Source organism: Agromyces sp. NPDC058136, assembly GCF_042884375.1.
GTDB lineage: Bacteria > Actinomycetota > Actinomycetes > Actinomycetales > Microbacteriaceae > Agromyces.
Map to the genome: position 1 here is coordinate 676,620 of NZ_JBHVUA010000001.1, position 111,488 is coordinate 788,107.

Sequence of the window (111,488 nt, forward strand, 5' to 3'; positions counted from 1 at the left end):
CGCTCACCTGGCTGTTCATGATCCGGCCGACGAACATGTACTACGCCGACGGCGACGACGGGCTCGTCTCCTCGATCATCGGGATCGGCAATCCGCTGATCTGGTGGGCCGGCGCCGTGGCATCCCTGTATCTCGTGTACCGCCTGGCGCGCTACCGCGAGTGGCAGGCGGGGCTCATCCTCGTGGGGCTCGCGGCGGGCTACCTGCCGTGGCTCGGGTACCTCGACCGCACGGTGTTCCAGTTCTACTCGATCGCGTTCGAGCCGTACCTGCTGCTCGCGCTCGTCTTCGTGCTCGGCCTCATCGCCGGCCGACCGGGCGACGAACGGTGGAAGCGCACCCGCGGGCTCGCGGTCGTCGCGGTGTTCCTCGGCATGGTGCTGCTCGTCTCCGTGTTCTTCCTCCCCATCTGGACGGGCATGCCGATCGCGCCGACGCTCAGGCAGCTGCACTTCTGGCTGCCGAGCTGGGGCTGAGCCCGGCTCAGCCGCGCTGCGCGGCGCGGCGCACTTCGAGCTGGTCGAGCACGAGGTCGAGCCCGTAGCCGAACTCGTCGCCGAAGTCGTAGTCGTGCCCGAGGACCATCTGCTCGAGCATCTCGGCGAGGTGGGGGTAGTCGTCTGCGGGCAGTTCGAGCCCTTCGGCGAAGGCCTCGGGGCCGGTGTCGGGGGTGAACGGCAGGCTGAGCTCGGTGAGCACGAATCCGTAGATGTAGGCGTCGAGCGCCGAGTAGGCGTGGGCGGCGAGCGCGAGGTCGAAGCCGTCGTTCCGCAGTACGCCGAGCACGCGGTCGTGGTGCCGCATGACGGCCTGCCCGGGGTTCGAGCGCGACTCGAGCAGGCCGAGGGCCCAGGAATGCGCCTTGAGCACGGCGCGCATGGCGTCGGCGCGCGAGGTCATGGCGGTGCGCCACGGCGTGCCGGTCTCGAGCAGGGGGATCTCGTCGAACGCCGCGTCGGCGAGGAGATCGAGCAGTTCCTCTTTGCCGGAGACGTGGTGGTAGAGCGACATCGCCTCGGCGCCGAGCGCCTTGGCGACGCTCCGCATGCTGACGGCCGCGAGGCCGCCGTCGTCGGCGACCTGCATCGCAGCGGCGATGATGCGCTCGCGGCTGAGCGGAGTTCGCTTCGCCATCCGGGCTCCGTTCTCGAACGATGCTTGCGTCCTTACGACTGTAAGGCTATCGTGTGCAGCACAGAGACTTACAGGTGTAAGGGAGCAGCATGCGTGCAGGAGTGGTCGACCGATACGGGCCGCCGTCGATCGTGCGGATCGAAACGGTCCCCGACCCCGTCGCCGGTCGCGGCGAGGCACTCGTCCGCGTCATGGCGACGACCGTCAACTCGGGCGACGCACGCATCCGCGGAGCCCGGTTCCCGCGCGGGTTCGCCCTGCCGGGCAAGCTCGCCCTCGGCATGAAGGGCCCCCGCGCCCGGGTGCTCGGCGTGGTCTTCGCGGGCGTCGTCGAGGCCCTCGGTGCGGATGCCACGGGCGGCGTGCCGCACGCGGGCGGCACCGGCGACGCGGCATCCGCCCTCGCCGTCGGCGACCGCGTCTGCGGCATGACCGGCGGGCGCATGGGGGCGCACGCCGAACTCGTCGCCATGGCGACCTCGCGGCTCGCGCGCATCCCCGACGGGGTGTCGTTCGACGACGCGGCCGGGGTGATCTTCGGCGGCACGACCGCGCTGTTCTTCCTGCGCGACAAGGCCGCGGTGAAGCCCGGCGAGCACGTGCTCGTCGTCGGCGCATCGGGTGCCGTCGGCACGAGCGCCGTCCAGCTCGCGAAGCACCTCGGCGCCCGGGTGACCGCCGTCACGAGCGCGCGCAACGCCGAGCTCGTCACCGCGCTCGGGGCCGACGCGGTCGTCGACTACCGGGCGATCCCGCTCGAGTCGCTCGCGTCACGCGGCGAGCGCTTCGACGTCGTGTTCGACACGGTCGGCGCGCTGAACCCGGCGACCGGGCGACCGCTCCTCGCCGAGGGCGGCCGGCTGCTGCTGGCCGTCGCGAGCCTCGGTGAGATCATCACCGCCCGCGGCCCCGTGAAGACGGGCACGGCGACCGAGCGAGCCGACGATGTCGCGACGCTGCTCGGCCTCGTCGCCTCGGGCACCCTCCGCGTCGTCATCGACGAGACGCTGCCGCTCGACCGCCTCGCCGAGGCGCACGCCCGCGTCGACTCGGGCCGCAAGGTCGGCAACCTCGTGCTGCACCCGCAGGCCGCCGCGATGGGCGACGCCGGCTCCGCCGAGCGGGCGGCCTGACCGTGGAGGCGACCAGGGTGATCCTCGCCGGCGGGTGGGTCTCGCTCATGCTCGTCTACCTGCTCGGCGATGTGCTGCGCATCTTCTCGGGCGATGCCGAGCCGGGCAGGATTGGCGACAAGGCGGCCGCGAGCTGGATGTGGGTGCTCGCCGCGCTCGTCATGCTCGTGCCGATCGTCATGATCACCGTCTCGCTCATGGTTCCCGCGACGCCGCTCAAGTGGATCACGGTGATCGTCTCGGCCGCACTCGTGGTGTTCAACCTCTCGGGCCTGCCCTACAAGGGCCTCTACGACAACATGCTCATCATCGTGAGCTTCGGCTTCAACGCGCTCGTCACCTGGGTGGCGCTCGCCTGGCACCCGGCCGCGGAGTAGGGAGCACCCCGGTGGTTGAGGAGCGCCGGCGCGCAGCGACGACGCGTCTCGAAACCACACCACGCACCCGGGTTTCGAGACGCGTCCGACTCCGTCGGGCGCTCCTCAACCAGCGGAAGTCGTCCGACTCCGCCTGGGGCTCCTCAACCAGCGGGCGGGCCGACTAGTGGCCGGCGCCGCCGTCGACGAACTTCAGGCCGACGACGCAGCCGACGAGGCCCATGAGCAGGGCGATCTTCACCCACGAGACATCCGAATCACCGGTGATCATCGACCAGATGACCGTGAGCGCAGCACCGATGCCGACCCAGACCGCGTATGCGGTGCCGATCGAGATGTCACGCATCGCCCAGGCGAGCCCGCCCATCGAGAACACGATCGCGACGCCGAAGACGACCGACGGCCAGAGTTTCGTGAAGCCCTCGGACTTGCCGAGTGCGGTCGCCCAGACGGCTTCGAGCACACCGGACGCGATGAGGATGACCCACGCCATGACTGTTCACTCCTTGAGCCAGTCGTCATGTCCGGGTACTGGGTGCCCTCGTCCGGTGGCCGCATCTCGCGACCTGTGGACAGGTTAGCAAGCGGGCCTGATCAAGCCCTGTGCAGCGCGCCGAGCGCATGTTCGAGGATCATCGGCCGACCCCAGCGCCCACGGCGGCGCGCGGCGGGGCGAAGTCGAGCCGCGCCCGCACGGCGGCCTGGATCGCGGGCAGCGCCTGCACGATGCGCGCCTCGACGTCGCCGCGCACCTCGATCCACGGCACGTCCGTCGTGGCGAGCACCTCGCGGAACCGCTCGTGCAGCTCGCGGCGGAGCGGCTCGTCGTCGCACGCCCCGTCGTGCCCGAACGGGATCTCGTCGCCCGTGAGCACGTAGAGCACGGGCCGGTGCGCCGCCGCCCGCGCCTCGAGGCGCGCGGCCGCGTGCCCGAGGTCGCGCTCGTGCCGGACGGTCGTCGCGAGCACGTCGGTGTCGCACACGAGCACCGGCACCGGCACCCGCCGCAGCGCCGCATGTTCGAGGGCGAGCTGGCGGTCGACGACGAGGTCGCACTCCTCGCTGCGCCAGGGCGCGTTCGGCCCGCCCTCGCGGACCGTGGTGTACTCGCGCCCGTACTCGGGTACCCAGAGCGTGCCGAGGGCCTCGGCGAGCGCGGCCGCGAGCGTCGTCGTGCCGCTCGCCCCGGCGCCGAGCACCACGACGCGCGCCGCGAGGTGCGCCCGGGCCGCCGGGGCGAGCTCGTGCCAGTGGCCCCACGGGTCGGCGCGTACCGCGGTGGTCGACACCGGGTTCAGCTCGCGCATCGGGTCGATCTGCACCCACTCGGCGCCGAGGCGGCCGGCGAGTTCGGCGCCGTACGGGTCGCTGGTGAAGACGGCGTCGACGGGGCCCGCCGCGAGCGAGGAGATGAGTGCGGTGTGCGCCTCCCACGAGGCATCCGACTCGAAATCGACCGGGGTGTCGTCGATGGCGGCGACGACGCGCGCGGTGGGGTGCTCCTCGCGAACCCACGCGGCCCGCGCGGCGAGCGGGATCGTCTCGACGCTCGACCCGAGTACCTCGACCGTGACACGGTCGCAGGCGCGCAGCGCGCTCGTGATGAGGTGCGAGTGGCCGGCGTGCAACGGGGAGAACTTGCCGACGACGAGCCCGTGGGCGAAGCGGGAGGGGTCGAGGGTCACCAGAAGAGCCTAGATGCGTTGCCGTTCATTACGGAGCCGGCCCATCGCCGTGCCGCGCCAGCGTACCGTTGCCCGCATGGCAGACCGCGAATACGGCTTCAAGACCCGCGCCATCCACGCGGGCAACATCCCCGACCAGGTGACGGGCGCCCGCGCGCTGCCGATCTACCAGACGAGCGCGTTCGTCTTCGACGACACCGCCGACGCCGCTGCGCGCTTCGCGCTGCAGAAGTACGGCAACATCTACTCGCGTCTCGCGAACCCGACGGTCGCGAGCTTCGAGGAGCGCGTCGCGAGCCTCGAGGGCGGCCTCGGCGCCGTCGCGACGGCCTCGGGCCTGTCGGCGCAGTACATCACCTTCGCCTCGCTCGCGGGCTCTGGCGACCACATCGTCGCCAGCGCGAACCTCTACGGCGGTTCGATCACCCAGCTGGATGTCACGCTCCGCCGTTTCGGCGTCGAGACGACGTTCGTGGCGAGCAGCGAGGCATCCGACTACGCCGCCGCCATCCAGCCGAACACGAAGGCCCTCTTCGTCGAGACCATCGCGAACCCCTCGGGCGAGATCGCCGACCTCGAGGCGCTCGCCGACGTCGCGCACGCGCACGGCCTCCCCTTCATCGTCGACTCGACGCTCGCGACGCCGTACCTCAACCGGCCGATCGAGTGGGGTGCCGACCTCGTCACGCACTCGGCGACGAAGTTCCTCGGCGGGCACGGCACGACCCTCGGCGGCGTCGTCGTCGAGTCGGGGCGCTTCCACTGGCACTCCGAGAAGTTCCCGCTCTTCGGACAGCCGGTGCCGAGCTACGGCGGACTCGAGTGGTCGGGCAACTTCGGCGAGTACGCGTTCCTCACGCGGCTGCGTGCCGAGCAGCTGCGCGACATCGGGCCGTCGCTCGCGCCGCACTCCGCGTTCCTGCTCGCGCAGGGCGTCGAGACGCTGCCGTACCGCATCCAGGCGCACGTCGACAACGCCCGCGCCGTCGCGAACTGGCTCGCCGAAGACCCGCGCATCGAGCGGGTGCTGTGGGCGGGCCTGCCCGACCACCCCCACTTCGAGCGGGCGCAGAAGTACCTGCCGAAGGGCCCGGGTTCGGTGTTCAGCTTCGAGGTCAAGGGCGGCCGCGCCGTCGGCCAGGCGCTCATCGAGAACGTGAACCTCGCCTCGCACCTCGCGAACATCGGCGACGCGAAGACCCTCATCATCCACCCCGCCTCGACGACGCACGCGCAGCTCACCGAGCAGCAGCTCGTCGACGCGGGCGTCGCGCCCGGCGTGGTGCGGCTCTCGGTCGGCATCGAGGACGCCGACGACATCATCTACGATCTCGACCAGGCGCTCACCGCCGCGACCGGAGGCACGCGATGACCGACACCATCACCACGGATGCCGCCGCGGAGGCCGCGACCGACTCGCTCGAGACGGTCCGCTTCGCGAACGGGCTCTCCTGCGAGCTGCCCGCCTCCTCACCCCTCGCGAAGCTGCTGCACTCGCAGCGCACCTGGGTGGGGCCCGACGCGAAGGCGCGCCTGCGCATCCTCAACGCGGCGAAGTCGGTCGCGATCGTCGGCGCCTCGCCGAAGCCGCAGCGCTCGAGCTTCTTCGTCGGCACGTACCTCCAGCAGTCGAGCGACTACCGGCTCTACTTCGTGAACCCGATGGAGACCGAGATCCTCGGGCAGCCGGCGTACGCCAGCCTGAAGGACCTGCCCCAGGTTCCCGACATCGTCGTGGTGTTCCGCCGCGGCAGCGACATCCCGAGCGTCATCGACGATGTGCTCGCCGTCGGCGCGAAGACGGTGTGGGTGCAGCTCGGCATCTGGAACCAGGAGGCGGCCTACTACGGCGAGGAGCAGGGGCTCACCGTCGTCATGGATCGCTGCATCAAGGTCGAGCATGCCCGCTTCCACGGGGGCCTGCACCTGCTCGGCTTCGACACCGGCCAGATCACGGCGCGCAAGACCCTGCGCTGAGCGCGCGCGGGGCCGCGTCGATACGCTGAGCGCGTGCCCCGCGACCTCGACTTCTCGACCGACCCCGCCCGGCTCGACCGTGCGCTCGTGCACCGCTGGCTCTCCGAGCACGCGTACTGGGCGCTCGACCGCCCCCGCGAGACGCAGGAGCGGGCGATCGACGCCTCGCTGAACTTCGGCGTGTACGACCGTGCGACGGGTGCGCAGCTCGCGTACGCCCGGGTCGTCACCGACGGCATCACTTTCGGTTGGCTGTGCGACGTCATCGTCGACCCCGAACTGCGCGGCGAGGGGCTCGGGGTCTCGCTCGTCGAGTTCGTGCTCGCCACGCTCGACCCGATGCGCTTGAAGCGGGTGCTGCTCATCACGGGCGACGCGCACGGGCTCTACGAGCGCTTCGGCTTCGCTCCGGTCGACCGCGCCGACGACTGGCTCAGCCGGGTCGGGCCGAATCCCGTGGTCTGATCGCAGGTACTTGCCCGCGAGCTGCGTGAAACCGCCCGGCGACGCAGGAATCTGCGATCGCCTGCGGCATCCGTGCGCGTGATGCGGCGTACCCTTGGGGTGTGACAGCGTTCGTCTCTGCCCTCGATCTGTTCTCGATCGGGATCGGCCCCTCGAGTTCGCACACCGTCGGCCCCATGCGGGCGGCCCGGATGTTCGTCGAGGCCCTCGACGCCGCGGGCACCCTCGACGGGGTGACCCGCGTCTCCTGCTCGCTCTACGGCTCGCTCGGCGCGACCGGCCTCGGCCACGGCACCCCCGACGCGGTCGTCGCGGGCCTCGCGGGCTTCGAGCCGCACGACTGCGACCCCGACGCCGTGCGCAACGCATGGGGGCGACTCGGCGATGCCGGCCCCGACGGCGCTGAGATCGCACTCTTCGGCCGGCATCCCATCCGGCTCAAGCAGAGCGACATCTCGCTCGAGCCGCGCACCCGCCTGCCCGGCCACCCCAACGCGATGACCCTGCAGGCCTTCGGCGACGGCCCGCTGCCGATCGCCGAAGAGACGTACTACTCGGTGGGCGGCGGTTTCATCCGCCGCGACGGCGACGCCCCGAGCGAGGCCGAGGCGCTGCGCCACCCGCTCCCCTACTCGAACGCCGCCGAACTCCTCGCCCTCTGCGAGGAGCACGGCGTCTCGCTCTGCGACGTCGCCCGCCACAACGAGGTCGCCGTCCACGGCGAGGAGGGCATCGACGAGGGCCTCGACGCGATCTGGGCGGCGATGGCCGAGTGCGTCGAGCACGGCCTCGAGACCGAGGGCACCCTGCCCGGCGGTCTCAAGGTCAAGCGCCGCGCCCCCGAGGTGCGCCGTCGTCTCGAGGCGTACGACCACGACGAGATCGAGGCCGTGCACCACCGCGACACCTCGACCGAGTGGCTGCACGCCTTCGCCCTCGCCGTCAACGAAGAGAACGCCTCGGGCGGCCGCGTCGTCACCGCGCCGACGAACGGCGCAGCGGGCATCATCCCCGCCGTCGGTCACTACTACCTTCGCTTCGTCCCCGGTGCGGATGCGTCGGGGATCCGCCGATTCCTGCTCACCGCCTCGGCGATCGCGAGCCTCGTGAAGAAGAACGCCTCGATCTCGGGGGCCGAGGGCGGCTGCCAGGCCGAGGTCGGCTCGGCGTGCGCGATGGCCGCGGGCGCACTGTGCGCGGTGCTCGGCGGCACGCCGGGGCAGATCGAGAACGCCGCGGAGATCGCGATGGAGCACCACCTCGGGCTCACCTGCGACCCCGTCGCGGGCCTCGTGCAGGTGCCCTGCATCGAACGCAATGCGATCGCCGCGTCGACGGCGGTGTCGGCGGCGCGCCTCGCGCTGCACGGCGACGGCACCCACCTCGTCTCGCTCGACACCGTGATCGAGACGATGCGCCAGACCGGCATCGACATGATGACGAAGTACAAGGAGACGAGCGAGGGCGGCCTCGCGGTGAACGTCATCGAGTGCTGACGGGGCCGGTGTCCCCCAGACGGGGACTCTCCCGGCACGGCGCCGCATCTGCCATCGTTTCCCCATGGAAAGCGACCCGACGCTCGACCCGTCCTTCTTCTACGGCGCCGGCCTCATCGGCCTCGTCATCGGTCTGGTGATCTACCTCGCCGTCCTCGCGCTCATGCTGTGGATCGGCTACGTGATCATCAAGGCGGCCGTGCGCAACGGCCTGCGCGAGCACACGATGTGGCTCGAGAGCCGGCGCGGCCCGCTGCGCTGAGATGACGTGGTGCGGCGCCCCGTGACGGCAGGTGTCGCCCATCGTCGATCCGACCGTGCGCCGCGGCTACCGTGTCGGCATGACCGAGCCCGTCTCCCAGCCCGTCCCCGATCTCGTCAGCGCCGTCTGGCTCGCCGAGCACCTGCACGATGACGGTCTCGTCGCCGTCGACGCGACCGTGCTCGGCATCGACACCGAGCGCGGGTTCCGCTGGGTGAGCGGACTCGACGACCACCTCATCGAGGGGCACGTGCCCGGTGCGGTGTTCGCCGACCTCCTCGACGAGTTCTCGGAGCCCGGCCCGTACACCTTCACGCGGCCCGGCCTCGAACGCCTCGCCCGCGCGGCCCGAGCGATCGGCATCGACGACGACTCGAGCGTCGTCGTCTACGACACCTCGATCGGGCACTGGGCGGCCCGCCTGTGGTGGCTGCTCCGATCAGCCGGATTCACAAACGTCGCCGTGCTCGACGGCGGGTTCACCGCGTGGCGCGCAGCGGGCGGCCCCGTCGAGACCGGGTTCCGCGAGCCGCGCGCGGCGGGCGCGCTCACCCTCGCCGCGCAGCCGGGGTACTGGGCCGATCGCGACGAGGTGCGGGCTGTCACGACGGGCGAGGCCGACGGAGTGCTCGTCTGCGCGCTGCCGCCCGCCGACTTCCGCGGCGAAAGCACACGGCGCACCCGTCCCGGGCACATCCCGGGCAGTGTCAACGTGCCCGTCGGCTCGCTCGTCGACCACGAGACGCGCCTGGCGCACGACGGCGAGACCCTCGCCGCGCGCGTCGCGCCCGTGACGAGCACCGCCGGCACCAGCGGCACCGGCGGCACCGGCGGCACCGGCGGCACCGCCCCGATCATCGTCTACTGCGGCGCCGGCATCGCCGCCGCAGGCACCGCGTTCGCGCTGCGTCGCGCAGGCCACCCGGCTGCCGTGTACGACGGCTCGCTCGAAGAGTGGGCCGCCGACCCCGAGGCGCCGCTCGTCACCCACGCCTGACCGCGAAGTCCCGGTCGGGCCGGGCGTGGGTGACGAGCGCGCCGGTCGGTGCGGACCGCCTCAGCAGGCGCAGCTGATCCCCGAGCCCGCCGCACGCGCGACCGCACGCCCGTCGAGCCCGACGGCGCCGACGTTCGTGAGCGCGTCGGCGTCGCGCTGCGCGAGCCCTTCGTCGGTCTCGTAGGCGAAGCCCTCGCGCACCCAGTACTCGAAGCCGCCGATCATCTCCTTCACCGGGTGCCCGAGCCGCGCGAACTCGAGCGCCGCGCGGGTGGCCCCGTTGCATCCGGGGCCCCAGCAGTAGACGACCACCGCGGTACCCGGCCCGACGAGCGCGGTGCCCTCCTCGGCGATCCGTCGGCGCGGCAGGTGCACGGCGCCGGGCACGCGCCCCTGCGCCCACGCCTCGTCGCTGCGAGTGTCGATGAGCACGAAGCCCGTGCCGCCCGCGTCGAGCGCGGCGGCGACGTCCGAGACGTCCGCCTCGACCGCGAGGCGACCCGCGAAGTGGGCGATCGCCTGCTCGGGCGTCGCGACGGTGTCGAAGAGGGCGGCGGTTGCGAAGGCGGTGTCGGTCATGCCTTCAGCCTGTCAGGGCGCACGCTCGGGCACCGGCGGAAATCGCGACATTCCTGCGCGACATCCGGCCAGCGTCGCGCGATGCCGCACGCGGCATCCGACAGGCGGTGGATGCCCCGGGCTGCCGCCGCTCAGTCGTTCGCGAAGAACGCCGCGACCGCCGCACCGAGCGCCGCGAGGTCGGCGACGTGCGCGAGCTCGCGCGCCGAGTGCATCGACAGCAGCGGCACGCCGACGTCGACCGTGCGGATGCCGAGACGGGTCGCCGCGAGCGGCCCGATCGTCGAACCGCACGGGATCGCGTTGTTCGACACGAAAGGCTGCGTCGGCACGCCCGCTCGTGCGCAGACGCCCGCCCACATGGCCGAGCCGATGGCGTCGCTCGCATAGCGCTGGTTCGCGTTGAGCTTCAGCAGCGGGCCGCCGCCGAGCACGGGGCGGTTCGCGGGGTCGTGACGCTCGGGGTAGTTGGGGTGCACGGCGTGGCCGGCGTCGGAGGAGAGGATCCACGACGCGGCGAACGCGCGGCGGCGCTCGTCGTCGCCCGCACCGAGCCCGGCGGCGATGCGCACGAGCACGTCTTCGAGGAAAGGACCGCTCGCACCCGAACGCGACTCGGAGCCGAGCTCCTCGTGGTCGAAGGCGGCGAGCACGCTGATGTGGGCGGACTCCGAGGGCGCCGCGAGCAGCGCGGTGAGGCCCGCGTACACCGAGCTCAGGTTGTCCATGCGGCCCGAGGCGAAGAGTTCGCCGTCGCGGCCGAAGCGGGCGGGCGTCTGCGTGTCGGCGACGAGCACGTCGTGGCCGACGATCGTCGCCCCCGGCAGACCGGCGAAGCGGGCGAGCTCGGCGAGCAGGTCGTCGGGCTCCTCGCCCGCGACGCCCCAGATCGGCTGCGTGTGCCGCTGCTTGTCGAGCGTGAGCCCCTTCGAGTTCACCTCGCGGTCGAGGTGGACCGCAAGCTGCGGGATGCGCAGCATCGGGCCGGTGCGCACGAGGTGCACGGCGCCGTCGTCGGTGACGATGCGGCCGGCGAGCTCGAGCTCGCGGTCGAGCCAGGAGTTCAGCAGCGGCCCGCCGTACACCTCGACGCCGGCCTGCAGCACGCCGTCGCCTCCGGTGGTGGGGTTCGGCTTCAGCTTGAAGGAGGGCGAGTCGGTGTGCGCGCCGAGGATGTGGAACGGCGTCGTCGCCGACGCACCCTCGGGCTGCGCCCACGCGATCACGGCGCCGTCGCGCACGATCACCCGGCGCCCGGGCGTCGACGGCCACGCCTCGGTCTCGTCGAGGCGGTCGAAACCGGCGGCCTCGAGGCGACGGGCGACCTCTTCGGCCGCGTGGTACGACGAGGGCGAGGCCTGCACGAAGCTCGCGAAGTCGGCGATGTAGGCGTCGAGGTCGTTCACGGGCAGCGTCGCGGGCGTGGCATCAGACATGCCTCCATCCAACACCGCCGACCCCCGCAACGACGAACCGGCCCGGCCTCGGGCGCGCTCAGGCGAAGCGCACCGTGGCCTGCAGGCGCGAGCGCACCTCCATGACCTCGGTGCCGCCGAGGTGCGCCGAGCCCGGCAGGCCCTCGCGCACGGCGCTCGCGAGCCGCGAGGCGCGCACGAGGGCGACGATCGCCCCGCGGTTGGTGCCGCCGAACTCGATGGGATCCGCCGCGTACTGGTCGGGCACGACGACGAGGAGCGCGGTCGGCTTCACCTTCGCAGCTCTGCCGATCGCCTTCGCCCGCGCCGCGAGCGCCTTGATCGGCCGTTCGCCGTCGAGCGCCTCGCCGACGAGTTCGCCGCGCTTCATCGCGACCGGGCCGCCCCAGTCCTCCGACTGGATCGCGAACAGCCCGGTGGGGCCGAGCACGAGGTGGTCGAGCTTCGGCGGCAGGTCGCGCCCCGCGGCATCCGTCGCGAGGTCGTGCCAGATCGTGTACGCGATGCCGAGGGTCGACAGCGAGCGCGCGGTCGCCTCTTCGGCGAGCGCGTCGGCGAGCACATGGCGGATGCCACGAGGCGCGCCGCGCACGAGCGCCGGGTCGTACGGGTCGGCGATCGGCTCGCCGAGCCCGACCCATTCGCGGATGAGCCCGAGGTACCGCTCGCGGGAGAGCCCGCCCGGGTGACCGTGCGATCGGGCGAGCGGGCGCGAGTCGCGGCGGGGCCGGGGCGCCGCGGGCGCCCAGGTCGCCCGGGTCGGCTCGCTCGCGCCGCCGTTGCCGCGGTCGAACGCCGCCCGCGCGGCCGGCGTGCCGACCCGCGCCCACGCGCGCTGCACGGCGTCGAAGCGTTCGGTCGTGCCACCCGTATCGGGGTGGGCGGCGCGCAACGCGCGACGATAGGCAGCACGCAGCGCCGAGGCATCCGCGTCGGAGGCGACGCCGAGCACCTCGTACGGTGAGTCGGCGAGCGGTGAATCGGGCATGGGCTCGCTTTCGATCTGCGACCACGAGAATACCGCGCTGATCTGCACCGCGGGTCTAGACTGCGGAGCAATCCGGCCCGCGGGCCGCGGAAGCCCCGGGAGGCCGAGATGCTCGTCGACGTCAACTACTGGGCCGTCATCATCGCCACGCTCTCGACGATGGTCGTCGGCTCGATCTGGTACACCCCCAAGGTCTTCGGCAACTACTGGATGCGCGTCGCGAAGGTCACGCCGCCCGAGGGCGGTGCCGCAAGCGCCGTCGGGCCGATCCTCACGACTCTCATCGTCAGCTTCATCACCGCATGGGTGTTCGCCATCGCCGTGCAGATCGCGTGGACCGCGCTCGGCGGCAGCTACCTGTGGCTCACGATCATGGTCGGCCTCATGCTCTGGGCCGGATTCACCGCCGCCCGCTTCATCACCCACGACGCCTTCGAGGGCCGGCCCGCCGGGCTCACCATCCTGAACATCGCGCACGAACTCGTGACCGTGATCGTCATGGCGATCATCATCGGGGTGTGGCCGCCCGCCGGGACGGTGTGAACGGGCCGTTCGTCACGGACGCCAAGCACTCAGCCCGACGTCGCCTCACCCACGCGGACAGATGAGAGGCCACGTCAATTCTCGACAGGATCCGAGCGATGAGTGTCCTCACTCAATACCGAGGAGCGTGATTCGATGCTCGGTGGTCTTCATCTCGGCGAGCGGAACCCAAGCCAAAGCAGCCTCTTGCGTGAGCGGGCGAACGACGACACGCTGAAGCAGGACGTACAGGTTCAGGTCGAACCAGCCGATGCAGGCCCCGAGTGACGCAGTCGTGATGGGACCGAGCGCGACCCACGACACCGCCGCAAGAGGAATCACGACCCAGAGCAGCAGTCCCCTGACGAGGAGCATCACCAACTGACCGAGCTCTTTCACAGCGTCACTCCGCCCCTGACCATCCTTCGGCAGCGACGACGATCGAGACGAGCGGCGACGCCTGGGGCCATGCTGCCACAGAGGTCTCACGAGGGCAGCACACTCCGTTCGAGCCTGTGCCTCGAAGTTCAGCCCGCCCTCATGCTTGCGATGACCGCAAGCCTGCGCGCGCGCTCATCGTCCTCCAGCAACGGCTCGCCGGCGAGCCGGATGACTCTGCCCGACCGCGGGTCGACCTCCGCAACCTCCACGAATCCACGGCGGCTCGTCGTGTACCCGTTCGCGCGTTCCGCGATCGATGCTCGAGTCTGGGCAGGGCCGACCGCGAGCGCGACGAGCAAGGCACTCCCGCCGAGAGACAGCAGAACGAGCCCTGGCCAGAGCACTGGAACGCCCAGCAGAAACCAGAAGACCGCGGCGCCGGCGCAGGCGACGACGCAGGCCAGGAGCACGTGAGTCAGGCGGAGGTGTCGCGCGAGCGACCATCCGTCGATCGTGTGCACTCGGCTGTAGAGCGTTTGCATCAGCCCGCGAACACGCCCGGCCCGAGCAGCACAGCGAACACGAGGAGAACCACGCCGGCCACCGAGAACATCACGGCACGGAGCACCAAGATCGTGGAGGCTACATGGGCCGGAATCACGCCTCCTGAGGGGGCGACCCGTTCTACGAGTCGCCGACGCTGAACGAGCACGAACATCGCGACGGCGAGCGCGAAGGCAGCAAGCACGAACAACAGCACGAGTTTCTCGGCAGTCGGCTGCCACAGCGTTCCCGTCACGATCACCTTTCGCTTACAACGCTCAAGCGGCTCACCCCTCGGGCAGCAGCAGCATCCCGTCGTCGATGAGTTCACGCACCGCGGGCAGCAGCTCTGCGGCGAGCGCAACCTCGTCGACCTCGAGCAGCTGCGCGAGGGCGCCGATGATCGCGCCGACCGAGAGCTCCCCGTCGCAGGCACCGACGAGGGCCGCGAGGCCGGTGCCGGGTGAGACGGTGCGGCCGAAGCCGCCGCCCTGGCGCAGCAGCATCGCGGTCGGGTCGTCGTCGCCTGGCCAGTAGTGGCGCTCTTCAGTGACGTCGCCCGCGACCCGCAGGCGGAGGGCGGCGAGCGCGGCGTCGTCGAGCCGCACCTGCAGGTCGTGCGCGGCGAGCACGGCGGCGAGGTGCCCGCTGATGCCGGCGCCCTCGGTGCCGAGCGGCCCGTGCCGGCGTTCGACCCGCGCGAGCGGCGCGACGCCTCCGAGCGGCACCGTGCCCGTGGCATCCGAGTGTTCGAGAGCGAGCGGGCGCCGCAGCAGCACGTACCCGAAGCCGACGTGGTCGACGCCGCGCGCCGCGAAGTCGTCGAGCCAGGCGTCGTAGAGGCGGTCGAACTCGGGGGTGCCCGAACGGGTGCCGCCGTCGCGGATCCAGGTCGCCGCGTATTCGGCGACCGCCTGCACCTCGCGTTCGACGATCCAGTGCTCGAGCCCCGCCTCAGCGGCCCACGAAGCCGCCCGGTCGAGGCCGTCGCCACCGCCGTCGCCGCGGTACTCCCAGTTCGCGAGCAGCTGCGCGATGCCCCCGGGTTCGAGGTGCGACGCCGCACCGCGCACGACCGCCTCGACGAGCGCGTCGCCGACCATGCCGCCGTCGCGGTAGTCGTACTCGGGCACCCCCTCGGTGCGCGGCGTGATCACGAACGGCGGGTTCGACACGATCCGGTCGAAGCGCTCCCCCGCGACCGGGTCGAACAGGCTGCCGAGGCGCAGCTCGACGCCCTCGATGCCGTTGAGCAGCAGGTTCATGCGGGCGAGCACGAGCGCCCGCTCGGAGATGTCGGTCGCGACGACCTCGTCGGCGAAGCGCGAGGCGTGCATCGCCTGGATGCCGCAGCCCGTGCCGAGATCGAGCACCCGGCGGGCGGGCGTCGGCAGCATGAGCCCCGACAACGTCATGGATGCCCCGCCGACGCCGAGCACGTGCTGCTCGCCGAGCGCGTGGCCGAGGGCGAGCTCGCCGAGGTCGGAGATGATCCACCAGTGCACCGCGCCGTGCTCGTCGGCGAAGGCGTAGGGGCGCAGGTCGAGCGCGGCGAGCACCTCGCGCGCGCCGGCACCGGCCTCGCGCGCGTCGCCGGCTTCGCGCAGCAGCCCGAGTTCGACGGCGCCTGAGACGCCGAGCGTCGGCAGCGCCTCGGCCGCGTCGGCGGCGGGCACCGGCAGGCCGAGCACGAACAGTTCGGCGAGCGCCGCGAGCGGTGCGGATGCCCCGTGCTCGCCCCGTCGCGCATCGAGCACGCGCCGCGCGGGCACCCGCTCACCGCGATGCAGGGCGGCCGACGCGTCATCGCCCCACAGCGCGTCGAGCGCCTCGACGGTGTAGTCGGCGCCGCGCAGGTCGTCGGCGAGGCGGGCGAGCAGTTCGGGGTTCGGTGCGGGTTCCACCCGACCATTCAAGCGCAGAGCTCGAGGATGAGCGGGAACGGCCCGAAGCCGTCCTCGATCGTGAGATGCCCGCCGCCGTCGACGACGATGCGTTCGAGCCCGAGCCGGGCGGCGAGGCCCTCCGCCTCGACGGGCGAGTACGGGTCGTGGTCGCCCGCCACGACGACGGGCGGTTCCACGCTCGCGGCGGCGAGCGCAGCGGTGACCACCGCGACGGCATCGATATGGGTGGATGCCTCGTGGCCGGCGTCGACCGCCGCGAACTCGGTGAGCTCGGCGATCGACGCGACGACCGCATCCGACGGCGGGCCGACGAGGAGCACCCGCCGCGCGACCGGGCCCGTGAGCCCCGCGGCGGCGCGAGCCCGTGCGTGCGCGACCCACAGCATGCAGCCGAGGCTGTGCGCGACGACGGTGAGCTCGGCGGGGTCGGTGCCCTCGAGTTCGGTCTCGAGCGCCGCGAGCCACTCGGCGCGCGCGGGTGCATCGGGTTCGGGCAGTTGCGGGTAGCGCACCGCGCGACCGCCTGCGCCGAGCTCGCCGGCGAGCCAGCGCTGCCAGTGCCCCTCGGGCCGGTGGTTCTGCCAGCCGTGCAGGATGAGGACCTCGGCCATGCTCGTCCTTCGCGTTCGCCACGGGCGGCGCTCGCCCGCGGCTCCATTCAACCCGGCAGGCGCCGCCCTCGCACGACGCACGTCACGTACGCGTCATCTGCGCGACATCTCCGATTGCGCCGTGTAACCGCAGCGTCACACGGTGGGCGTAGCGTGGACGTACGATCAGTGCAGCGAGGGGAGGTCGCACGATGACAGCGTCACCGGCAGAGACACCGGCGCTCGAACGCCTGCGCCAAGACGCACGCGACGAACTCGCCGCGCTCATCGAACTGCGCTGCCGACTCGGCGAAGATCCGTGGGAGTTCCTGCCCGAGCTCCCCTCGGTCGACGAGCAGGTCGTCGCGACCCTCCGCGAAGACCGCCTCCGCTCGGCCGAATGGGCGCCGGCGCGCTCGCGCGCCTACCACCCCGCCGCCCGGCAGGGTGATGCGGCACGGTTCGAGTTCGACCTCCTCCGCGGCATCGCGCTGGAGCATCCCGAACTGAGCACCGCCGTGTGGACGGTGCTCGACCGCGTGCCCGCCGCCTGGTGACCCGCGGCCGGCCGCTCAGGCCGAGCCGGCGAGCTCCTCGGCCCTACGCCGCTGCACGCGCATCCAGGTGAAGAAGCCGAGCAGCGTGAACGCGCCGTAGAACAGGTACATGAGCGCCGAGGCGTAGTACCCCGCCGAGACGAGCAGCGGCACGCCGACGATGTCGACGGCGACCCAGATGAGCCAGAACTCCGTCCAGCCCTTCGCCATGCCCCAGGTCGCGAGGAGCGACCCCATGAAGATCCACGCGTCGGCCCAGACCGGCTCGAACGAGCCGAGCGCCCGGAAGATCGGGGTGAGCACGAGCGTGCCGCCGACGAGGAGCACGACGAGCAGCACCCGCTCGCGCCCGCTCGCCCAGCGCGGATCGACCGCCGAGGCGCCGACCGCCGCGTTGCGGTGCCTGGACCACTGCACCCAGCCGTAGATCGAGACGCAGATGAACATCAGCTGCCGCCCCGCCTGCCCGAGCAGGTTCACCGGGTTCGGGGTGTCGAAGACGGCACCCATGAAGACCGTGAAGAGCAGCGCGTTGCCGACGATGCCGACCGGCCACGCCCACACCTTGCGCCGCAGCCCGCCGAGCGCGCTCGCGAGCCCGAAGAGGTTGCCGACGATCTCGCGCCAGAGGATCACCTGGTCGCCGATGACCAGTTGCGCGTCGAACAGCCACTCGATGGGGTTCACCGCGACGCCGACGGCCCGTTCGCCTCGGCTTCGGCGGCGGCCTCGCGCGCGGCCCTTCGGCGAACTCGGAAGCCCTCGATCGCACGCCAGCCGAGGAGGAAGAGCGCGAGCGTCAGCGTTGCGACGATGACGAAGGCGAGTGCTGCGCTCTCACCGGTCAGCACGCGCAGCCCCAGGCCGCCCGCGACGGTCACCGCCCAGACGACGACCCCCGTCGGCCAGATCGCGAGCGGACGACGCCACGCGAGCGAGACGAGCCACCCGACGACGAGCGCCACGAGGAACGGCCAGCCCGTGTGCACGACGCCCGCGAGGTCGACGCCCTCGCCGTGGCTGCGACGGCCGATCATCACGAAGAGCACGACGAGCACGGCGTCGACGAAGAAGGCGCCCACGGCGCCGGCGGCCTGGGACGGGGTGTTCTGGCGGTTCACCCCTCAATCGTAGAGCCCGCCGAACGCGAGAGCCCGGCCGAACGCAAGATCCCGGCCGAACGCGAGAGCCCGGTGGGGCGGGCACGAATGCCTGCTCCACCGGGCTCACCGGATCGCGCTGCGGGTCAGAGCACCTTCGAGAGGAAGGCGCGGGTGCGCTGGTGCTGCGGGTTCGAGAGCACCTCGCGCGGATCGCCCTGCTCGACGACGACGCCGCCGTCCATGAAGACGAGCGTGTCGGCGACCTCGCGGGCGAAGCCCATCTCGTGCGTGACGACGATCATCGTCATGCCGCTCTTCGCCAGTTCCTTCATGACCTCGAGCACCTCGCCGACGAGCTCGGGGTCGAGCGCCGACGTCGGCTCGTCGAAGAGCATGAGCTTCGGCTCCATCGCGAGCGCCCGCGCGATCGCGACGCGCTGCTGCTGGCCGCCCGAGAGCTGCGACGGGTAGTAGTCGCTGCGCTCGGCGAGCCCCACGCGGGCGAGCAGCTCGAGCGCACGCGCCTTCGCCTGCGCCTTCGGGAGCTTCTTCTTCAGCAGCGTCGGCGCGAGCATCACGTTCTCGACGGCCGTCATGTGCGGGAACAGGTTGAAGCGCTGGAACACCATGCCGATGTCACGGCGCTGCTTCGCGGCATCCTTCGGGTGCAGCTCGTAGATCTTGTCGCCATGCTGCCGGTACCCGACGAGCTCGCCGTCGACCGACAGGCGACCGGCGCTCACCGTCTCGAGGTGGTTGATGCACCGGAGGAAGGTCGACTTGCCCGAGCCCGAGGGCCCGACGAGGCAGAGCACCTCGCCGCGCTTGACCTCGAGCGAGATCGAGCGCAGAACGGTGTTCGAGCCGTACGCCTTCGAGACGGCCTCGGCCTTCACCATGGGGGTGTCCGCGGCGTTCATGCGTCTCCTCCGGGTCGGTTCGAGGGCGAGGTCGCGCCCGGTTCGGCGTCGAGGTCGACCGCGGAGACCGCGCTCGTCTCGACCGTCGGCTTCTGCGGCAGCGGGCGCTGGTCGACGCCCTTCGCGAAGTGCCGCTCGAGGTAGTACTGGCCGACCATGAGGATCGAGGTGATCGCGAGGTACCAGATCGAGGCGACGATGAGCATCGGCACCGGCTGATACGTCTTCGCCGCGATGTCGGTCGTGCGGGTGAAGAGCTCGAGCGTGAACGGCACCGCCGTGACGAGCGAGGTCGTCTTCAGCATCGAGATGACCTCGTTGCCCGTCGGCGGGATGATCACGCGCATCGCCTGCGGCAGGATGACGCGGCTCATCGTGTGCCACCAGCCGAGGCCGAGGGCGGTGGCCGCCTCGTCCTGGCCCTTGTCGACGGCGAGGAGGCCGGCGCGCACGATCTCGGCCATGTACGCGGCCTCGTTGAGCGCGAGGCCGATGATCGCGAGGAAGAAGTAGCTGAACAGCTCGCTCGTGTCGAACGAGACCCACGGGTCGGTGAACGGGATGCCGATGTCGATCGTCTTGTAGATGACGCCGATGAGGCCCCAGAACACGAGCTGCACGTACACCGGGGTGCCGCGGAACAGCCAGAGGTACGCCCACGCCACCGACTTCACGACGGGGTTCGGCGAGAGGCGCATGATCGCGAGCGCGACGCCCAGCAGGATCGCGATGACCATCGAGTAGATCGTCAGCTGCAGGGTGTAGCCGGCGGCCTCGACGACGCGGGTGTCGAAGAGGTACTTGCCGACCTCGGGCCAGTTGTAGACCGGACGGTTGATCGCGGCGTCGACGATGAAGAGCACGGCGAGGGCCGCGAGCACGACGGCGAGCACGGTGCGCCACGGGTGGCGCAGCTTGATCGCCTTGATGGCCTCGGGCGGGGTCTCCGCTCCGGGGCCGGCCGGCGGAGTCGTGGACTCCGCCGGCCGGGACTGCATGTCGGACATGACTGCGGTGCCCTACCCGATCAGTTGGTGGCGCCGTTGATGACGGCCTCGTCGACCGCACCCGACTCGATGCCGGCCGCGGTGAGGATCTCGAGGTAGGTGCCGTCGTCGATGAGCGACTGGAGGGCGGCCTGCACGGCCTTCGTCATCTCGCTGCCCTTCTGGGTGGCGAAGCCGTACGGGGCGGCGTCGAACATCTCGCCGACGGTCTCGAGCTGGCCCTCGAGCTTCGAGACGGCGTCGCCGGTCACGGGCAGGTCGGCGGAGAAGGCGTCGGCCTTGCCGTTGACGACCGCGGTCGTCACCTCGGGCTGACCCTCGAAGGGCAGGATCTCGATGGCGGGCTTGCCCTCGTCGAGGCACTTCTGGTTGCGGGCGGGCAGCTCGTCGGTGTGCTGGATCGTGCCGGACTGCACGGCGACGGTCTTGCCGCACGCGTTGTCGGGGGTGATGTCGCTGCCGACGGGAGCGGCCCACAGGCTGCCCGCGTTCAGGAAGTCGACGAAGTCGACCGACTCCTGGCGCTCGACGGTGTCGGTGAACGACGACGAGCCCATGTCGAGCGCGTTCTCCTGGATGCGGGGGATGATGCTGTCGAAGCTCAGGATCTCCCACTCGGGCTCGAGGCCGAGCTTGGCGGAGACGGCCTCGGCGAGCGTGACGCCCCAGCCGGTCGGGTTGCCGGCGTCGTCCTTGAACTCGTTGGGCGGGTACTCGGCGTCGGTGCCGATGCGCAGCACGCCCGAGTCCTTGACCTCGGCGGGCAGCAGCGCGACCGCGGCGTCGTCGGCCGTGATCGAGGTCGTGGGGGCGTTGCTCTCGGCGGAGCCGCCCTCGCTGGCCGAGTTGTTCACGCAACCCGTGAAGAGCAGTGCCGCAGCGGAAGCCACGGCGGCCGGCAGGAGAAGTCGGCGGATGTTCATGTTTGGTACCTCTGTCGTCACGCGATCAATGGGGACAAGACGGCCGAGCGTATCGCAAGGCTCCGTCGCCGTACCGGTCGAGCCTAAACCACGGTTCCCCGCACGCGTGCATATCGCCGTATCACGATTCGGTCGCGATTGGTTTCGTTCGTTTCGAACAGAACTGACGCAAGATTCCGTACTTTTTGGCACCCGATGCCGCGCGAGCTGCGTTCGGCGCGGCGCACTCGGAGGATGCGCAGCCCGTGGCATCCCGCTCGATAGGCTGGGCCCACCGTGGGAAGCTACTCAGAACTGCTCAAGACCCAGGGCGTCGCACGCATCATCGCCGCCCAGCTGACGGCGCGCTTCCCGTTCGGAATGCTCTCGCTCGCGTTCCTCCTCCACGTCGAGCAGCAGACCGGCTCGTACGGCGCCGCCGGCCTCGTGCTCGCGGCCACCTCGATCGGCCAGGCCATCGCCGGGCCCTTCACGAGCCGGCTCATGGGCCGCTTCGGCATGCGCCCGGTGCTCATCATCACGCTCGTCGTGTGCGTCACCGGCGTCGTGGCGATCGGCGTGCTGCCGCTCACCATTCCCCTCTATATGGCGGTCGGGTTCGTCGCGGGGCTCGCGACCCCGCCCGTGCAGCCCGCCGTGCGCACCATCTACCCCAAGATGGTGAACTCGCGACAGCTCACCCCCCTGTTCTCGCTCGACGCCTCGGCGCAGGAGATCATCTGGGTCGTCGGCCCGGTCGTCACGACCTTCGTCTCGACGCAGATCGGCACCGTCTGGGGCATCCTGCTCGCGGCGCTGATGATGGTCGTCGGCGGCGCCTGGTTCATCGCCTCCCCCGAGCTCGGGCGCGTCCGCATCCCCCGCTCGAAGCGCAGGCTCGGCGTCGTGCTCACCCGGCCGCCCGTGCTCCTCGCGACCGTCGTCGGGTTCCTCCTCATCGGCGCGTGCGCCGCGATCGAGGCCGGCGTCGTCGCCGTGTTCGGGCACGACGGCGCCGAGGCGGGCATCGTGCTCGCGATCTTCTCGATCGGTTCGCTCGCCGGCGGCCTCTTCCTCGGGCACGTGCCGATCGGCCCCTGGTCGACCGCGCGCCGCATGTTCATCGTGTTCGCGGGCACCGCGCTCGCGGCCTTCGTCATGGACTTCTGGTGGCTCTCGATCACCCTCTTCATCGCCGGCATCGGCATCGCCCCGGCCCTCGCGGTGCTCTTCGCGATCGTCTCGTCGAGCGTGAAGTTCTCCGACACCGCCGAGGCGTACGGCTGGGTCGGCACGGGCCAGCTCATCGGCGCCGCGCTCGGTTCGGCGCTGGCCGGGTTCCTCATCGACGGCTACGGCGCGCAGGGCGCGTTCTGGGCGGCGACCGGGCTCGCCTTCTTCGGCTTCCTGGTGCCCGCGCTCGCGCGCAAGTGGCATCCCGATCTCCGGGGCCGCGACGCGTCCCCGATCCCCGACACCGCACCGGTGCCGATGCAACCGAGTTAGAGAACGTTCGGATGTCACGCAATCTCGATCCAGCACCGCTCGTGCCGCTCGCCGACGGCACAGCCGTCCCGCAGCTCGGCTACGGCCTCTACAAGGTGCCGCCCGCCGATGCGATGCGGCTCAGCCTCGAGGCGATCGACGCCGGCTACCGCCACCTCGACACGGCCGCGTTCTACGGCAACGAGCGCGAGGTCGGTGAGGCGGTGCGCGCCGCACCCGTTCCGCGCGACGAGCTCTTCGTCACGAGCAAGGTCTGGAAGGACGACAACGGCTACGACGAGACCCTCCGCGCCTTCGACGCCTCGATGGGGCGGCTCGGGCTCGAGCGGCTCGACCTCTTCCTCATCCACTGGCCGGTGCCCTCGACCGACCGCTACGTCGACACCTGGCGGGCGCTCGTGCGGCTGCGCGAGGAGGGCCGGGTGCGCTCGATCGGCGTCGCGAACTTCCACGCGCACCACCTCGAGCGCATCATCGGCGAGACCGGCGTCGCGCCCGTCGTGAACCAGGTCGAGCTGCACCCATGGCTCCCGCAGCGCGAGCTGCGCGCGTTCGACCTGGCCCACGGCATCCTCACCGAGGCCTGGTCGCCCCTCGCCCGCGGGCGGGTGCTCGACGACCCGGTGCTCGCCGCCATCGCAGCACGTCACGATCGCACCCCCGCGCAGATCGTGCTGCGCTGGCATGTGCAGCTCGGCAATATCGTGATTCCGAAGGCGTCGTCGCCCGAGCGGATCCGCGAGAACCTCGACGTCTTCGACTTCGAGCTCCGCCTCGGCGACCTGGCCGAGATCGCGGCGCTCGAGAGCGGCGAACGCACGGGGCGCGACCCCGATCTCGACTGAGCGCCGCACTCGATCGCGCCCGCAGGCACCCCGAGCGCGGGACCCGGCTCAACCCCTGATCACGGCCCGATCACGACTCGATCACGGCCTGGTCACAGCGCAATCCGATCGTGACCCGACTCCCAGCGGGCGCCCAGACATCGGCTCCCGGCACGGCCCTAGCCTGACCGCATGAGACGACTCGTACCCGCGGCCGCAGCCGCCGCACTCACCGCCCTGCTCCTCGCCGGATGCTCCATGGGTTCGGGCGTCGAGAGCAGCAGCCACGAACCCCCGATGCCCGCCGACGGCGGCACCGCCGAGGAGTTCGACCAGTCCGGGGCGACGGGCGACGGCGCCCAGTCCGGCGCCGACGACGCCGCGACCCAGAGCGTCATCACGACCGGTCGCATGTCCATCACCGTCGACGATCCGATCGCCACGGCCGAGGACGCCGCCGACCTGGCCCGCGACGCAGGCGGCCGCATCGAGAGCCGCACCGAGCAGCCGGGCACCGACGCCTCCGCGCCGAGCGCGCAGCTGGTGCTGCGGGTGCCGGCCGACGAGCTCGACGGCGTCGTCGACGGGCTGCGCGAGCTCGGCGAGGTCAACGGCATCGCGATGGAGGAACAGGATGTCACCGCGCAGCGCAAGGACCTCGACGCGCGCATCGAAGCGCTCTCGGCCTCGGTCGACCGCCTCGAGCAGCTGCTCGCCCAGGCCACGACGATCACCGACCTCATCGCGATCGAATCCGAGCTGACCACGCGGCAGGCCGAGTTCGACAGCCTGACCCAGCAACGCGACTGGCTCGTCGACCAGGTCGACTACTCGACCCTCTCCGTCGAGCTCATCACCGTCGAGACCGCGCCCGAGACCGCGCCTGACGACTTCTGGAGCGGCCTCGCCGCTGGCTGGGCTGCACTCACCGTCTTCGCCTCGGCGCTCGCGGTGGCCCTCGGCGTGCTGCTGCCGTGGATCGCGGTGCTGCTCGTCATCGCGGCGATCATCGTGCTCGTCGTCGTGCTCGCCACGCGCGGGCGGCGACGTGCGGTGCAGGCGCAGCCCACGGAGGCGAAGCCCGCTGAGCCGCAGCCGACGCCGACGGAGTCGCGGCCGATGCCCCCGATGCCCCCGGCGCCCTCCTCCGACGAGGAGCCGCGGGCGTAGTCTGGCGTCGTGAGCGCGACCACCGAGAACCCGACGCCAGAGACCCTGCTCGACGACGAACTGCTCGAACGGTTCCGCGCACGGGCGGGCGAGTACGACCGCGACAACGCCTTCTTCGACGACGACCTCGCCGAGCTGCAGTCGATCGGGTACCCGACGGCGCTCGTGCCTCGCGAGTTCGGCGGCCTCGGCTGGTCGACGCTCGACGTCGTGCAGGCCCAGCAACGCCTCGCGGGCGCCGCCCCCGCGACGGCGCTCGCGATCAACATGCACCTTGTGTGGACGGGCGTCGCGAAGGTGCTCCGCGACCGCGGCGACGACTCGCTCGAGTTCGTGCTCCGCGAGGCGGGCACGGGCGAGCTGTTCGGCTTCGGCATCAGCGAGGCCGGCAACGACCTCATGCTGTTCGGTTCGCGCTCGGTCGCCGACCCGCAGCCCGACGGCGGGTACCGCTTCACCGGCCGCAAGATCTTCACCTCGCTCTCGCCCGCGTGGACGCGGCTCGGCACGATGGGCCTCGACACCGTCTCGCCCGACGCGCCGAAGCTCGTGTACGGCTTCATCGACCGCGAGGACCCCGACGTCAAGGTCCTCGACGACTGGGACACGATGGGCATGCGGGCGAGCCAGAGCCGCACGACCGTGCTCGACGGCGCCTACGCCCCCGCCGACCGCATCGTGCGCCGTCTCGACCCGGGCCCCAACGCCGATCCGCTGATCTTCGGCATCTTCGCGAACTTCGAGCTGCTGCTCGCCTCGGTGTACACGGGCATCGGCGCCCGCGCCCTCGATCTCGCGGTGGCCGCCGCGCACCGTCGCACCTCGATGAAGTCCGACGGCCGGCCGCTCGCGCACGACCCCGATATCCGCTGGCGCGTCGCGGACGCCGCGCTCGCGTACGACGCGATCCCGCCGCAGCTCGAGGCCGTCGCGCGCGACCTCGACGGGCTCGTCGACCACGGCGCAGCCTGGTTCCCGAAGCTCGTCGGCGTGAAGGTGCGCGCCACCGAGACCGCGAAGCACGTCGTCGACCAGGCGGTCCGAGTGGCTGGCGGCTCGAGCTACTTCGCAGGATCCGAGCTCGGCCGGCTCTACCGCGACGTGCTCGCTGGCATCTTCCACCCCTCCGATGACGAGTCGGCCCACGCGACGGTCGCGAACGCCTGGCTCGGCCCCGTCCCCGACTGAGGTCGCCGCGTTGGCTAGACTTGCGAGGGCGGCGAACGTCGCCAACGCACTTTGGAGGTCGTTGTGAACGTCGTCGCCACCGTCATCGCCATGGCACTTTTCGTCTTCGGCATGTGGGTCATGAGCATCGCGCCCGAGGTGGCCGGCTTCCAGGCCGCGACCTTCTTCAGCGGCATCATCGCGGTCTCGCTCGCCCTCGCCATCCCGTTCCACGTGCTCGGCCGCGCCGACGACTGAGCCCGCCCCGATGACCCTCCCCGCCCGGAGCACCCGCGTCACGTACCCGAGCGGCTCGCTGCGCGAGCAGGCTCGGGTGCTGCACGTCGAGCCCGCCGCCGACGGCCTCCTCGCCGTCGTCACCGACACGACCCCGTTCCACCCGGTCGACGCCGCCTGGCCCGACCAGCCGGCCGACACGGGCGAGCTCGTCGTGGGCGGCATCACCCTGCCGATCCGCGACGCGGTCGTCGCCGCGAGCGACGGCACGGCACTGCACCTCGGCGCCGACATCCCGGTGCGCAAGGGCACCGAGGGCTGGGTGTTCGTCGTCGCGCACCTCGTCGACGCCGGTTCGGCCGTCGCCGAGGGCGACGAGGTCGAGATCAGTGCGGATGCCACGGCGCGCCGCGCCCTCTCCGCCGGGCACACGGCCTGCCACGCGGCATCCCTCGCCCTGAACCTCGCCCTCGAAGGCCGCTGGTCGAAGAGCGCCCGCACCGACGCGCTCGGCCGCCCCGACTTCGACGGCATCGCGATCGCGTCGAGCCTCATCGAGCCGAACGGCTCGCTCGACCGCTACCGCCTCAACAAGTCGCTGCGCCGCGCCGGGTTCGACGTCGCGGGCCTCGCCGACGAGCTCGACGCGCTCGGCGGCGCCGTCACCGCGACGATCGCCGAGTGGGTCGCCGCGGGTTCGCCCGTGCGCATCGACCGCGAGGGCGACGGGCTCACCGATCGACGCAGCTGGGTCGCCGAACTCCCGGCCGGCACCGCGGCGATCGCCTGCGGCGGCACGCACGTCGACTCGCTCGCCGAACTCGGTGCCGTGGCGGTCTCGTTCGAGCTCGTCGACGACGCCGGCACCCCCGTGCTCGAGATGCGCACGCGCACGGACGCCTGAGCGGCCGCGGCACCGCCGAACAGGGTTACGATACCGACGTGGGTATTCGCATCGAGAAGGTCGATCTGCCCGGGATCGGCGTACGTCACGACCTCGTGACCGAAGCCGGGCGCCGCATCAGCGTGGTCTCGCATCGTGACGGCGAGCGTGATCTCGGGGTCTTCGACATCGACGACCCCGACGCGTGCCGCGACTCCGTCGCGCTCAACGACGACGAGGCCGCAGCCCTCGCCGACGTGCTCGGCGCCTCCGTCATGCTGAGCCGGCTCACGAGCCTCTCCGACGAGACCGCCGGCCTCTACACCGAGCAGATCACCCTGCCCACCGACTCCCCATACCTCAACGCGACCCTCGGCGACACGAAGGCCCGCACCCGCACGCACGCCTCGATCGTGGCGATCGTGCGCGACGGCCAGGTGATCCCCTCGCCGACGCCCGCCGAGTCGCTGCGTGCGGGCGACGTGATCGTCGCCGTCGGCACCCGCGAGGGGCTCGACGGCGTCTCCCGGCTGCTCGCCAACGGACCCGACTGACGCCGGGCCCCGCATGCATGAGACCACGCTCCTCCTCATCGAAGTCGGCGCGCTCCTTCTCTGCATGAGCCTGCTGGGGCGACTCGCCCTCCGCATCGGGCTGTCACCGATCCCGTTCTACCTCCTGCTCGGCCTCGCCTTCGGCGAGGGCGGCATCATCCCGTTCGACGCGAGCATCGAGTTCCTCCAGACCGGCTCCGAGATCGGCGTCATCCTGCTGCTCGCGCTCCTCGGACTCGAGTACACCGCGAGCGAGCTCTTCGACAGCCTGAAGTCGGCGCGCAAGCCCGGCATCGTCGACGGCCTGCTCAACGCCCTGCCGGGTGCGGCCCTCGCGCTCATCCTCGGCTGGGGGCCGGTCGCCGCGGTCGCACTCGCCGGGGTGACGTGGGTGTCGTCGTCGGGCGTGATCGCGAAGCTCCTGCGCGACCTCGGCCGTCTCTCCAACCGCGAGACCCCGGCCATCCTCGGCGTGCTCGTCATCGAGGACCTCGCGATGGCGTTCTACCTGCCGGTGCTCTCGGCGATCGTGATCGGCGTGAGCCTCTGGCAGGGCGCCATCGCCGTCGCGGTCGCGGTCGCCGTCGTCGCGATCATCCTCTACATCGCGCTCCGCCACGGACACCTCGTGTCGAGGCTCTTCCCCGCCGATCATTCCGAACCGCTGCTGCTCGGGGTGCTCGGCCTCACGATGCTCGTCGCCGGGCTCGCCCAGGAGGTGTCGGTCTCGGCCGCGGTCGGCGCGTTCCTCGTCGGCATCGCCCTCTCGGGGCGGGTGGCGGCGAACGCGAGCCAGGTGCTCACGCCGCTCCGCGACCTGTTCGCGGCCACGTTCTTCGTGTTCTTCGGCCTCACGACCGATTCGTCCAAGCTGTTCTCGATGCTGCTGCCCGCGCTCCTGCTCGCCGTGATCACGATCGTGACGAAGCTCATCACCGGCGCCTACGCCGCCCGCAGGGCGGGCGTCGGCACGCTCGGCCAGTGGCGTGCGGGCTTCTCGCTGGCGCCGCGCGGCGAGTTCTCGATCGTCATCGCCGGCCTCGCGGTGGGCGCGGGCGTCGAGCCCGCGATCGCCCCGCTCGCGACCGCGTACGTGCTCATCACGATCATCGCCGGCACGTTCCTTGCGCGGTTGCCGGATGCGACGTGGTTCCGCGCGGCGGTGCGGGCCCGCCAGCAGGCTCGGGCGTAGGCGCCCCGCGCCCCTACCGGCCCGGCTCGGCGTTCGCCGCCGCGTCGGCCCGGTCGGCCGCGGCGAGCGCCGCCGCGGCGTCGAGCCCGGCGTCGGCCGCGTCGGCCTCGGCGAGCAGTTCGCGCACGCGAGGCACGACCTCGCTGCCGTAGCGTTCGATGCTGCCCATCATCGCCGCGTGCGGCAGGGTGCCGTTCGAGTACTTGAGGTCGAAGCGCACTGCGCCGATGGTGCGCATCGCGGCGGCGATCTTGCGTGCGACGGTCTCGGGCGATCCCGCGTAGAGCGCACCGTGCTCGGAGGCATCGGCCTCGAACTGCTCGCGCGTCGCCGGGCCCCAGCCGCGCTCGCGCCCGATGCGGTCGCGCATGGCCTTGAAGTGCGGCCAGAGCGTGTCGAGCGCCTCCTGGTCGGTGTCGGCGACGAAGCCCGGCGAGTGGATCGCGACGGGCTGCTCGGGCTTGCCGAACTGACCGAGCGCCTTGCGGTAGAGCTCGGCGAGCGGGGCGAAGCGGGCGGGGCTGCCGCCGATGATCGCGAGCACGAGCGGAAGCCCGTAGTGCGCGGCGCGCACGACCGATTCGGGGCTGCCGCCCACACCGATCCACGTCTTCAGGTGGCCGTGTTCGACGGGCGGGTACACGCGCTGGTTCTCGAGCGGGGGCCGCAGTTCGCCGCTCCAGGTGACGGGCTCCTGCTCGAGGAGCGCGGCGAAGAGTTCGAGCTTCTCCTCGAAGAGCTCCTGGTACTGGGCGAGGTCGTACCCGAAGAGGGGGAAGGACTCGATGAACGAGCCGCGGCCGAGGATGACCTCGGCGCGCCCGCCCGAGAGCCCGTCGAGGGTCGCGAAGCGCTGGAACACGCGGACGGGGTCGTCGGAGCTCAGCACGGTGACGGCGGAGCCGAGGTGGATGCGTTCGGTGCGGCCGGCGATGGCGCCGAGCACGACCTCGGGTGCGGAGACGGCGAACTCGTGGCGGTGGTGCTCGCCGATGCCGAAGAAGTCGAGACCGAGACGGTCGGCGAGCACGGCTTCATCGACGACGTTCCGCAGCACCTGCGCGTGCGACAGCTTCGAGCCGTCGGCGGCGTTCGTGACATCCCCGAAGGTGTCGAGTCCGAATTCGTAGCGCTCGGTCATGCCGGCCCTTCTCTCCACGTCTGCATGCGTACGCATACTCCTGGCGAAACCCGTGACGTCACGAGACTATTCCCGGCGACCACCGAAGGCCAGCGCTCCCGGGGCGACCAGCCCCCGGGAATGCCGGGCGGCGGCGCCCGGTTGAAATCCATGTCGACGCATCCACCTCGTGGCATCGCGTCGGGAATGGGAGCATGGAGCAGTGACGGAACGTCAGGTGATCGGCATCTACGGCGCGGGAAAAGTGGGCACCGCCCTCGCCCGCCTGCTCGTGGACGCCGGGTACCGCGTGCTGCTCTCGGGTTCGCCTCGCCAGACCGCGCTCGAACTCCTCGTCGGCGTCGTCGCGCCCGGCGCCGAGGTGGTCTCCCCCGAGGCGCTCGCCGCCGAAGCTCGCATCATCATCGTCGCCGTGCCGTTCGGCAAGGCGGGCACCGTGCCGTGGACCGCGTTCGACGGCCGCATCGTCGTCGACGCCATGAACTACTGGCCGCCCGTCGACGGCAACATCGCCGAGGTCGACGCCGACCCGCGCACGACGAGCGAGCAGAACGCCGAGCGCAACCCTCGCGCCCGGGTCGTGAAGTCGCTCAACCACCTCGGGTACCACGAGATGGAGGACGACAGCCTCCCCGCCGGCGACCCGCTGCGACGCGCGCTCGCCGTCGTCGGCGATGACGCCGACGCCCGCGCCGAGGTCGCCGCCCTCATCGACGCCATCGGTTTCGACCCCGTCGACGGCGGCGCGCTCGCGCACGGCCTCGCACTCGAACCCGGCCACCCCGCGTTCGGCCGCGAACTCTCGGCCGCCGAACTCGCCGCCCTCCTCACCCCCGTCGCCCACCTCGCCGCCTGAGCGTCGTACGCTGATCCCACGCAGGCAGCGAGGGGACGCGAATGGCCGAGGCCGCCGAACTCATCGAACAGCTCGGCGCGCTCGCGAGCGAGGCCGAGCGGGTGAAGTACCGCCGCTACTTCCCCGACGACCCGTCCGCACCGTTCATCGGCGTGCGCATGGGGGCCGTGTTCGAACTCGCGAAGCAGCACCTCGAACTCCCCGCGGGCGACATCGAACGACTGCTCGAGGAGCCCACGCACGAGGTGCGCGCCCTCGCGTGCAGCATCATGGGCAAGTCCGCCGCGCACCGCGCGAGCACCGAAGCCCGCCGCACCGAGCTGTACGAGCTCTACCTCGCCCGCCACGACCGGATCGACCAGTGGGACCTCGTCGACCTGGCTGCGCGCGACGTCATCGGCGCGCACCTCCTCACCCGTGATCGCAGCCCGCTCGACCGGCTCGCGGCATCCGACTTCTGGCCCGAACGCCGCACCGCGCTCGTCGCGACGTTCGCCTTCCTCAAGCGCGGGCAGGTCGACGACGCCTTCGATCTCGCCGAGCGCCTCGCGCTCGACGAGGCGCCGTTCGTGCAGAAGGCGGTGGGGTGGGTGCTCCGCGCGGCCGGCGACCTCGACGAGGCGCGGCTCGTCGCGCTCGTCGAGCGGCACGCAGCACGAATGCCGAGGGTCGCGCTGCGCGCTGCGATCGAGCACCTCCCGAAGGAGGAGCGGACGCGCATCCTCGCGATCCGCTGACCGCTGCGGCCCGCCGATCGATCAGGCGGGCTCGGATGCCTCGGCGTCCCCGCCGAGCGGTCGGCGCTCGCGTCGACGCCAACCGAGATCGGCGACGCCGATCGCGAAGGCGATCGCGACGAACACCGCGACCGCGAGCATCCCGACGCCGTAGGCGTCGTGGTAGACCTCGAGGTCGGGCTCGCCCTGCGACTCGCGGAAGATCGTCGAGTAGAACAGCGACAGCGTCACCGCCGTGCCGATCGCCGTGCCGATGCGCTGCCCCAGCTGGCCCACCGAACCCGCGAGACCGCCCTGCTTGACCGGGATGTCCATGAGCGTCAGCGTCTGGTTCGGCGAGACGACGAGCCCGCCGCCCGCACCGCCGATGATCATCGCTCCCGCCATCGCCCACGGGGTCACCTCGGGCGGCGTCACGATCGCGAGGAACACGAGCAGTCCGATGCCGACGAGCAGCAGCACGAGGCCCCACACGACGAGCGGACGCCCGATGCGGTTCACGAGGTTGCCGCCCACCCACGAGCCGATCGCGCTCATCAGCGCGAAGCCGATGCCGACCATGCCCGCGTAGACCGCCTCGAGGCCGAGCCCGTGCTGCAGATACAGGGTCGTCAGCAGGAACATCGACGGCATCGCCGCGAAGTACACGCTCGCGAGGGCCGTGCCGTTGCGGAACGACGGCACGGAGAACAGGGTCAACGGCACGAGCGGGTGCCGGCCCGTGGCCGCATAGTGGCGCTCCCACGCGATGAACGCGGTCACGGCGAGCACGAAGACGACGAGCACCCACCAGCGCGCCGGGTCGTCGTCGGGCGAACCAGTCGTGAAGAGGAACGGCCACATCAACGAGATCACGGTGATCGCGAACAGCAGGATGCCGACCGGATCGAGCGAGAGCGGCTTGTCGCTCGGCTTACGGGTCTCGGGGAGGAGCCAGATCGCGAGCGCGATCGCCGCGAGGGCGAGCGGCACGTTCATCCAGAAGATGCCGCGCCAGCCGTCTTCGGGGCCGCCGATCGCGATCATGAGCCCGCCGAGCGTCGGGCCGAACGCCGTCGCGAGCCCGATCGTCGCACCGAAGAGGCCGAACGCCTTGCCGCGCTCCTTGCCGTGGAAGAGCTCCTGGATGATGCCGAGCACCTGCGGCATCTGGATGCCGGCCGCGACGCCCTGGAGGAGCCGCGCGACGAGCAGCACCGCCGCGTTCGGCGCGAGCGCCGCCGCGAGGCTCGTGATGGTGAAGAGGCTGAGGCCCACGACGAAGAGCGTCTTGCGCGAGCGCTGGTCGCCGATGCGACCCGCAGGCACGAGCGTGAGGCCGAACGTCAGCACGTAGCCCGCGACGATGAGCTGCAGCTCGGTCGAGCCGGCGTCGAAGGCGTCCTCGATGGCGGGGAGGCCGACGTTCACCTTCGAGAGGTCGAGGATCGTGAGGGCCGCGACTGCGACGCACACCCAGTACGCACGCCAGCGGTGCTGCTCGGAGAGCGGAATGGACCGGGTGACGGGAGGCACTGACATCCCGTCAAGCCTATGCCCGGGTGACGACGCGAACGTGCGGCAGGCCGCCGGGGGAAGCACGAAGGGCTCCCGCGATGCGGGAGCCCTTCGACTCGGTGGACCCAGGGGGATTCGAACCCCCGACCTTCTCATTGCGAACGAGACGCGCTACCAACTGCGCCATGGGCCCGAGCGAGAAAAAGCCTATCACCACTCGAGGGGTGGTTCTGACCACTCGGCCGCGCGGCTCACCCCGCCGCGCGACGACGGCGGAGCACCGCGTCGAGGTCGTCGATGCCGAGGCGCGTCTCGTCGATGATGCCCATGCGCGCATACGGGTTCGCGGTCTCGGGTGCGCGCCCAGCGGTCTCGCGCCGGCTGCGCTCGGGGGCGGATGCCGCGGGGCTGATCTTCGGCACCTCGGGCGCGAGCCGCTCGGCTCGACGCGCGATCTCGGCCTCGGACTCGATGCGCTTGAGTTCGGCGGCCGCCTCGATCGACGCCATCGCGGTCGCGGCGATCGTTCCGCGCGACAGGTGCAGGGGGCGCGGCAGCGGCCGCGGCGTCCATCCGGCGGCTTCCGTCTCGGGGTCGGCGAATTCGATCGGCTCGAACTCGGCGGACTCTCGGATCATCGGTGCGACGATCGCGGTCGGCGATGCCGCCGGACGCACCCGCGCGAGCGCGACGAGCCCGCCGAACGCCGCGACGAACACGAGCCCGGCGACCCCAGCGATGACGAGAGAAGCGCCGAACAGCGCGGCGATGAGCCCGCCGACGGCGGTGACGAGCGCTGCGAGGGCGATGAGCGAGCATGCGGCACGCTTGCGGCGCAGCGCGAGCCGTGCGGCGCGAGCCGCCGATTCGGGGGCGACCGGCAGCGTGATGGGCTCGGTCACGGTGGCGTGCGCGGCGCGGGCCGCCTCAGCGCGTGCGCGCGCGGCATCCGCCGCTTCTTCGGCCTCGTGGCGCTCAGCGATCGCGATCTGCTCGGCCGCTTCGGCGGCGAGCCTCGCCGTCGCCTCGTGCTCGTGCAGGATGCGCTGCTGCGCGGCGACCTCTCGGGCTGTCGCCTCGACGACGACCGCCTCGGGGGTCTCGGCCGTCTCGGCGAGGATGCGGAGCGTCTGCTGCAGGCGCACGGCGTTTCGCTCGGTCGCGAGGTACTGCCTGCGGCGCAGCCAGTTCGGCAGCAGGTACGCGATCCACAGGGCGGCGGCCACCGCCACCAGGACTCCCCCGCCGATCACATCCATGGCGACAACATTAAGTCACCCGGGGCCGCTCCCGACGGACAGACCCGGGCGTGTTCAGCGATCTCTCAGGGGAAGCGGCTGTTTGCTCGCGGCCAGGTCGACCGCGGTGACCCGGGCGGCGTCGGCGGGGGCACGCCCGTCGCGCCAGCGGCGGAGGACGCCGTGAGGCACCTCCTCGGCGACGAGGGCGAACGAGAAGTGGTCGCGCCAGGCACCGTCGATGTGGATGAAACGGCGCCGGAGCCCCTCGTAACGGAAGCCGAGCTTCTCGACGACGCGCAGCGACGGGCCGTTCTCGGGGCGGATGCAGATCTCCATGCGGTGCAGGCGCAGCACGCTGAAGCAGTAGTCGGTCGCGAGCGCGACCGCCGTCGGCGTGATGCCACGACCCGCGACCTCTTCGGAGACCCAGTACCCGATCGACGCCGAGGAGAGCGAGCCGTAGCTGATCGAGGAGACGTTGAGCTGCCCGACGAGCTGCCCGTCGACCTCGACGACGAAGGGCAGCCCGTGGCCGCCCCGTGCGTGCGCGAGGAGGTTGCGGATCGAAGCCCGCGCGTCGATGAACGAGCCGCCGCCCGGATACGTCGCCTCCCACTGCCGCAGCCATCCGCGGTTCGCGAGCAGCACGCGCTCGAGCGTCTTCGCGTCGCGGACGCGGATCGGGCGGAGCGTGACCTCACCGTCGCGGAGTGTCGGAAGTGGGACTGCGGCCACGTCAGTCGGCTTCGAAGGTGCTCGTGTACTCGGCGAGCCAGGTCTTGAGGTCGGTGCCGAGGTCGTCGCGGTCGGCAGCGAGCTGGATCACGGCCTTGATGTAATCGAGCTTGTCACCCGTGTCATACCTGCGGCCACGGAACACGACCCCGTACACGCCACCCGTGCCCTCGACATCCTCGGCCATCGTCATCAACGCATCCGTCAACTGGATCTCACCACCCTTGCCCGGCGCCGTCCGCGCGAGCACCCCGAACACCTCGGGCTTCAACACATACCGGCCGATCACCGCATAGTTCGACGGCGCGTCCTCCTTCGCCGGCTTCTCCACCAACCCCGTCACCCGCACCACATCCGGATCACCCGTCGCCTCGACCGCCGCCGCACCGTACAGATGGATCGAGTCCGGATCGACCTCCAACAACGCCACGATCGACGCGTCCCGCTCGACCTGCTCAGCCAGCATCTTCGTCAACAACTCATCACGCGCATCGATCAGGTCATCACCCAGCAGCACCGCGAACGGCTCATCACCCACATGCATCCGCGCCCGCGACACCGCATGCCCGAGCCCCAACGGGTCGCCCTGCCGCACATAATGCATGTCCGCCAACCCGGTCGACTCGTTCACCTTCTCGAGCTTGACCGTGTCACCCTTACGCGCCAGAGTCGCCTCCAACTCCGCGACCCGATCGAAATGATTCTCCAACGCGTTCTTGTTCCGACCCGTGACCACCAGCACATCCGTCAACCCCGCAGCCACCGCCTCCTCGACCACGTACTGGATCGCCGGCTTGTCGACCACCGGAAGCATCTCCTTCGGCATCGCCTTCGTCGCCGGAAGGAACCGCGTCCCCAACCCAGCCGCAGGAATGACCGCCTTCGTGATCCGTTGAGTCATGGGCACCAGCGTAGCCGGAAGCCCCAGGCCTAGGATGTGTGGCATGCCCGAGGATCCGGACGTCCAGAAGCGCATCCTTCGCGCCGAGCTGCGTGAACGACGCCGCAACATGACGGCGCACGAACGCACGCTCGCGACCGAGGGCTTCACCGCCCGGCTCGAGGAGCTCATCGGCTCGACCGGGGCCGAGACCGTCTCGTGCTACCTCTCGATGCCGTCAGAGCCCGACACGAGGCCCTTCGTGAACTGGGCGGAGGCACGTGGCATCCGCGTGCTCTTCCCGATCACCCGCGAGGACGGCCTGCTCGACTGGACCGTCGGGGAGGAGGCGAGCGAGACGGTCGGCCTCCACGGCACGCCCGAGGCCGTCGGCGAACTGCTCGGACCGATGGCGATCAACGACGTCGACCTCATCCTGATCCCGGCCGCCGCGATCGACGAGACGGGCATGCGACTCGGCTGGGGTCGGGGCTATTTCGACAAGACCCTCGGATCGATGGGAAAATGTCCTCCGGTGTACGCAGTGGTCTACGACAGCGAGTTCGTCGAGCACGTGCCGCGCGAGGTGCACGATCAACCGGTGAACGGCGTCGTGACCCCCACCCGCATCATCGCCTTCTGACCGGATCGGCCGGTCTCCCAGACCGGAGAATCCCATGCCCACCTACTCCTACCGCTGCACCGAGTGCGACAACGCCTTCGACATCCACCAGGCGTTCACCGACGACACGCTGACGGTGTGCGAGGTCTGCGGCGGCAAGCTCCGCAAGCTCTTCAACACGATCGGCGTGACGTTCAACGGCTCGGGTTTCTACCGCACCGACTCGCGGGCGGGCGGCGGTTCGTCGTCGACCGCGGCGAAGCCCGCTTCGTCCTCAGGCAGCGGAAGCGCCGGGTCGAGCTCCCCCGCATCCAGCTGACCGTCAGCTAGCGTGGTGCCCGTCCTATCAGACACCGGGAGGGGAAAGCCGTGATCAAGGGCTTCAAAGAATTCATCATGCGCGGCAACGTCATCGACCTCGCCGTCGCAGTCGTCATCGGTGCGGCGTTCACCGCGGTGGTCACCTCGATCGTCGAGAACCTCATCAACCCGCTCCTCGGGTTCCTGTTCAAGGCGGACAGCCTCGACAACGCGCTGGTCTGGACGGTGGGCGAGGCCCAGTTCAAGTTCGGCGCGATCATCGGCGCGATCATCTCGTTCCTCGCGGTCGCCGCCGTCGTGTACTTCGTGTTCGTCATGCCGATGAACCACTTCAAGGAGCGCGCCGAGGCGAAGCGCAAGGCCGGTCAGCCCGACCCCGAAGAGCCCGAGACCGAGCTCACGGTGCTCGCGCAGATCCGCGACCTCCTCGCCGAGCAGGGCCCGGTCGCCGGCGGCCCGGGTGCCGGACGGCACGCGGGCGACTAGACCCCGAGCGCTTCGGGCGCTCCGACAGGACGAGCCGTCCGGCGGCCGCGCACGCGGCGGCGCCGGGCGGCTCGTTCCGTGAGAGCGCGCGGCGTGCGTCAGTCGCGGCGCCAGTGCGGCGGACGGTCGCGCGTCAGGCGCTCGTCATCGGCCGAAGGGCGGGGGCGTCCGCCTCGCTCGGTCGAGTCGCGGTCGGCAGGGGGCGTCCCGCGCGGGGCCGGGGCCTCGGGCGAGGGGTCGGTGCCGGGCGCCGGGGTGAGCCGGGCACGGCGCGCCTTCCCGGCTGCGCGCTCGACCCGTTGGCGCCCCGCAGCTCCGTCGCCCGCGCCCGCGCCCGCGCCCGCGGCGATCGCGTCGTCGTCCGTGGCGTCGCTCCCGCCCGTTCCCCCGCCGTCGTTCACAGCGAGATCGGCGCGGTCTGCGTGTCCTCGTCCGCCGGTGCGGCGTCGGGCTTGCCGAGCAGCGACGCGACGCGCGCCGCGACCGCGTCGGGGTTGCCGAAGAGTTCGAAGCTGTGCACGCGCAGGTAGTGCCAGCCGAGGCGGCGCAGCACGTCGGGGCGCAGGCGCAGCGATTCGCGCAGGCTCTGCCCGGCGAAGGCGTCGTCGGTCTCGACGACCACGGCTTTTCCGGCGTGGGCGGCGGCGAGCTGGAGCCGGCCGCGGTACCCGACGCTGACACGGATCCCGCGGCGCTCGAGTCGGGCGCCCAGGTCGCGCAGCATCGGCCCGGGCGGGTTCGCGGTGCCGTCGGCGGCGACGCGCTCCTCGGTCTGCGTGAGCACGTTCGCGAGGGCGAGGACGCCGTGGCTCTGCCGCGACTCGTCGATGTCGTCGGGGCGGAACGCCGAGACGAGATCCATCGAACGACGGGCGCGGGTCATGCCGACGGCGAGCAGCCGGTCGCCGCCCGGTTCGCCGAGCGAACCGAAGTTCGAGAGCAGGCGCCCGTGCGGGGTGCGGCCGTAGCCGATCGAGAAGATCACCCGGTCGCGGCTCTGCGCGACGGCCTGCTCGAGGGTGAGCACGGTGAACGGCTCGGCGCGGTCCTTCAGGATGAAGGACGACAGGTCGGTGCGCTTGGCGAACGCGGCGAGCACCGCCTGGTGCACCCTGGCTGCGTGGCGGGCGCTCGCGGTGATCACCATGAGCGATTCGCGCGGGCGCTTGACGGCGTGCTCCATGACGAGCTCGACGACCTTCGCGACCTCGGAGTCGATCGACTCGACGGTGCCGGTGACGGCGTCGGGCAGCCCGTTGCCGGCGACGTAGTGGAGGCCGAGGCTGCCGTGGCCGAGGAAGCTGCCCGCCCACGGCATCGAGACGATGCGACCCGCGTAGAAACGCCGGTTGACGAGTTCGGCGAGGTCTTCGCCGCCGGCCCGGTAGCTTCTGGTGAGGGTGAGGGTCGGCAGCAGCTCGCCGAGTCGGGCGAGCGCCGAGTCGGCGTGCAGTGCGTCGACGCCGTGCTCGACGGGCGCGGGCTCGCCGCGGTCGGGGTCGTCGATGCCGGTCTCGAAGAGGGTCGGCGTCTGGGTGACGGGGTCGCCGAAGGCGACGACCTGCTTGGCACGGCGGATCGCTCCGAGGTTCTCGGCGATGGTCGTGGCTCCGGCGTCGACGAGGACGACCGCGTCGAACGGGATGCGATCGTCGATCGCGGCGACCTCGTACGGCGAGGCGAGCCACACGGGCGCGAGGACCCGGAAGAGGTTCGGCACCTCGGACTGCAGCGCGCTCACGCGCACGCGGTCGCCCCGCAGCATCCGCTTGAGGACCCCGGCCTCGTCGGGGTGGTCGACGAGCGCGACCTTCCAGTTCTCGGCGAGCCGCCAGGCCAGCAGGTGCCCGGCCGCGGAGGCGTGCGCTTCGTCGACGAGCCGGAAGTCGCCCTCGAGTCGGTCGAGCACGTTCGTGTTCGCTCCGAGCAGCGCCTTCTCGCTCGACAGCACCTGCTCGAGCACCGACTGCCACCAGGCGAGCTCGAGCTCGCCGGCGACGGCGGGTTCGGGCACGTGCCGGCGGGCGAGGTCGACGAGCAGCGGATCGAGGCCGAGGTCGCGGAGACGCCCGAGGATGGCGGTGCGCTCCTGCAGGTTCGCGAGCACCTCGGAGTCGGCGGCGAGCCCGGCGAGGGTCGCGACGAGTTCGCGGATCGGTCGCGCGGCGAGCTGCCGTGCGGTGCCGACGAGATCGAGCGGCGCGTCGAGGGTGCCGAGATCGGTCGCGACGTGCTGGAACGCCACGTGGACGTCGTCGAGCCCGACGGGGACGCCGGGGATCGCCCCCGCGTCGGAGTAGCGCTGCCACAGGGTCCGCTGCTGCTGGATGCCGCGGAGCGCCGCGTTGAGGTCGGTGATGTGCACCCCGGGGCGGACGTACTCGAGGGCGTGCCTGCGGAGGCGTCGACGGTTGGCGCCCGACATGCCGGGCGACTCGCGACGCGGGGCGGTGGCGGTGATGAGCTCGCCGAGCGGCCGGTCATACACGGAGGGCTGGAATCGGTCGAGTGTCTCGCGGACGTCGAGGAGGAGCCGGAGGAACACGCCGAGCTCGGCGACCGACTCGAAGTCGCGGAGGCGGGTCTGGGCGATGAGCGCGCGACCTCGTTCGAGGAGCCGCGGCACCTCGACGGAGCTCAGTCGCTTGGCCAGCTCGTGGGCGTTCGTCGCCTCGGCCGAGCTCGCGAACGACGCGCCGTACCAGGGCGAGTCGCCCGGCCCGTAGCGGAACTCGCCGAGCTCGGCTGCACGCGCGAGCTCGCGAGCCACCTCGTCGCGGCCGCTCGCGATCGCGACGAGCGTGCGGTGGTCGAGCCTGGCCGTCGTCGACGGCGGCGTGGGCAGGAGCGCGAGCTGCGCGAGCCGGCCGAGCGCGTCGAGCACGGTGACCTCGAGCTCGGGGTCGCGCCGGGTGAGCGCCGTGCGGTAGTCGAGCAGCACCTTGCGGAGGCGGACGAGGGCGTCGTCGACGTCGGCGACGCGCGGGCGTTCGGCCTTCTCGTTGCGGGAGATCGACTGGATGAGCTCGCGTCGGAGGCCCGCGGTGGTGACGGCGGCACCGCCGAGCCCGACCTGGCCGAGACGGTGCGCGATGCCGTCGAGGCTCGCGCGCCGTGAGCCGACGACCAGCACCCGCTTGTCCTTCGCGACGAGCGCTCCGATCGCGTTCACGATCGTCTGGGTGCCGCCGGTGCCCGGCAGCGTCTTCACGACGACGGATGCCCCGGACTCGATCTCGGCGACGACCTGTTCCTGTTCGGGGTCGGCGTCGAGGAGCAGGGTGTCGGTCGAGGGCGGCCGCTCGTCCTGCGAGACGGGCCGCACTGGCTCCTCGCGGGCGGCGGTGACCGCGGCCTTCGCGGCGGGGTTGCCGGCGAGGGCGTCGATGACGGGGTGCTCGAGCAGCGAGGCGTCCGCGGCCATCTCGGGCCCGACCTCGGCGAAGGAGGACACGACGAGTCGCGGCGCGACCTGGAACCACGGGAGGTGGCTCGTGAGCCCGCGCAGCCGGTCGATGACGGGCTGCGGCTTGAACGCGCCGTTCGTGATCGCGAGGGCGACGAACGCCTCGGCGTCGAGCGTGATCTGGAACTGCTCGCGCAGCTCGCGCGCGAGCGCGGGGTTCAGGAACGGCTGGCCCTTGAGCTTCAGCTCGAAGTCGCGCCCGTAGCGGCGGATCGCGAGGGGCCGCAGCAGCACGGGGGCGAGGAACTCCTCGCCGTCGTTGCGCCACGAGGCGAGGCCGATCGCGAGGTGCACCGATTCGACGCCGCGGACGCTGCGGAGCTCGATGCCCTTCTGGGTGATCTCGGCGGCGGCGAGTCGCGCGTTGCGGAGCGCGAGCTCATCGCGGATGAGGCTCGAGAGCAGCGTCGACTTGCCGGTGATGAACTGCGGCAGCCCGCCGGGATGGGTCGTCGAGAGCTCGATGCGGGTGCGCGGCGTGTCGACGAAGCGCACGAGCGGCGAGCGACCGCCGACCGCGGCGAGCTCGGCGCTCCATCGGCGCCAGCTGGGCTCGGCGACGTTGCCGGCGATGAGTTCGGGGTCGCCGAGGCTGACGCCGTCGGGGCTCGTGTTGTCGCGTTGCATGGTGTCCGGGGTGAGGTCGTCGGCTGCGGCATCGGTCTCCGCACCGAGGAGCTCGTCCTCGGCGTCGTCGTCGCGATCGAGCCGGTGCACACCGACACCCTAAGCCGAATCACGCGAAATCCTCGGAGCATCGCCGCCACACCGACGCATTCGATACCCCCAGGGTATCGTGCTACGGTCGTCGGATGCTTCCGGTCACCCCCGCCCCCAGCTCGTCCGACTCCGACCCGGCGCCCGAATCTCGAGTCACCGTCGTCGTCGGCGGCGTGGCCGGCGGCATGTCGGCCGCGACCCGTCTCCGGCGCCTCGACGAGGCGCGCGAGATCATCGTCCTCGAGCGCAGCTCCGCCGTCTCCTTCGCGAACTGCGGCCTGCCGTACCACGTCTCGGGCGTCATCGCCGAGCGCGACGCCCTCTCGCTGCAGACCCCCGAGCGGCTCGCCGAGCGCTTCCGCCTCGACGTGCGGGTACGGCACGAGGCGATCTCGATCGATCGCGCGGCGAAGACCGTGGCGGTGCGCGACCTCTCGCACGGCACCGTCGAGACCCTGCACTACGACGAACTCGTGCTCGCGCCAGGCGCGGCGCCCAGGCTGCCCGACGACGTCGCCCCCGGCGCGCCGCTGCACGTGCTGCGCACGCTCGACGATCTCGACCGCATCATGGATCGTCTCGACGAGGCCCCCGCGGCCGGGCGCGCCGTGGTCATCGGCGGCGGCTACATCGGCCTCGAGATGGCCGACAACCTCGCCCGCCGCGGGCTCGGCACGTCCCTCGTGCAGCGCGGCGGGCAGCTGCTCGCCGCCCTCGACGAGGAGATGGCGGCGCCCGTCGCCGATCACCTGACGAACCACGGCGTGACGCTGCGACTCGGCCGCACGGTGCAGCACGTGGCATCCGACCATGTGCTGCTCGACGACGGCACGCGACTGGCGGCCGACCTCGTGATCGCGGCGATGGGCGTCGTGCCCGAGACCCGACTCGCGGTCGAGGCCGGCCTCGCGATCGGCCCGAGCGGCGGCATCGCCGTCGACGCGGCGCACCGCACGAGCGACCCTGCGATCTTCGCCGTGGGCGACGCCGTCGAGCAGCGCGACGCGGTCGACGGCGGCGGCCGCCTCGTGCCGCTCGCCGGGCTCGCGAACCGCCACGGGCGCGCCGCCGCCGATGCGATCGTCGGCCGCGCCGCCCCGACCCGCCCAGTGCTCGGCACCGCGATCATCGATGTCGCCGGGCTCGCGGTCGCGAGCGTCGGCTGGACGGAGCGCACCGCCCGCGGACGCGGGCGTGCCGTGCGCGTCGTCCACTCCCACCCGCTCTCGCACGCCGGCTACTACCCGGGCGCGTCGCCCATGTCGCTGAAGCTCGTGATCGACGCGGCGAGCGACCTGATCCTCGGCGCGCAGGCCGTCGGCACCGAGGGCGTCGACAAGCGCATCGACGTGCTCGCCACCGCGATGGGCGCCGGGCTCACGGCCTCCTCGCTCGCGGAGCTCGAACTCGCCTACGCCCCGCAGTTCGGGCAGGCGAAGGACCCGGTGAACCAGCTCGGGTACATCGCCGAGAACCTCGCCGCGGGCCTCGACCACGTCATCCAGTGGCACGAGCTCGACGGCGCCCTCGCGGGCGGCGCCGTGCTGCTCGACGTGCGCGGCGAGGCGCAGCTCGCCGAAGGGCTCATCCCCGGGGCGCGGTGGACGCCCGTCGAGCGGCTGCGCGAGGTGCAGCACGAGTTCACCGGGCGACGCGTGATCGTGCACTGCCGCGTCGGCCAGGGCGCCCACACCGCCGCACGCCTCCTCGCCTCCCTCGGCCACGACGTCGTCAACCTCGACGGCGGGTACCTGACCTGGCGCGACGGCATGCGCGCCCGCGACCTCGCCGGGGGCACGGCGTCCGACCGCGACGACGCCGCCGCCTGACCTGCTCCCCTCAGCCGACCGAACGACACCGAACGACTCACCGAACCACTCACCCAGGAAACGAGCAGCCATGCAGTCCCTCTCCCCCACCGAAGTCCACGCCATCACCGACGCGTACGTCATCGACGTGCGCGAACCCGAGGAGCTCGCCCAGGCCCGCGTCGACGGCGCCCACCACATCCCGCTCGGCGAGCTCATCGCCCGCCTCGACGAGGTGCCGCGCGACCGCACCGTCTACGTCATGTGCCACGTCGGCGGGCGCAGCGCCCAGGCCGTCGTGTACCTCGAGCAGCAGGGCGTCGACGCGGTGAACATCGACGGCGGCATCCTGCAGTGGTACCGCGCCGGGCTGCCCGTCGAGACGGGCGCCGAATGAGCACCGCAGCCGCGGATGCGGCCACCGCGGGCGCCGACGACGACCGCCTCGCGGAGCAGCGCCGCATCGCGAACCGACTGAAGCGGGCGCGCGGGCAGCTCGGCGCGGTCATCGACGCCGTCGAGTCGGGCGCCGACTGCCGCACCGTCGTCACGCGGCTGGCGGCCGTGTCGAGTGCGCTCGACCGCGCCGGGTTCGCGATCATCTCCGCCGCGATGCGCGAGTGCCTCGCCGACGACGAGACGCAGGCGGGCGCGGCGGGCGACGCATCGAAGCCCGACGTCGAGGAGCTCGAGCGGCTCTTCCTCAGCCTCGCCTGAGCGAGCGAGCGAGCAGGCAGGCGGGCGAGCGGTCGCGAGAGCGCGCACGCGCGCCCGTGGGCGCTTCGCCCGAGAATGACGGATGCCCCGCCCACGAGTCGTGGGCGGGGCATCCGGTCGTTCAGGGCAGCGGGAGCACGCCCTGCGCGACGTTTCCGCACCCCCCGCGACCGCCTGTGCAGTGGCGGTCGATCGGCTGCGAGGGGCGACGATCGGTGCGGGGCGCCGCAGCGCCCCGCAGGCTCAGCGAGCCGTGTACTCGAGACCGTGCGCGAGGGCGACGGGCTCGTACGTGAGCTTCCCGGCCGTGGCGTTGAGGCCCTTCGCGAGCGCCGGGTCGGCGTCGAGGGCGGCCTCCCAGCCGAGGTCGGCGATCTTCAGCGCGTACGGCAGGGTCGCGTTGATGAGCGCGGGCGCCGAGGTGGCGGGCACCGCACCGGGCATGTTCGCGACGCAGTAGAAGATCGCGTCGTGCACCTTGAAGGTGGGGTCGGCGTGCGTCGTCGGGTGCGAGCCCTCGAAGCAGCCGCCCTGGTCGATCGCGATGTCGACGAGCACGGCGCCCGGCTTCATCGAGGCGACCATCTCGTCGGTGACGACCTTGGGCGCCGCGGCGCCGGGGATGAGGACGGCGCCGACGACGAGGTCGGCCGTCTTCAGGGAGCGGGCGATCTCGTACGACGAGGAGGCCATGGTCTTGATGCGGCCGTGGTAGCGGCCGTCGATCTCGCGGAGCTTCGGCAGCGAGATGTCGAAGACGGTGACGTCGGCGCCGAGGCCGAGCGCAGTCGCGGCGGCCTGCTCGCCGGCGACGCCGCCGCCGATGACGACGACGTTGGCGGGGGCGGTGCCGGGCACGCCCGCGAGGAGCACGCCGCGGCCGCCCTTCGAGGCGTGGAGCGAGGCTGCGCCGACCTGGGGTGCGAGTCGACCGGCGACCTCGCTCATGGGGGTGAGGAGGGGCAGCGAGCGGTCGGCGAGCTGCACGGTCTCGTAGGCGATCGCGGTGACGCCCGAGTCGATGATGGCCTGCGTGAGCGGCAGGTCGGCCGCGAGGTGCAGGTAGGTGAAGAGGGTGAGGTCGTCGCGCAGGTAGCCGTACTCGCTCGCGATGGGCTCCTTGACCTTCAGCACGAGCTCGGCCGACCACGCTTCGGCGGCGGTGGCGACGATGCCCGCGCCCGCATCGACGTACTCGGCGTCGGTGTAGCCCGCGCCGAGACCGGCGCCGGCCTCGATGACGACCGAGTGGCCGCGCTGGGTGAGCGCGTGCACGCCCGCGGGGTTCATCGCGACGCGGAATTCGTTGTTCTTGATCTCAGCGGGAACGCCGATGCGCATGTGTTGCTCCGTTGCTGTTGACCGAGCGCGTCGGTCGAATGAATGGTGGGCGGATGCGAACATCATCACCGCTTGTTCGTCGATCTCCAAGAACCCCCGTGGATAATTCTGTAGAATCGAAATCAAGAGTTCATTCATTCGATTCGCGAGGTTCTCATGGCGGACGCACCGCAGATCAGCGCTCCGGGCGTCGAGCCCGCTCCGGTGGTGCTCGACGCGATCGACCGCCAGATCATCGCCCTCCTGCACGAGAACGCGCGCGTCCCGAACGTCGATCTCGCCCGCGCGGTCGGCGTCTCGCCGTCGACCTGCCTCGCCCGAGTCCGCTCGCTCCGCGAGCGCGGCGTCATCGTGCGCTACACCGCCGAGATCTCCCCCGCCGCCCTCGGCTACCACCTGCAGGCGCTCGTGAGCGTGCGCATCCGGCCCGGTGCCCGCCACCTCATGGAGCAGATCTCCGACGAGCTGCGCACCCAGCCCGAGGTCGCCCAGCTCTTCTTCCTCGGCGGCTCGGAGGACTTCCTGATCCACGTGCGCGTGCGCGACAGCGACCACGTACGCCAGTTCGTGCTGAAGAACCTCTCGGCGAACCCCGCCGTGGCCCTCACCGAGACGAATCTCGTGTTCGAACACCACACCGCGATGCCCGCGGGCCTCCGCGCGGTGCTCTGAGCGTTCTCAGCGCGGTGCTCTGAGGTTTCGAGGCGTCGCTGCGCTCCTCCTCAACCGGCGGAGGGGCCGAGCGGCAGGATCTCGGCGAGGTCGAGCCCGTCGGGGCTCTCGAGCTGCGCGTAGGTGCAGCTCTCGGGCGTGCGGTCGGGCCGCCAACGCCGGAACTGCGCCGTGTGCCGGAACCGCTCGCCCTCCATGTGGTCGTAGGCGACCTCGACGACGAGCTCGGGCCGCAGCGGCACGAATGAGAGGTTCTTGCCCGCGTTCCACCGGCTCACCGCCCCGGGCATGCGCGTGCCCTGCTGCGCGGCCTCGCCGGCCCAGTCGCCCCACGGGTGCGCATCGCCCTCCCCCGCGACGAGCGGCGCGAGCTCCTCGACGAGGCTCGCCCGCCGAGCCATCGAGAACGACGCCGCGACGCCCACGTGGTGCAGGCGCCCGTCGTCGCCGTAGAGCCCGAGCAGCAGCGAGCCGACGATCGGCCCCGACTTGTGCCACCGGTACCCGGCGACGACGCAGTCGGCCGTGCGTTCGTGCTTGATCTTGAACATCGCCCGCTTCTCGGGCAGGTACGCGCCGTCGAGCGGCTTCGCGACGACCCCGTCGAGCCCGGCCCCCTCGAAACGGGTGAACCAGTCGCGGGCGAGGTCGAGGTCGCCCGTCGCGGGGGTCGCGAAGATCGGGTCGGATGCCTCGGCGAGCGCGTCGACGAGCCTGGCGCGCCGTTCGGAGAACGGGCGGGGCATGAGGTCGTCGGAGCCCGCCGCGAGCAGGTCGAACCCGACGAACGACGCGGGCGTCTCGGCCGCGAGCAGCCGCACCCGGCTCTCGGCGGGGTGGATCCGCTGCTGCAGCGCCTCGAAGTCGAGCCGGCCGCCCCGGGCGATGATGATCTCGCCGTCGACGACGCAGCGCTCGGGCAGGTTCGCGCGGAGCGCCTCGATCAGTTCGGGGAAGTACCGGGTCATCGGCTTCTCGTTGCGGCTGCCGAGCTCGATCTCGTCGCCGTCCTTGAAGACGATCGTGCGGAACCCGTCCCATTTGGGTTCGACGTGGCCGGTGTCGGGGATCTCCTTCACCGACTTGGCGAGCATGGGTGAGACGGGCGGCATCACCGGGAGGTCCATCCGACCATCCTGCACCCGCGACCGCCGCGGGCGGTAGCACCCGCCTTCCGGGCGGTCAATCCCTCGCGGCGCGGCTTGGGCGCGCGTAGCGTCGGCATCGTCGACCACATCGACGACCGCGACGACGCGGCCCGGCACGAGGAGCACCCCATGAGCTCGATCATCGACCACCCGGCATCCGAGCGCCGGAGCGTGCTGCCGCCGATCGGCGTCTGGTGGCCGATGCTCGAGGCCCCGCTGCGGCGCGAGATCCTCGAGAACCTCTCGGCACCGCTGCGGTCGGTCGTGGTGCGCCGCATCCTCGACCTGTGCGAGATCGAGAGCGCTCCGCCCCGGCGCGCGGTGCGGCTCGACGAGAACGAGCGGGCCTACGTCGCAGGCTGGGCGCACACCGTCGACTGGAACTGAGGTGCGCAGGGCCCCTCCTCCGGATGCGACGATAGAGGGATGCCCTCCGACTCCTTCCCGCCCGTCGAGGAACTCGCGATCGCCCGTCTCGTCGGCCCGCTGAGCCTCAGTCGCGGGCGCACGATCGAGCGGGCCGGCGGCGTCGAGGAGCTCGTCTGGGAGGCGTCGGGGTTCCGCCTGGGCGCGGTGGTGCGCGGCACGAGCGCCGAGTCGTACCGGGTCAACGTGCGACTCGATCTCGGGATCCCCGGCCGCACGACGATCCTGTCGGGCACGTGCAGCTGCCCGGTGGGCCGCAACTGCAAGCACGTCGCGGCGGTGCTCCTGGCCTCTGCCGAGCGGCACAAGCAGGAGCTCGCGGCCCCCGCCGAGGAGCTCCCGGGCGAGGGCGGTCACGGCTGGCGGGCCGAGCTCGGCGCCCTGACGGCGAACGGCGACCACTCGACGGCGGAGGCTGCGCTGCGCCAGCCGCTCGCCCTGCAGTTCGAACTCCGCGAACGCGTCGAACGCCGCGGCAGCCGACAGGCGGCGCGCGACGAGGCGGCGACGAGCGAGGCCTCGGTCGATCGGCTCGCGGTGCGCCCCGTGACCCGCGGCGCGCGCGGCGGGTGGATCAAGGCGAACCTGACCTGGCAGAACGTCGGGTTCCAGGGGCGGGCGGGCGGCTTCGATCCCCGGCAGGCGCGCTGGTTCGGCGAGTTCTCGATGTTGAAGGGCGCCCGGCACTCGGGCTTCGCCGAGGTCGGCACGGGGTGGATCCCGCTCGACTCGTACGAGAGCGCGACGCTCTGGTCGCTGCTCGCGCAGGCCCCGTCGCTCGGCATCGCGCTCGTCGGCACGAGCGCGAACGTCGAGATCACGGTGGCGGATGCCGCGGAGATCAGCCTCGACGTGCGCCTCGCCGAGCCGGCGGACGACGACACGGCCGTGACCCCCGACGACGATACCGACACCGACATCACACCCGACGAGACCGACGCGCCCGCAGGGCTCGAGCTCGTCCCGACCGTCACGCTCGACGGCGAACGCCACCCGAGCCGCCGCGCCCGCCTCATCGCCGACCACGGCGCCTACGTCTTCGACTTCGCCGCCGGCCGGATCGCACTCGCCCCGCTCGCGGTGCCGCTCACGCCCGCCGCGCGGCAGGCGGTGCGCCGCACCGAGCCGATCGTCGTGCCGGCCGACGAGGTCGACGACTTCGCCCGTGAGGCCTACCCGCGGCTCGCGCGCGCCGTCCGGGTCACGAGCGCCGATCCCGCCGTCGAGCTCCCCGCGCTGCCGCCCGCGACCCTCGTCGCGACCGTCGTGCACGAACCCGGTCACCTGCTGCGCCTCTCGTGGGAGTGGCAGACCGACGGCGGCGCACGCCTCCCCTTCGATGCACCCGACGCCGAGTTCCACGACCCGGCGAACGAACGCCGCCCCGCCGAGCTCGCCGCGGCCGTCGCCGCCGAGGAGCCCGCGGGCGCGCCCCTCCTCCGCCCCGTCGGCCCCCGTGGCTCCCGTCGCGAGGCCGGCGCCGTGGCATCCGCGCAGCTCAGATCGACCGTCGTGCTGCGCGGTGTCGAGGCCGCCGAGTTCTCGACCCGCGTGCTCCCGCGCCTCGAGGAGATCGCGCAGCTGCGCGTCGAGGTCGTCGGCGAGGCACCCGAGTACCGCGAGCTCACCGAGGCGCCGAAGCTCACCGTCACGACCGTCGAGAGCGAGCGCACCGACTGGTTCGACCTCGGCGTCATCGTGACCGTCGAGGGCAAGAAGGTGCCGTTCGGTCCGCTGTTCAGCGCGCTGTCGCACGGACGCAAGAAGCTCCTCCTCGTCGACGGCAGCTACCTCTCACTGCTGCACCCCGTGTTCGCGCCGCTCCGCGAGCTCCTCGAGGAGGCCGGCTCGCTCGACGAGTGGGACGCCGGCGAGCTCCCCATCCACCGCACGCAGACGAGCCTGTGGGCGGAGTTCGAGGACCTCGCCGACGAGTCGGCCGCGGCGGTGTCGTGGCGCGAGACGGTCAAGGGGCTGAACGCCCCCGAGGGCATCGAACCGATCCCGCAGCCCGAGGGCTTCGCGATCGAGCTGCGCCCCTACCAGCTCGAGGGCTTCCGCTGGCTCGCGTTCCTCCATCGGCACGGGCTCGGCGGCATCCTCGCCGACGACATGGGACTCGGCAAGACGGCGCAGACCCTCGCGCTCATCACGCATGCGAAGGCGCAGTCGGATGCCGCTGCCCCGCCGTTCCTCGTCGTGGCGCCCACCTCCGTGGTGTCGAACTGGGCGCGCGAGGCCGAACGCTTCGCCCCCGGCCTGCGCGTCGCGACCGTCACGGCGACGCAGGCGGCGAGCCGCCGCCCGCTCGCGCAACTCGTCGAGGGCGCCGACCTCGTGGTCACGAGCTACGCCATCCTGCGACTCGACGCCGACGCATTCGCCGAACTCGACTGGTCGGGGCTCGTGCTCGACGAAGCCCAGTTCGTGAAGAACGGCAACTCGAAGGCGAACCAGGCGGCCCGTGACATCCGGGCGCCGTTCAGGCTCGCCGTGACCGGCACGCCCGTCGAGAACAACCTGATGGAACTGTGGGCGCTGCTGCGCATCGTCGCCCCCGGGCTCTTCCCGTCGGGGCGCGCCTTCGCCGAACGCTACCGCCGCCCCATCGAGATCGACCACAACGCCGAACGCCTCGCGACCCTGCGCCGCCGCATCCGCCCGCTCGTGCTGCGCCGCACGAAGGAACTCGTCGCCCCCGAGCTGCCCGAGAAGCAGGAGCAGGTGCTGCAGGTCGCGCTCGACCCGGCGCACCGCCGCATCTACGACACGTTCCTGCAGCGCGAACGGCAGAAGCTGCTCGGCCTCATCGACGACCTCGACCGCAACCGCTTCACCGTGTTCCGCTCACTGACCCTGCTGCGGATGCTGAGCCTGCACGCCGCCCTCATCGACTCCGAGCAGTACGCCGACGTGCCCTCGGCGAAGCTCGACGCCCTCTTCGACCAGCTCGACGAGGTCATCGCCGAGGGGCACCGGGCGCTCGTGTTCAGCCAGTTCACCTCGTTCCTCGAGCTCGCGGCCGCGCGCCTCGAGGCGGCCGGCGTGCCCTACGCGTACCTCGACGGCTCGACCCGTCGGCGCAGCGAGGTCATCGATCGGTTCCGCACGGGCGACGCCCCCGTGTTCCTCATCAGTCTCAAGGCCGGCGGGTTCGGCCTCAACCTCACCGAGGCCGACTACGTGTTCCTCCTCGACCCGTGGTGGAACCCCGCGAGCGAGGCGCAGGCCGTCGACCGCGCCCACCGCATCGGCCAGTCGAAGACCGTCATGGTCTACCGCATGGTCGCCGAGGGAACGATCGAGGAGAAGGTCATGGCGCTCAAGGCGAAGAAGGCCGCGCTCGTCTCCTCGCTCATGGACGACGACGAGCTCTTCAGCGAGTCGCTCACCGCCGACGACCTGCGCGGGCTCATCGGCGGCTGAGCGGGGCCGCACCACGGCGGGCGCCCGAGCAGGGAGAGGGCCGCCGGGCCGGCGAGGGGGAATCGCCGACCCGGCCATCACCGGACCACGCGGGTAGGTCGCGAACCCGGCGATGGCGTACGCCCGATGGCACACGCGTCGCAAGGCGAGGAAGAGAGTGTTGCCCCCCGGCTCCCTTCCCCGTCGCACTCGGTGGCGACGGTACCGAGGAGGCGATGTACCCGAAACATCGTCGCCGCCGTCGCTGCTGAGTCCTTCGACCGTAGCATCGCAGACCCCCCGTTCGGGGGTGGACACGCGCCGAACATTCGGGATTTGGATTCACCAGGCCGTCGACACCCGGGCCAGCACCCATCGGTGCCCCTGGAGGGACTCGAACCCCCAACCTGCTCCTTAGGACGGAGTTGCTCTTCCATTGAGCTACAGAGGCCGGTCGTACGAGTCTATGGCACTCCGGTAGCGTGATCGGCGGCGCGCGGCGTGCGCGCAGAGGTGCGGCGCTGCCGCGAGAACGGAGACGGCAGTGGTCGAGGCGGGCACGACGAGGTTCTGGGTTGGCGCATCGACGGTCGGGGCATTGGGTTCGGCGGCGCGCGGCATCCGCTCGCTCGACCTCGACGCCCGAGGACGCGCGACGCTCGGCGAGCCGATCGACGTCGGGCCGAACCCCATGTTCCTCGCCGTCTCGGGCGCCGCGGGCGTGCTCGGCATCGTGCACGAGCTCGCCGACGGCCGTATCTCGAGCTGGACCTTCGAAGGCGACGGCCTCGCCCCCTTCGGCCGGGTGGGCGTGACGGGCGGCGACCCCTGCCACCTGGCGTTCACGGAGTCGGGCGAGCTCGCGTTCGCGGCGAACTACTCGGGCGCGGAGGTCACCGTGCACCCGCTCGCCCCAGACGCCCCAGCCGACACCGTGCTCCGCACGTCGTTCTCGGGCTCGGGTCCCGACGCAGATCGGCAGTCGGCCCCGCACCCGCACCAGGCGGTGCTCGACCACGACCGGGACCGGCTGCTCGTCCCCGACCTCGGCGCCGACCGCATCCGCGTCGTCGGCCTCGGCCGACTCCCCGAGGCGCTCTCGCACGACGAGGGCGCCGACATCGCGATCCACGCCGGGGCCGGCCCCCGGCACCTCGTCGTCGCGGGCGACCTCGCCGTCACCGCGAACGAACTCGACCGCACCGCGAGCGTCATCGACCTCGTCGAGGGTCGCGAGCTCGCCTGGTTCCCGATCGGCCCCGACACCGAGCCGCGCGGGCTCGGCTGCTCGGCGATCAAGCTCACCCGCGGCGACCTCGTCCTCATCGGCGACCGCGACGCCGACGCCCTCCGCGGCCTCCGCCTCGACCGCGACGCGCGCACCCTCGAACTCGTCGCGACCGTCGCGACCGGCGGGCGGCACCCCCGGGACCTCGAACTCAGCCACGACGAGCGATTCGCGCTCGTCGCCGATCAGGGCTCCGACTCCATCGCGATCATCGCGCTCGACGACGCGGGCGCGCCCGTCGAACTCGTCGACACGATCGCGACGCCGTCGCCGGCGTGCCTCGCCCGCGTGCCCTGAGCGCGCGCGTCCTGAGCGCGCGGGTCGACCGAGTCGACGCGCGCTGCGCGGGGCGACCGCCGACTCAGACGGGCGGGTAGAGGTACAACGCCCCGCTCGCGGGGATCGTGCGCCGATGGTACGAGTGGTCGGAGTTCTGGTTGTACTCCTCGATGTTCACCGAACCGTCGGCATTGATCGACTGCACGTACGCGACGTGGTTGTACGGGAACCAGGCCACCGCGCCGACGACGGGCGTCGACGAAGTCGGCCAGCCCTTGTTCGCCCAGGCGTCGGCCCACGCGTACGCGCTGCCCGAGGCGAGGTTCGACCAGTCCCACTTCCACGGGGCGCTGGTGGCGCCGGCGTCGCGGTTGAGTCGCCAGGCGACGAAGTCGACGCACTCGCGGTAGTAGTAGCGCAGCGGTGAGAGCCCGCCGCCGTAGTCATCTGGCAGCTGGTCCCACCAGGGGTAGTCGTCGCCCTCGGCGCGCACCGTGTACAGGGCGTAGGCGCCGTTGCCGCGCGAGGCGAGGTTCGAGGCCCACTGCGAGCGTTCGGCCTGCTCGGCGGCGAGCCGCGCCTCCTCGAGCGAGGCCTTCGTCGTGACGGCGTAGCCGTCGGAGACGATCGAGGCGCCGTTCGCGAGCGCGCCGACCGAGACGTCCTGCGCCTGAGCGCGGCTCAGGCTGAAATCGCCGGATGCCCCGAACTCGGTGCCGCTCGGCATCATCGCGTAGGCCGGGAGGGCGACGGTGCCGACGATCGCCGGCACGACGAGCACGGTGGCCATGACCCGCATCGGGCCGTTGCGACGTGCTGCGCGAGGGGTCGGAACAGTGGCTTCGGGGCGTCGACGACGACCATGCTCGGGATCTCGGGGGGCGGTCCGCACCCGACCTACCCTAGGGCACCGCGGCGGATCTTGTCACGATGACGCGCTTCGGCTCAGGCGGCCATGGCGAGGTACTCGCTCCACTGCGGCATCGGCCGCTCGACCCCGCGCACGGCCCAGCTCCGGCCGTTCGGCATCTTCGGCGTGAAGCGCAGCTCCCAACCCATCTCGGCGGGCGTGCGGTCGCTCTTCGTGTTGTTGCAGCGCAGGCAGCAGGCGACGAGGTTCTCCCAGGTGTCGCGGCCCCCGCGGGAGCGCGGCAGCACGTGGTCGATCGTCGCGGCCGCCCGGCCGCAGTAGGCGCATCGGTGTTCGTCGCGCCGCAGCACGCCGCGTCGGCTCACCGGCACGTGGTGCGCGCGCGGCGCCCGGACGTAGCGGGTGAGGATGATGACGCTCGGCCGGTCCCAGTTGCCGCTCGCGGCGCAGACCGGATTGCCCTCCTCGCGGAGGATGACCGTCGCTTTCTGGTTCATCACGAGCAGGAGCGCCCGCTTGAAGGAGACGACCGCGAGGGGTTCATATCCGGCGTTGAGCACGAGGGTGCGCATGGGAGGCCTTCCGATCGGTGCTGGATGGCTTCCAGCCGCGTGCAGGATGCGACGACCGGAACGAGCCCCCGATGGGCTGATGAACGCGGACGGAGGCGCAGCCGGTACCGCCCGGAGAACGAAAAACGGGCACCGTCATGAAGACAGTGCCCGTCGGCGCGTTCGCGCGGATGGAACTCGGCTGACTGCTGCGCCGTTGGTCGAATTGCGCGCGCGCACCCGTGGAATGGATGCTGTGCGCCTTCACCATCGGCTTCACCTGCCCGGTTCTCGGATCGTCAGGGTTTCAGGGTAGAGCACGAACGGCGCCCCGGGAACTCCCGGCGCGCCGTTCGTCGCGTGGAGGACACGCGCTGTTCACGTTCAGATGCCGATGCGAACGATCCGGTAGGAGCTCGTCCAGATCGGCTGCACGCGCACCGCGGCGCCCTCGTACGGCGCGTGCAGGATCATGCCGTTGCCGGCGTAGAAGCCGTCGTGGCCGTCCATGATGACGAGGTCGCCGGGCTGCGCGTCGGCCTCGGAGATCGTGGTGCCCATGGCGCCCTGACCAGCCGAGGAGTGCGGCATGCTGACGCCGAACTGCGCGTACACGTACATCACGAAGCCCGAGCAGTCGAAGCCGGCGGGCGTGGCGCCGCCGTAGACGTACGGCACGCCGATGTACTGCGTGGCGACGCTGTACACGCTCGCGAGGTCGAAGCTCGGGTACGGCGGATTGGCGAGGAAGTCGCCGACGGATGGGCCGCTGTAGCCCGCGGCGTACGAGGTCATCGCCGTCTCGGCGGCGACGCGCGCCTGCTCGGCGGCCGCGGCCGCCTCGGCTGCGGCGCGGATGTCCTCGCCGGAGACGGCGGCGTACCCGTCGGTCGCGACCGGGGCCGCGATGACGTCGTCGGTCACCTCGACGCTCTGCGCCTGCGCCTTCGACAGGCGGGTCGCGTCGGTCTCGCCGAACTGCGGGCCGACGCTGCCGGGGGCGATCGCGTAGGCCGGGATCGCCAGCGTGCCGACGATGCCGGCTGCCGCGGTCATCACGAGGATGTTCGCGAGGCCGCCGCGGCGCAGACGCCGGGTCGAGGGCAACGGCGCCGCCGAGACCGCCTTCGCGAGGTCGTTCGTCTGGGGGGTGGTGGGGGAAATCGGGGCCTTCGCGGCGATGATCGCCTTCGTAGCGGCTCCGCGAGCGCGGGTCCTTCGGGGACGGCGCGGGGTGAAACGAGCCAAAATGTACCTCCGTCGCCCCACGACACCGGGTGCCGTCTCACCTGATGCGCGCGGGGGCGCTTCACGGGTACCGGGTCGAGCGGTGAGTCGCTGGGAGCGTCTCGACCCTGGCCCTCCGGCTGGCTTCGTGCCGGCGGACTCGTACGAGGGTACGCGAGGAGTGCCCGAATGTCACATTTCGATCACGGCGCGGCCGAGATCGGATGCCTCGGGCGAGTGCACGAGGACCGTCGCAGTGCGCTCAGATGCTGATGAAGAGGTGGCTTGCGACGTCGCTCGGCAGTTCGATGCCGCCGTCGGCGCCGTCGACCTCGACGAGCACGTAGCCGCCCGCACGGCTGAAGCTCGCGGGCGCACCGGGCATGACGCCGGCCTGCTTGAGCTGCCCCAGCAGTTCGGGGTCGAACTGCACGGGCTCGCCGAGCCGGCGAACGGTGCCGCGGACGGGCTCGTCGCGGTCGGCGACCGCGTCGATCACGTTGACGACGCCCGACATGAACGGATCGGCCGGCGGCAGCCCGAGCTCTTCGAGGCCGGGGATCGGGTTGCCGTACGGCGACTCCTTCGGTCCGCCGAGGATCTCGATGAGGCGGCGCTCGACCTGCTCGCTCATGACGTGCTCCCAGCGGCAGGCCTCGTCGTGGACGTACTCCCACTCGAGCCCGATGACGTCGGCGAGCAGTCGCTCTGCGAGCCGGTGCTTGCGCATGACGTGCACGGCCTTCGAACGCCCCTCGGCGGTCAGCTCGAGGTGGCGGTCGCCCGAGACGACGACGAGCCCGTCGCGCTCCATGCGCGCGACCGTCTGGGAGACCGTCGGGCCAGAGTGACCGAGCCGCTCCGAGATGCGCGCACGCAGCGGCACGATGTTCTCCTCTTCGAGGTCGAGAATCGTGCGCAGGTACATCTCGGTCGTATCGATCAGATCGGTCACGCGGTGTCCTCCCGTATTGCGTCGCAGCCCGTCATCAAGCCTACCGGGCACCACCCTCTCGGTAGACTCGACGCCATGCCGAGCATCGTGATTCCCGCTGACCTGCTGCCCGCCGACGGACGTTTCGGTTGCGGGCCGTCCAAGGTCCGCCCCGAACAGCTCGCGCACCTCGCCGAGTTCGGCCCGGCGATCCTCGGCACCTCGCACCGCCAGGCCCCCGTGAAGAACCTCGTCGGCCGCGTGCGTTCGGGCCTCGCCGAGCTCTTCTCGCTGCCCGAGGGCTACGAGGTCGTGCTCGGCAACGGCGGCTCGACCGCCTTCTGGGACTCGGCGGCCGTGTCGCTCGTCGAGCGCCGCGCGCAGCTCGCCTCCTTCGGCGAGTTCGGCGCCAAGTTCGCGAAGGCCGCCGGCGCGCCGTGGCTCGAGGCCCCCGAGGTCCGCACCGCCGCCCCCGGCACGAGCGCCCGCGTCGAGGCCGCACCCGGCTTCGACGTGTACGCCTGGCCGCAGAACGAGACCTCCACCGGCGTGCAGGCGCCCGTCACCCGCGTCTCGGGCGACGAGGGCGCGCTCACCGTCATCGACGCGACGAGCGCGGCGGGCGGCGCCGCCGTCGACGCCCGCGAGTTCGACGTCTACTACTTCGCCCCGCAGAAGAACTTCGCCGCCGACGGCGGCCTGTGGTTCGCGCTGATGTCGCCCGCCGCGATCGAGCGGATCGAGCGCGTCGCCGCCTCGGGCCGGTACATCCCCGAGTTCCTCTCGCTGAAGAACGCGGTCGACAACTCGCGCCTCGAGCAGACCCTCAACACCCCGGCGCTCTCGACCCTCCTGCTGATGGAGAACCAGATCGACTGGATCAACGCCTCGGGCGGTCTCGCCTGGGCCGACGCACGCACCCGCGAGTCGTCGGGGCTCCTCTACGACTGGGCCGAGGCCTCGAGCGTCGCGACCCCCTTCGTCGTCGACCCCGCCGATCGCTCGCAGGTCGTCGTGACCATCGATTTCGACGACTCGGTCGACGCCGCTGCGGTCTCGAAGGTGCTGCGCGAGAACGGTGTCGTCGACACCGAGCCGTACCGCAAGCTCGGCCGCAACCAGCTGCGGATCGCCACCTTCACGGCGATCGAGCCCGACGACGTCCGCAAGCTCATCTCCTCGATCGACCACGTCCTCGAACGGATCTGAGCGGGTGCGCCTCTGGCTCGGCGAGGACGAGCGTCGGCCCGACCCGGCGCCGGCCAGAGCCGACGCGCGCAAGGCGGTCGTCGCGGGCACGGTCGGATGGCTCGTGGTGCTCGCCGGATGTCTGGTGTTCCGCGATCGGTTGGAGGACGCGGGCCTCGCGTGGCTCACGACCGCCGCGATCGTCGGCGTCGCGCTCGGGCTCGCCGGGCTCGTCGTCGTGCAGCTGACCCGGAGGCGGGCGCGCCGAGCGCCCGACGAAGGGCGCTCGGGCCCCGCCTGACCGGCTATGCGGTCGGGGTCACCGCGTCGTCGTCGTCCGGCTCATCGTCGGTGACGTCGTCCGACTCGTCGTCGTCCGACTCATCATCGGCGACGTCGTCCGACTCGTCGTCGTCGAAGGCGTCGATGTCGACCCCGTCGACGTCGTCGTCGTGCGAGAGGTGCTCGTCGTCGTGCGCGTCGTCATCGTCGTCGTCGTGCGAGTCGTCGTCGAGGTCGTCCTCGTCGTCGGACAGTTCGTCGTCGTCGAGCTCGTCGCCCTCGAACGCCTCGTCGCCCTCGGCCTCGGCACCTTCGGCCGCGGCGAGCTCGGCCGCCGCCTGCTGCGCGGCCCGGTACTCGGCGAGCCGCTCGGACCACGGCACCCACTCGGGTGCGAGCAGCGCCTGCTCGCCCGGCATGAGCTCGGTCTCGAGCACGGTCGGCTCGTCGTCGTCGATGCGGGTGATCGTCACGCTCCACCGCCAGCCGGGGTACCCGGCGAGGTCGGAGGCGAAGAGCAGGCTCAGCACGTGCTCGCCGTCGACGACGTGGCCGACGACCGACCCGACCGTCTCGGGAGCGGTCACCTCGAGCAGCACCCGACGTGCGAGGTCGACCGAGGCGAGCAGCACCTCGTCGGCCACGAGCGGAGCGGGCTCGGGCTCGGGCTCGGCGTCCGCCGTGGCATCCGCGGGCGCGGCGAGCTCGTCGACGACCACCGCGGTCTCGACGGTCTCGGCCGGGGCGGCCTCGGGCTGGGGCTCGGGGGTCTCAGGCATCCAGGTCGTCAGCCACCTTGCGCAGCACCGCGGCCACGGTGCGCGCCTTGGACTTCTCGGGGTAGCGGCCGCGTCGGAGGTCGGCGCCGATGCCGTCGAGCACCTTCACGACGTCTTCGACGATGATCGCCATGTCGTCGGCGGGCTTGCGGTTGATCTTGGTGAGGCTCACCGGCGTGTCGAGCACCCGGACCGAGAGGGCCTGCGCGCCGCGCTTGCCCTCGGCGACGCCGAACTCGAGGCGGCTGCCCGCACGCACGGTCGCGCCGGCGGGCAGGGCGGATGCATGGAGGAAGACCTCCTGGCCGTCATCGCCGCTGATGAAGCCGAAACCCTTGTCCTCGTCGTAGAACTTGACCTTGCCGGTGGGCATCGTGAAAACCTCGCTTATACGTCGCACGGCGCGCCGAAAGCAACGCGCCGTTCTCCACCAGTCTAGAGTCCCGCGCCCCCGTACGGGGCCCGGCTGCCCTAGTCTGGAGAGGTGAGCGATTCCGGCCCCATCTCCGAGCATCGCGCGGAGCGCATCCTCGCGGTCATGTTCGCGGCGATCGTCGGGCTGTCGATCGTCTGCTTCTTCGCCGTCATGATCGGCACCGTCTCCGGCGTGAGCCGCCAGGAGATGGGCGAGGGCATCTGGCCGGTCGTGACGATCCTGCCGTTGTTCGCCCTCCCGATCGCGTTCCTGCTCCTGATCGTGCTGCTCATCATGAGCAGCGTGCGGCGCTCGCGCGAAGCACGGTCCGGAACGAGCTGAACGGGGACGATGCTCGAACTCGCCGCACGACTCCGCGAGCTGACGCGAGAAGATCTCGCCGCAGCACTGCGGACGCGCGAGTTCGAGACCACCGGCATCCACGATCTCTTCGATCTGGCTGAGGCCCTCCTCTCCCCCGACTCGCTCGATCAGGCGCTCGGTCGCCTCGACCGCCCCAGGCTCGCAGTGCTCGCCGTCGCCGCGACGCTCGCCGACGGCGCGGGCGACAGCACGGTCGAGCAGGTGCGCACCGAGATCGCGAGGCTCGGCGCGGTGCCCGCCAGGGCGGATGCCACGGGCGAACTCCTCGATCGGCTGTCCGAGTCCCTCCTCGTGGTGCGACGAGACGAGCGGGTGCACGTGCCCGCTGCGGTCGGCGCACGGCTCGTGCCGCGCCTCGGCGTCGACCTGCCGACCGCCGGCGAGCTGGCGTCGCCTGCGCCCCCGGTGCTCGTCACCGGGGACGGCGTCGACCGCAGTCTGCTCGAGCGCCGCTCCTCCGAGGCGGCGTACGCGACCGTGACGGCGACCGCCGAGCTCCTCGCCGCCCTCGGGGTGCAGCCCGCGCGCGAACTCGCGAAGGGCGGGATCGCGCTGCCCGACTCGAAGCGACTCGCCGAGGCGAGCGGCACCGAGCTCGACGCGCTGCCGCAGCTCTTCCGCCGCGCCGACGAAGCCGGGCTCGTCGCACGCGACGGCGCCTACTGGCTCGAGTCCGACCGCGGCGCGGAGTGGTCCCTCGGGTCGGCGCGCGACCGCTGGCAGCGGCTCGCCGAGTGCTGGCGCGATCGGATCCCCGAGGCGCTGCGCCGTCTCGTCGCCCGTCGCAGCGACCCGCTCACCGCGGCCGCGCTGCGCGACGACGTGCGCTGGCTCTACCCCGCTGCCGGCCAGTGGCTCGACGACGGCCTCGAACGCCTGTTCGGCGAGGCCGAGGCCCTCGGACTCGCCGTGTCCGGAGAACCGGTCGAGGCGGGTCGCCTCGTGCTCGGCGGCGAGCTCGACGGTGCCGCCGCGCTCGTCGCGGCGCACTTCCCGGCGCAGGTCGATCGCGTCTACCTGCAGCACGATCTCTCGATCGTCGCGCCCGGTCCGCTCGAGCCCGCACTCGACGGCCGGCTTCGGGGGGTCGCCGACATCGAGGCCCGCGACCTCGCCTCCACGTATCGCGTGAGCGCGGCATCCGTGAATCGCGGTCTCGCCGCGGGCGAGACGGCCGACTCGATCCTCGAGTTCCTGGGCGCGCTGTCGCTCACCGGCATCCCGCAGCCGCTCGCCTATCTCGTCGCCGAGGCCGCCGAGCGGTTCGGCTCGGTGCGCGTTTCGGCGGCGCCCGAGGCCGACGCTCCGGCGCGCGCCTCGATCCGCTCCGACGACGAGCAGCTCATCCGCACGCTCGCCGTCGACCAGTCGATCTCCTCGCTCGCGCTGCGCCAGACGGGCGCGCACCGTCTGCTCTCCCGGTTCACCCCCGACGTCGTGTTCTGGGCGCTCTCCGACGCGAAGTACCCGGTCGCCGCCGAGGACGCCGACGGCGAGATCATCCGGCTGCAGCGTCACCGGCTCGCACCCGCACCGGTCGCGGCGCCCGCGGGCGACCCGATCGCGACCCTCCTCGACCGCATGGCGGAGGAGCAGCCGGGCGACGGCGACGCCGAGCGGGCGTGGCTCTCCCGACAGCTCGAGGCCGCCGCCCGCTCGAAGGAGACGCTGACCGTCACCGTGCGGATGCCGGGCGGCGACACCGCCGACTACCTGCTCGCACCGGCGAGCGTCGCGAACGGCCGGCTCCGGGCGCGCGATCGCAAGGCCGACATCGAGCGCACGCTGCCGCTCTCGGCGATCGCCTCGGTCGGGCCGGCGCCCGCCGAGTTCTGACGCCCTCCCACGAAGCGGGCGTAGACTCGGCGGTTATGTCAGACGGCCCCCTCATCGTGCAGAGCGACCGAACCGTGCTGCTCGAAGTCGCGCATCCCCTCGCCGAGGACGCCCGGCACGACCTCGCGGTCTTCGCGGAGCTCGAGCGCGCACCAGAGCACGTGCACACGTACCGCATCACCCGACTCGGGCTGTGGAACGCGCGCGCCGCCGGCCACGACGCCGACGACATGCTCGGCACGCTCGAACGGTACGCGAAGTTCCCGGTGCCGCAGACCGTCTCGGTCGACATGCGCGAGACCGTGGGGCGCTACGGTCGCCTCGTGATCGACCGCACCGACGACGGCGCGCTGCGGCTCCGCAGCGACGACGTCGCCGTGTTCACCGAGGTCGCCCACGCGAAGCGCATCGCGCCGCTGCTCACCGACCGACTCGACGAGCGCAGCTTCCTCGTCGAGCCCTGGGCTCGCGGGCAGCTCAAGCAGGAGCTCGTGAAGCTCGGCTGGCCCGCCGAGGACCTCGCGGGCTACACGCCCGGCACCCCGCACGAGATCTCGCTCGACGAGCAGGGCTGGCAGCTGCGCGACTACCAGCAGCACGCCGTCGACAACTTCTTCGAGGGCGGCTCGGGCGTCGTCGTGCTGCCGTGCGGTGCGGGCAAGACCCTCGTCGGCGCGGGTGCGATGGCGACCGCGAAGACGACCACCCTCATCCTCGTCACGAACACCGTGAGCGCCCGCCAGTGGCGCGACGAGCTGCTCAAGCGCACGAGCCTCACCCCCGAGGAGATCGGCGAGTACTCGGGGCAGGTGAAGGAGGTCAAGCCGGTCACGATCGCGACCTACCAGATCCTCACCGCCAAGCGGAAGGGCGAGTACGCCCACCTCGCGCTCCTCGACGCGCTCGACTGGGGCCTCGTCGTCTACGACGAGGTGCACCTGCTGCCGGCCCCGGTGTTCAAGCTCACGGCCGAGCTGCAGGCGCGCCGCCGGCTCGGTCTCACCGCGACGCTCGTGCGGGAGGACGGCCGCGAGGGCGACGTGTTCTCGCTCATCGGCCCGAAGCGGTTCGACGCCCCGTGGAAGGAGATCGAGGCACAGGGCTTCATCTCCCCTGCGGCGTGCTTCGAGGTGCGCATCGACCTGCCCCAGTCCGAGCGGCTCGCGTACGCGGCATCCGCCGATGACGAGCGCTACCGCCTCGCCGCGACCGCGCCCGCGAAGCTCGGCGTCGTGAAGGAGCTCGTCGCCCGGCACGCGGGCGAGCGCATCCTCGTGATCGGGCAGTACCTCGACCAGATCGACGAGCTCGCCGAGGCGCTCGGCGCCCCCCAGCTCACCGGTTCGACGCCGGTCGACGAACGCGAGCGGCTCTTCCAGGAGTTCCGCGACGGCACGACCCAGGTGCTCGTCGTGTCGAAGGTGGCGAACTTCTCGGTCGACCTGCCCGAGGCGACGGTCGCGATCCAGGTCTCGGGCTCGTTCGGCTCGCGCCAGGAGGAGGCGCAACGCCTCGGCCGGTTGCTCCGCCCGAAGGAGTCGGGGCTCAGCGCGAACTTCTACACCCTCGTCTCGCGCGACACCGTCGACCAGGACTTCGCGCAGAACCGGCAGCGGTTCCTCGCCGAGCAGGGGTACTCGTACACGATCCTCGACGCGCACACCCTCGACCCCGCCGCCTGAGCCGTCGCCTCGAGCGCGTCGCCTCAGCCGCGCAGTCGCGCGTAGCGGAGGAGCAGCAGGTCGCCCGCGGGCAGGGCGTGGACGAGCCGCATGCGACGCGCGTGCTCGTGCCCGCCCGCGGTGATGCGCCCGGCGTCGCCCGAGACGAGCAGCGGGCTGAGGCTGAGGCACAGCTCGTCGACGGCGTCGACCTCGATGAGCGAGGCGAACAGGTGCGGGCCGCCCTCGCAGAGGACCTGCGGCAGCCCGGCAGCGGCGAGCGCGTCGCGCATCGCGGTCGGGTCGACGCCGGTCTCGCCGCAGACGAGCACGTCGGCGACGGCGGCGAGGGCGGTGCGACGCCCGGGGTCGGATGCCTCGCCGGTGACGACGATCGGCCGCCGCGTCGCCTCGGCGAACACGGGGAGCCCCGGTTCGAGGTCGAGCGAGGCGGAGACGATCGCGAGCCGGGGCTCGTCGGCGAGTCCGTGCGCGCGACGCCATGCGACGCCCTCGGGCGAGACGCCGAGCCCGCCGTAGCCCTCGGCCCGCACCGTGCCCGCGCCGACGAGCACGACGTCGGCGAGGCTCCGCAGCACGTCCATCGCGAGCCGGTCGGCGTCGTCGCCGAGCCCGCCCGAGCGACCGTCGAGGGTCACGGCGCCGTCGAGGCTCATGACGAAGTTCATGCGGACGGACGGGGAGTTCCGCTCGGGCAGCGCGTACGCGTCGACGAGCTGGGCCCGGTCGACGCGCGCGCCGCCGCCCGCCCCGCTCATGGTTCCTCGTTCGGGCCGTCGACGACGTTGTGCTTGAGGTAGGCGGGCTCGCGCCATCCCATGATCGCCTCGATCATGCGTGCCGCGTCGACCGACTCGGGGATGTTGTGCATGCGCAGGATGCGCGCCCCCTGCGCGGCGCAGAACACGGCGGCCGCGAGCGAGCCGGCGAGGCGTTCGCCGCGATCGCGGTCGAGGCTCTCGCCGATGAAGTCCTTGTTCGAGACCGCGGCGACGAGCGGGAACCCGAGGCGCGTGAACTCGCCGAAGCGACGGGTGAGTTCGAGGGTCTGCAGGGTGTTCTTGTTGAGGTCGTGCCCGGGGTCGAGCACGATCCGGTGCTCGGGCACGCCGCGCGAGACGGCGAGGGCGGTGCGCTCCTCGAGGAACGCCGAGATCTCGCCGACGACGTCGTCATACTGCGGCTTCGGGAACCACTGGCGCGGCTCGGCCCGACTGTGGGTGATGACGAGCGTGGCGTCGGAGTCGGCGACGACCTCGGCGAGCGCGGGGTCGTGCACCCCCGTCGTGTCGTTGATGACGTGCGCCCCCGCGGCGATGGCCGCTGCGGCGACCTCGGCGTGGAAGGTGTCGACCGAGAGCGCGGCACCCGCATCGGCGAGTGCGGCGACGACGGGCACGACGCGGTCGATCTCCTCGGCCACGGGGATCGCGGGGCCGGGGCCGAACTTCGCGCCGCCGATGTCGATCCACGCGGCCCCAGCGTCGATCGCCCGGTGCGCGGCCGCGACGGCGGCGTCGAGCCCGAAGGTCGCGCCGCGGTCGTAGAACGAGTCGGGGGTGCGGTTCACGACGGCCATGATCGCGATCGATCGTGCGAAGTCGACCTCCCGCCCGGCGATCAGGCGAACCGGGTCCGTGAGGTTCGGGTCGGCCCAGCCGAGGGGCACTGCAGCGGTCACGCGGATGCCTCGGCGACGAGCTGCTCGAGCGGCACGGCGGGGTCGGCGAGGCGGGCCCGGTCGAGAGGCGCCCCCGAACGGATGAGTTGCTGCACCTGTTCGTTGACGTCCCACACGTTGACGTTCATGCCGGCGACGACACGGCCGTCGCGCTGCCAGAACGCGATGAACTCGCGCGCCTCCCGGTCGCCGCGGAACACGGGGTCGATGCCGGCGGCGAGCGTGCCGTAGCCCGAGTACTCCATGCCGAGATCGTACTGGTCGGTGTAGAAGTACGGGATGTCGGCGAACCGGACGTGCTCGCCGGCGAGCGCGCGGCCCGCGGCGAGGCCCGCGTGCTCGGCGTTGGCCCAGTGCTCGACGCGCTGATGCGCCTGCAGCACCGGGTGGTACACGTTCGCGACGTCGCCGGCGGCGAAGACGTCGTCGGCACTCGTCCGGAACGAGGCATCCGCGACGATGCCGTTCTGCACCTCGAGCCCGGCCGCCTCGGCGAGGCCGGTCTCGGGCACCGCGCCGATGCCGACGAGCACGAGCTCGGCGGGCACGACCTCGCCGGTGTCGATCTCGACGCCGGTGACCCGGCCGCCCTCGCCGCGGATGGCCGCGACCCCCGTCGACATGCGGAGGTCGACGCCGTGGGCCCGGTGCAGTTCGCCGAACACCTCGCCGACCGCGTCGCCGACGGCGGCGGCGAGCGGCACCCGCTCGGGCGCGATGACGGTGACCTCGTCGCCGTAGCCGCGCGCGGCGGCCGTCGCCTCGAGGCCGATCCAGCCGGCGCCGATCGCCACGATGCGCCGTCCGCCGCCCGCGTCGCCGCCGTCGGCGCCCGCGCCGGTGCCGGCGCTCGTGAACCCGTCGCGCAGCGCGAGCGAGTCGCCGATCGTGCGCAGCACGTGCACGCCCGTGAGCTCGCCCCCGGGTGCCCGCCAGCGCCGCGCGCTCGCACCGGTCGCGATGAGGAGCCGCCCGTAGTCGAGCGTGCGGCCGTCGGCGAGGCCCAGTCGGTGCGCATCCGTGTCGAGGGCGGTCGCGCGGATGCCGCGCAGCACTTCGACGCGCTCGTCGGCGTACCACTCGGGCGGGTGCACGTCGACGGCGTCGCGCCCCTCGGCGCCGGTGAGGAACCCCTTCGACAGCGGCGGCCGAATGTAGGGCATCGCGTCCTCGCCCGCGACGATGGCGATGGGACCGGTGTGCCCCGCCTGCCGCGCACCCTCGGCGGCCCGCGCCCCCGTGAGACCGCCGCCGACGATCACGATCGCGTCGTCGCTCATCTCAGTGCTCCGTCCTGGTGATGCCGCAGCGCTCGAGGAACTCGCGGCGGACGCGGTCGTCGTCGCGCACGACGCCCGCGAGGGAACTCGTGATCGTGCGCGTGCCCGGCACCTGCACGCCGCGCAGCGACATGCAGAGGTGCTCGGCCTCGAGCACCACGCCGACGCCCGCGGGGTCGAGCACCTCGACGAGCCGGTCGGCGATCTGCTTCGTCAGGCGCTCCTGCACCTGCAGGTCGCGGGCGAACTGCAGCACGACCCGCGCGAGCTTCGAGAGCCCGATGATCCGGTCGCCGGGCACGTAGCCGAGGTGCGCGACGCCGCGGAACGGCAGCAGGTGGTGCTCGCAGAGCGAGTCGAACGGGATGTCACGGACGACAACGAGCTCGCCGAAGCCCTCGCTCGGGAAGGTCGTCGGGGTGAACGACTGCGGCGTCAGCAGCTCGATGTAGGCGTCGGCGACCCGTCGAGGGGTGTCGGCGAGGTGCTCGCTCTCGACGTCGCGGCCGAGGGCTGCGAGCAGGGACCGCACCGCATCGGCGGCGGCAGCGCGATCGATCACGTGCTCGGCCGCCCCCACCTCGTCGTCGGTGACGGCGTGGAGCCTCGGCACCTCGTCCGCTGCGGCGAACTCGATCGACGTCATGTTCCCTCCGATCCCCGTGCTGCGAGGCTAGGCCCGCGAAATTCTTTTGTCAATGATTACTGCATTTAGAGATATGATCCGAGCATGGGCAGCGCTGCGACGAACGAGCCCGACGCGATCCGCGCCGTCGGCGCCCTCGCCGACCCCGCGCGGCGACGCGTCTACCGCCTCGTGGCACGCAGCAGCGAGGCCGTCGGGCGCGACCACGTCGCCGAGGCCCTCGCCCTGCCCCGCAGCACCGCCGCCTTCCACCTCGACCGACTCGTCGACGCGGGGCTCCTCACCACCGAGTCGCGTCGGCTCACCGGCCGCACGGGCCCGGGCGCCGGGCGGCCCGCGAAGCTCTACCGCCGCGCCGACGACGAGGTGTCGCTGCACCTGCCCACGCGGCTCTACGAACTCGGCGGCCGGGTCATGGCCGAGGCGATCGGCCGCGCGGTCGGCGACGAGGTGCCCGTGCGCGAAGCGCTCCACGACGCCGCCGAGCGGGCCGGGAGGCGGCTCGCCGAGGCATCCGACGATCTCACCGGCGCGCTCGACGCCGCCGGGTTCGAACCGCGCGACGACGAGACCGACGTCGTCCTCGGCACCTGCCCGTTCCACCGGCTCGCGCTCGAGCACCCCGCCGTGGTCTGCGATCTGAACCACGCGCTCGTCTGCGGCATGGCCCGCGAGACCGGCGCCGACGCCGGCCGCGTCCACCTCGATCCCGGCGCGGGCGGATGCTGCATCCGCATCGTCGCAGAGCCTCGCTGAGCCGCCGCCCACACGACTCACAGCCAAGTTTCAGCGAACGTCAAGAGAATCGAGTCATGAGCGACGGACCTCGCATTCTCATCGTCGATGACGAGCCCAACATCCGCGACCTCCTCACCACCAGCCTGCGGTTCGCGGGCTTCGCGGTGCGCGCCGTCGGCAACGGCGCGCAGACCATCTCGGCCGTGCTCGAGGAGGAGCCCGACCTCATCATCCTCGACGTGATGCTGCCCGACATGAACGGCTTCGGCGTCACCAAGCGCCTGCGCTCGGCGGGCTACACGGCGCCGATCCTCTTCCTGACGGCGAAGGACGACACGGAGGACAAGATCACCGGCCTCACCGTCGGCGGCGACGACTACGTCACCAAGCCCTTCTCGCTCGACGAGATCGTGGCCCGCATCAAGGCGATCCTCCGCCGCACCATGCACGCCGAAGAAGACGCGGTCATCCGCACCGGCGAGCTCACGATGGACCAAGACACCCACGAGGTGCTCGTCGGCGACGTGCCCGTCGAGCTCTCCCCCACCGAGTTCAAGCTGCTGCGCTACCTCATGCTGAACCCGAACCGCGTGCTCTCGAAGGCGCAGATCCTCGACCACGTCTGGGAGTACGACTTCAACGGCGACGCGGGCATCGTCGAGAGCTACATCTCGTACCTGCGTCGCAAGCTCGACCAGCACTCCGCCGAGCCCCTCATCCAGACCAAGCGGGGGTTCGGGTACATGCTCAAGTCCTCCTCCAAGCCCTGACTCAGGTTCCGCCGCCTAGACTCGGCCCGCCATGAATCAGACGTTGTTCGAGCGGTGGAACCGCATCTCGCTCCGCACCAAGATCACCGGAGTGACGGTGCTCATGCTGACGGTCGGGCTGCTCGTCTCGGGCATCGGCACGGCGGCGATGCTGCGCTCCTACGTCGAGGACCAGATGGGCTCGAAGCTCGAGGCCATCGCCTCGGGCGACATGTCGCGGTACTTCGAGATCGACACCGACAAGCCGCGCGCGCAGACGAACCTCAACCAGCTCGACTTCTCCTCCAAAGACGACGTCTTCGTCGCCATCTACACGGCGAGCGGCGAGTACAAGCGCAACAACTGGGAGAACCACCCAGAGGAGACGTGGCCCGACTTCCCCGAGACGATGACCCAGGCCGAGGTCACCGCACGCAATCGGGGCGGGTACTCCACCTTCCCGCTGGACGACGCCGACGGCGAACCCACCTTCCGCGCGGTCACCGGCCTCATGACGGCCGACTCGCACGGCACCCTCGTCCCGATCGTGATCGCGGTCTCCACGAAGGACACCGAGCGGCTCCTCGCCGTCTACCTCACGATCTTCTTCGGCTTCGGCCTCGGCGTGGTGCTCGTCGGCGCCCTCCTCACCCGCATGCTCGTGACGAACACCTTCGGCCCGCTCCGCGAGGTCGAACGCACGGCCGCCGCCATCGCCGACGGCGATTTCAGCCAGCGGCTCGGCGGCGCGACCCCGAACACCGAGGTCGGGCGGCTCAACCGCTCGCTCAACACCATGCTCAACCGCATCGATCGCGCGTTCCGCGACCGTGCACGCACGATCGACCAGATGCGGCGCTTCGTCGGCGACGCCTCCCACGAACTGCGCACCCCGCTCGTGTCGGTCCGCGGCTACGCCGAGCTGTACCGCATGGGCGCGCTCCAGTCGCCCGACGAGGTCGCCCAGGCGATGGACCGGATCGAGAAGGAGGCCATCCGCATGGGCGGCCTCGTCGAAGACCTGCTCGCCCTCGCCCGCCTCGACGAGGCGAAGCCGCTCGAGCTCGCCGAGGTCGATCTCGTTCCCCTCGCCCGCGATGCGGCGCTCGACACGATGGCCGCGCACCCCGATCGCACCGTCACGGTGATCGCGCCCCAAGAACTCGACGATCACGGTGGCGCGAGCGACGCCGCACCCGAACTCGAGGTCGAACTCGACCGCACCGCCCGAGGCGCTGCGACGGGCGCCGCGCCCGCCGGCACGGTCTCGTTCGCGGGTGCCACGCTGGCACGCCTGCGCGGCCGCCGCCCCCGCACCGAGCTGTCGCCCGCGGCCGCCGCGCGCAAGGAGGCGCAGGCCGCCCGCCGCGCCGCCACCGCTGCTGCGCAGGCCGCGAAGCGCGCCGAGCGCCAGAACGCGAGCGCGACCCAGACCGCGCGCGCCGCGGCAGAGGCGAAGGCCGCCGAGCGCGCCGCCGCCGACGCCGCTGCCGAGGCCGCCGCGGCGCACGCCGCCGAGACGACCCCGAAGCCCGTGCGACGCGCCCTCGTGCTCGTCGAGGAGAACAAGATCCGTCAGGTCATCACGAACCTGATGGGCAACGCGATCCGCTTCACGAACGACGGCAGCCCGCTCGAGATCCGCGTGTCGATCGACGACGACGCCGAGCGCGCGATGGTCGAGGTCATCGACCACGGCGAGGGCATCCCGCCGCAGATCCGCGAGAAGATCTTCCAACGCTTCTGGCGCGCCGACACCTCGCGCACGCGTGAGACCGGCGGCTCGGGCCTCGGGCTCGCGATCGTCTCCTCGATCGTCGCGGCCCACAACGGCACGGTCGACGTCGTCGAGACGCCCGACGGCGGAGCGACGTTCCGCGTCATGCTGCCGCTCGCGGGTTCGGCCGCCGCACCGCAGCAGCTCAGCGAAGGCTGAACCCCGGCGTCGACCCCTCCTCCACAGGAGGGGTCGTGGGGGCTCCGCTCCACGACCGCCCGGCGCCGCCGTTCCTCCGGTGCGCCCGCACATAGCGTGTGGGCACACCGAACGAAGGGACACCCCGATGACCAGCTACCACGTCGACGCCGAACAGGTCGCCGCAGCCACCCAGACCGCGCAGGGCACGATCAGCCGCATCCAGACCGACGTGCAGGCGCTGCTTTCGCAACTGACGGGCCTGCAGTCATCGTGGTCGGGTCAGGCCTCGACCGCGTTCCAGGGCGCGGTCTCCGACTGGCGTACGACCCAGCTCCAAGTGGAGCAGAGCCTCGTCGGCCTGAGCCGTGCACTCGGCATCGCCGCGACGCAGTACTCCGACGCCGAGCAGGCGAACGCGCGGCTCTTCCTGCGCTGAGCGCGACGGGTGCGTGCCGGACCTTGCCCGGGTCCGGCACGACCCATGTCAGCCCGCGTTCGCGACGATGCGGTTCGCGAGCTCGACGATCGAGGCCCGAGCCGCGGCGAAATCGACTCCCTCGGGCAGGTACGTGACGCTCTCGGGCGGAACCGTCGGGAACGAGATGCGGAGCCAGTCGCGATCCAGACGCAGATCGAGCACGCACGACGCCTCGTCGTCGGCGCAACGCAGTACCGAGTCGTCGGCGGCGAGACCTGCGACACCGGCGGGCTCACCGCCGTCGGCCAGCCAGGTCTCCCGTTCGAGGAGGTACCGCCAGTCGCCTCCCGGCAGCACCGAGACGGTGCCGTAGCTCGCCTCGCCGGCAGTGAACCCGATCGTGCATCGCAGGGCCCCCGCGGTGGTGGTGGCGTACCAGTACTGCCCGACCCTCGGCCCGTCCCACGAGAGCCCGAACCGCAGGTCGGGCAGACCCGTCACCTCGGTGATCTCCTCGGCGGTCGTGAGCTGCGCGCACTCGTCGATCGTGTTCGCCGAGCTCGGAGGCATCCACGCCGCGCCGGTCACTCCGCCGGCCCCGAGGGCGGCGAGCATCTCATCGGTCATCGCCGTGAATTCCGCCGCGAGCGAGGCGTCGGTATCTCCGTCCTCCCGCACGATGCCCTGCAGCACGAGCTCGATCCAGGCGTTCTCGATCCAGCCGTGGAGCTCGCAGAACGCGTCGACCTCGGAGACGACGCATCTCGGGCCCTGCGAGCCCGGCCCGTAGCCCGCCGGGATGTCGGGACCCGCGTAGAGGTCCACGTAGGCGAGCGCCTCGGCTTCAGCCTCAGGCACGAGCTGCAGCCGCACCGACTGCGCGTCGGCGGCGGGGCCGACCCATGCGGTCGAGGGCCGACCGTCGTCCCACGTGCATGTGAGGGCGCCGAGCTGAGCCGCGGCCGATACATCAGGCGAGTTCACCGCGCCGAGATCGACGGCGGCGAGCGGTGCCACGCCGTCGCCGAGGAAGGCTTGGAGCGACGCCGTCGGGAGGAGATCCTCGCACCCGGCAGCGAAGCGGGGCGTCGGTGCGTCGACTGGTACGGGCTCAGCCGAGACGCTCGGGCTCGGCGTCGGGACGACAGTGGGCGACGGCGGCTCGGCGACGCAGGCGGCGAGGAGCGCGACAGTGGAAGCGGCGATGACGAGGGTGAGCCATCGTCGAGGTTCGGGTCTCGACATGTGGTCAGCGTATCGGTCGGACGGGGCGTGCCAGGGCAACGTTCCGACAACGGCTCGGCGCACGTTCTGCGGCGTGCACGGAGCATCCACGCACGACGAAGGGCGCCTCCCGGAGGAGGCGCCCTTCGCGCGTTGTGCTGGAGACCTGCTTAGAAGTCCATGCCACCCGTGGGGTCGCCGGCCGGAACCGGGTTCTTCTCGGGCTTGTCGGCGACGACGGCCTCGGTGGTGAGGAAGAGGCCGGCGATCGACGCAGCGTTGAGCAGCGCCGAACGGGTCACCTTCACCGGGTCGTTGATGCCCGCAGCGAGCATGTCGACGTACTCGCCGGTCGCGGCGTTGAGGCCCTGGCCGACGGGGAGGTTGCGCACGCGGTCGACCACGACGCCCGGCTCGAGGCCGGCGTTGAGGGCGATCTGCTTGAGCGGGGCGTCGATGGCGACCTTGACGATGTTCGCGCCGGTCGCCTCGTCGCCCGAGAGCTCGAGCTTCTCGAAGGCGGTCTTGCCGGCCTGGATGAGCGCGACGCCACCACCGGCGACGATGCCCTCCTCGACGGCGGCCTTCGCGTTGCGGACGGCGTCCTCGATGCGGTGCTTGCGCTCCTTGAGCTCGACCTCGGTGGCCGCGCCCGCCTTGATGACGGCGACGCCGCCGGCGAGCTTCGCGAGGCGCTCCTGGAGCTTCTCTCGGTCGTAGTCGCTGTCCGTGTTGTCGATCTCCTTGCGGATCTGCGCGACACGGCCGGCGATGGCCTCCTCGTCACCGGCACCCTCGACGATGGTCGTCTCGTCCTTGGTGATGATGACCTTGCGGGCCTGGCCGAGCAGGTCGAGGGTGACGTTCTCGAGCTTGAGGCCGACCTCCTCCGAGATGACCTGGCCGCCGGTGAGGATCGCGATGTCCTGGAGCTGCGCCTTGCGACGGTCGCCGAAGCCGGGGGCCTTGACGGCGACCGACTTGAAGATGCCGCGGATCTTGTTGACGATCAGGGTCGCGAGCGCCTCGCCGTCGACGTCCTCAGCGATGATGAGCAGCTGCTTGCCGGTCTGGATCACCTTGTCGACGATGGGCAGCAGGTCCTTGATGTTCGAGACCTTGCCGTTGACGATCAGGATGTAGGGGTCTTCGAAGACCGCTTCCTGGCGCTCGGGGTCGGTGACGAAGTACGCCGACAGGTAGCCCTTGTCGAAGCGCATGCCCTCGGTCAGCTCGAGCTCGGTGCCGAAGGTGTTCGACTCCTCGACGGTGACGACGCCCTCCTTGCCGACCTTGTCGATCGCCTCGGCGATGAGCGCGCCGATCTGCTCGTCGGCGGCCGAGATCGAGGCGGTGGCGGCGATCTCTTCCTTCGTCTCGACGTCCTTCGCGTTGGCGAGGAGCTCGGCCTCGACGGCCTGGACGGCCTTCTCGATGCCGCGCTTCAGCGAGATGGGGTCGGCGCCTGCGGCGACGTTGCGGAGGCCCTCGCGCACGAGCGCCTGGGCGAGCACGACCGAGGTCGTGGTGCCGTCGCCGGCGACGTCGTCGGTCTTCTTCGCGACCTCCTTGACGAGCTCGGCGCCGATCTTCTCGTACGGGTCGTCGAGCTCGATCTCCTTCGCGATCGACACGCCGTCGTTCGTGATGGTGGGGGCGCCCCACTTCTTCTCGAGGACGACGTTGCGGCCGCGCGGGCCGAGGGTCACCTTGACGGCGTCGGCGAGCGTGTTGAGGCCGCGCTCGAGACCGCGACGGGCCTCCTCATCGAAAGCAATGATCTTTGCCATGTGTGTTTCTCGTCCCTTCTCGGACGTTTCAAAGATTCGTGATTTAGCACTCAAATCGCGCGAGTGCTAAATCGATTCTGGCACTCGACCGCCCCGAGTGCAAGCGAGCAGGACGGCCCCGTGCACGCCGAGCGCGAACACCGCCGGCTCCGCCGCAGCCCGGGTTCAGGGCGCGAACGACACCGCGCCCTCCTGGGGCACGAGCTCGATCCAGGTGTTCCCCGGAGCGAGGCGCAGGGGCGAGCCGTCATCGGCCGTGAGCACGATCGGCGACGTCTGGGCGTCCTTCGTCCAGGTACCGTGCGCGGTGCGGCCGCCGACCGAGACCCAGGCCTCCCCCGAGCCGATGAGCACCGTCTTGGGCACCTCGCCGTACGTCCAGTCGATGCCGACGCGCAGCGTCACGACGTTCGTCGCCCGAACGCGCTCCCCGCTCGCCTCGAGGTCGGGGGCACCGTCCTGCGAGCGCAACCACGACGAGGTGGCGGCGTCCCAGTCCCAGCTCGGCATGCGCCCCTCCGCGAAGACGAGCCCGAGGTGCGAGGTGGGCGCGGCGGCGAGCGCCGGGTCCGCCAGCGGATCGGCGGTGCCGTAGTCGAACTGCACGGGCGGCGGGGCGAGCGCCGCGTTCCGCGCCATCGTCTCGGTCGCGTCAAGGATCACATCGTGGGGGCCGGGCCGCTCGTCGGCGCGGGAGAAGAGCCCGGTGTCGTCGAAGTCGAAGACGACGTTCACGAGCGGCGTCGCCATCATCATGTCGACGAACAGCTCCTGGCCGCCCGAGTAGGCGATGATCCCGCCGAGCGGGGAGGCGATGTCGGGGTCCATCGGCCGGATGGAGCGGATCGGCCCGATCTCGTCGGGCACATCGGAGTGCCAGACCGCGAGGTAGCGCGTGAGCCCGCCCTCGACCAGTTCCTCGAAGACCAGGTCGGTGCGGTTCAACGCGATCTGCGGCCGTGCCTCCTCATGGTTGTCGATCTTGGCGGCGAGCGAGGGATGCTCCGGCGTCCCCGCGGCGGCAGGTGCGCCCCGCAGCGGGGAGAACACCACCGGCGTCGGCTGCGAGCTGCCGACCGGCCGGTGCGTCGCGGTGGCCGACGGCGACGCGCTCGGCTCGGGCGGCGCCTCCTGGCAGCCGACGAGGAGCAGCATCGCGGCGGCGAGCACGGCGAAGACGACCCCGCGCCGAGGGGAGGACCCGTTGACCCCCGTGACCATGGCCACATGCTAGCCATCCGTCCGGGCCGGAGGAACCGAATCGGGCCGGACACGCCGAACGCGCCGTCGGAGGGACGACGGCGCGTTCAGAGCTGTGCTGCGCTCAGGCGGGACGGACGGCCTCGGCCTGCGGCCCCTTCGATCCGGTGCCGACCTCGAAGACGACCTGCTGGCCCTCTTCGAGCACCTTGTACCCGGCCATGTCGATGGCGGAGTAGTGGACGAAGACGTCCTGGCCATCACCGTCGACGGTGATGAACCCGTATCCCTTTTCAGCGTTGAACCACTTGACGGTTCCGTTCGCCATGCGTTGCTCCCATGTTGCGGTGTGTGGATCAGCACGTGCCTGTCGCCTGTACCGGGTCGCACTCGGCACCGGCGGACGGGGCACCTGAGGTGCCGGACGTGCACACGGGCTCGGGCGACCAACACCAGATAGTCACACCGCGCGACCCCGACGCAAGGGGGTTCGCGTCACGAATGGTCGCAGAATGGCAACGATTCGGTCGGCTCAGCCGGCGGGGGCGGCGCCCGTCGCCTGCGCGAAGTCGGAGCCGAGCACCAGGACGAGCGGCGTGCCCGTCGCAGCGAAGCTCTCGGAGAGGCGGACGTCGGCCTCGGGGATCACGCTCGCGACGCCGCGCGCGGCGCCCTCGAGGTCGGGGGTCGCGTAGTAGACGACCGTCTCGGTGAGGTCGTTCGTGCTCGCGTTGGCCGTGGCGTCCACCGGCACGCCGCCGGCCGTCAGCATGTCCTGGGCGTTGGCCGCGAGCCCCGCGGTCGTGGTGCCGTTGAGCACGGTCACCTTGAGGTCGGGCGCGATGGTGGGTTCGGCGGTCGCGACCGGCGCCTGCGTCTCGACCGGGTCGGGCCCGCTCGCGACGTTCAGCCGTTCGTTGAACACCATGACGCCCGCGATGCCGACGCCCGCGAGCACGACGGTCGCGAGCGCCGCCCAGCCGAAGCGGATCCACTTCGCACCGCGCCGCGCGGGCGCACGGTGCGCACCGACCCGATCGATGCCGTGCGGGATCGAGTCGAAACGATCGCGAGGGAACTTCTGCGCCATGGGATCCAGATCGGGTCGGGGCCGGGCTCAGTCGAGCGGGCGGCCGAGGGGAATCGAACGACGGGAACGAGCGACGCGGCGCGCCGAACGCATCCGCTGCAGCCGCTTGACGAGCATCGGATCGTGGCGGAGCGCCGCAGGCGAGTCGATGAGCTCGCCGAGGATCCGATAGTAGCGGGCCGCCGAGATGCCGAACTCGGCGCGGATCGCCTCGGCCTTGCGCGCAGGCTGCTGCCAGGCGCGCCCCTCGAAGGCGAGCACACGGAGCTGGCGATCGTCGAGGCCGACGTCGTCGGGGCGGTCGGGCACGCGCTCCGCGCTCATCCCGCACCTCCCGTCACGACGGCCGTCCGACCGTCTGCAGCACATCCTAGAGAACGCCCGCCGGGAGTGCGCCGAGTGTTCGCGGCGTGTGCCGCAGCGCGGAACAGACGGCCGCGCAGCGGCGTTGCATCCGTTGTGCGCGATCGCCGCGCCGAGAAGCTGCGACGATGGATGCGTCGTCCGCGACCCCGAGAGGAGCCCCCATGTCCTACCCAGTGAACAAGAGCGATGCCGAGTGGCGTGCCGAGCTGGGCGACGCGCAGTTCGCGGTGCTCCGCGAGGCCGCGACCGAGCGCCCCTGGACGGGCGAGCTGCTCGACGAGGAGCGCGCCGGCGTCTACAACTGCGCGGCGTGCAACGCCGAGCTCTTCAAGAGCGGCACGAAGTTCGACTCGGGCTGCGGCTGGCCGAGCTTCTACGAGTCGGTCCGGCCCGAGGCGGTCGAGCTCATCGAGGACCGCACCCTCGGCATGGTGCGCACCGAGGTGCGCTGCGCGAACTGCGGCTCGCACCTCGGGCACGTGTTCCCCGACGGGTTCGGCACCCCCACGGGCGACCGCTACTGCATGAACTCGCTCGCCCTCGGCTTCACGCCCGAGTCCTGAGGTGGCGTCGGTTCGCGAGGCGGCGCTCGCCCGGCGCTCGGCCCCCAAGGTGACGGATGCCTCGCCGAGCGACGCGGAGCTCCTCGAGCTCCTCGGCGTCGCCGAACGGGTCGCCGACCATGCGGCCCTCCGGCCCTGGCGGACGATCGCGTTGCGGGGCGCCGCCCGCGAACGGCTCGGCGCGGCCCTCGTGGCCGCGTCGGGTTTCGAGGGCGAAGCGTCCAAGAAGCTCGCGGCGAAGCCGCTGCGCGCGCCGCTCGTCATCGCCCTCGTGTTCACCCCGCGATGGCACCCGAAGGCGCCCGAGTGGGAGCAGCTCGTCGCCGCCGCGGGCGTCGGGCATCTGCTCAGCCTGCTCCTCGACGAGGCCGGGTGGGGCGTCATGTGGCGGACGGGGCCGTTCACGAGGCATCCGGCCGTCGCGGAGATGCACGAGCTCGCGCCCGGCGAGCAACTGCTCGGCTGGCTCTACGTGGGCGGGCGACCCGAGCGCGGGCGGCCCGCGCGCCCCGCCGAACGCCCTGCGCCGCGGTTCGGCTCGCTCAGCTGAGCGGGGCGTCGGCCTCGGCGTCCGCGTCGGGGGCGCGATGCCGGTGGCGCGACCAGCGGATCGAGGCGACCGCCACCGCGGCGACGGCGAGCACCGTGCCGCCGATGGTCGCGGCGTCGACCGGGCGGCCCGTCGGCACGAACAGGTCGAGCGCGAGCGCGCCCGCGAGCTGCCCCGCCACCCCGCAGAGGGCGAGCAGCAGCACGCCGATGACGCGCACCACGAGCGCCTGACCGGCGATGAAGATGCAGCCGATCGCCCCGCCCAGGTAGAGCCACGGCTCGCTCGGCAGCCGTTCGGGCCATCCTTCGATCGCCGCGTGCCCGAGCATGACCACGACGAGGGCGACGGTGCCGACGGCGAAGTTGCCGAACGCCGCAGTGAGCGCGCTGTCGGCCTCGACCTTCACCCGCCCGTTGACCGCCTGCTGCCAGCCGACGCCGAGCCCCGCCGTGAACGGGAACAGCATCACGAGGAGCGGCACGTCGTGCGCGAGCTGCGCCGACACCGCCCATCCGATCGCGACGAGCGCGAGCACCGCGCCGAGCACCCGCATCGGCGTGAGCGGGCGGCGACCGCCCGGGCCGAGCCCGACGACGTCGAACACGATGCCGCCGACCGTCTGGCCCGCGACGATCGCGACGGTGAACATCGCGACGCCGAGCACCCCGGCAGACAGCCCCTGCGTGATGACGAACCAGGCTCCGGCGAGGCCGCCGAGCACCATCCACCACGCGAGACGGCCGCTGCGCAGGCCTGCGACGACCCTGCCGACGCCCTCGCGCCCGGGCCGCCACACCGTGAGCGCGACGCTCAGGATGACGAGCCCGGAGCCGAACGAGATCGCGGCGGCCGTGTACGGGTCGTCGAGCTCGGCCGCGAGCTGCCCGTTGACCCGCGACTGCAGCGCGGTGCCCGCACCGAACACGACGGCGAGCACGATCGCGACCCAGACGGGCATGCGGGTGCGCTCGACATGCGGATGGACATGGGCGTGGCGGTGGGCGGGGCCGTGCGAAACGTCGCCGGGCCGCCCGCCGGGGATCTCTTCGGTCAAGAGCCGGCTGCGGGACTCGAACCCGCAACCACCGCTTTACAAGAGCGGTGCGCTACCAATTGCGCCAAGCCGGCCTGGGGCGGATGCCCCGCCGGACATCCTACCCGGCTGGGACGACGAAGGCCCGGCGCGAACGCCGGGCCCTCGTCGGGATGCCTCGTGACTACGACGCGGGCGTCGGAGTGGGGGTCGGCGACGGCGTCGAGGTCGACTCCGAGAACGCCTCGCCCGTCGCCTGGAGGACGAAGGACTGGAACTCGGCCGGGTCGGTGAGCGAGCCCACGTACTGCTTGCCGTTCACGAGCACGGTCGGGGTGCCCTTGATCGACTCGAGGTCGGAGTTCGGCACGGGCTGCGTCAGGGCGCGCTCGGTCGCGTTGTTGACCCAGCCGTGGAACTGCTTGGAGTCGATGCACTCGTTGATCGACGAAGCGCCGCCCGCCTCCTTCACGAAGCCCTTGAGCTCGTCGTTGGTGAGGCCGGTCGAGCCCTCCTCGGGCTGGTTCGCGAACAGCAGCGCGTTGAAGTCGAGGAACGTCTCGGGCGAGTTGTCGGCGACGCAGGCGGCCGCGTTGGCGGCGCGCAGCGAGTACTGGGTGCCCGCCGAGCGGTTCGTGAGGATCGCGAGCGGGTGCGTCTCGAGGGTCGCAGCGCCCTGCTCGACCATCTTGCGGATGGCGTCGCCGTTCGTGTTCTCGAAGTCGCCGCAGAAGGGGCAGAGGTAGTCGACGTAGACGACGATGTTCGCGACGGTGCCGCTGTCGTCCTGCTCGGTCGGGATGGGATCGGCGTCGGCGGCGAGCGCCTTCGTCTCGACGGGGGTGACGACGCCGTCGACCCCGGTGAGGAGGATGCCGTTGCTCGCCATGTTGGCGGGGCCGGGGCCCGCGGGCTTCGTGTTCTGCACGACGACGCCGATGACCAGGCCGATCACGAGCACGACGGCGACGGTGACGCCGCCGATCAGGAAGAACTTGTTCCGACGCTCCTTCTTCTTCTGCGCTTCGCGCAGCTCCCTCGCCTTCTCGCGCGCGGCTTCGCGCTGCTGGTTACGGGTGGGGCGTGGCTGGTTCGATCCGCCGTTGCTCATCGATGGTCACTCCGGTCGCTGTGTGGGCGCGCGCGAGTGCAGGCGCACGCAATGACGATAGTAGGGAGGATGGCTGGGAATCACCCAAACGGGCGCTGAACGCGCCCGCCCAGGCGAAGTCGGCGGGATGCCGCGTGGCCGGAACACTCGTTCCCGCGTGCGATACTGAGGAGGCGTCGATGTCGACGCGCTTCCATTCACTACGGATCGTCCGGCACGTACCTGCCGGTGAAGGAGAGAAAGAACCATGGCGTCAGTCACGTTCGACAAGGCCACCCGCCTGTACCCGGGCGGCACCCGCCCCGCGGTCGACCAGCTCGACCTCGAGATCGCCGACGGCGAGTTCCTCGTGCTCGTCGGCCCGTCGGGTTGCGGCAAGTCCACGTCGCTCCGCATGCTCGCCGGCCTCGAAGAGGTCAACGACGGCAACATCTTCATCGGCGACCGCAACGTCACCGATGTTCCCCCGAAGGACCGCGACATCGCGATGGTCTTCCAGAACTACGCGCTGTACCCGCACATGACGGTCGCCGAGAACATGGGCTTCGCGCTCAAGATCGCCGGCGTCGGCAAGGAGGAGCGCGCCGCGCGCGTCCTCGAGGCGGCCAAGCTCCTCGACCTCGAGCCCTACCTGTCGCGCAAGCCGAAGGCCCTCTCGGGCGGCCAGCGTCAGCGCGTCGCCATGGGCCGCGCGATCGTCCGTCAGCCCCAGGTCTTCCTCATGGACGAGCCGCTGTCGAACCTCGACGCGAAGCTCCGTGTGCAGACCCGTACGCAGATCGCGTCGCTCCAGCGCCGCCTCGGCGTCACGACGGTCTACGTCACGCACGACCAGACCGAGGCGCTCACCATGGGTGACCGCATCGCCGTGCTGAAGGACGGCCTGCTCCAGCAGGTCGGCACCCCCCGCGACCTCTACGAGAAGCCGCAGAACGTCTTCGTGGCCGGCTTCATCGGCTCGCCCGCGATGAACCTCTTCCACGCCGACCTCGCCGAGTCGGGCGTCAAGTTCGGTTCGGCCATCGTGCCGGTCGACCGCGACATCCTCGCCGAGGCCAACGGCACGGTCGCCACCATCGGCGTCCGCCCTGAAGACATCGTCGTGTCGTCGACCCCCGGCGAGGGCCTCGAGGTCGACGTCGACCTCGTCGAGGAGCTCGGCGCCGACGGCTACCTCTACGGCCACTCGACCGTCGAGGGCAAGCGCACCGACATCGTCGCGCGCGTCGACGGCCGCGCGCACCCGAACGCCGGCGACAAGGTGTACCTCACCGCGACGCCGAACCACGTGCACCTCTTCGACGCCGAGTCGGGCCACCGCCTCGGCAACAAGGCCGTCGTCAGCTGACCTCGCGCCTCATGACGATCGATGCCGGTCGGGCGATTCGCCCGGCCGGCATCGTCGTCTCCCGGCGGCCTCGGCCCCGAGGCATCCGCACCTCTGGAAGGATCGACGCATGAGCGGTTCACTCTCGATCACCTCCATCCGACGCAGCCCGACCAGGAGTCAGTGATGAGCGGTTCACTCTCGATCTCCTCCATCCGACCCAGCCCGATCAGGAGTCAGTGATGAGCGGTTCACTCTCGATCACCTCGGCGATGGCCGATCCGGCCCTCCTCGACCTGCCGTGGGATCTCCCGCTCGAGTCGTGGCCGAGCAACTCGATCGCCGCGCTCCCGAAGGGCATCTCGCGCCACCTCGTGCGGTTCGCGCACCTCGGCGGGCACGTCGTCGCCGTCAAGGAGACGACCGCCGAGATGGCGAAGGGCGAGTACGAGATGCTGCGCACCCTCCAGCGCCTCGAGATCCCGTGCGTCGAACCGGTCGCGGTCATCACGAACCGCACCGACGAGGAGGGCGACGAGCTGAAGCCCGTGCTCGTCACCCGGCACCTGCGCTTCTCGCTGCCCTACCGCGCGCTCTTCTCGCAGACGCTCCGTCCCGACACGGCGACCCGCCTCGTCGACGCGCTCGCGGTGCTCCTCGTTCGCCTGCACATCGTCGGCTTCTTCTGGGGCGACGTGTCGCTCTCGAACACGCTGTTCCGCCGCGACGCGGGCGCCTTCGCGGCGTACCTCGTCGACGCCGAGACGGGCAAGCTCTACGAGGGCGGCCTCTCGAACGGGCAGCGCGAGAACGACCTCGAGATCGCGCGCGTCAACATCGCGGGCGAACTCCTCGACCTCGAGGCGGGCGGCAAGGTCGCCGACGAGCTCGACCCGGTCAACATCTCCAACGGCATCGTCGAGGCGTACCGCAGCCTGTGGAAGGAGCTCACCGGCTCCGAGTCGTTCTCCTCGACCGAACGCTGGCGCATCAACGAGCGCGTGAACCGCCTGAACGAGCTCGGCTTCGACATCGAAGAGCTCGCGATCAAGACGGATGAGTCGGGCACGACGGTGCGCATCCAGCCGAAGGTCGTCGACGCCGGCCACCACCAGCGCCGGCTCCTGCGGCTCACGGGCCTCGACGCGGGCGAGAACCAGGCCCGTCGCCTGCTCAACGACCTCGACTCGTACCGCGCCGCCTACGGCAAGGACCACCTCGACGAGGAGATGGTCGCGCACGAGTGGCTCATGCGCGTGTTCGAACCGGTCGTGCGGGCGATCCCGCTCGAGCTCCGCGGCAAGCTCGAACCGGCCGAGGTCTTCCACCAGCTGCTCGAGCACCGCTGGTTCATGGCGCAGCAGGCGGGGCACGACATCCCCCTCGCCGAAGCGGTGACGAGCTACATCAACACGGTGCTCCGCCACCGGCGCGACGAGGCGACGATGATCGACCCGCCGACCGGTGCGCTGACCGCGGCGATCGAGGTCGTGCCGACCGAGACGCAGGCCATCAGTGCGATCGACCCCGACGACGACGAAGACTGGCGTCTGAAGGTCTGAGACCGGCCGCGGGGCATCCGGCCGATGCCGAATGCCCCGCGGAACCGTGCGTCGCGCGCTGCTGGCCTACTCGCCCGCGGCGCGCAGCTTCGAGATCTCGTAGAGCGTGACCGACGCGGCGATGCCGGCGTTCAACGACTCGGTCGTGGCGCTGATCGGGATCGAGACGATCGCGTCGCAGGTCTCTGCGACGAGGCGCGAGAGCCCCTTACCCTCGCTGCCGACGACGATCACGATCGGCCGTTCGGCCCAGCTGAGGCCGGGCAGCGAGACATCGCCGTCGCCGTCGAGGCCGAGCACGAAGACGCCGCGCTCCTTCAGGCTCTTGAGGGTCTGCGTGAGGTTCGACGCCATCGCGACGGGCACGCGTGCGGCGGCGCCGGCCGAGGTCTTCCAGGCGCCGGCGTTGACGCCGACCGAGCGGCGCTGCGGCACGATGATGCCCTGCCCGCCGAACGCGGCGGTCGAGCGGATGATCGCGCCGAGGTTGCGGGCATCGGTGATGCCGTCGAGGGCGACGAACAGCGGGGTCTCGTCGCGGGCGATGACCTCGTCGAGGAGCTCGATCGGGTGCGCGTACTCGTACGGCGGGACCTTGAGCGCGAGGCCCTGGTGCACGCCGCCCTCGCCCGCGAGGCGGTCGAGTTCGGGCTTCATGACCTCGAGGATGGGGATGCCGCGGTTGGTGGCGATCTTGATCGCCTCCTTGACCCGGTCGTCCATCTCGATGCGCGCCGCGATGTAGAGCGTCGTCGCGGGGATGCGGGTGCGCAGCGCCTCGACGACGGAGTTGCGACCCGTCACGATCTCGGACTCGTCGCCCGACTTCGAACGTCGCGCCGCACCCGAGGCGCCGCGGGGCGCGCCCGCGCCACGGCCCTGGCCTGCGACCTTGCCGCCCGCCTTGCCACGGCCGCCGGCGGCCGCGTAGCGCTCCTGCGCCGCCTTGCGCTTGCCGGCGGGGTGCCAGGCGCGGTCTTCGGCCTTCGGCGTGGGGCCCTTGCCCTCGAGGGCCTGACGGCCCTGGCCGCCCGAACCCACCTGCTTGTTCTTCGCCTTGCGCACTGCTCCGGCGCGCGACTTGCCGCTGCTGCCCTTCATGATCCCAAACTCCAATGCGTGCCGGTCTGACTGTCTTCGATGGTGATGCCCGCGGCCGTGAGTTCGGCGCGGATGCGGTCGGCTGCGGCGTAGTCCTTCGACTCGCGTGCAGCCTGTCGGTCTTCGATGAGCCGCGTGACGAGAGCGTCGAGCGCGGATGCCGCGGGGCCGGCGTCGGCCGCGGCCCAGTGGTGGTCTCGGGGGTCGATGCCGAGCACCTGCACCATGGCGACGACCTGCCCGTGGGCGGTCGCCGCGTCGTGCAGCTCCTCGGCGTCGAGGGCCTGGTTGCCGGCGCGTACGGTGTCGTGCAGCACGGCGAGGGCCTGCGGCACGCCGAGGTCGTCGTCCATCGCGGCGTCGAACGCCTCGGGTGCGACCGGGGCGCCGGTGCCCGCGAAGCGGGTGCCCGCGAGTCGGCGTTCGACGCGCTCGAGGAACACGCGGACGCGGTCGACGGCCGCCTCGGCCTCGAGGAGCGAGGACGGCGAATAGTCGAGGGTCGAACGGTAGTGGGCGGCACCCAGCAGGTAGCGCACCGCGAGCGGGCTCGCGAGGGCGAAGAGCTCGGCGGCGTAGACCGAGTTGCCGAGCGACTTCGACATCTTCTGCCCGCCGATGTTCACGAGGCCGTTGTGCACCCAGTACCGGGCGAAGGCGTCGCCCGCCGCGTTCGACTGGGCGAGCTCGTTCTCATGGTGTGGGAAGCGCAGGTCGAGCCCGCCGCCGTGCACGTCGAACTCGGTGCCGAGGTAGCGCGCCGCCATCGCCGAGCACTCGATGTGCCAGCCGGGGCGGCCGTCGCCCCACGGCGACGGCCAGCTCGCGGACGCGGGCTCGTTCGTCTTGCGGCCCTTCCACAGGGCGAAGTCGCGGGGGTCGCGCTTGCCGCGGGGGTCGGCGTCGGCCGCCGCCTCCATCTTGTCGCGCGACTGACGGGTGAGTTCGCCGTAGGCGGGCCAGCTCGAGGTGTCGAAGTAGACGTCGCCCGAGCCGTCGTCGGCGGGGTAGGCGTGGCCGCGCTCGATGAGGCGGGCGATGAGCTCCTGCATCTGCTGCACGCTCGCGGTCGCTCGGGGCTCGTAGCTCGGCGGGAGGATGCCGAGGGAGTTGTAGGCGGCGGTGAACTCGAGCTCGACGCGGTAGGCGAGCGCCCACCACGTGTCGCTCGTGCCCTCGTCGACGGCGGCCTGCAGGATCTTGTCGTCGATGTCGGTGACGTTGCGCACGAAGATCACCTCGTTGCCCCGGTACGCGAACCAGCGACGCATGAGGTCGTAGACGAGGGCGCTGCGAAGGTGCCCGATGTGCGGGCTCGACTGCACGGTCGGACCGCAGACGTAGATGCCGACGCGCCCCTCGCGGAGGGGCGTGAAGTCGCGCAGCGCCTGGGCCTTCGAGTCGTAGAGTCGCACGGTCACCTGTCGAGTTTAGCGGCGCGCCGTCGCCGGGCTTGGCTGTGGCGGCTGGCGCGCCTCAGCGCTTGCGCGGATCGCCGCTGCGCCCCCACGTTCGTGGAGGCCGTCGCCCTCGAAGTATGTTCACGCCGATCCATGCGAACGTTGCCGCGAACGCGCCGTAGACCAGGACGGCCAGCCAGAGGGGCGACTCCCCGAAGCGCATGAACGGAACATACGCCGCGAGGTCGCCCGCGACGTCGACCACTGAAGAGATGAGGATGAAGCTCAGCAGCGCCGCGATCGCAAAAGGACCGGCCGCTAGAACGACATCGACTCGCCGACTCATGCCGGGCCTCAGTCCGACAGGATCGTCGCCGTCGCGATCGCAGTAACGCCCTCGCCGCGCCCGGTGAATCCGAGCCCGTCGGTGGTCGTCGCCGCGACGCTCACGGGCGCGCCCACGATGCGCGCGAGCAATGCCTCGGCCTCTGCACGACGCGGCGCGAGCTTGGGGCGGTTGCCGACGACCTGCACCGACACGTTGCCGACGCGGAAGCCGGCATCGGCGAGACGCCGCACGGTCTCGGCGAGGAACACCTCGCCGTGCGCGCCTGCGAGACGCGGGTCGTCCGTTCCGAACATGCCGCCGATGTCGCCGAGGCCGGCGGCGGCGAGCAGCGCATCGCAGATCGCGTGCGCGGCGGCGTCACCGTCGCTGTGTCCTGAGAGGCCTCGCTCCCCCGGCCAGTGCAATCCCGCGAGCCAGAGCGGCGTGTCAGGATCGTCCGCAAATGCGTGAACATCAATGCCGGTTCCGACGCGCGGGCCCGTGACGGATGCCACATACGGCGGTCGTTCGAGCGCGGGGCTCGCCGAGCCATCCACTCGCACCCGCTCGGCCACGAGCTGTTCGGCGCGCCGCAGGTCGGCGGGCACGGTGATCTTGAAGGCGCGCACGTCGCCCGGCACGGTCTCGACGACGAGGCCCGCGGCCGCGACGAGCGCCGCGTCGTCGGTGAACTCCTCGCGCGCGGTCGCGTACGCGTGGTCGAGCGAGGCCCGTGGGAAGCCCTGCGGGGTCTGCACGGAGCGCAGGCTCGAGCGGTCGACGGTCTCGAGCACGCGACCGTCGTCGTCGACCCGCTTGACGGTGTCGACGACGTCGAGGGCGGGGACGATGCCGCGGCGACGCGCTCGCACGGCGGCGGCGACCTCGTCGAAGAGCGGGGCCGGGGTGAGCGCCCGGGCTGCATCGTGCACGAGCACCGTGTCGACGGCGGCGGGGAGCCCCGCGAGGCCCGCCGCGACCGACTCCTGACGGCTCGCTCCCCCGGCGACGACCTCGAACCCCGCTCCAGCGGCCGCCGCATCGGGGGCGAAGCGTTCACGCGTCGCCTCGACACGGTCGGCGGGCACGACGAGCACGAGGTGCGGGGTCTGCCGCATCGCGAGCACGCCGGCGACCGCCGCGGCGAGCACCGTGCCGGCGCCGAGCGGGACGAAGGCCTTCGGCTCGCTGCGTCCGAGGCGGGTGCCGCTGCCCGCGGCGACGACGATGACGGCGATCGCAGAACTCACGGTTCGAGCGTAGCGCCGTCCGCGTGCGCGACGTCGGCCCTGAACGACGAACGGCGGGTGCCGAAGCACCCGCCGTCGTCGTGGATCTGGATCGCCTAGGAGGCGAGCACCTCGTCGAGCACGGTCGAAGCCGCCTCTTCGTCGGTCTTCTCGGCGAGCGCGAGCTCGGAGATCAGGATCTGGCGTGCCTTGGCGAGCATGCGCTTCTCGCCGGCGGAGAGCCCGCGGTCCTGGTCGCGGCGCCACAGGTCGCGGACGACCTCGGAGACCTTGATGACATCACCCGACGCGAGCTTCTCGAGGTTCGCCTTGTAGCGACGCGACCAGTTGGTCGGCTCCTCGGTGAAGGGGGCGCGCAGCACCTCGAACACCTTGTCGAGGCCCTCCTTGCCGATGACGTCGCGAACGCCGACGAGGTCGACGTTCTCGGCGGGCACCTCGATGACGAGGTCTCCCTGCGTGACGTTCAGCTTGAGGTAGAGCTTCTCTTCACCCTTGATGATGCGTTTCTTGACCTCGGTGATCGTTGCGGCACCGTGGTGGGGGTAAACGACGGTTTCGCCAACCTCAAAAAGCATGAATAGTAGTCCTTTCGGCAACTTTCAGGATATCACATTCGCGATCGTGCTAAGGTTCGCCTCCCCTTCTCACGGGCGGTCCGGCGTACGATATGCTCGGATTCGATCGCACGTGCTGTCTGGTTCGTGCGCGCATTTCCGCACTTTGGAGGTTCTGTGAAGGCGCGTCTCGCCGCATCCGCTGCTCTGGCCCTCGGCGTCGCTCTCGGCGCGAGCGGGTGCTCGATGGTCACCTACCAGGCCACGACCGAACACTACGACGCGAGCGACGGCGTCTCGGCGAACGTCGGCGACCTCGACCTCCGCAACATCCTCGTCGTGAGCGAAGACGGCGTCGACGGCACCCTCGTGCTCACGATCATCAACAACGGTGACGAGAAGGTCAGCCTCGACGTCCAGGTCGACGGCGGCGACACCGTGACCATCCCCGTGAAGGCCGGCGAGACCGTCGCCTTCGGCGCCGACGCGGTCGAAGGCGAAGAGGAGGTCGAGCCGATCATCCTCGAGGGCATCGACACCAAGCCCGGCGCGAACCTCCCGATCTACTTCCAGTACGGCTCGGCCGAGGGCGTCGAGAAGCAGGTGCCCGTGCTCGACGGGCGTCTCCCCGAGTACGAGTCGCTGGTTCCCTGAGCCGCGCTCGCACCCCAGAACGACGCGAAGAGCGGATGCCAGGTGGCATCCGCTCTTCGCTGTATGCGGCGCCCACCGGGGGCGCGTGGCTCACGCCTCGAATCGATAGCCGAGGCCGCGCACGGTGACGAGCTGCACCGGCTCTGACGGCGCCGCCTCGATCTTCGAGCGGATGCGCTTGATGTGCACGTCGAGGGTCTTGGTGTCGCCGAAGTAGTCGGAGCCCCAGACCCGGTCGATCAGCTGACCGCGGGTGAGCACTCGCCCGGGGTTGCGCATGAGCAGCTCGAGCAGCTCGAATTCCTTCAGCGGCATGGGCACGGGCGCCCCGTCGACCTCGACCGTGTGACGATCGACGTCCATCTTGACGCGACCGCCCTCGAGCACCGCCTCGTCGAAGTCCTCGATCTCGGTGCGGCGGCGCAGCACCGCACGGATGCGGGCGAGGAGCTCCCGCGTCTTGTAGGGCTTCGTGACGTAGTCGTCGGCGCCGAGCTCGAGGCCCACGACGATGTCGATCTCGCTGTCCTTCGCGGTGAGCATGATGATCGGCACCGTCGAACGGGTGCGGATCTCACGGCACACCTCGGTGCCGGGCAGGCCCGGCAGCATGAGGTCGAGCAGCACCAGGTCGGCGCCGTCGCGGTCGAAGGCGGCGATCGCCGAGGGGCCGTCGGCGGCCACCTCGATCTCGTACCCCTCGCGCTCGAGCAGGAAGCTCAGCGGGTCGGAGAGGGCGATCTCGTCTTCGACGAGGAGGATGCGGGTCACTGACGGTCTCCTTGCTGGGTTGCTGCGAGTTCGGCGCGCTCCTCGCCCAGGACGGGCGACTGCGCGAGCGGAAGCTTGATCATGAACGTCGAGCCGCGGCCGGGCTGCGACCACACGCGGACGTCGCCGCCGTGGTTCTGCACCGTGTGCTTCACGATGCTGAGCCCGAGCCCCGAACCGCCCGTGTTGCGCGAGCGCGCCTGATCGACGCGGTAGAAGCGCTCGAAGACCCGGTCGAGGTCGTCGCTCTCGATGCCGATGCCCTGATCAGTGACGGCGATCTCGACCTCGTCGCCGTCGACCTTCACCCCGACGCCCACACGCCCGCCCTCGTTCGAGTAGGCGATCGCGTTCGCGACGAGGTTGTGCACCGCGACGATCATGAGGGCGCGGTCGGCGTAGACCTGCGCGCCCGTGCCGGCCTTCACGGCGACGTCGACCCGCTTGCCGCCCGCGACGACGCGGTTCTGGTCGACGGCGGCGGCGACGATCTCATCGACGTCGACGAGCACGTCGGGTCGCAGCGCGTCGCGGGCCTGCAGGCGCGAGAGCTCGATGACCTCGCTCGTGATGTGCGCGAGCCGGCTCGCCTCGACCGAGAGCCGGCCGGCGAAGCGGCGCACCTGGTCGGGTTCGTCTGCGGCCTGGTCGAGCGCCTCGGCGAGAAGGCTCACGCTGGCGATCGGGGTCTTGAGCTCGTGGCTGATGTTGGCGACGAAGTCGCGGCGCACCTCGTCGAGGCGGTGCGACTCGGTGCGGTCCTCGGCGAGGAGGAGCACGAAGCGGGTGCCGAGGCGGGCGACCCGCACCCGCAGGCGCAGCGGCGACTCGCCGTAGGGCGAACGGGCGACCGTGACCTCGTCGGCGACGGGCTCGCCCGAGCGGCGCACCGAGGTGACGAGGTCGAGGAGTTCGGGGTGCACGAGCGCCTGCTGCCGCACGAGCCCCATCGAGAGGGCGCCGGGCGAGGCGCGCAGCACGTTGTTCGAGGGATCGAGCACGACGCCGGCCGATTCGAGGACCTCGAGGACCTGGTCCACCCCGTCGGGGATCGTCGGTGCGACGACCTTCGCGGCGCTCGAGCCGCGTCGCTCGGCGAAGTGCAGCACGATCATGAATGCTGCGCCGAGGAAGATGCCGAAGGCGAGCGCCGTGAGCACCGCCCAGGTTGATTCCATGGCACCAGACTAACGAGGCGCCAGGCGGCGAGAGACCGTCTTTCCGTTGTGCGGCGGTACGTTAGGGAGTGTTCAACGTCCCGGCACCCGTTGTTCATCTTCGGCCGGGAGGATGTCCCGGAGCCGGGTCATCCCGGAGGGTTCGTGCTGTGCGCGCGAGCGACGAGAGGTAGAGGAATCCGACATGCGTGAGGTGTTCCAGCAGGAGCTGGCCGAGGTGCAGGACCGACTCGTGGAGATCGCCGACCTCGTCGCGATCTCCATCGACAAGGCGACGCGGGCGTTCAACGAATCGGACGTGAGCCTCGCCGAAGAGGTCATCGCGGACGACGACAAGATCGACCAGGCGGCCGTCGAACTCGATGAGCTCGCCATCACCATCCTCGCGAAGCAGCAGCCCGTCGCCCGCGACCTGCGCATCGTCGTGAGCGCGCTGCGCATCAGCGCCTCGCTCGAGCGCATGGGCGACATGTCGACCCACATCTCGCAGCTCGCCCGCTACCGGTTCCCCGACAAGGTGGTGCCGAAGTCGCTGCGCCCGACCTTCTCGGAGATGGGCCGCCTCGACGTCGAGATCGCCCGCAAGCTCGTGGAGCTCCTCCGCACCGAGGACGTGCACCTCGCCGAGGAGATCCGCAACGAGGACGACAAGGTCGACGCACTGCACCTCTCTGTGTTCGACAAGGTGCTCGGCGAGAAGTGGAAGGGCGAGACCGTCGACACGGTCGACGCGACCCTCGCGAGCCGGTACCACGAGCGCTTCGCCGACCACGCCGTCTCGATCGCGAAGAAGGTCCAGTACCTCGCGACCGGCGACTGGGACCCGGAGAAGTCGGCGAACTGATCCGACCGGGGGGTCGGGTCGCCCGGTGGTCGAGGAGCGCCCGACGAAGGAGGACGCGTCTCGAGACCCCGCTTCAGACACGCATAAGGGCGGATGCCACCGGCATCCGCCCTTCTCGCGTTCTCGCTACTTCTTGCCCTGCGCGGCGACCGCGGCGGCGCCGGCCGCGGCGGCCTCGGGGTCGAGGTATTCGGCCGGCTTCGTCGGGCGGAACTCGTCGTCGAGCTCGTAGACGAGCGGGATGCCCGTCGGGATGTTGAGCTCGGCGATGTCGTCGTCGCTGATGCCGTCGAGGTGCTTCACGAGTGCGCGGAGCGAGTTGCCGTGCGCGGTGACGAGCACCGTCTTGCCTGCGGCGAGGTCGGGCACGATGCCCTCCTGCCAGTACGGCAGCATGCGCGCGATGACGTCTTTCAGGCACTCGGTGCGGGGCAGCTCGTCGTCGGAGAGGTTCGCGTAGCGCGGGTCGCCGACCTGCGAGTACTCGGCGTCGTCGGCGAGCGCGGGCGGCGGCACGTCGAACGAGCGGCGCCAGAGCTGGAACTGCTCGGGGCCGTACTTCTCGAGCGTCTCGGCCTTGTCGAGACCTTGCAGCGCACCGTAGTGGCGCTCATTGAGGCGCCAGGTGCGGCGCACGTCGATCCAGGAACGGTCGGCGACGTCGAGCGCGATGTTCGCGGTCTGGATGGCACGGCTCAGCACGGAGGTGTGCAGCACGTCGGGCAGGATGCCCGACTCGCGCAGCAGCTCGCCCGCGCGCGCGGCCTCGGTGAGGCCCAGCTCTGAGAGCCGGACGTCGACCCAACCGGTGAACAGGTTCTTCTGGTTCCATTCGCTGTTGCCGTGACGGAGCAGCACGAGGGTGTGAGGCATGCCTCCAGCCTAGCGGCGGGGCTCCGGACGCCCCGCCCGCATGAAGGTCGATGACGGCCGGATGCCCGGCGGCCGCCGTCGAGGCTGTCAGACTTGGGGCATGCCCGCGGACGCCTCGCCCCACCCCCGGCGCCTCCGGCCCGGGCAGCGCGTGGGCACCGTGACCCGGGGCACCACGAACACGAACCGTCTCCGCCGGGTCGACCGCTGGATCGCCGCGCACCCCGCACTGCTGCACGCCACCGACCCGTTCGTCGTCGACCTCGGCTACGGGGCGAGCGGCGTGACCACCCTCGAGCTCGCCTCGCGGCTCGCGCACGTCCGGCCCGACGTGCGGGTGCTCGGCCTCGAGATCGAACCCGAGCGGGTACGGGTCGCGCGCGATCAGCTCGCGCGCGTGCACGCGGGCGAGGCGCATTTCGACCGGGGACTCGACGTCGACTTCGCGGTCGGCGGCTTCGAGGTGCCGGTGCCGGGCGGCGCCCGCCCCGCCGTGATCCGCGCGTTCAACGTGCTGCGGCAGTACGACGAGTCGGAGGTCGCGGCCGCCTGGGCGCTGATGCGCTCGCGGCTGGCCCCGGGCGGCCTCCTCGTCGAGGGCACCTGCGACGAACTGGGGCGGGTGTCGAGCTGGGTCGGGCTCGGGGCATCCGGACCTCGGACCTTCACCGTGAGCCTGCGCCGCTCGGGGCTCGAGCTGCCCTCGATCGTCGCCGAACGCCTGCCGAAGGCGCTCATCCACCGGAACGTGCCGGGCGAGCGCATCCATGCGCTGCTCGGCGATCTCGACCTCGCGTGGCGGACCCATGCGGCGATGACGGTCTACGGGCCGTCGCAGCGGTGGATCGCGACGATCGCGACCCTGCGCCACGAGGGCTGGCCGATCATCGGCGGGCCGCGACGCGCGCGCCTCGGCGAGCTGACGGTACCGTGGGCGGCGGTGGCGCCGCTCCCGTGAGCGGGGCGACATGAACGTCGACTGGTGCGCGCGTTCTGCATCACGCAAAAGCATTACCAGACATACAAGATTCGTAAGAAGTCGAGCAGTAAACATCTTTTGCTTGACGTGCGGCAAAAGTCTCCCCTAGGTTCAAACCGGACTCGCATCTCGCTCGCGAGCGCACGCGTGTCCAGCATTGGAAACCAACGGAGGTCTCATGCTGACGAAGCTGCCCCATGTCCTCTCCCGGCTCCTCGCCGGGACACTCGCCTCGATACTCGCCGCCGGCGCGATCGTGGCGACCGCCGCACCAGCACAGGCGCACGACGGCGCCCATGTGCTGATCTTCACCAAGACCACGCAGTACCGGCACACCGACGCGATCGACAAGGGCACGCCCCTGATCACCGCGGCCCTCGAAGCCGAGGACATGGTGGTCACCCACACCGAGGACTCCACGGTCTTCAACGACCAGGCCCTCGCCGAGTACGACGCCATCATCATGTTCCAGACCTCGGGCGACCCCTGGAACGCCGACCAGAAGGCCGCGCTCGAGCGCTACCAGGAGGCCGGCGGCGGCATCGTCGCGATCCACAACGCCACCGACATGCGCGGCAACTACGCCTGGTGGGACGAGCTCGTCGGCTCGCTCATGCCCGGCCACGCCGCCACCGGCACCGACCCCGGCCAGACCGGCACCGTGCGCATCGAGGACCACACGCACCCCTCGACCGAGCACTTCGAGGCCGACCGCTGGACCCGCGGCGACGAGTGGTACAACTTCTCGAACAACGTGCGCGGCACCGCGCACGTGCTCGCCTCGATGGACGAGTCGACCTACACCGCGGGCAGCAACGGCATGGGCTACGACCACCCGATCTCGTGGTGCAAGCCCTACGACGGCGGCCGTGCCTGGGTGACCGCGATGGGCCATTACGGCTCGCACTTCGAAGAGCCCGACCTCATGAAGCACCTCGTCGGCGGCGTGAAGTACGCCGCGGGCGTCGAGGCCGGCGACTGCGGCGGCACCGTCTGGAGCAACTTCGAGAAGGTCGCGCTCGACGAGAACACCTCGGCCCCCTTCGCGATGGACATCGCCGAGGACGGCCGCGTGTTCTACACCGAGCTCGTGCGCGGCCAGGTCCGCGTCTGGGACCCGGCGACGAACGCCGTGACCACCGCCCTCGAGCTCGACGTCTACTCGGGCGGTGAGGACGGCCTCCTCGGCATCGCCCTCGACCCGAAGTTCACCGAGAACGGGCGGGTGTACCTCTACCGCTCGCCCGATGCGCCGAACAACTCCGACCCGTCGAGCTTCTTCAGCCGCGTCTCCCGCTTCACGATGGAGAACGGCGTCATCGACCCGGCGACCGAGGAGCTCATCATCGAGGTGCCCGCGCGGCGCCTCCCCGACGAGCCCGGCCACACCGGCGGCGGCCTCGACTTCGACGCGCAGGGCAACCTGTACCTCGGCGTCGGCGACGACGTGAACCCGCACTCGGAGCCCTCGGGCGGCTACGCGCCGCTGTCGACGCGCCCCGGCACGTTCCACGACGCCCGTGAGACCTCGGCGAACACGAACGACCTGCGCGGCAAGCTGCTGCGCATCACGCCGAAGGCCGACGGCCCCGGCTACACGATCCCCGAGGGGAACCTCTTCCCCGAGGCCGCCGACGCGAACGACAAGACGCTGCCCGAGATCTACGCGATGGGCTTCCGGAACCCCTTCCGCTTCTCCGTCGACCAGTCGACCGGTGCGATCAGCCTCGCCGACTACTCCCCCGACAACGGCAGCGACGCGCCCGCCACGCGCGGCCCCGCCGGCATCGCGGAGTGGAACTACATCACGAGCCCCGGCAACTACGGCTGGCCGCTCTGCATGGGCCAGAACGAGCCGTTCCGCGACGTCGACTACACGACGAACCCCGTCACGGTCGGCGACTACTTCGACTGCGCCGCGCCGATCAACGACTCGCCCCGCAACACCGGTCTGACCGAGCTCCCCGCCGCGCGCGGCGCCGACCTCGCATACGGCTACAAGCGCTCGTCGGTGCCCGGCATCATCCCGCAGGGCGGCGGCCTCGCCCCCATGGGCGGCCCGGTGTACGAGTACGACCCCGAGCTCGTGAGCGACACGAAGTTCCCGGCGTCGTACGACGGCAAGCCCTTCTTCTACGAGTGGGCGCGCAACAAGATGTACTCCATCCAGCTCGCAGGCGGCGACGCGGCCCCGGGCGACCAGATCGAGAAGGTGAACGCGTTCCTCCCGCAGGAGCAGTTCCTCGCCCCGATCGACTCGCGCTTCGGCCCCGACGGCTCGCTCTACGTGCTCGACTGGGGCGGCGGCTTCGGCCGTGACAACCCGAACTCGGGCCTGCACCGCATCGACTACATCCAGGGCTCCCGTTCGCCGATCGCGAAGATCTCGATCGACCGCGACTCGGGTCAGGCGCCGCTCGCGTTGACCTTCGACGGCTCGGGCTCGAGCGACCCCGAGAACGCCGCGCTGCAGTACGCGTGGGACTTCGACGGCGACGGCACGACCGACGCGACGACCCCCCAGGCGAGCCACAGCTACGCCGCCGACGGCGTCTACGACGCCCGTCTGACGGTCACGGACCCCGATGGCAAGACCGGCACGACCACCGCGCCGATCACCGTCGGCAACACCCGCCCGCAGGTCGGCATCTCGCTGCCGCCGACCGGTGCGTTCTTCGACTTCGGCGACGACCTCAACTGGGCCTCCCAGGTGAGCGACCCCGAGGACGGCACGGTCGACGGCTCGGAGGTCATCATCCAGCCGGCGCTCGGCCACGACGACCACGCGCACCCGCTCACCCCGCTCTCGGGTCTCACCGGCACCACGCCGACGAGCCTCGGCGGCCACGCCCCCGATGAGGACATCTTCTTCGCGATCGACGCCCGGTACACCGACCACGGCGGCGCAGGCGGGGTCAACCCGCTCACGGGCTCGGCGACGACGCTCGTGTTCCCGAAGGTGAAGCAGGCCGAGTTCTTCGACACCTCCTCGCCCGGTGTCTCCGTCGTCGCGAGCCGCGACGTCGGCGGCGCCGAGGGCGACCGCATGGTCGTCGCTCGCGACGGGGACTGGGTGAACTACGAGCCGGTGAGCTTCCACCGCATCGACCGTCTCGCGCTGCGGGTCTCCGCGGTCGCCGAGGGCACGAGCATCGAGCTGCGCCAGGGCGCCGCCGACGGCGCACTGCTCGCGACCGCCGCGGTTCCTGCGACCGGTTCGACCCGCTTCGCGGACGTCACGCTCGACGTGAGCTCGTTCTCGGGTGACTCGATGAACCTCTTCCTCGTCTTCCGGGGCGGAGAGGTGAAGCTCAACTTCCTCGAGGCGATCGGCCGGGGCTCGTCCCCGACCTCGGCCCCCGAGGTCGCGATCACCTCGCCGGCGGCGGGCGTCCAGCTCGAGCCCGGTCAGGATGTCACGGTGGAAGCCGCGGCGAGCGACGAGTTCAACACGGACGGTTCGGTCACCTCGGTCGAGTTCTTCGTCGACGGCGAGTCGATCGGCACCGACACCGAGGCGCCGTACACGGCCGCCTGGTCGTCGCCCGAGGAGGGGCTCTACGAGCTCACCGCGGTCGCGACGAACGCCGCGGGCAAGTCGAAGACCTCGCGCACCGTCCTGTCGCAGGTCGGTGAGCTGTTCGGTGCCCTCGTGCCGTTCACGAACGCCGACGGCCTCTTCGAGCGCATCGGTGCCGGCAAGTTCCGCATCACCGGCGCCGGCGACAACACCTGGCAGGGGGTCGACGAGTACTCGACGCTGTACGCTCCGGCGGGCGGCGACGAGGACTGGGAGGCCGTCGTCAAGGTCGACGCCCAGCAGAACACGAACGGTTCGGCGAAGGCCGGCATCATCGTGCGCAACGACCTCACGCAGCCCGGCACCTCGCCCGGCTACGCGATGGTCGGCATCCGTCCGAACAACGGCGTCGAGTTCCTCGCGGACCCCGACGGCAACGGACAGCTCAACACCTCGGTCGCGGGCGGCTCGACGAGCTACCCCACCTGGGTGAAGCTCAAGCGGTCGGGCACCGAGTACACGGCCTACTTCTCGAAGAACGGCACGAGCTGGACCCAGGTGGGCGGTGCGGTGACCCTCGCGGCCGCCGCGAGCACGCAGGACGTCGGCATGTTCATGGTCGCGCACTCGGGTTCGGCGGGCGCCGTCGACTTCTCGGAGTTCGCGATCGACACCGACCCGCAGGGCCCCCAGCCCGAGCAGCCGCTCGAGCCGCTCATGTGCGTGGGCGCACCCTTCTCCGACGAGTTCGACGCTCCGGCGCTCGCACCGTCGTGGACGGTTCGCTCGGGCACGGTGCCGGTGACCCAGTCGGGCGGAGCGGTGACGCTCCCCGTGACGCCGGGTGACATCAACGAGGCCGCGACCGGTCCGGTCAGCTTCATCGGCAAGCCCACCCCCGCAGGGGCGTGGGAGGCGACGACGAAGATCGACCTCGCGCACACCTCGCACTGGCAGTGGGCCGGTCTCGTGCTCCACGGCAGCGACGACGAGTACAACAAGCTCGCCTTCGTGCGCAACCAGAGCGGCGGACGGTTCATCGAGTTCCAGAGCGAGACGGCGGGCTCGCGCTCGACGGCTGCGTCTCCGGCGCTCCCGGCCGACTTCCCGAGCACGATCCACCTGAAGCTCACGAGCGACGGCAGCGTGCTGAAGGGCGCGTACTCGGCCGACGGGCAGAACTGGACGGCCCTGGCCGGCCAGCTGCAGCAGAAGCCGAACGCACGCCTCGGCGTCATGGCCGCGGGTGACCTCGGCTCGACGCCGACGGTCGCGAAGGTCGACTGGCTGCGGGTCACGCCCGACGCCGACACGCGCACCCCGGTCACGCCGAGCGACGCGTTCGACGGCACGGCGCTCGACGGCTGCCGCTGGGCGGAGAGCGTCCGCTACGACTCGAACCACCTCGAGGTCGCCGACGGCCACCTCAAGATCGAGACGCAGCCGGGCGACATCAACGGGTCGAACCCCGTGTCGCCGCGCAACTTCATCCTCACCGAGGCGCCCGAGGGCGACTGGGTGGCGACCACGAAGTTCACGGCGCCGCTGAAGCACCGCTACCAGCTGGCCGGGCTCATGATGTGGGCCGACGACGACAACTACGTCAAGGCCGACATCGTCGCGTACAACAACCCGGGCAGTGCGCTCGACCTCCGGGCCGAGCTCGCCGGTGAGAAGGACGCGTCGGGCATCGGCAGCCGCAACCTCAACATCGCCGACTCCAGCGAGAGCGGGTACTGGTACCTGCGCGTGACGAAGTCGGGGTCGAGCTACTCGGCCGAGGTGAGCGACGGCGGCGTCAACTGGACGTCGATCGGTGCGCCGATCACGTTCGACCGCGCACTGCGGGGCATCGGCCTCATGGCCATCGGCCCGCAGCAGGAGGAGCCGGTCGTCGTCGAGTTCGACTCGTTCGACCTCGAGGTCCCGGTCATCGACGTCACGGCGCCGACGACCGAACTCGGGTGGACCCCGGCCGAGCCGAACGGCGCCGAGGGCTGGTACACGGCCGCTCCGAGCTTCGCGCTCACGGCGGGCGACGGCGACGGCACCGGTGTCGCCTCGACCGAGTACGCGATCGGCGACGGCGCGTGGACGGCCTACACCGAGCCCGTGCAGGTGACGGGCGAGGGCGAGACCACCGTCCGCTTCCGTTCGACCGACCAGGCGGGCAACGTCGAGGAGGTGCGCTCGACGAGCGTCCGGCTCGACACGGTCGCACCGGTCACCACGGCGACGGTCGGCGAGATCGACCGCGGCGCGGTGTTCACCCTCACGGCGGTCGACGAGACCTCGGGTCTCGCCGGCACCGAGGTCCGGGTCGACGGCGGCGACTGGGCCGCCTACGGCGAGCCGGTCACGGTGACGGGAGCGGGCACGCACACGGTCGAGTACCGCTCGACCGACGTCGCGGGCAACGCCGAGGCGTCGCAGACCGCCGAGGTCACGATCGACGAGCCGCTGCCCGTCGAGCTCGGGGTCACGGCGACCGCGGCACCGCAGTGCGTCGCCGGCACCGTGGACCTCGGGGTCTACGCCGCGAACACCGGCAACGTGGCATCCGACGTCGTCATCACGACGCCGTGGGGCACCCATGAGATCGCCGATGTCGCCGCAGGCTCGGCCGTGTACCACTCGTTCGACACGGGCACGGACAAGCTCAAGAAGGGCAGCATCACGGTCGCGGTCCGTCACGACGACGGGACGCGCGAGCACGTGAAGGAGATCAAGGTCGACTTCGCGAAGCTGCACTGCAAGAAGAAGTAGCAGTCGGCTGACGATGCCCCGGGGCCTTCGGACCCCGGGGCATCGTCGCGTTCGGGGCGATACCGCCCCGACGGTCGCCGTGCGCTCTACAATCGGCCTCACGCAGAGAACGGGGAATCACATGTCCACCACTGCCCCCGATGGCGTCGCCTCGACGACGCGGACCACGTTCAGCCGCTCGACCCGCATCGCCCAGCACATCGACGCCGAGGCCGCCACCGTCTGGCGGCTGCTGACCACCGCAGCCGGGTACCCGGAGTGGAACTCGACGGTCGTCTCGCTGAGCGGCCGGATCGCGCCCGGGTCGACGATCAAGCTGGTCTCGACGCTCGACCCGAGCCGCACCTTCTCGCTGAAGATCAAGGAGTTCGAACCGAACGCGCGACTGACGTTCGGCGACTCGATGGCCACCCGCACCTACTCCCTCAGCCCCGAGGCCGGCGGCACTCGAGTGGAGATCGTCGAGCGGATCGGCAGTCCGTTCTTCCCCTTCTTCGCCCGGATGATCCCGCCGTTCGACGAGAGCTTCGAACAGTTCACCGCCGACCTGAAACGGGCAGCGGAAGCCGCGGAGCACTGAATCGCGCCGCGGTCGACGCGAGGCAGATGGGATCGGAGCTGCAGCGCCGCCCGCTCGCGCGAGAGGAGCTACGGCTTGCGGACCCCGAGGCGCGGCAGGCGCGGCACCTCGACGGCGGCACCCGCCCCCGAGGGCACGATCTCGACCTGGGCGGCGGCGACGTCGATGCCGTGGCTCAGGACGATGAGCGGCAGATCGGCGGGCACGGCGCGCTTGACGACGGCGAGCGCGATCGGGCCGAGCTCGTGGTGCATGGCGCTCGACGTGATGCGGCCGACGACCTTGCGCTCGGGCTCTTCGCCCGCGGCGGGCTCGGGGCGCACCTTCTCGCCGACGACCTCGTCGCCGGGAGCCGGCAGCACGGTGTCGCTGCCGTCGAGGTGGAGCAGCACGAGCCGACGCGGCGGTCGACCGAGGTTCAGCACCTTCGCCACCGTCTCCTGGCCCTTGTAGCAGCCCTTGCCGAGGTCGACGGCGCTGCGCAGCCAGTCGAGCTCGTGCGGGATCGTCTTCTCGTCGACCTCGCTCGCGAGACGCGGGCGCCACGCGGCGATGCGGAGCGCCTCGAGCGCGAGCGAACCCGCCACGGCGGCGCGGCCCGCAGCCACGGCGGCGGCCGCGTCGGAGAGCGCGGTGCGCGGCACGATGCGTTCGACGAGGTGCCAGTCGGATGCCGGGTGGCCGGCCTCGGCCGCGTACTGGTGGCCGACTGGGCGGGGCGAGGCCCACGGGTCGACCCAGTCGAGCGCGACGCCCGCGGGGGCGTACGGTGCGACGGCGGCGTCGAGCGCGGCGGTCGACATGGCGGCGAGCACGGCGGTCTCGGCGCTGCGGTCGGCGACCTCGACGCGCAGCATGAAGCGCATGCGGTCGAGCCAGGCGGCGAGCGGGGCGGCCTCGTCGCCCTCGACGACGAGCCAGACCGTCTCGCCGTCGTCGACGGCGTGCACGGCGTGATCGATGTGGCCCGCAGCGTCGAGGAGGAGCGCTTCGATGCCCTCGCCCGGCTGCAGACGGTCGAACGACTGGCTCGCCATCGAGTGGAGCCAGCTGAGGCGGTCGGGGCCGGTGACGGTGACGACGCCGCGGTCGGAGAGGTCGACGATCGCCTCGCCGCGTTCGAGACGGCGCTGCTCGACCATCGGGTTGCCGTAGTGCCCGGCGACGGCGGGAGCGGTCTCTGCGGCCACGGCGCCTGCGAGCGCGAGGAACGGGGACCCGGTCATCAGTCGACCTTGGCGAGGCGCGCGGAGGCGTGCGTGCGCAGGTCTTGGCCGAGGGCGGCGATGTCCCACGCCCAGAGCAGGTGGCCCTCGACGAGGCCGTAGAGGCGGGTCGCGGCCGAGTACGCCTTCGCCCCGGCCGTGCGCATGACGGCGTCGGTCGCGAGGTCGATGCGGGGGCCCTTCACCTGGCCGAGGTAGAGCTCGCTGACGCCGCCGGGGTGCACGATCGACACCTCGAGGTCGAAGCCGCCGTCGTCGTTGCGCAGTGCCTCGACCGACTCGGCGTCGGGGTAGCGCGGTTCGCCGACCGCGGGCAGCAGCGCGGGGCCGGGGTCGCTCTCGCCGAGCTCGCGGGCGAGGCGCCAGTAGCCGGTCTCGGTGGCGAGCGGCGTCGGCTCACCGCCCTCCTCGGCGGGGAACAGCCAGGTGTACGAGGTGTAGTTGAGGTGCGGCAGGCCGTCGTGGCTGAAGCTCACGCGCTGCCCGAACTCGCGGGTGACCGACTCGTCGCCGACCTTGTAGTCGATGACGCCCGTGCCCTCCCACACTCCGAGGAGCCAGGAGAGCGGAACCAGCTCTGCCGGGAGGTCGACGGGCAGCTCGATCATCGCCACGCCTTCAGCAGCGCCTAGCGCTGACCCTTGAAGAGCTTGTAGACGACGACCCCGCTGATCCACGCGATCGCGAGGCTCGCAAGACCGAGCAGACCGATGAAGAGGAGTTCGAGGGCGAGCAGCTCAGACATACCGCCGAGTCTATCCGCTCAGCGGGCGGCGAAGGGCGCGAGCAGCAGCGCCGCGAGCGAGACGATCACGACGGCCCCCGCGATCGACGCCGAGACGCGGCCCACGAACCCCTCGGGGCGACGGGTCGCGAGCTGCACGACGAGGGTGCCGAGCACCGCGACGGCGAGCACGACGCCGAGCGCCCCGTAGACGCCGAGCCACGAGGCGTCCCGGAACCACACCTCGAGCCCGCCGACGGCGAGGCCGCCGACGATCACGGAACCCACGACCGCGATGGCCCAGATGAGCACGACGCTCCCCCACCCGAAGCGCGTCTCGGACTGCTCGACCATGTCTCTCCGTTCGTGTCGCGGAACGGCGGCGGCCGTCCCGTAGTATTGACCGCACCTTACTACTGGAGGGTGTGGCGTGGCGCAGCTGCTGATCTTGACGCCGACGGCCAACGACGACGTTCTCCCGGCGCTCGCACTGCTGACCCATCGGGTCAGGGTGATCCCCGCCTCGCCCGAACAGCTGGTGCGGGCCCCCGACGCCGACCTCGTGCTGCTCGACGCGCGCACCAATCTCGCAGGTGTGAAGGCCCTCGCGCAGATCCTCAAGACCACGGGGCTCTCGGCGCCGCTCGTGCTCGTGATGACCGAGGGCGGGCTCGCCGCGGTCACGCCCGACTGGGGTGTCGACGACGTCGTGCTCGAGGGCGCCGGCCCCGCCGAGATCGATGCGCGCATCCGGCTCGCGATCGGGCGTTCGCAGCAGAGCCAGCCGAGCGAACGCATCCAGACCTCGGGCGTCGTCATCGACGAGGCGAGCTATTCGGCGAAGGTGCACGGCAAGCCGCTCGACCTCACGTACAAGGAGTTCGAGCTGCTCCGCTTCCTCGCGGCGCACCCGTCGCGCGTGTTCACCCGCGAACAGCTGCTGAGCGAGGTGTGGGGCTACGACTACTTCGGCGGCACCCGCACGGTCGATGTGCACGTGCGTCGCCTCCGCGCGAAGCTCGGCGATCTCGAGTCGCTCATCGGCACGGTGCGCAACGTCGGCTACCGCTTCAACGTCCATGAAGACGACGAGGGCGCAGCCCCCGTCACCGCCCGTTAACCGGCCCCTCATCGGCGCGTTCAGGCTGCGCGTCATGATGTGCATGGGCGCAGCCCCCGTCACCGCCCGTTAACCGGCCCCTCATCGGCGCGTTCGGCCCTGCGTGCCATGATGTCAAGATGAGCCCCGACAGCATCCTCGAGGACGACCGCACGTCAGACCGCACGGCGAGCGACTTCGACGACGACTTCGAACCCTTCGACACCGAGGGCGCCCCCGAGCTGCCGGCCGAGCGCTATCTCGACCGCGAGCTCAGCTGGCTCGCGTTCAACCAGCGAGTGCTCGAGCTCGCCGAGGACGACCGGCTGCCGGTGCTCGAGCGGGCGAACTTCCTCGCGATCTTCGCGTCGAACCTCGACGAGTTCTTCATGGTGCGGGTCGCGGGGCTGAAACGCCGCATCATCACGGGTCTCGCGGTGCCGACGAACGTGGGCCGTGCGCCCGCCGACGTCTTGAGCGACATCTCGAAGAAGGCGCACGAGCTGCAGGAGCGCCACGCGGCCGCCTACCAGAACCTGGTGAAGCCCGCCCTCGCCGATCACGGCATCCACATCGCGAGGTGGAGCGAACTCGCCGAAGAGGAGCAGGCGCACCTCCACGACTACTTCTCGAAGCAGATCTTCCCGGTGCTCATGCCCCTCGCGGTCGATCCGGCGCACCCGTTCCCCTATATCTCGGGCCTCTCGCTGAACCTCTCGGTGCGGGTGCGCAACAGCCGCACGGGCCGCCAGGAGTTCGCGCGCGTGAAGGTGCCGCAGATGCTGCCGCGCTTCGTCCGCGTCGACCCGGGCGAGTCCTTGGAGGATGCCCGGTACATCACCCTCGAAGACCTCATCGCGAACCACCTCGGCGACCTCTTCCCCGGCATGGAGATCGTGGAGCACCACGTGTTCCGCGTCACCCGCAACGAGGACGTCGAGATCGAGGAGGACGAGACCGAGAACCTCATCAAGGCGCTCGAGAAGGAGCTGCTGCGGCGCCGCTTCGGCCCGCCGATCCGGCTCGAGGTCACCGACGACATGGACGAGGTGACGCTCGGCCTCCTCGTCCGCGAACTGGATGTCACGGAGCAGGAGGTCTACCGCCTGCCCGCGCCGCTCGACCTCGGCGGACTGTTCGACCTCTCCCGACTCGACCGCCCCGAGCTGCACTACCCGACGCACGTGCCGACGACGGCGGTGCAGCTGCAGCCGAGCGAGTCGAACCTGCGGGCCGACGTGTTCAAGGCGGTGTCCCGCCAGGACGTCCTGCTGCACCACCCGTACGAGTCGTTCGCGACGAGCGTGCAGGCCTTCCTCGAGCAGGCCGCGGCCGACCCCGACGTGCTCGCCATCAAGCAGACGCTGTACCGCACCTCGGGCGACAGCCCGATCGTCGAGGCACTCATCGACGCGGCCGAGTCGGGCAAGCAGGTGCTCGCCCTCGTCGAGATCAAGGCCCGCTTCGACGAGCAGGCGAACATCACGTGGGCGCGCAAGCTCGAGAAGGCGGGCGTGCACGTGGTCTACGGGCTCGTAGGGCTGAAGACCCACTGCAAGCTCGCGCTCGTGATCCGCCAGGAGAAGGGCGTGCTGCGCCACTACAGCCACATCGGCACGGGCAACTACAACCCGAAGACGAGCCGCATCTACGAGGACCTCGGGCTCCTGACGGCCGACGACCAGGTCGGCAAGGACCTGACGCGCCTCTTCAACGAGCTGTCGGGCTACGCGATCGAGAAGAAGTTCAAGCGCCTCCTCGTGGCCCCCCTGCACCTGCGCAAGGGCCTCCTGAAGCTCATTGCGACCGAGATCCGCAATGCGGAGGCCGGCAAGCCCAGCGGCATCCGCATCAAGGTGAACTCGATGGTCGACGAGGCGATCATCGACGCCCTCTACCGGGCCTCGAACGCGGGCGTGCCGGTGGAGGTGTGGGTGCGGGGCATCTGCAGCCTGCGGCCCGGCATCCCGGGGCTCAGCGAGAACATCACGGTGCGCTCGATCCTCGGCCGCTACCTCGAGCACTCGCGGCTGTTCTGCTTCGAGAACGACGGCGACCCGCAGATCTACATCGGTTCGGCCGACATGATGCACCGCAACCTCGACCGCCGCGTCGAGGCCCTCGTGCGCCTCACCGACCCGCAGCACCTCGCCGAGGTGCAGGGCCTGTTCGACCAGGCGATGGATCCGTCGACGAGCTCATGGCACCTCGACGGCGACGGCGTCTGGACGCGCCGCTCGACCGACGACGACGGCCGCCCGCTCGCCGACCTGCAGAACGAGCTGATGCTCGAAGTCGCCCGGCGCACGAGATCGGCGCAGCGCCCGCGATCGGGGCAACGCCGGTGACGGCGACGGCCGTCTACGCCGCGGGCGCCGTGTGCTGGCGCATGATCGACGGCAAGCTGCACGTGCTCGTGATCCACCGCACGGTCTACGGCGACGTCACGATCCCGAAGGGCAAGGTCGACCCTGGCGAGTCGCTGCCGCAGACCGCGGTGCGCGAGATCGCGGAGGAGACGGGGCTCGGAGTCGCGCTCGGGGTGCCGCTCGGCATCTCGCGGTACCCGATGCCGAGCGGTCGCGAGAAGATCGTGCACTACTGGGCGGCCGAGGTGAGCGAGAGGGCGGTGCAGCGTTCGACGTTCAAGCCGAACGCCGAGGTCGCCGCACTCGAATGGGTGACGCCCAAGCGCGCCCGCGGCTACCTCAGCTACCAGCCCGACGTCGAGATCCTCGACAACTTCATGCAGCTCGTCGATCAGGGCGTGACCGCCACCTTCAGCCTCACGGTGCTCCGTCACGCCAAGGCCGTGGGCCGAAGCGGTTTCGAGGGTCCGGATGCCTCGCGGCCGCTCAGCGCTCGCGGCGTCGAACAGGCGGCGAGGCTCGTCGACACGCTCACCGCGTGGCGGCCGAAGCGCATCGTGTCGAGCCCGGCGGTGCGCTGCGTGACGACGGTGACGCCGCTCGCGGCCGCGACCGGGATCGAGATCAAGCGCGATGCCGGCATCAGCGAGGACGCCTGGCATGCCGGCGACAGCGAGGTGCGGCGCGTGATCGGCAAGCGCGTGCGGGCCGGCCGGTCGGCCGTGATTTGCAGCCACGGTCCGGTGCTGCCCGAGATCATGCGCGAACTCGCACTCGCGACCGGGACCCCGCTCGGCAGTTACGCGACCGATGCCGCCGAGCTCGAGCCGGGCGCGTTCAGCGTCGTGCATCTCTCGGCGACGAATCAGGGTTCGGGCATCATCTCGATCGAGACGCACGCCCCGCGCGCCTGAGCGCGTCATCTTCCGGCGGTTCCTGCGCGCCCGGATCCGTTCACCTCCCGTTTACCGAGGTGGCGGAAGCTCGTAAGGCGCGCTCGTTAGCGTCGCAGGCGGGTCGGCACCGGCCCACAACTCCTGCACTCACTCCCCGGAAGGGAAATCACGTGAACCTCAAGCGTTTCGGCGTGCCCGCCGTCGTCGCCGTGACCGCGGCGCTCGCGCTCAGCTCCTGCGCCTCGAACGAAGGCGCCGCCGCCCCCGAAGAGTCGACCTCGACCCTCGCGGGCAACCTCGTCGGCGCGGGCGCCTCGTCGCAGGACGCCGCGCAGCAGTCGTGGATCGCCGGTTTCCAGACCGCGAACCCCGACGTCACGATCGACTACGACCCCTCGGGTTCGGGCGCGGGCCGCGAGACCTTCCTCTCGGGCGCGAGCGACTTCGCCGGCTCGGACCGCGCGTTCAAGGACGAGGAGCTCGCCGCGGGCGGCTTCCAGAAGTGCGCCCCCGACTCGACCATCGTCGAGCTCCCCCTCTACATCTCGCCGATCGCGGTCGTCTTCAACGTCGAGGGCGTCGACTCGCTCGACCTCGACGCGGCGACCGTGGCGGGCATCTTCGCCGGCACGATCACGAAGTGGAACGACCCGGCGATCGCCGCGACGAACGAGGGCGTCGAGCTCCCCGACCTCGCGATCACGCCCGTCCACCGCTCGGACGACTCGGGCACGACCGAGAACTTCACCGAGTACCTCGGCGCTGCGGCGGCCGACGTGTGGACGTGGGAGGCCGACGGCGTGTGGCCGTTCGAGGGCGGCGAGGCCGCTCAGGGCACCTCGGGCCTCATCGACGCCGTGACCAACGGCAACGGCACGATCGGCTACGCCGACGCCTCGCGCGCCGGTGACCTCGGCACCGTCTCGATCAAGGTCGGCGACGAGTTCGTGCCGTACTCGCCCGAGGCCGCTGCCGCGATCGTCGACCACTCGCCGTTCGCCGAGGGCCGCGCAGAGGGCGACCTCGCGATCGAGATCGACCGCACCTCGGAGGAGGCCGGCGTCTACCCGATCGTCCTCGTCAGCTACCTCATCGCGTGCGGCGAGTACGCCGAGTCCGACAACGTCGAGCTCACGAAGGCCTACCTCTCCTACCTCGCGAGCCCCGAGGGCCAGGAGACCGCAGCCGCCGACGCCGGTTCGGCGCCGATCTCCGACTCGCTCCGCGAGAAGATCACCGCTGCGATCGACTCGATCAAGTAGTAGCTTCGTGCCCGACCCCCGAATTCCGCCAGGAACGACGGGGTCGGGCACGGCCGCGTCGTCCGGTTCACCCCGGCGGCGCACCCCAGAACCGCAACCCGACCCCGAGGATCGCACCAGATGACCTCCGCACCAGCCCCGATCAAGGCGAAGCTCCGCGTCGGCGACCTCGTCTTCTCCCGTTCGGCGGTCTTCGCCGGTTCGATGATCCTCGTGACGCTCGCCGCCGTCGCGCTCTTCCTCATCGTGCAGAGCATCCCCGCGCTCTCCGCCACGAAGGAGGACGCCTCGATCCTCGAGACGAACTTCTGGGAGTACGTCGGCCCCCTCGTCTTCGGCACCGTGTGGGCCGCGGCGCTCGCGCTCCTCATCGCGCTGCCGATCTCGATCGGCATCGCCCTCTTCATCTCGCACTACGCGCCGCGCAAGCTCGCCTCGGTGCTCGGCTACATCGTCGACCTGCTCGCCGCGGTGCCCTCGGTCGTCTTCGGCCTCTGGGGAATCGGCGTGCTCGCCCCCGCCGTCGTCCCGGCCTACACCTGGCTCAACGAGAACCTCGGCTGGATCCCGATCTTCGGCGGCACCGTCTCGGCCACGGGCCGCACGATCCTCACCGCCGCCCTCGTGCTCGCCGTCATGGTCCTGCCGATCATGACCGCCATCTGTCGCGAGGTGTTCCTGCAGACCCCCGTCCTCCACGAGGAGGCGGCGCTCGCGCTCGGCGCGACCCGCTGGGAGATGATCCGCGTCGCAGTGCTGCCCTTCGGCCGCTCGGGCATCATCTCGGCCTCGGTGCTCGGCCTCGGCCGCGCACTCGGCGAGACGATGGCGGTCGCCATGGTGCTCTCGGCGGCGCACGTCGTCACCTTCGACCTCCTCACGAGCGTCAACCCCACGACCATCGCCGCGAACATCGCCCTGAGCTTCCCCGAGGCGTACGCCCTCAACGTGAACGTCCTCATCGCGACCGGCCTCATCCTCTTCGTCGTGACCTTCGCGGTCAACGCCTTCGCGCGCTGGATCATCAGTCGCCGCAAGGAATTCTCGGGAGCGAACTGATGACTCTGCAGACCATGAACCCCGCGCCCGAGACGGGCACCCCCATCGCGAACTCGCTCACCGCGGGCCGCCTCCCCTCCTCCGCCCCCTGGGTGATCCTCGGCACCGCGATCGCGGTCTCGGCCGCCGTGTTCGGCGTCGTCGCGATCGGCGCAGGCTCGGGCTTCGACTGGGGCGGGGCGCTCATGGTCGGGGCGCTCCTCTACATCCCCGCGATCTGGCTCTTCTCGCGCCTCGTCGAGGGCGGGCGCCGCGCGACCGACCGGCTCGTGACCGCGCTCGTGACGGGCGCGTTCCTCCTCGCGATGATCCCGCTCGTCTCGCTCACGATCACCGTCGTGACCTTCGGCCTCGCGCGTTTCGACGCCGACTTCTTCTCGATGTCGATGCGCAACGTCACGGGCGAGGGCGGCGGGGCGCTGCACGCGATCGTCGGCACCCTCCTCATGACCGGCACCGCTGCGCTCATCTCGATCCCGATCGGGCTGATGACCTCGATCTACCTCGTCGAGTACGGCCGCGGCAAGCTCGCCCGCGGCGTGACCTTCCTCGTCGACGTCATGACCGGCATCCCCTCGATCGTCGCCGGCCTCTTCGCCTACTCGCTGTTCGCGATCTTCTGGGGCCCCGGCACCCGCACCGGCATCGCCGGTGCGGTGGCGCTCGCGCTCCTCATGATCCCCGTCGTCGTCCGCTCGAGCGAGGAGATGCTGCGGCTCGTGCCGAACGAGCTCCGCGAGGCGGCGTACGCCCTCGGCGTGCCGAAGTGGCTGACGATCGTGAAGGTCGTGCTGCCCACCTCGATCGCGGGCATCACGACCGGCATCATGCTCTCGGTCGCGCGCGTCATCGGCGAGACGGCACCGCTCCTCATCGCCGCGGGCTTCACCGCGAGCATGAACTACAACATGTTCGACGGCCGCATGCAGTCGCTGCCCGTGTTCGTGTACACGCAGTACGCGAACCAGGGCAACCCGGCCGAGGCGTTCCTCGACCGCGCGTGGGCCGCCGCCCTCACCCTCATCCTCATCGTCATGGCGCTGAACCTCATCGCGAGGCTCGTCGCCCGTCTGTTCGCGCCGAAGCTCGGCCGCTGAGCCCCAAGCAAGAAGGAATCACGTGTCCAAGCGCATCGAAGTCCGCGACCTCAACGTCTACTACAGCAAGTTCCTCGCGGTGGAGGGCGTCACCCTCGAGATCGAGCCCCGCAGCGTCACCGCCTTCATCGGCCCGTCGGGCTGCGGCAAGTCGACCTTCCTCCGCACCCTCAACCGCATGCACGAGGTCATCCCCGGCGCGCGCGTCGAGGGTGAGGTGCTCATCGACGGCAACAACCTCTACGACCCCGACGTCGACCCGGTGCTCGTGCGCCGCCAGGTCGGCATGGTGTTCCAGCGGCCGAACCCGTTCCCGACGATGTCGATCAAGGAGAACGTGCTCGCGGGCGTGAAGCTCAACAACAAGCGCATCTCGAAGTCCGAGGCCGACGAGCTCGTCGAGAAGTCGCTGCAGGGCGCGAACCTCTGGAACGAGGTCAAGGACCGCCTCGACCGCCCCGGCTCGGGCCTCTCGGGCGGCCAGCAGCAGCGTCTCTGCATCGCCCGCGCGATCGCGGTCTCCCCCGAGGTCATCCTGATGGACGAGCCGTGCTCTGCGCTCGACCCGATCTCGACCCTCGCGATCGAGGACCTCATCGAGGAGCTCAAGCAGCAGTACACGATCGTGATCGTGACGCACAACATGCAGCAGGCCTCGCGCGTCAGCGACAAGACCGCGTTCTTCAACATCGCGGGCACCGGCAAGCCGGGCAAGCTCATCGAGTACGCCGACACGACGACGATCTTCTCGAACCCCGCTGTTCAGGCGACCGAAGACTACGTCTCGGGCCGCTTCGGGTGATCGGCGGGCCGCGCGCAGCGCGGCACCGAAGCACGAATGACGGATGCCTCGGAGCGAAGTTCGCTCCGAGGCATCCGGCGTATTCAGGGGTGACGGAAGGTCAGCAGGCCTTCACGAGCTCCCAGGGTCCCCACTGCTCGGCGCCCGGGGTGTTGCCCTGGGTCCACCACTTCGCCTTGTACTCGCTGCCCGAGTAGCTGACCGTGGTGCCGCCGGAGTAGGCGCCCGCGGCCGTCCATGCCGCGGCCGAGCAGGTGCCGGGCTCGGGGTCGGTCGGGTCCGTGGGGTCGGTGGGATCCGTCGGGTCCGTCGTGCACGAGCCGACGAGGCCCCAGACATCGTTGGTGCCGGGGGCGTTGCCCTGGGTCCACCACTTCGCCGAGTACTCCTTGCCGTTGTACGAGACCTTCTGGCCGCCGGTGTAGATCGCGGTCGCGTTCCACGCCGCCGCGGTGCAGCCGGCCGGGTCCGTCGGGTCCGTCGGGTCGGTGGGGTCGGTCGGGTCCGTCGGGTTCGTCGGCCCCTTCGGGTCGGTCGCCGGGCCGGCGGGCGAAGCGCGGAGCTTGTCGGCGAGGGTGCCGATCAGCTCGCCGTTGCGGTCGCCGTCGAGCTCCCACCACATGCCGCCGCCGAGACCGAGCTCGGCGATGTACTGGCCCTTGCGGGTCGTCGACTGGGCGTTGTCGTAGCTCCACCACTGGTTGCCGTCGTAGCGCCAGGCCGCGCCGAGCGCCGCGTCGTAGTAGCCGGTGCCGAGGTTCTTGAGCTTGTCGTAGTCCTCGTTGCCCTTCTCCCACGTACCGGGGCCGGCCGCCGTGGCGGTACCCCACGCGTTCGACGAGGTCGCGCCCTGCCAGCCGCGGCCGTAGGCGGCGAGGCCGATGCCGAGCTGCTTCGGGGAGATGCCCGTCTTCAGGTACTCCTTGACGGCCTTGTCGACGCTGAACCGCTGGTGCGCGGCGCGCGTGTCGGCGGGGTCGTCGAAGAGGTTCGCCTGGTGGCCCGTGAGAGTCGGGTTCCACGCGCCGTGCAGGTCGTAGCCCTGCACGTTGCCGAAGTCGAGGTACCGGAAGTTCTCGGGGTCGTTCCAGCCGCCGGCTGCGATGTCGGAGGGGTTCGCCGGGAGGAACGCGGAGAGCTGGTACGGGTGGCCGTTCTCGGCGGTGAGCGCGTCGATCTGGGTGCGAAACTCCTTCAGCAGGGCCTTGAAGTTCGCCTTGTCGTTCACCTCGTCGACGTGGTTGCCGACCTCGCCGTTCTGCGAGCCGGGCCACTCCCAGTCGATGTCGATGCCGTCGAAGACACCGGCAGCGGCGCCGACGCCGCCACGGCCGTCGATGACCGGCAGGTTGCCGCGGAGGTACAGGTCGACGCAGCTCTTCACGAACTTCTTGCGCGTGGCGTCCGTCGCGGCCGCCTTCGAGAAGTTCTTCGACCAGGTCCAGCCGCCGAGCGAGATCATGACCTTGAGGTTCGGGTTCTTCGCCTTGAGCTGCTTCATCTGGTTGAAGGAGCCCGCGAGCGGCTGGTCCCAGGTGTCGGCGACGCCCGAGACGGAGTTCGCGGCGGTGTAGCCCATGCCGAAGTCGGCCCACGCGTCGCCGGCCCCGTCGGAGCCGTTCGGCCCTGTGCCCTGCGCCTTGTTCGCGATGAAGCACTCGAGCGTCTGGTTGTTGATGTTGCCGAACGCGTAGTTGATGTGGGTGAGGTCGGCTGCGGTGCCGGAGGTCTGCAGCTGCTTCGCTTTGAAGTCGCGGCCGTAGACGCCCCACTGGGCGAAGTAGCCGACATTGCGGTAGCCGTTGACGGCGCTCGGGGTCTGCTCGGCCGCGACGGCCGGCGAGGCGCCGACCGCGGCGAGACCGGCGACCATCGCGCCCGTCGCGAGGGCGGCGAGCGCGGTGCGCACCCCGCGCCCCGGAGTTCTCTGAATCTTCATGGCGTCCTTCGGTGAAGGGGAACTGAACGGGCACGTGCGCCCTTGGACACCTTCACGCTAGGGACGCGGTCCCGCTGCGGGCGTCCGCACGATCCACATGATCCGGCACCGTCCTCGCGGCCTACGTGGTTCTACGTACACCCGCGAACGGAAGGGGCGGGGGCTCCGCAGAACCCCCGCCCCGTGGCATCCGCACCGCTGCCGGTGGATGCCTCAGCTCGAAGCCCGCCTCAGCAGGCGACCCCCTGACCCCAGACGTCGTTCGTGCCCGGGGCGTTGCCCTGGGTCCACCACTTCGCCGTGTACTCGGAACCGTTGTACGAGACCTGCTGGCCGCCCGTGTAGATCGCGGTGGCGCTCCACGCCGCTGCGTCGCACGTGCCGGTGCCGCCCGTACCTTCTGTGCCGCCGGTGCCCGCGACCGGCTCGACGACGGTGACGCCGCGCGGCAGGTCGTAGAGGGTCGCGAAGGTCTCGGTGCCGACCTTCACTCGCAGGTTCGAGATCTCGGCGATCGGGAGGCGCCACGACAGCTT

The 111,488-nt window shown here is 71.2% G+C and carries 112 protein-coding genes and 3 tRNA genes (2 of these 115 cut by a window edge); 56 read left to right on the forward strand and 59 right to left on the reverse strand.

Features of this window, described 5'->3' with window-relative positions; translation table 11 throughout:
* Positions 1–476, forward strand: the 3' portion of a protein-coding gene (locus ACFVTX_RS03170; protein ID WP_386897967.1) for a dolichyl-phosphate-mannose--protein mannosyltransferase. Its footprint begins 1,087 nt before the window's first position; only the last 476 of its 1,563 coding nucleotides appear in the window; the start codon falls outside the window, past its left edge; it ends in the stop codon at positions 474–476.
* Between the two features lie 7 nt (positions 477–483).
* On the opposite strand, the gene ACFVTX_RS03175 is transcribed toward ACFVTX_RS03170, so the two are convergent.
* A complete protein-coding gene (locus ACFVTX_RS03175; protein ID WP_386897968.1) occupies positions 484–1,134 on the reverse strand; it encodes a TetR/AcrR family transcriptional regulator in 651 nt (216 codons plus the stop codon).
* A gap of 89 nt (positions 1,135–1,223) precedes the next feature.
* Between ACFVTX_RS03175 and ACFVTX_RS03180 the strand changes: the two genes are divergently transcribed.
* Positions 1,224–2,267: an NAD(P)-dependent alcohol dehydrogenase gene (locus tag ACFVTX_RS03180; RefSeq protein WP_386897970.1), complete on the forward strand. Its 1,044-nt coding sequence runs from the start codon at positions 1,224–1,226 to the stop codon at positions 2,265–2,267.
* Positions 2,268–2,284: 17 nt separating this feature from the next.
* Positions 2,285–2,644 (forward strand): hypothetical protein, encoded by a 360-nt coding sequence (locus tag ACFVTX_RS03185; RefSeq protein ID WP_386897972.1) that lies wholly within the window; start codon positions 2,285–2,287, stop codon positions 2,642–2,644.
* Between the two features lie 163 nt (positions 2,645–2,807).
* On the opposite strand, the gene ACFVTX_RS03190 is transcribed toward ACFVTX_RS03185, so the two are convergent.
* Positions 2,808–3,137 (reverse strand): DMT family transporter, encoded by a 330-nt coding sequence (locus ACFVTX_RS03190; RefSeq protein WP_386897974.1) that lies wholly within the window; start codon positions 3,135–3,137, stop codon positions 2,808–2,810.
* Positions 3,138–3,276: 139 nt separating this feature from the next.
* Positions 3,277–4,329, reverse strand: a complete 1,053-nt coding sequence (locus tag ACFVTX_RS03195; RefSeq protein ID WP_386897976.1) for an AAA family ATPase — start codon at positions 4,327–4,329, stop codon at positions 3,277–3,279.
* Positions 4,330–4,405: 76 nt separating this feature from the next.
* On the opposite strand from ACFVTX_RS03195, the gene ACFVTX_RS03200 reads away from it, so the two are divergent.
* From ACFVTX_RS03200 to ACFVTX_RS03225, 6 genes are all read left to right on the forward strand, one after another.
* Positions 4,406–5,701 (forward strand): O-acetylhomoserine aminocarboxypropyltransferase/cysteine synthase family protein, encoded by a 1,296-nt coding sequence (locus ACFVTX_RS03200; RefSeq protein ID WP_386897978.1) that lies wholly within the window; start codon positions 4,406–4,408, stop codon positions 5,699–5,701.
* A complete protein-coding gene (locus tag ACFVTX_RS03205) occupies positions 5,698–6,306 on the forward strand; it encodes a CoA-binding protein (protein ID WP_386897980.1) in 609 nt (202 codons plus the stop codon). The genes ACFVTX_RS03200 and ACFVTX_RS03205 overlap by 4 nt, the downstream gene beginning before the upstream one ends.
* 33 nt (positions 6,307–6,339) lie before the next feature.
* The gene (locus ACFVTX_RS03210; protein ID WP_386897982.1) at positions 6,340–6,771 is read left to right on the forward strand and encodes a GNAT family N-acetyltransferase; all 432 of its coding nucleotides are present in this window, start codon (positions 6,340–6,342) and stop codon (positions 6,769–6,771) included.
* 101 nt (positions 6,772–6,872) lie between these two features.
* Complete coding sequence (locus ACFVTX_RS03215) at positions 6,873–8,267, forward strand: L-serine ammonia-lyase (RefSeq protein WP_386897984.1); 1,395 nt, start codon at positions 6,873–6,875, stop codon at positions 8,265–8,267.
* Between the two features lie 64 nt (positions 8,268–8,331).
* On the forward strand, positions 8,332–8,529 hold the full coding sequence (locus ACFVTX_RS03220; RefSeq protein WP_376947139.1) for a hypothetical protein: 198 nt from the start codon (positions 8,332–8,334) through the stop codon (positions 8,527–8,529).
* A 79-nt stretch (positions 8,530–8,608) separates the two neighbouring features.
* A complete protein-coding gene (locus ACFVTX_RS03225; protein WP_386897986.1) occupies positions 8,609–9,526 on the forward strand; it encodes a sulfurtransferase in 918 nt (305 codons plus the stop codon).
* A gap of 60 nt (positions 9,527–9,586) precedes the next feature.
* Here the strand turns inward: ACFVTX_RS03225 and ACFVTX_RS03230 are convergent, their stop codons facing one another.
* The 3 genes from ACFVTX_RS03230 to ACFVTX_RS03240 form a co-directional block, all read right to left on the reverse strand.
* Positions 9,587–10,105, reverse strand: a complete 519-nt coding sequence (locus ACFVTX_RS03230; RefSeq protein WP_386897988.1) for a rhodanese-like domain-containing protein — start codon at positions 10,103–10,105, stop codon at positions 9,587–9,589.
* Between the two features lie 131 nt (positions 10,106–10,236).
* On the reverse strand, positions 10,237–11,541 hold the full coding sequence (locus ACFVTX_RS03235) for a M18 family aminopeptidase (protein WP_386897989.1): 1,305 nt from the start codon (positions 11,539–11,541) through the stop codon (positions 10,237–10,239).
* Positions 11,542–11,599: 58 nt separating this feature from the next.
* A complete protein-coding gene (locus ACFVTX_RS03240) occupies positions 11,600–12,529 on the reverse strand; it encodes a DnaJ domain-containing protein (RefSeq protein WP_386897991.1) in 930 nt (309 codons plus the stop codon).
* A 108-nt stretch (positions 12,530–12,637) separates the two neighbouring features.
* Here ACFVTX_RS03240 and ACFVTX_RS03245 point away from each other — a divergent pair, with 108 nt between their 5' ends.
* On the forward strand, positions 12,638–13,072 hold the full coding sequence (locus tag ACFVTX_RS03245) for a DUF1761 domain-containing protein (protein ID WP_386897993.1): 435 nt from the start codon (positions 12,638–12,640) through the stop codon (positions 13,070–13,072).
* Between the two features lie 108 nt (positions 13,073–13,180).
* Here ACFVTX_RS03245 and ACFVTX_RS03250 read toward each other — a convergent pair whose 3' ends face one another.
* From ACFVTX_RS03250 to ACFVTX_RS03270, 5 genes are all read right to left on the reverse strand, one after another.
* Positions 13,181–13,450: a hypothetical protein gene (locus ACFVTX_RS03250; protein WP_386897995.1), complete on the reverse strand. Its 270-nt coding sequence runs from the start codon at positions 13,448–13,450 to the stop codon at positions 13,181–13,183.
* A 128-nt stretch (positions 13,451–13,578) separates the two neighbouring features.
* Positions 13,579–13,953, reverse strand: a complete 375-nt coding sequence (locus tag ACFVTX_RS03255; protein WP_386897996.1) for a hypothetical protein — start codon at positions 13,951–13,953, stop codon at positions 13,579–13,581.
* Positions 13,954–13,973: 20 nt separating this feature from the next.
* On the reverse strand, positions 13,974–14,231 hold the full coding sequence (locus tag ACFVTX_RS03260; RefSeq protein WP_386897998.1) for a hypothetical protein: 258 nt from the start codon (positions 14,229–14,231) through the stop codon (positions 13,974–13,976).
* Between the two features lie 31 nt (positions 14,232–14,262).
* Complete coding sequence (locus tag ACFVTX_RS03265; RefSeq protein ID WP_386898000.1) at positions 14,263–15,879, reverse strand: methyltransferase; 1,617 nt, start codon at positions 15,877–15,879, stop codon at positions 14,263–14,265.
* Positions 15,880–15,887: 8 nt separating this feature from the next.
* Complete coding sequence (locus ACFVTX_RS03270) at positions 15,888–16,493, reverse strand: RBBP9/YdeN family alpha/beta hydrolase (protein ID WP_386898002.1); 606 nt, start codon at positions 16,491–16,493, stop codon at positions 15,888–15,890.
* 191 nt (positions 16,494–16,684) lie between these two features.
* Here ACFVTX_RS03270 and ACFVTX_RS03275 point away from each other — a divergent pair, with 191 nt between their 5' ends.
* Positions 16,685–17,029 (forward strand): hypothetical protein, encoded by a 345-nt coding sequence (locus tag ACFVTX_RS03275; RefSeq protein WP_386898003.1) that lies wholly within the window; start codon positions 16,685–16,687, stop codon positions 17,027–17,029.
* 15 nt (positions 17,030–17,044) lie between these two features.
* Here the strand turns inward: ACFVTX_RS03275 and pnuC are convergent, their stop codons facing one another.
* From pnuC to ACFVTX_RS03300, 5 genes are all read right to left on the reverse strand, one after another.
* Positions 17,045–17,716, reverse strand: a complete 672-nt coding sequence (gene pnuC / locus ACFVTX_RS03280; RefSeq protein WP_386898004.1) for a nicotinamide riboside transporter PnuC — start codon at positions 17,714–17,716, stop codon at positions 17,045–17,047.
* A complete protein-coding gene (locus ACFVTX_RS03285) occupies positions 17,713–18,150 on the reverse strand; it encodes a DUF3054 domain-containing protein (protein WP_386898006.1) in 438 nt (145 codons plus the stop codon). Before ACFVTX_RS03285 ends, pnuC begins: the two co-directional genes overlap by 4 nt.
* Before the next feature lie 125 nt (positions 18,151–18,275).
* Positions 18,276–19,052: an amino acid ABC transporter ATP-binding protein gene (locus tag ACFVTX_RS03290; RefSeq protein WP_386898008.1), complete on the reverse strand. Its 777-nt coding sequence runs from the start codon at positions 19,050–19,052 to the stop codon at positions 18,276–18,278.
* The gene (locus ACFVTX_RS03295) at positions 19,049–20,059 is read right to left on the reverse strand and encodes an amino acid ABC transporter permease (protein ID WP_386898009.1); all 1,011 of its coding nucleotides are present in this window, start codon (positions 20,057–20,059) and stop codon (positions 19,049–19,051) included. Before ACFVTX_RS03295 ends, ACFVTX_RS03290 begins: the two co-directional genes overlap by 4 nt.
* Before the next feature lie 20 nt (positions 20,060–20,079).
* A complete protein-coding gene (locus ACFVTX_RS03300) occupies positions 20,080–20,982 on the reverse strand; it encodes an ABC transporter substrate-binding protein (RefSeq protein WP_386898010.1) in 903 nt (300 codons plus the stop codon).
* 276 nt (positions 20,983–21,258) lie between these two features.
* Here ACFVTX_RS03300 and ACFVTX_RS03305 point away from each other — a divergent pair, with 276 nt between their 5' ends.
* The 8 genes from ACFVTX_RS03305 (at position 21,259) to ACFVTX_RS03340 (ending at position 28,494) form a co-directional block, all read left to right on the forward strand.
* The gene (locus ACFVTX_RS03305; RefSeq protein WP_386898012.1) at positions 21,259–22,467 is read left to right on the forward strand and encodes an MFS transporter; all 1,209 of its coding nucleotides are present in this window, start codon (positions 21,259–21,261) and stop codon (positions 22,465–22,467) included.
* An 11-nt stretch (positions 22,468–22,478) separates the two neighbouring features.
* Entirely contained in the window at positions 22,479–23,312 is an 834-nt protein-coding gene (locus tag ACFVTX_RS03310; RefSeq protein ID WP_386898014.1) for an aldo/keto reductase, read from the forward strand.
* A 171-nt stretch (positions 23,313–23,483) separates the two neighbouring features.
* Positions 23,484–24,461, forward strand: a complete 978-nt coding sequence (locus tag ACFVTX_RS03315) for a DUF4349 domain-containing protein (protein ID WP_386898016.1) — start codon at positions 23,484–23,486, stop codon at positions 24,459–24,461.
* Between the two features lie 9 nt (positions 24,462–24,470).
* Positions 24,471–25,649, forward strand: a complete 1,179-nt coding sequence (locus ACFVTX_RS03320) for an acyl-CoA dehydrogenase family protein (protein WP_386898017.1) — start codon at positions 24,471–24,473, stop codon at positions 25,647–25,649.
* A 90-nt stretch (positions 25,650–25,739) separates the two neighbouring features.
* On the forward strand, positions 25,740–25,886 hold the full coding sequence (locus ACFVTX_RS03325; RefSeq protein WP_386898018.1) for a hypothetical protein: 147 nt from the start codon (positions 25,740–25,742) through the stop codon (positions 25,884–25,886).
* A 10-nt stretch (positions 25,887–25,896) separates the two neighbouring features.
* Positions 25,897–26,769, forward strand: a complete 873-nt coding sequence (locus ACFVTX_RS03330; RefSeq protein ID WP_386898019.1) for a metal-dependent hydrolase — start codon at positions 25,897–25,899, stop codon at positions 26,767–26,769.
* 38 nt (positions 26,770–26,807) lie between these two features.
* Positions 26,808–27,302, forward strand: coding sequence for a cation:proton antiporter regulatory subunit (locus ACFVTX_RS03335; RefSeq protein WP_386898020.1), 495 nt, complete (start codon positions 26,808–26,810; stop codon positions 27,300–27,302).
* Between the two features lie 13 nt (positions 27,303–27,315).
* Positions 27,316–28,494, forward strand: a complete 1,179-nt coding sequence (locus tag ACFVTX_RS03340; RefSeq protein WP_386898021.1) for a cation:proton antiporter — start codon at positions 27,316–27,318, stop codon at positions 28,492–28,494.
* A gap of 13 nt (positions 28,495–28,507) precedes the next feature.
* Here the strand turns inward: ACFVTX_RS03340 and ACFVTX_RS03345 are convergent, their stop codons facing one another.
* Entirely contained in the window at positions 28,508–29,635 is a 1,128-nt protein-coding gene (locus ACFVTX_RS03345; protein WP_386898023.1) for an LLM class flavin-dependent oxidoreductase, read from the reverse strand.
* Between the two features lie 169 nt (positions 29,636–29,804).
* Here ACFVTX_RS03345 and ACFVTX_RS03350 point away from each other — a divergent pair, with 169 nt between their 5' ends.
* On the forward strand, positions 29,805–30,491 hold the full coding sequence (locus ACFVTX_RS03350) for an NADPH-dependent F420 reductase (protein ID WP_386898025.1): 687 nt from the start codon (positions 29,805–29,807) through the stop codon (positions 30,489–30,491).
* Between the two features lie 41 nt (positions 30,492–30,532).
* A complete protein-coding gene (locus tag ACFVTX_RS03355; RefSeq protein WP_386898027.1) occupies positions 30,533–31,228 on the forward strand; it encodes a DNA alkylation repair protein in 696 nt (231 codons plus the stop codon).
* 21 nt (positions 31,229–31,249) lie between these two features.
* On the opposite strand, the gene ACFVTX_RS03360 is transcribed toward ACFVTX_RS03355, so the two are convergent.
* The 5 genes from ACFVTX_RS03360 to ACFVTX_RS03380 form a co-directional block, all read right to left on the reverse strand.
* On the reverse strand, positions 31,250–32,749 hold the full coding sequence (locus ACFVTX_RS03360) for an MFS transporter (protein WP_386898029.1): 1,500 nt from the start codon (positions 32,747–32,749) through the stop codon (positions 31,250–31,252).
* 96 nt (positions 32,750–32,845) lie between these two features.
* Positions 32,846–32,918: transfer RNA gene (locus tag ACFVTX_RS03365), tRNA-Ala, on the reverse strand.
* Positions 32,919–32,976: 58 nt separating this feature from the next.
* Positions 32,977–33,984 (reverse strand): hypothetical protein, encoded by a 1,008-nt coding sequence (locus ACFVTX_RS03370; protein ID WP_386898031.1) that lies wholly within the window; start codon positions 33,982–33,984, stop codon positions 32,977–32,979.
* Between the two features lie 54 nt (positions 33,985–34,038).
* Positions 34,039–34,701, reverse strand: a complete 663-nt coding sequence (locus ACFVTX_RS03375; protein WP_386898033.1) for a GNAT family N-acetyltransferase — start codon at positions 34,699–34,701, stop codon at positions 34,039–34,041.
* A 1-nt stretch (position 34,702) separates the two neighbouring features.
* Positions 34,703–35,602 carry a UTP--glucose-1-phosphate uridylyltransferase gene (locus ACFVTX_RS03380; protein WP_386898035.1) on the reverse strand — a complete coding sequence of 300 codons (900 nt, stop codon included), beginning with the start codon at positions 35,600–35,602 and terminating at the stop codon, positions 34,703–34,705.
* Between the two features lie 43 nt (positions 35,603–35,645).
* Between ACFVTX_RS03380 and ACFVTX_RS03385 the strand changes: the two genes are divergently transcribed.
* From ACFVTX_RS03385 to mscL, 3 genes are read left to right on the forward strand one after another with little or no spacing between them, the layout of a single operon-like run.
* On the forward strand, positions 35,646–36,224 hold the full coding sequence (locus ACFVTX_RS03385) for a 5-formyltetrahydrofolate cyclo-ligase (protein ID WP_386898037.1): 579 nt from the start codon (positions 35,646–35,648) through the stop codon (positions 36,222–36,224).
* A 34-nt stretch (positions 36,225–36,258) separates the two neighbouring features.
* Positions 36,259–36,522 (forward strand): FmdB family zinc ribbon protein, encoded by a 264-nt coding sequence (locus tag ACFVTX_RS03390; protein WP_386898039.1) that lies wholly within the window; start codon positions 36,259–36,261, stop codon positions 36,520–36,522.
* A gap of 50 nt (positions 36,523–36,572) precedes the next feature.
* Positions 36,573–37,010 carry a large conductance mechanosensitive channel protein MscL gene (mscL, locus tag ACFVTX_RS03395; RefSeq protein ID WP_386898041.1) on the forward strand — a complete coding sequence of 146 codons (438 nt, stop codon included), beginning with the start codon at positions 36,573–36,575 and terminating at the stop codon, positions 37,008–37,010.
* A gap of 98 nt (positions 37,011–37,108) precedes the next feature.
* Here the strand turns inward: mscL and ACFVTX_RS03400 are convergent, their stop codons facing one another.
* Positions 37,109–37,411 (reverse strand): hypothetical protein, encoded by a 303-nt coding sequence (locus tag ACFVTX_RS03400; protein ID WP_386898043.1) that lies wholly within the window; start codon positions 37,409–37,411, stop codon positions 37,109–37,111.
* Positions 37,408–41,193 (reverse strand): AAA family ATPase, encoded by a 3,786-nt coding sequence (locus ACFVTX_RS03405; protein ID WP_386898044.1) that lies wholly within the window; start codon positions 41,191–41,193, stop codon positions 37,408–37,410. Before ACFVTX_RS03405 ends, ACFVTX_RS03400 begins: the two co-directional genes overlap by 4 nt.
* Positions 41,194–41,288: 95 nt before the next feature.
* On the opposite strand from ACFVTX_RS03405, the gene ACFVTX_RS03410 reads away from it, so the two are divergent.
* The 3 genes from ACFVTX_RS03410 to ACFVTX_RS03420 all read left to right on the forward strand — a co-directional run bounded on the left by ACFVTX_RS03410 (position 41,289) and on the right by ACFVTX_RS03420 (position 43,721).
* Positions 41,289–43,025: an FAD-dependent oxidoreductase gene (locus ACFVTX_RS03410; RefSeq protein WP_386898045.1), complete on the forward strand. Its 1,737-nt coding sequence runs from the start codon at positions 41,289–41,291 to the stop codon at positions 43,023–43,025.
* 70 nt (positions 43,026–43,095) lie between these two features.
* Positions 43,096–43,401, forward strand: a complete 306-nt coding sequence (locus ACFVTX_RS03415; RefSeq protein WP_386898046.1) for a rhodanese-like domain-containing protein — start codon at positions 43,096–43,098, stop codon at positions 43,399–43,401.
* Positions 43,398–43,721, forward strand: a complete 324-nt coding sequence (locus ACFVTX_RS03420; protein WP_386898048.1) for a metal-sensitive transcriptional regulator — start codon at positions 43,398–43,400, stop codon at positions 43,719–43,721. The genes ACFVTX_RS03415 and ACFVTX_RS03420 overlap by 4 nt, the downstream gene beginning before the upstream one ends.
* A gap of 243 nt (positions 43,722–43,964) precedes the next feature.
* On the opposite strand, the gene ald is transcribed toward ACFVTX_RS03420, so the two are convergent.
* The gene (gene ald, locus ACFVTX_RS03425) at positions 43,965–45,062 is read right to left on the reverse strand and encodes an alanine dehydrogenase (protein WP_386898049.1); all 1,098 of its coding nucleotides are present in this window, start codon (positions 45,060–45,062) and stop codon (positions 43,965–43,967) included.
* Positions 45,063–45,218: 156 nt separating this feature from the next.
* On the opposite strand from ald, the gene ACFVTX_RS03430 reads away from it, so the two are divergent.
* Positions 45,219–45,734, forward strand: coding sequence for an Lrp/AsnC family transcriptional regulator (locus ACFVTX_RS03430; protein ID WP_386898050.1), 516 nt, complete (start codon positions 45,219–45,221; stop codon positions 45,732–45,734).
* 50 nt (positions 45,735–45,784) lie between these two features.
* Here the strand turns inward: ACFVTX_RS03430 and ACFVTX_RS03435 are convergent, their stop codons facing one another.
* Positions 45,785–46,861 carry an ATP-dependent DNA ligase gene (locus ACFVTX_RS03435; RefSeq protein WP_386898052.1) on the reverse strand — a complete coding sequence of 359 codons (1,077 nt, stop codon included), beginning with the start codon at positions 46,859–46,861 and terminating at the stop codon, positions 45,785–45,787.
* A gap of 75 nt (positions 46,862–46,936) precedes the next feature.
* On the opposite strand from ACFVTX_RS03435, the gene ACFVTX_RS03440 reads away from it, so the two are divergent.
* Both ACFVTX_RS03440 and ACFVTX_RS03445 read left to right on the forward strand, forming a co-directional pair.
* Positions 46,937–47,269, forward strand: coding sequence for a hypothetical protein (locus tag ACFVTX_RS03440; RefSeq protein ID WP_386898054.1), 333 nt, complete (start codon positions 46,937–46,939; stop codon positions 47,267–47,269).
* A 39-nt stretch (positions 47,270–47,308) separates the two neighbouring features.
* Positions 47,309–50,734 carry an SNF2-related protein gene (locus tag ACFVTX_RS03445; RefSeq protein ID WP_386898055.1) on the forward strand — a complete coding sequence of 1,142 codons (3,426 nt, stop codon included), beginning with the start codon at positions 47,309–47,311 and terminating at the stop codon, positions 50,732–50,734.
* Positions 50,735–51,092: 358 nt separating this feature from the next.
* On the opposite strand, the gene ACFVTX_RS03450 is transcribed toward ACFVTX_RS03445, so the two are convergent.
* Positions 51,093–51,164, reverse strand: a tRNA-Arg gene (locus tag ACFVTX_RS03450).
* Between the two features lie 93 nt (positions 51,165–51,257).
* Here ACFVTX_RS03450 and ACFVTX_RS03455 point away from each other — a divergent pair.
* Positions 51,258–52,298: a lactonase family protein gene (locus tag ACFVTX_RS03455; protein WP_386898056.1), complete on the forward strand. Its 1,041-nt coding sequence runs from the start codon at positions 51,258–51,260 to the stop codon at positions 52,296–52,298.
* Positions 52,299–52,362: 64 nt separating this feature from the next.
* Here the strand turns inward: ACFVTX_RS03455 and ACFVTX_RS03460 are convergent, their stop codons facing one another.
* From ACFVTX_RS03460 to ACFVTX_RS03475, 4 genes are all read right to left on the reverse strand, one after another.
* Positions 52,363–53,070: a CHAP domain-containing protein gene (locus ACFVTX_RS03460; protein ID WP_386898057.1), complete on the reverse strand. Its 708-nt coding sequence runs from the start codon at positions 53,068–53,070 to the stop codon at positions 52,363–52,365.
* Positions 53,071–53,225: 155 nt separating this feature from the next.
* Positions 53,226–53,723: an HNH endonuclease gene (locus tag ACFVTX_RS03465; protein ID WP_386898059.1), complete on the reverse strand. Its 498-nt coding sequence runs from the start codon at positions 53,721–53,723 to the stop codon at positions 53,226–53,228.
* A gap of 363 nt (positions 53,724–54,086) precedes the next feature.
* Entirely contained in the window at positions 54,087–54,758 is a 672-nt protein-coding gene (locus ACFVTX_RS03470; RefSeq protein ID WP_386898060.1) for a C40 family peptidase, read from the reverse strand.
* Positions 54,759–55,191: 433 nt separating this feature from the next.
* Positions 55,192–55,884: an iron dependent repressor, metal binding and dimerization domain protein gene (locus ACFVTX_RS03475; protein WP_386898062.1), complete on the reverse strand. Its 693-nt coding sequence runs from the start codon at positions 55,882–55,884 to the stop codon at positions 55,192–55,194.
* Positions 55,885–55,959: 75 nt separating this feature from the next.
* Between ACFVTX_RS03475 and serC the strand changes: the two genes are divergently transcribed.
* A complete protein-coding gene (gene serC, locus ACFVTX_RS03480; protein WP_386898064.1) occupies positions 55,960–57,072 on the forward strand; it encodes a phosphoserine transaminase in 1,113 nt (370 codons plus the stop codon).
* A gap of 4 nt (positions 57,073–57,076) precedes the next feature.
* Positions 57,077–57,352 carry a DUF2530 domain-containing protein gene (locus ACFVTX_RS03485; protein ID WP_386898066.1) on the forward strand — a complete coding sequence of 92 codons (276 nt, stop codon included), beginning with the start codon at positions 57,077–57,079 and terminating at the stop codon, positions 57,350–57,352.
* 4 nt (positions 57,353–57,356) lie between these two features.
* Here ACFVTX_RS03485 and ACFVTX_RS03490 read toward each other — a convergent pair whose 3' ends face one another.
* Both ACFVTX_RS03490 and ACFVTX_RS03495 read right to left on the reverse strand, forming a co-directional pair.
* The gene (locus ACFVTX_RS03490; RefSeq protein ID WP_386898068.1) at positions 57,357–58,112 is read right to left on the reverse strand and encodes a DUF3027 domain-containing protein; all 756 of its coding nucleotides are present in this window, start codon (positions 58,110–58,112) and stop codon (positions 57,357–57,359) included.
* Entirely contained in the window at positions 58,105–58,485 is a 381-nt protein-coding gene (locus ACFVTX_RS03495; RefSeq protein WP_386898070.1) for a cold-shock protein, read from the reverse strand. Before ACFVTX_RS03495 ends, ACFVTX_RS03490 begins: the two co-directional genes overlap by 8 nt.
* 111 nt (positions 58,486–58,596) lie before the next feature.
* Here ACFVTX_RS03495 and ACFVTX_RS03500 point away from each other — a divergent pair, with 111 nt between their 5' ends.
* The 3 genes from ACFVTX_RS03500 to ACFVTX_RS03510 are packed head-to-tail and all read left to right on the forward strand — an operon-like array spanning position 58,597 to position 62,429.
* Positions 58,597–58,869, forward strand: coding sequence for a multidrug ABC transporter ATPase (locus ACFVTX_RS03500; protein ID WP_386898072.1), 273 nt, complete (start codon positions 58,597–58,599; stop codon positions 58,867–58,869).
* 9 nt (positions 58,870–58,878) lie between these two features.
* On the forward strand, positions 58,879–60,747 hold the full coding sequence (locus ACFVTX_RS03505) for a helicase-associated domain-containing protein (RefSeq protein WP_386898074.1): 1,869 nt from the start codon (positions 58,879–58,881) through the stop codon (positions 60,745–60,747).
* A 35-nt stretch (positions 60,748–60,782) separates the two neighbouring features.
* Positions 60,783–62,429: a DNA repair helicase XPB gene (locus ACFVTX_RS03510; RefSeq protein WP_386898076.1), complete on the forward strand. Its 1,647-nt coding sequence runs from the start codon at positions 60,783–60,785 to the stop codon at positions 62,427–62,429.
* 23 nt (positions 62,430–62,452) lie between these two features.
* On the opposite strand, the gene ACFVTX_RS03515 is transcribed toward ACFVTX_RS03510, so the two are convergent.
* The 4 genes from ACFVTX_RS03515 to folE are packed head-to-tail and all read right to left on the reverse strand — an operon-like array spanning position 62,453 to position 66,036.
* Positions 62,453–63,187, reverse strand: coding sequence for a pyrimidine reductase family protein (locus ACFVTX_RS03515; protein WP_386898077.1), 735 nt, complete (start codon positions 63,185–63,187; stop codon positions 62,453–62,455).
* Positions 63,184–64,110: a dihydropteroate synthase gene (folP, locus tag ACFVTX_RS03520; RefSeq protein ID WP_386898079.1), complete on the reverse strand. Its 927-nt coding sequence runs from the start codon at positions 64,108–64,110 to the stop codon at positions 63,184–63,186. Before folP ends, ACFVTX_RS03515 begins: the two co-directional genes overlap by 4 nt.
* The gene (locus ACFVTX_RS03525; protein ID WP_386898080.1) at positions 64,107–65,390 is read right to left on the reverse strand and encodes an NAD(P)/FAD-dependent oxidoreductase; all 1,284 of its coding nucleotides are present in this window, start codon (positions 65,388–65,390) and stop codon (positions 64,107–64,109) included. The genes folP and ACFVTX_RS03525 overlap by 4 nt, the downstream gene beginning before the upstream one ends.
* Position 65,391: 1 nt before the next feature.
* Entirely contained in the window at positions 65,392–66,036 is a 645-nt protein-coding gene (gene folE, locus ACFVTX_RS03530) for a GTP cyclohydrolase I FolE (protein ID WP_386898081.1), read from the reverse strand.
* Between the two features lie 84 nt (positions 66,037–66,120).
* Here folE and ACFVTX_RS03535 point away from each other — a divergent pair, with 84 nt between their 5' ends.
* The 4 genes from ACFVTX_RS03535 to ACFVTX_RS03550 all read left to right on the forward strand — a co-directional run bounded on the left by ACFVTX_RS03535 (position 66,121) and on the right by ACFVTX_RS03550 (position 69,877).
* The gene (locus ACFVTX_RS03535) at positions 66,121–66,792 is read left to right on the forward strand and encodes a helix-turn-helix transcriptional regulator (protein WP_386898083.1); all 672 of its coding nucleotides are present in this window, start codon (positions 66,121–66,123) and stop codon (positions 66,790–66,792) included.
* Positions 66,793–66,848: 56 nt separating this feature from the next.
* Positions 66,849–67,544, forward strand: a complete 696-nt coding sequence (locus ACFVTX_RS03540; protein ID WP_022889907.1) for a response regulator transcription factor — start codon at positions 66,849–66,851, stop codon at positions 67,542–67,544.
* 31 nt (positions 67,545–67,575) lie between these two features.
* Positions 67,576–69,459, forward strand: coding sequence for an ATP-binding protein (locus ACFVTX_RS03545; protein ID WP_386898085.1), 1,884 nt, complete (start codon positions 67,576–67,578; stop codon positions 69,457–69,459).
* 127 nt (positions 69,460–69,586) lie between these two features.
* Complete coding sequence (locus tag ACFVTX_RS03550) at positions 69,587–69,877, forward strand: WXG100 family type VII secretion target (RefSeq protein WP_386898087.1); 291 nt, start codon at positions 69,587–69,589, stop codon at positions 69,875–69,877.
* 48 nt (positions 69,878–69,925) lie between these two features.
* Here the strand turns inward: ACFVTX_RS03550 and ACFVTX_RS03555 are convergent, their stop codons facing one another.
* The 6 genes from ACFVTX_RS03555 to ACFVTX_RS03580 form a co-directional block, all read right to left on the reverse strand.
* Positions 69,926–71,104: a hypothetical protein gene (locus ACFVTX_RS03555; protein WP_386898089.1), complete on the reverse strand. Its 1,179-nt coding sequence runs from the start codon at positions 71,102–71,104 to the stop codon at positions 69,926–69,928.
* Between the two features lie 149 nt (positions 71,105–71,253).
* Complete coding sequence (gene groL / locus ACFVTX_RS03560; RefSeq protein ID WP_386898090.1) at positions 71,254–72,873, reverse strand: chaperonin GroEL; 1,620 nt, start codon at positions 72,871–72,873, stop codon at positions 71,254–71,256.
* Between the two features lie 165 nt (positions 72,874–73,038).
* Positions 73,039–74,094, reverse strand: coding sequence for a DUF3048 domain-containing protein (locus ACFVTX_RS03565; RefSeq protein ID WP_386898091.1), 1,056 nt, complete (start codon positions 74,092–74,094; stop codon positions 73,039–73,041).
* A 103-nt stretch (positions 74,095–74,197) separates the two neighbouring features.
* A complete protein-coding gene (locus ACFVTX_RS03570) occupies positions 74,198–74,401 on the reverse strand; it encodes a cold-shock protein (RefSeq protein ID WP_022889901.1) in 204 nt (67 codons plus the stop codon).
* Positions 74,402–74,605: 204 nt separating this feature from the next.
* The gene (locus tag ACFVTX_RS03575; RefSeq protein WP_386898093.1) at positions 74,606–75,163 is read right to left on the reverse strand and encodes a LytR C-terminal domain-containing protein; all 558 of its coding nucleotides are present in this window, start codon (positions 75,161–75,163) and stop codon (positions 74,606–74,608) included.
* A gap of 27 nt (positions 75,164–75,190) precedes the next feature.
* Positions 75,191–75,487 carry a DUF3263 domain-containing protein gene (locus tag ACFVTX_RS03580; RefSeq protein WP_386898095.1) on the reverse strand — a complete coding sequence of 99 codons (297 nt, stop codon included), beginning with the start codon at positions 75,485–75,487 and terminating at the stop codon, positions 75,191–75,193.
* A 203-nt stretch (positions 75,488–75,690) separates the two neighbouring features.
* Between ACFVTX_RS03580 and msrB the strand changes: the two genes are divergently transcribed.
* Together msrB and ACFVTX_RS03590 are read left to right on the forward strand one after the other, a co-directional pair.
* Positions 75,691–76,092: a peptide-methionine (R)-S-oxide reductase MsrB gene (gene msrB / locus ACFVTX_RS03585; protein ID WP_386898097.1), complete on the forward strand. Its 402-nt coding sequence runs from the start codon at positions 75,691–75,693 to the stop codon at positions 76,090–76,092.
* A gap of 1 nt (position 76,093) precedes the next feature.
* Entirely contained in the window at positions 76,094–76,642 is a 549-nt protein-coding gene (locus ACFVTX_RS03590; protein ID WP_386898099.1) for a nitroreductase family protein, read from the forward strand.
* Here ACFVTX_RS03590 and ACFVTX_RS03595 read toward each other — a convergent pair.
* From ACFVTX_RS03595 to ACFVTX_RS03605, 3 genes are all read right to left on the reverse strand, one after another.
* Positions 76,635–77,603 (reverse strand): DMT family transporter, encoded by a 969-nt coding sequence (locus ACFVTX_RS03595; RefSeq protein ID WP_386898100.1) that lies wholly within the window; start codon positions 77,601–77,603, stop codon positions 76,635–76,637. The two genes, ACFVTX_RS03590 and ACFVTX_RS03595, sit on opposite strands and share 8 nt — an antisense overlap.
* A 97-nt stretch (positions 77,604–77,700) precedes the next feature.
* Positions 77,701–77,773 (reverse strand) — tRNA-Thr (locus ACFVTX_RS03600).
* A gap of 89 nt (positions 77,774–77,862) precedes the next feature.
* Positions 77,863–78,789 carry a DsbA family protein gene (locus ACFVTX_RS03605; protein WP_386898102.1) on the reverse strand — a complete coding sequence of 309 codons (927 nt, stop codon included), beginning with the start codon at positions 78,787–78,789 and terminating at the stop codon, positions 77,863–77,865.
* 247 nt (positions 78,790–79,036) lie between these two features.
* Here ACFVTX_RS03605 and ACFVTX_RS03610 point away from each other — a divergent pair, with 247 nt between their 5' ends.
* On the forward strand, positions 79,037–80,137 hold the full coding sequence (locus tag ACFVTX_RS03610; RefSeq protein ID WP_386898103.1) for an ABC transporter ATP-binding protein: 1,101 nt from the start codon (positions 79,037–79,039) through the stop codon (positions 80,135–80,137).
* Between the two features lie 221 nt (positions 80,138–80,358).
* The gene (locus ACFVTX_RS03615) at positions 80,359–81,678 is read left to right on the forward strand and encodes a DUF4032 domain-containing protein (protein WP_386898105.1); all 1,320 of its coding nucleotides are present in this window, start codon (positions 80,359–80,361) and stop codon (positions 81,676–81,678) included.
* Positions 81,679–81,744: 66 nt separating this feature from the next.
* Here ACFVTX_RS03615 and rlmB read toward each other — a convergent pair whose 3' ends face one another.
* The 5 genes from rlmB to ACFVTX_RS03640 all read right to left on the reverse strand — a co-directional run bounded on the left by rlmB (position 81,745) and on the right by ACFVTX_RS03640 (position 86,335).
* Positions 81,745–82,779 (reverse strand): 23S rRNA (guanosine(2251)-2'-O)-methyltransferase RlmB, encoded by a 1,035-nt coding sequence (gene rlmB, locus ACFVTX_RS03620; protein WP_386898107.1) that lies wholly within the window; start codon positions 82,777–82,779, stop codon positions 81,745–81,747.
* Positions 82,776–84,200: a cysteine--tRNA ligase gene (cysS, locus tag ACFVTX_RS03625; protein ID WP_386898109.1), complete on the reverse strand. Its 1,425-nt coding sequence runs from the start codon at positions 84,198–84,200 to the stop codon at positions 82,776–82,778. Before cysS ends, rlmB begins: the two co-directional genes overlap by 4 nt.
* A 55-nt stretch (positions 84,201–84,255) precedes the next feature.
* Positions 84,256–84,525, reverse strand: coding sequence for a hypothetical protein (locus ACFVTX_RS03630; protein WP_386898111.1), 270 nt, complete (start codon positions 84,523–84,525; stop codon positions 84,256–84,258).
* 8 nt (positions 84,526–84,533) lie between these two features.
* Positions 84,534–85,757, reverse strand: coding sequence for a 2-C-methyl-D-erythritol 4-phosphate cytidylyltransferase (gene ispD, locus ACFVTX_RS03635; protein ID WP_386898112.1), 1,224 nt, complete (start codon positions 85,755–85,757; stop codon positions 84,534–84,536).
* A 95-nt stretch (positions 85,758–85,852) separates the two neighbouring features.
* A complete protein-coding gene (locus ACFVTX_RS03640; RefSeq protein ID WP_022889889.1) occupies positions 85,853–86,335 on the reverse strand; it encodes a CarD family transcriptional regulator in 483 nt (160 codons plus the stop codon).
* Positions 86,336–86,491: 156 nt separating this feature from the next.
* Between ACFVTX_RS03640 and ACFVTX_RS03645 the strand changes: the two genes are divergently transcribed.
* Positions 86,492–86,968 carry a hypothetical protein gene (locus ACFVTX_RS03645; protein WP_386898114.1) on the forward strand — a complete coding sequence of 159 codons (477 nt, stop codon included), beginning with the start codon at positions 86,492–86,494 and terminating at the stop codon, positions 86,966–86,968.
* 90 nt (positions 86,969–87,058) lie between these two features.
* Here ACFVTX_RS03645 and ACFVTX_RS03650 read toward each other — a convergent pair whose 3' ends face one another.
* A complete protein-coding gene (locus ACFVTX_RS03650) occupies positions 87,059–87,739 on the reverse strand; it encodes a winged helix-turn-helix domain-containing protein (RefSeq protein WP_386898115.1) in 681 nt (226 codons plus the stop codon).
* Positions 87,736–88,917, reverse strand: a complete 1,182-nt coding sequence (locus tag ACFVTX_RS03655) for a sensor histidine kinase (RefSeq protein ID WP_386898117.1) — start codon at positions 88,915–88,917, stop codon at positions 87,736–87,738. Before ACFVTX_RS03655 ends, ACFVTX_RS03650 begins: the two co-directional genes overlap by 4 nt.
* Before the next feature lie 184 nt (positions 88,918–89,101).
* Between ACFVTX_RS03655 and phoU the strand changes: the two genes are divergently transcribed.
* Positions 89,102–89,761, forward strand: coding sequence for a phosphate signaling complex protein PhoU (phoU, locus tag ACFVTX_RS03660; protein WP_386898118.1), 660 nt, complete (start codon positions 89,102–89,104; stop codon positions 89,759–89,761).
* Between the two features lie 126 nt (positions 89,762–89,887).
* On the opposite strand, the gene ACFVTX_RS03665 is transcribed toward phoU, so the two are convergent.
* Positions 89,888–90,634, reverse strand: coding sequence for a phosphoglyceromutase (locus ACFVTX_RS03665; protein WP_386898120.1), 747 nt, complete (start codon positions 90,632–90,634; stop codon positions 89,888–89,890).
* 100 nt (positions 90,635–90,734) lie between these two features.
* On the opposite strand from ACFVTX_RS03665, the gene ACFVTX_RS03670 reads away from it, so the two are divergent.
* The 3 genes from ACFVTX_RS03670 to ACFVTX_RS03680 all read left to right on the forward strand — a co-directional run bounded on the left by ACFVTX_RS03670 (position 90,735) and on the right by ACFVTX_RS03680 (position 98,479).
* Positions 90,735–91,592 (forward strand): class I SAM-dependent methyltransferase, encoded by an 858-nt coding sequence (locus tag ACFVTX_RS03670; protein WP_386898122.1) that lies wholly within the window; start codon positions 90,735–90,737, stop codon positions 91,590–91,592.
* Between the two features lie 199 nt (positions 91,593–91,791).
* Positions 91,792–97,899, forward strand: a complete 6,108-nt coding sequence (locus ACFVTX_RS03675; RefSeq protein WP_386898123.1) for a ThuA domain-containing protein — start codon at positions 91,792–91,794, stop codon at positions 97,897–97,899.
* Between the two features lie 121 nt (positions 97,900–98,020).
* Entirely contained in the window at positions 98,021–98,479 is a 459-nt protein-coding gene (locus tag ACFVTX_RS03680) for an SRPBCC domain-containing protein (RefSeq protein ID WP_386898124.1), read from the forward strand.
* A 68-nt stretch (positions 98,480–98,547) separates the two neighbouring features.
* Here ACFVTX_RS03680 and ACFVTX_RS03685 read toward each other — a convergent pair whose 3' ends face one another.
* The 3 genes from ACFVTX_RS03685 to ACFVTX_RS03695 form a co-directional block, all read right to left on the reverse strand.
* Positions 98,548–99,705: a YgfZ/GcvT domain-containing protein gene (locus ACFVTX_RS03685; RefSeq protein WP_386898125.1), complete on the reverse strand. Its 1,158-nt coding sequence runs from the start codon at positions 99,703–99,705 to the stop codon at positions 98,548–98,550.
* Positions 99,705–100,313, reverse strand: coding sequence for an FABP family protein (locus tag ACFVTX_RS03690; protein ID WP_386898127.1), 609 nt, complete (start codon positions 100,311–100,313; stop codon positions 99,705–99,707). The genes ACFVTX_RS03685 and ACFVTX_RS03690 overlap by 1 nt, the downstream gene beginning before the upstream one ends.
* Positions 100,314–100,468: 155 nt before the next feature.
* On the reverse strand, positions 100,469–100,783 hold the full coding sequence (locus tag ACFVTX_RS03695) for a hypothetical protein (protein ID WP_386898129.1): 315 nt from the start codon (positions 100,781–100,783) through the stop codon (positions 100,469–100,471).
* Between the two features lie 76 nt (positions 100,784–100,859).
* On the opposite strand from ACFVTX_RS03695, the gene ACFVTX_RS03700 reads away from it, so the two are divergent.
* The 7 genes from ACFVTX_RS03700 to pstB all read left to right on the forward strand — a co-directional run bounded on the left by ACFVTX_RS03700 (position 100,860) and on the right by pstB (position 109,013).
* A complete protein-coding gene (locus ACFVTX_RS03700; protein WP_386898130.1) occupies positions 100,860–101,549 on the forward strand; it encodes a DNA-binding response regulator in 690 nt (229 codons plus the stop codon).
* Between the two features lie 119 nt (positions 101,550–101,668).
* Positions 101,669–103,876: an RNA degradosome polyphosphate kinase gene (locus ACFVTX_RS03705; protein WP_386898131.1), complete on the forward strand. Its 2,208-nt coding sequence runs from the start codon at positions 101,669–101,671 to the stop codon at positions 103,874–103,876.
* Positions 103,873–104,811, forward strand: coding sequence for an NUDIX domain-containing protein (locus ACFVTX_RS03710; protein ID WP_386898133.1), 939 nt, complete (start codon positions 103,873–103,875; stop codon positions 104,809–104,811). Before ACFVTX_RS03705 ends, ACFVTX_RS03710 begins: the two co-directional genes overlap by 4 nt.
* 152 nt (positions 104,812–104,963) lie before the next feature.
* Positions 104,964–106,055, forward strand: coding sequence for a phosphate ABC transporter substrate-binding protein PstS (locus ACFVTX_RS03715; protein ID WP_386898134.1), 1,092 nt, complete (start codon positions 104,964–104,966; stop codon positions 106,053–106,055).
* Positions 106,056–106,175: 120 nt separating this feature from the next.
* Positions 106,176–107,114, forward strand: coding sequence for a phosphate ABC transporter permease subunit PstC (pstC, locus tag ACFVTX_RS03720; protein WP_386898135.1), 939 nt, complete (start codon positions 106,176–106,178; stop codon positions 107,112–107,114).
* On the forward strand, positions 107,114–108,211 hold the full coding sequence (gene pstA, locus ACFVTX_RS03725) for a phosphate ABC transporter permease PstA (RefSeq protein WP_386898137.1): 1,098 nt from the start codon (positions 107,114–107,116) through the stop codon (positions 108,209–108,211). The genes pstC and pstA overlap by 1 nt, the downstream gene beginning before the upstream one ends.
* 22 nt (positions 108,212–108,233) lie before the next feature.
* Complete coding sequence (gene pstB, locus ACFVTX_RS03730; RefSeq protein ID WP_386898139.1) at positions 108,234–109,013, forward strand: phosphate ABC transporter ATP-binding protein PstB; 780 nt, start codon at positions 108,234–108,236, stop codon at positions 109,011–109,013.
* Between the two features lie 100 nt (positions 109,014–109,113).
* Here the strand turns inward: pstB and ACFVTX_RS03735 are convergent, their stop codons facing one another.
* Entirely contained in the window at positions 109,114–110,952 is a 1,839-nt protein-coding gene (locus ACFVTX_RS03735) for a glycosyl hydrolase family 18 protein (RefSeq protein WP_386898141.1), read from the reverse strand.
* A 230-nt stretch (positions 110,953–111,182) separates the two neighbouring features.
* Positions 111,183–111,488, reverse strand: partial view of a glycosyl hydrolase family 18 protein gene (locus ACFVTX_RS03740; protein ID WP_386898143.1) — the 3' end only. It continues 2,292 nt past the right edge of the window; only the last 306 of its 2,598 coding nucleotides appear in the window; the start codon falls outside the window, past its right edge; its stop codon occupies positions 111,183–111,185.

Coding starts and splice junctions, on each gene's coding strand:
- ACFVTX_RS03445 (WP_386898055.1), top strand. CDS start 47,309: ATGCCCTCCGACTCCTTCCCGCCCGTCGAGGAACTCGCGATCGCCCGT.
- ACFVTX_RS03315 (WP_386898016.1), top strand. CDS start 23,484: ATGAGACGACTCGTACCCGCGGCCGCAGCCGCCGCACTCACCGCCCTG.
- ACFVTX_RS03510 (WP_386898076.1), top strand. CDS start 60,783: ATGTCAGACGGCCCCCTCATCGTGCAGAGCGACCGAACCGTGCTGCTC.
- ACFVTX_RS03290 (WP_386898008.1), bottom strand. CDS start 19,052: ATGAACGCCGCGGACACCCCCATGGTGAAGGCCGAGGCCGTCTCGAAG.
- folE (WP_386898081.1), bottom strand. CDS start 66,036: ATGACGTCGATCGAGTTCGCCGCAGCGGACGAGGTGCCGAGGCTCCAC.
- ACFVTX_RS03200 (WP_386897978.1), top strand. CDS start 4,406: ATGGCAGACCGCGAATACGGCTTCAAGACCCGCGCCATCCACGCGGGC.
- ACFVTX_RS03275 (WP_386898003.1), top strand. CDS start 16,685: ATGACAGCGTCACCGGCAGAGACACCGGCGCTCGAACGCCTGCGCCAA.
- ACFVTX_RS03300 (WP_386898010.1), bottom strand. CDS start 20,982: ATGAACATCCGCCGACTTCTCCTGCCGGCCGCCGTGGCTTCCGCTGCG.
- ACFVTX_RS03575 (WP_386898093.1), bottom strand. CDS start 75,163: ATGGCGCAGAAGTTCCCTCGCGATCGTTTCGACTCGATCCCGCACGGC.
- ACFVTX_RS03180 (WP_386897970.1), top strand. CDS start 1,224: ATGCGTGCAGGAGTGGTCGACCGATACGGGCCGCCGTCGATCGTGCGG.
- msrB (WP_386898097.1), top strand. CDS start 75,691: ATGTCCTACCCAGTGAACAAGAGCGATGCCGAGTGGCGTGCCGAGCTG.
- ACFVTX_RS03695 (WP_386898129.1), bottom strand. CDS start 100,783: ATGGTCGAGCAGTCCGAGACGCGCTTCGGGTGGGGGAGCGTCGTGCTC.
- ACFVTX_RS03610 (WP_386898103.1), top strand. CDS start 79,037: ATGGCGTCAGTCACGTTCGACAAGGCCACCCGCCTGTACCCGGGCGGC.
- ACFVTX_RS03435 (WP_386898052.1), bottom strand. CDS start 46,861: ATGGACCTCCCGGTGATGCCGCCCGTCTCACCCATGCTCGCCAAGTCG.
- ACFVTX_RS03735 (WP_386898141.1), bottom strand. CDS start 110,952: ATGAAGATTCAGAGAACTCCGGGGCGCGGGGTGCGCACCGCGCTCGCC.
- ACFVTX_RS03245 (WP_386897993.1), top strand. CDS start 12,638: ATGCTCGTCGACGTCAACTACTGGGCCGTCATCATCGCCACGCTCTCG.
- phoU (WP_386898118.1), top strand. CDS start 89,102: ATGCGTGAGGTGTTCCAGCAGGAGCTGGCCGAGGTGCAGGACCGACTC.
- pstC (WP_386898135.1), top strand. CDS start 106,176: ATGACCTCCGCACCAGCCCCGATCAAGGCGAAGCTCCGCGTCGGCGAC.
- ACFVTX_RS03385 (WP_386898037.1), top strand. CDS start 35,646: ATGCCCGAGGATCCGGACGTCCAGAAGCGCATCCTTCGCGCCGAGCTG.
- ACFVTX_RS03535 (WP_386898083.1), top strand. CDS start 66,121: ATGGGCAGCGCTGCGACGAACGAGCCCGACGCGATCCGCGCCGTCGGC.
- ACFVTX_RS03225 (WP_386897986.1), top strand. CDS start 8,609: ATGACCGAGCCCGTCTCCCAGCCCGTCCCCGATCTCGTCAGCGCCGTC.
- ACFVTX_RS03670 (WP_386898122.1), top strand. CDS start 90,735: ATGCCCGCGGACGCCTCGCCCCACCCCCGGCGCCTCCGGCCCGGGCAG.
- rlmB (WP_386898107.1), bottom strand. CDS start 82,779: ATGAAGGGCAGCAGCGGCAAGTCGCGCGCCGGAGCAGTGCGCAAGGCG.
- ACFVTX_RS03570 (WP_022889901.1), bottom strand. CDS start 74,401: ATGGCGAACGGAACCGTCAAGTGGTTCAACGCTGAAAAGGGATACGGG.
- ACFVTX_RS03465 (WP_386898059.1), bottom strand. CDS start 53,723: ATGCGCACCCTCGTGCTCAACGCCGGATATGAACCCCTCGCGGTCGTC.
- ACFVTX_RS03705 (WP_386898131.1), top strand. CDS start 101,669: ATGAGCCCCGACAGCATCCTCGAGGACGACCGCACGTCAGACCGCACG.
- ACFVTX_RS03690 (WP_386898127.1), bottom strand. CDS start 100,313: ATGATCGAGCTGCCCGTCGACCTCCCGGCAGAGCTGGTTCCGCTCTCC.
- ACFVTX_RS03490 (WP_386898068.1), bottom strand. CDS start 58,112: ATGCCTGAGACCCCCGAGCCCCAGCCCGAGGCCGCCCCGGCCGAGACC.
- ACFVTX_RS03415 (WP_386898046.1), top strand. CDS start 43,096: ATGCAGTCCCTCTCCCCCACCGAAGTCCACGCCATCACCGACGCGTAC.
- ACFVTX_RS03525 (WP_386898080.1), bottom strand. CDS start 65,390: ATGAGCGACGACGCGATCGTGATCGTCGGCGGCGGTCTCACGGGGGCG.
- ACFVTX_RS03310 (WP_386898014.1), top strand. CDS start 22,479: ATGTCACGCAATCTCGATCCAGCACCGCTCGTGCCGCTCGCCGACGGC.
- ACFVTX_RS03595 (WP_386898100.1), bottom strand. CDS start 77,603: ATGCCCGTCTGGGTCGCGATCGTGCTCGCCGTCGTGTTCGGTGCGGGC.
- ACFVTX_RS03555 (WP_386898089.1), bottom strand. CDS start 71,104: ATGTCGAGACCCGAACCTCGACGATGGCTCACCCTCGTCATCGCCGCT.
- ACFVTX_RS03220 (WP_376947139.1), top strand. CDS start 8,332: ATGGAAAGCGACCCGACGCTCGACCCGTCCTTCTTCTACGGCGCCGGC.
- ACFVTX_RS03495 (WP_386898070.1), bottom strand. CDS start 58,485: ATGCCCACCGGCAAGGTCAAGTTCTACGACGAGGACAAGGGTTTCGGC.
- ACFVTX_RS03390 (WP_386898039.1), top strand. CDS start 36,259: ATGCCCACCTACTCCTACCGCTGCACCGAGTGCGACAACGCCTTCGAC.
- ACFVTX_RS03205 (WP_386897980.1), top strand. CDS start 5,698: ATGACCGACACCATCACCACGGATGCCGCCGCGGAGGCCGCGACCGAC.
- ald (WP_386898049.1), bottom strand. CDS start 45,062: ATGCGCATCGGCGTTCCCGCTGAGATCAAGAACAACGAATTCCGCGTC.
- ACFVTX_RS03325 (WP_386898018.1), top strand. CDS start 25,740: ATGGCACTTTTCGTCTTCGGCATGTGGGTCATGAGCATCGCGCCCGAG.
- ACFVTX_RS03230 (WP_386897988.1), bottom strand. CDS start 10,105: ATGACCGACACCGCCTTCGCAACCGCCGCCCTCTTCGACACCGTCGCG.
- ACFVTX_RS03615 (WP_386898105.1), top strand. CDS start 80,359: ATGAGCGGTTCACTCTCGATCACCTCGGCGATGGCCGATCCGGCCCTC.
- ACFVTX_RS03270 (WP_386898002.1), bottom strand. CDS start 16,493: ATGGCCGAGGTCCTCATCCTGCACGGCTGGCAGAACCACCGGCCCGAG.
- ACFVTX_RS03410 (WP_386898045.1), top strand. CDS start 41,289: ATGCTTCCGGTCACCCCCGCCCCCAGCTCGTCCGACTCCGACCCGGCG.
- ACFVTX_RS03630 (WP_386898111.1), bottom strand. CDS start 84,525: ATGAGTCGGCGAGTCGATGTCGTTCTAGCGGCCGGTCCTTTTGCGATC.
- ACFVTX_RS03330 (WP_386898019.1), top strand. CDS start 25,897: ATGACCCTCCCCGCCCGGAGCACCCGCGTCACGTACCCGAGCGGCTCG.
- ACFVTX_RS03605 (WP_386898102.1), bottom strand. CDS start 78,789: ATGAGCAACGGCGGATCGAACCAGCCACGCCCCACCCGTAACCAGCAG.
- ACFVTX_RS03505 (WP_386898074.1), top strand. CDS start 58,879: ATGCTCGAACTCGCCGCACGACTCCGCGAGCTGACGCGAGAAGATCTC.
- ACFVTX_RS03240 (WP_386897991.1), bottom strand. CDS start 12,529: ATGCCCGATTCACCGCTCGCCGACTCACCGTACGAGGTGCTCGGCGTC.
- ACFVTX_RS03430 (WP_386898050.1), top strand. CDS start 45,219: ATGGCGGACGCACCGCAGATCAGCGCTCCGGGCGTCGAGCCCGCTCCG.
- ACFVTX_RS03515 (WP_386898077.1), bottom strand. CDS start 63,187: ATGAGCGGGGCGGGCGGCGGCGCGCGCGTCGACCGGGCCCAGCTCGTC.
- ACFVTX_RS03295 (WP_386898009.1), bottom strand. CDS start 20,059: ATGTCCGACATGCAGTCCCGGCCGGCGGAGTCCACGACTCCGCCGGCC.
- ACFVTX_RS03175 (WP_386897968.1), bottom strand. CDS start 1,134: ATGGCGAAGCGAACTCCGCTCAGCCGCGAGCGCATCATCGCCGCTGCG.
- groL (WP_386898090.1), bottom strand. CDS start 72,873: ATGGCAAAGATCATTGCTTTCGATGAGGAGGCCCGTCGCGGTCTCGAG.
- ACFVTX_RS03190 (WP_386897974.1), bottom strand. CDS start 3,137: ATGGCGTGGGTCATCCTCATCGCGTCCGGTGTGCTCGAAGCCGTCTGG.
- ACFVTX_RS03665 (WP_386898120.1), bottom strand. CDS start 90,634: ATGCCTCACACCCTCGTGCTGCTCCGTCACGGCAACAGCGAATGGAAC.
- ACFVTX_RS03640 (WP_022889889.1), bottom strand. CDS start 86,335: ATGCTTTTTGAGGTTGGCGAAACCGTCGTTTACCCCCACCACGGTGCC.
- ACFVTX_RS03580 (WP_386898095.1), bottom strand. CDS start 75,487: ATGAGCGCGGAGCGCGTGCCCGACCGCCCCGACGACGTCGGCCTCGAC.
- ACFVTX_RS03685 (WP_386898125.1), bottom strand. CDS start 99,705: ATGACCGGGTCCCCGTTCCTCGCGCTCGCAGGCGCCGTGGCCGCAGAG.
- ACFVTX_RS03470 (WP_386898060.1), bottom strand. CDS start 54,758: ATGACCGCGGCAGCCGGCATCGTCGGCACGCTGGCGATCCCGGCCTAC.
- ACFVTX_RS03345 (WP_386898023.1), bottom strand. CDS start 29,635: ATGACCGAGCGCTACGAATTCGGACTCGACACCTTCGGGGATGTCACG.
- pstA (WP_386898137.1), top strand. CDS start 107,114: ATGACTCTGCAGACCATGAACCCCGCGCCCGAGACGGGCACCCCCATC.
- ACFVTX_RS03420 (WP_386898048.1), top strand. CDS start 43,398: ATGAGCACCGCAGCCGCGGATGCGGCCACCGCGGGCGCCGACGACGAC.
- ACFVTX_RS03545 (WP_386898085.1), top strand. CDS start 67,576: ATGAATCAGACGTTGTTCGAGCGGTGGAACCGCATCTCGCTCCGCACC.
- serC (WP_386898064.1), top strand. CDS start 55,960: ATGCCGAGCATCGTGATTCCCGCTGACCTGCTGCCCGCCGACGGACGT.
- ACFVTX_RS03235 (WP_386897989.1), bottom strand. CDS start 11,541: ATGTCTGATGCCACGCCCGCGACGCTGCCCGTGAACGACCTCGACGCC.
- ACFVTX_RS03655 (WP_386898117.1), bottom strand. CDS start 88,917: ATGGAATCAACCTGGGCGGTGCTCACGGCGCTCGCCTTCGGCATCTTC.
- ACFVTX_RS03340 (WP_386898021.1), top strand. CDS start 27,316: ATGCATGAGACCACGCTCCTCCTCATCGAAGTCGGCGCGCTCCTTCTC.
- ACFVTX_RS03565 (WP_386898091.1), bottom strand. CDS start 74,094: ATGGTCACGGGGGTCAACGGGTCCTCCCCTCGGCGCGGGGTCGTCTTC.
- ACFVTX_RS03355 (WP_386898027.1), top strand. CDS start 30,533: ATGGCCGAGGCCGCCGAACTCATCGAACAGCTCGGCGCGCTCGCGAGC.
- ACFVTX_RS03370 (WP_386898031.1), bottom strand. CDS start 33,984: ATGGATGTGATCGGCGGGGGAGTCCTGGTGGCGGTGGCCGCCGCCCTG.
- ACFVTX_RS03360 (WP_386898029.1), bottom strand. CDS start 32,749: ATGTCAGTGCCTCCCGTCACCCGGTCCATTCCGCTCTCCGAGCAGCAC.
- ACFVTX_RS03680 (WP_386898124.1), top strand. CDS start 98,021: ATGTCCACCACTGCCCCCGATGGCGTCGCCTCGACGACGCGGACCACG.
- ACFVTX_RS03460 (WP_386898057.1), bottom strand. CDS start 53,070: ATGGCCACCGTGCTCGTCGTGCCGGCGATCGTCGGCACCGTCGCCCTC.
- ACFVTX_RS03675 (WP_386898123.1), top strand. CDS start 91,792: ATGCTGACGAAGCTGCCCCATGTCCTCTCCCGGCTCCTCGCCGGGACA.
- ACFVTX_RS03380 (WP_386898035.1), bottom strand. CDS start 35,602: ATGACTCAACGGATCACGAAGGCGGTCATTCCTGCGGCTGGGTTGGGG.
- ACFVTX_RS03550 (WP_386898087.1), top strand. CDS start 69,587: ATGACCAGCTACCACGTCGACGCCGAACAGGTCGCCGCAGCCACCCAG.
- ACFVTX_RS03540 (WP_022889907.1), top strand. CDS start 66,849: ATGAGCGACGGACCTCGCATTCTCATCGTCGATGACGAGCCCAACATC.